The sequence below is a fragment of the Mesorhizobium waitakense genome, from assembly GCF_056431085.1.
This window is the reverse complement of record NZ_JBWKME010000215.1, coordinates 1-91806: the sequence shown is the minus strand read 5'-3', so window position 1 is coordinate 91806 and position 91806 is coordinate 1. Positions and strand designations below refer to the sequence as shown.

93 protein-coding genes, 1 pseudogene and 1 riboswitch are annotated in these 91806 nt (G+C 63.4%); of the genes and pseudogenes, 45 read left to right on the top strand and 49 right to left on the bottom strand.

The features are described from left to right. Positions 1–205: 205 nt before the first annotated feature. The 3 genes from AC07FD_RS38515 to serA all read left to right on the top strand — a co-directional run bounded on the left by AC07FD_RS38515 (position 206) and on the right by serA (position 4107). Positions 206–976 carry an outer membrane protein gene (locus AC07FD_RS38515; protein ID WP_477284906.1) on the top strand — a complete coding sequence of 257 codons (771 nt, stop codon included), beginning with the start codon at positions 206–208 and terminating at the stop codon, positions 974–976. 203 nt (positions 977–1179) lie between these two features. Then, positions 1180–2355, top strand: a complete 1176-nt coding sequence (locus AC07FD_RS38510) for a phosphoserine transaminase (protein ID WP_478354051.1) — start codon at positions 1180–1182, stop codon at positions 2353–2355. Between the two features lie 153 nt (positions 2356–2508). After that, complete coding sequence (gene serA / locus AC07FD_RS38505; RefSeq protein WP_457152502.1) at positions 2509–4107, top strand: phosphoglycerate dehydrogenase; 1599 nt, start codon at positions 2509–2511, stop codon at positions 4105–4107. 59 nt (positions 4108–4166) lie between these two features. Here serA and AC07FD_RS38500 read toward each other — a convergent pair whose 3' ends face one another. Next, the gene (locus AC07FD_RS38500; RefSeq protein WP_478354050.1) at positions 4167–5075 is read right to left on the bottom strand and encodes a DMT family transporter; all 909 of its coding nucleotides are present in this window, start codon (positions 5073–5075) and stop codon (positions 4167–4169) included. A 211-nt stretch (positions 5076–5286) separates the two neighbouring features. On the opposite strand from AC07FD_RS38500, the gene AC07FD_RS38495 reads away from it, so the two are divergent. Continuing rightward, entirely contained in the window at positions 5287–6585 is a 1299-nt protein-coding gene (locus tag AC07FD_RS38495) for an adenylosuccinate synthase (RefSeq protein ID WP_095089490.1), read from the top strand. 74 nt (positions 6586–6659) lie between these two features. Beyond that, a complete protein-coding gene (locus AC07FD_RS38490) occupies positions 6660–8339 on the top strand; it encodes a hypothetical protein (RefSeq protein WP_478354049.1) in 1680 nt (559 codons plus the stop codon). Positions 8340–8368: 29 nt separating this feature from the next. On the opposite strand, the gene AC07FD_RS38485 is transcribed toward AC07FD_RS38490, so the two are convergent. The 4 genes from AC07FD_RS38485 to AC07FD_RS38470 form a co-directional block, all read right to left on the bottom strand. Then, the gene (locus AC07FD_RS38485) at positions 8369–8668 is read right to left on the bottom strand and encodes a CcdB family protein (RefSeq protein ID WP_477284916.1); all 300 of its coding nucleotides are present in this window, start codon (positions 8666–8668) and stop codon (positions 8369–8371) included. Then, on the bottom strand, positions 8668–8910 hold the full coding sequence (locus tag AC07FD_RS38480; RefSeq protein WP_258590357.1) for a type II toxin-antitoxin system CcdA family antitoxin: 243 nt from the start codon (positions 8908–8910) through the stop codon (positions 8668–8670). The genes AC07FD_RS38485 and AC07FD_RS38480 overlap by 1 nt, the downstream gene beginning before the upstream one ends. A 136-nt stretch (positions 8911–9046) precedes the next feature. Beyond that, on the bottom strand, positions 9047–10867 hold the full coding sequence (locus AC07FD_RS38475) for an ABC-F family ATP-binding cassette domain-containing protein (protein ID WP_478354048.1): 1821 nt from the start codon (positions 10865–10867) through the stop codon (positions 9047–9049). 1 nt (position 10868) lies between these two features. Further along, complete coding sequence (locus AC07FD_RS38470; protein ID WP_478354047.1) at positions 10869–11513, bottom strand: thiamine diphosphokinase; 645 nt, start codon at positions 11511–11513, stop codon at positions 10869–10871. A gap of 88 nt (positions 11514–11601) precedes the next feature. Then, positions 11602–11716, top strand: a riboswitch (TPP riboswitch). A gap of 43 nt (positions 11717–11759) precedes the next feature. On the opposite strand from AC07FD_RS38470, the gene thiB reads away from it, so the two are divergent. The 4 genes from thiB to AC07FD_RS38450 all read left to right on the top strand — a co-directional run bounded on the left by thiB (position 11760) and on the right by AC07FD_RS38450 (position 17098). Then, positions 11760–12758: a thiamine ABC transporter substrate binding subunit gene (gene thiB, locus AC07FD_RS38465; RefSeq protein ID WP_478354046.1), complete on the top strand. Its 999-nt coding sequence runs from the start codon at positions 11760–11762 to the stop codon at positions 12756–12758. A 257-nt stretch (positions 12759–13015) separates the two neighbouring features. After that, on the top strand, positions 13016–14641 hold the full coding sequence (gene thiP, locus AC07FD_RS38460) for a thiamine/thiamine pyrophosphate ABC transporter permease (protein WP_478354045.1): 1626 nt from the start codon (positions 13016–13018) through the stop codon (positions 14639–14641). Next, entirely contained in the window at positions 14634–15416 is a 783-nt protein-coding gene (gene thiQ, locus AC07FD_RS38455; protein ID WP_478354044.1) for a thiamine ABC transporter ATP-binding protein, read from the top strand. Before thiP ends, thiQ begins: the two co-directional genes overlap by 8 nt. A gap of 212 nt (positions 15417–15628) precedes the next feature. Next, positions 15629–17098: a M48 family metalloprotease gene (locus tag AC07FD_RS38450; RefSeq protein ID WP_477417176.1), complete on the top strand. Its 1470-nt coding sequence runs from the start codon at positions 15629–15631 to the stop codon at positions 17096–17098. 15 nt (positions 17099–17113) lie between these two features. Here the strand turns inward: AC07FD_RS38450 and AC07FD_RS38445 are convergent, their stop codons facing one another. Beyond that, positions 17114–17977 carry an RNA polymerase factor sigma-32 gene (locus AC07FD_RS38445; RefSeq protein ID WP_095089471.1) on the bottom strand — a complete coding sequence of 288 codons (864 nt, stop codon included), beginning with the start codon at positions 17975–17977 and terminating at the stop codon, positions 17114–17116. Positions 17978–18305: 328 nt separating this feature from the next. On the opposite strand from AC07FD_RS38445, the gene AC07FD_RS38440 reads away from it, so the two are divergent. From AC07FD_RS38440 to AC07FD_RS38430, 3 genes are all read left to right on the top strand, one after another. Then, on the top strand, positions 18306–19079 hold the full coding sequence (locus AC07FD_RS38440; RefSeq protein ID WP_095089469.1) for an amino acid ABC transporter substrate-binding protein: 774 nt from the start codon (positions 18306–18308) through the stop codon (positions 19077–19079). A gap of 135 nt (positions 19080–19214) precedes the next feature. Then, entirely contained in the window at positions 19215–19895 is a 681-nt protein-coding gene (locus tag AC07FD_RS38435; RefSeq protein ID WP_095089467.1) for an amino acid ABC transporter permease, read from the top strand. Next, the gene (locus AC07FD_RS38430; RefSeq protein ID WP_478354043.1) at positions 19892–20665 is read left to right on the top strand and encodes an amino acid ABC transporter ATP-binding protein; all 774 of its coding nucleotides are present in this window, start codon (positions 19892–19894) and stop codon (positions 20663–20665) included. Before AC07FD_RS38435 ends, AC07FD_RS38430 begins: the two co-directional genes overlap by 4 nt. A gap of 86 nt (positions 20666–20751) precedes the next feature. Here the strand turns inward: AC07FD_RS38430 and AC07FD_RS38425 are convergent, their stop codons facing one another. The 6 genes from AC07FD_RS38425 to AC07FD_RS38400 all read right to left on the bottom strand — a co-directional run bounded on the left by AC07FD_RS38425 (position 20752) and on the right by AC07FD_RS38400 (position 28859). Beyond that, a complete protein-coding gene (locus AC07FD_RS38425) occupies positions 20752–21333 on the bottom strand; it encodes a CarD family transcriptional regulator (protein WP_006327799.1) in 582 nt (193 codons plus the stop codon). A gap of 370 nt (positions 21334–21703) precedes the next feature. Next, positions 21704–22042, bottom strand: a complete 339-nt coding sequence (gene fdxA, locus AC07FD_RS38420) for a ferredoxin FdxA (protein ID WP_095089463.1) — start codon at positions 22040–22042, stop codon at positions 21704–21706. A 235-nt stretch (positions 22043–22277) separates the two neighbouring features. Next, positions 22278–22676: an RNA-binding S4 domain-containing protein gene (locus AC07FD_RS38415; RefSeq protein ID WP_478354042.1), complete on the bottom strand. Its 399-nt coding sequence runs from the start codon at positions 22674–22676 to the stop codon at positions 22278–22280. A 17-nt stretch (positions 22677–22693) separates the two neighbouring features. Beyond that, positions 22694–26089 carry a helicase-related protein gene (locus tag AC07FD_RS38410; RefSeq protein WP_478354041.1) on the bottom strand — a complete coding sequence of 1132 codons (3396 nt, stop codon included), beginning with the start codon at positions 26087–26089 and terminating at the stop codon, positions 22694–22696. Between the two features lie 772 nt (positions 26090–26861). Beyond that, positions 26862–27587, bottom strand: coding sequence for an acetoacetyl-CoA reductase (gene phbB / locus AC07FD_RS38405; RefSeq protein WP_478354040.1), 726 nt, complete (start codon positions 27585–27587; stop codon positions 26862–26864). Positions 27588–27680: 93 nt separating this feature from the next. After that, entirely contained in the window at positions 27681–28859 is a 1179-nt protein-coding gene (locus tag AC07FD_RS38400) for an acetyl-CoA C-acetyltransferase (RefSeq protein ID WP_478354039.1), read from the bottom strand. 297 nt (positions 28860–29156) lie between these two features. Between AC07FD_RS38400 and phaR the strand changes: the two genes are divergently transcribed. Next, the gene (gene phaR / locus AC07FD_RS38395) at positions 29157–29765 is read left to right on the top strand and encodes a polyhydroxyalkanoate synthesis repressor PhaR (protein WP_477284943.1); all 609 of its coding nucleotides are present in this window, start codon (positions 29157–29159) and stop codon (positions 29763–29765) included. A 39-nt stretch (positions 29766–29804) separates the two neighbouring features. Here the strand turns inward: phaR and AC07FD_RS38390 are convergent, their stop codons facing one another. Beyond that, positions 29805–30947, bottom strand: a complete 1143-nt coding sequence (locus AC07FD_RS38390) for a citrate/2-methylcitrate synthase (protein ID WP_478354052.1) — start codon at positions 30945–30947, stop codon at positions 29805–29807. Between the two features lie 97 nt (positions 30948–31044). On the opposite strand from AC07FD_RS38390, the gene AC07FD_RS38385 reads away from it, so the two are divergent. Continuing rightward, positions 31045–32133, top strand: coding sequence for a citrate synthase/methylcitrate synthase (locus AC07FD_RS38385; RefSeq protein WP_478354038.1), 1089 nt, complete (start codon positions 31045–31047; stop codon positions 32131–32133). A gap of 215 nt (positions 32134–32348) precedes the next feature. Further along, positions 32349–33479: a patatin-like phospholipase family protein gene (locus AC07FD_RS38380; RefSeq protein WP_478354037.1), complete on the top strand. Its 1131-nt coding sequence runs from the start codon at positions 32349–32351 to the stop codon at positions 33477–33479. Positions 33480–33511: 32 nt separating this feature from the next. Here the strand turns inward: AC07FD_RS38380 and AC07FD_RS38375 are convergent, their stop codons facing one another. Beyond that, on the bottom strand, positions 33512–34111 hold the full coding sequence (locus AC07FD_RS38375) for a TetR/AcrR family transcriptional regulator (RefSeq protein ID WP_478354036.1): 600 nt from the start codon (positions 34109–34111) through the stop codon (positions 33512–33514). Positions 34112–34237: 126 nt separating this feature from the next. Between AC07FD_RS38375 and AC07FD_RS38370 the strand changes: the two genes are divergently transcribed. The 6 genes and pseudogenes from AC07FD_RS38370 (at position 34238) to AC07FD_RS38345 (ending at position 42418) form a co-directional block, all read left to right on the top strand. Then, positions 34238–34699, top strand: a complete 462-nt coding sequence (locus tag AC07FD_RS38370; RefSeq protein ID WP_478354035.1) for a (2Fe-2S)-binding protein — start codon at positions 34238–34240, stop codon at positions 34697–34699. Positions 34700–34702: 3 nt separating this feature from the next. Further along, a pseudogene (locus tag AC07FD_RS38365) lies at positions 34703–36977 on the top strand (xanthine dehydrogenase family protein molybdopterin-binding subunit). Then, the gene (locus tag AC07FD_RS38360) at positions 36974–37579 is read left to right on the top strand and encodes a hypothetical protein (RefSeq protein ID WP_478354034.1); all 606 of its coding nucleotides are present in this window, start codon (positions 36974–36976) and stop codon (positions 37577–37579) included. Before AC07FD_RS38365 ends, AC07FD_RS38360 begins: the two are co-directional and overlap by 4 nt. 157 nt (positions 37580–37736) lie before the next feature. Then, positions 37737–38909 carry an efflux RND transporter periplasmic adaptor subunit gene (locus tag AC07FD_RS38355; RefSeq protein ID WP_478354033.1) on the top strand — a complete coding sequence of 391 codons (1173 nt, stop codon included), beginning with the start codon at positions 37737–37739 and terminating at the stop codon, positions 38907–38909. An 80-nt stretch (positions 38910–38989) separates the two neighbouring features. Beyond that, positions 38990–42163, top strand: a complete 3174-nt coding sequence (locus AC07FD_RS38350; protein WP_478354032.1) for an efflux RND transporter permease subunit — start codon at positions 38990–38992, stop codon at positions 42161–42163. 96 nt (positions 42164–42259) lie between these two features. Further along, the gene (locus tag AC07FD_RS38345; RefSeq protein WP_095089435.1) at positions 42260–42418 is read left to right on the top strand and encodes a DUF3309 family protein; all 159 of its coding nucleotides are present in this window, start codon (positions 42260–42262) and stop codon (positions 42416–42418) included. 70 nt (positions 42419–42488) lie between these two features. On the opposite strand, the gene AC07FD_RS38340 is transcribed toward AC07FD_RS38345, so the two are convergent. Continuing rightward, entirely contained in the window at positions 42489–43448 is a 960-nt protein-coding gene (locus AC07FD_RS38340; RefSeq protein ID WP_478354031.1) for an SDR family oxidoreductase, read from the bottom strand. 190 nt (positions 43449–43638) lie between these two features. Continuing rightward, a complete protein-coding gene (locus AC07FD_RS38335) occupies positions 43639–44595 on the bottom strand; it encodes an NmrA family NAD(P)-binding protein (protein WP_478354030.1) in 957 nt (318 codons plus the stop codon). Between the two features lie 105 nt (positions 44596–44700). On the opposite strand from AC07FD_RS38335, the gene AC07FD_RS38330 reads away from it, so the two are divergent. After that, entirely contained in the window at positions 44701–45615 is a 915-nt protein-coding gene (locus AC07FD_RS38330; protein ID WP_478354029.1) for a LysR family transcriptional regulator, read from the top strand. On the opposite strand, the gene AC07FD_RS38325 is transcribed toward AC07FD_RS38330, so the two are convergent. The 3 genes from AC07FD_RS38325 to AC07FD_RS38315 form a co-directional block, all read right to left on the bottom strand. Next, a complete protein-coding gene (locus tag AC07FD_RS38325; protein WP_478354028.1) occupies positions 45573–46754 on the bottom strand; it encodes an MFS transporter in 1182 nt (393 codons plus the stop codon). The two genes, AC07FD_RS38330 and AC07FD_RS38325, sit on opposite strands and share 43 nt — an antisense overlap. A 131-nt stretch (positions 46755–46885) precedes the next feature. After that, positions 46886–47194: a DUF1244 domain-containing protein gene (locus AC07FD_RS38320; RefSeq protein WP_478354027.1), complete on the bottom strand. Its 309-nt coding sequence runs from the start codon at positions 47192–47194 to the stop codon at positions 46886–46888. An 18-nt stretch (positions 47195–47212) separates the two neighbouring features. Continuing rightward, the gene (locus AC07FD_RS38315; RefSeq protein ID WP_478354026.1) at positions 47213–48010 is read right to left on the bottom strand and encodes an N-formylglutamate amidohydrolase; all 798 of its coding nucleotides are present in this window, start codon (positions 48008–48010) and stop codon (positions 47213–47215) included. A gap of 287 nt (positions 48011–48297) precedes the next feature. On the opposite strand from AC07FD_RS38315, the gene AC07FD_RS38310 reads away from it, so the two are divergent. Together AC07FD_RS38310 and pyk are read left to right on the top strand one after the other, a co-directional pair. Further along, positions 48298–48744, top strand: a complete 447-nt coding sequence (locus tag AC07FD_RS38310; protein ID WP_477300185.1) for a DUF1036 domain-containing protein — start codon at positions 48298–48300, stop codon at positions 48742–48744. After that, positions 48741–50177: a pyruvate kinase gene (gene pyk / locus AC07FD_RS38305; protein ID WP_478354025.1), complete on the top strand. Its 1437-nt coding sequence runs from the start codon at positions 48741–48743 to the stop codon at positions 50175–50177. Before AC07FD_RS38310 ends, pyk begins: the two co-directional genes overlap by 4 nt. Positions 50178–50205: 28 nt before the next feature. On the opposite strand, the gene AC07FD_RS38300 is transcribed toward pyk, so the two are convergent. From AC07FD_RS38300 to ykgO, 3 genes are all read right to left on the bottom strand, one after another. Continuing rightward, positions 50206–51273 carry an alpha/beta fold hydrolase gene (locus tag AC07FD_RS38300; RefSeq protein ID WP_478354024.1) on the bottom strand — a complete coding sequence of 356 codons (1068 nt, stop codon included), beginning with the start codon at positions 51271–51273 and terminating at the stop codon, positions 50206–50208. A 105-nt stretch (positions 51274–51378) separates the two neighbouring features. Then, complete coding sequence (locus AC07FD_RS38295) at positions 51379–51984, bottom strand: tetratricopeptide repeat protein (RefSeq protein ID WP_478354023.1); 606 nt, start codon at positions 51982–51984, stop codon at positions 51379–51381. Positions 51985–52096: 112 nt separating this feature from the next. Beyond that, complete coding sequence (gene ykgO, locus AC07FD_RS38290) at positions 52097–52222, bottom strand: type B 50S ribosomal protein L36 (protein WP_006327841.1); 126 nt, start codon at positions 52220–52222, stop codon at positions 52097–52099. A gap of 240 nt (positions 52223–52462) precedes the next feature. Between ykgO and AC07FD_RS38285 the strand changes: the two genes are divergently transcribed. Next, the gene (locus AC07FD_RS38285) at positions 52463–52885 is read left to right on the top strand and encodes a lysozyme inhibitor LprI family protein (RefSeq protein WP_478354022.1); all 423 of its coding nucleotides are present in this window, start codon (positions 52463–52465) and stop codon (positions 52883–52885) included. Between the two features lie 15 nt (positions 52886–52900). Here AC07FD_RS38285 and AC07FD_RS38280 read toward each other — a convergent pair whose 3' ends face one another. From AC07FD_RS38280 to AC07FD_RS38215, 14 genes are all read right to left on the bottom strand, one after another. Next, a complete protein-coding gene (locus tag AC07FD_RS38280; RefSeq protein WP_478354021.1) occupies positions 52901–53977 on the bottom strand; it encodes a 5-(carboxyamino)imidazole ribonucleotide synthase in 1077 nt (358 codons plus the stop codon). Further along, complete coding sequence (gene purE / locus AC07FD_RS38275; RefSeq protein WP_478354020.1) at positions 53974–54471, bottom strand: 5-(carboxyamino)imidazole ribonucleotide mutase; 498 nt, start codon at positions 54469–54471, stop codon at positions 53974–53976. The genes AC07FD_RS38280 and purE overlap by 4 nt, the downstream gene beginning before the upstream one ends. A 116-nt stretch (positions 54472–54587) precedes the next feature. Next, positions 54588–55481 carry a ribokinase gene (locus AC07FD_RS38270; protein WP_478354019.1) on the bottom strand — a complete coding sequence of 298 codons (894 nt, stop codon included), beginning with the start codon at positions 55479–55481 and terminating at the stop codon, positions 54588–54590. Next, positions 55478–56353 carry a MurR/RpiR family transcriptional regulator gene (locus AC07FD_RS38265; RefSeq protein ID WP_478354018.1) on the bottom strand — a complete coding sequence of 292 codons (876 nt, stop codon included), beginning with the start codon at positions 56351–56353 and terminating at the stop codon, positions 55478–55480. The genes AC07FD_RS38270 and AC07FD_RS38265 overlap by 4 nt, the downstream gene beginning before the upstream one ends. 13 nt (positions 56354–56366) lie before the next feature. Continuing rightward, positions 56367–57356, bottom strand: coding sequence for a sugar phosphate isomerase/epimerase family protein (locus tag AC07FD_RS38260; RefSeq protein ID WP_478354017.1), 990 nt, complete (start codon positions 57354–57356; stop codon positions 56367–56369). A gap of 197 nt (positions 57357–57553) precedes the next feature. Next, complete coding sequence (locus AC07FD_RS38255; protein ID WP_478354016.1) at positions 57554–58465, bottom strand: anti-sigma factor family protein; 912 nt, start codon at positions 58463–58465, stop codon at positions 57554–57556. Then, positions 58462–59001: a sigma-70 family RNA polymerase sigma factor gene (locus AC07FD_RS38250; protein ID WP_478354015.1), complete on the bottom strand. Its 540-nt coding sequence runs from the start codon at positions 58999–59001 to the stop codon at positions 58462–58464. Before AC07FD_RS38250 ends, AC07FD_RS38255 begins: the two co-directional genes overlap by 4 nt. 46 nt (positions 59002–59047) lie before the next feature. Further along, complete coding sequence (locus AC07FD_RS38245; protein ID WP_095089408.1) at positions 59048–59248, bottom strand: plastocyanin/azurin family copper-binding protein; 201 nt, start codon at positions 59246–59248, stop codon at positions 59048–59050. Positions 59249–59397: 149 nt separating this feature from the next. After that, the gene (locus AC07FD_RS38240) at positions 59398–60603 is read right to left on the bottom strand and encodes an aminotransferase class V-fold PLP-dependent enzyme (RefSeq protein WP_478354014.1); all 1206 of its coding nucleotides are present in this window, start codon (positions 60601–60603) and stop codon (positions 59398–59400) included. Between the two features lie 23 nt (positions 60604–60626). Continuing rightward, positions 60627–61088, bottom strand: a complete 462-nt coding sequence (locus tag AC07FD_RS38235; protein WP_478354013.1) for a RidA family protein — start codon at positions 61086–61088, stop codon at positions 60627–60629. 35 nt (positions 61089–61123) lie between these two features. Then, complete coding sequence (locus tag AC07FD_RS38230; protein ID WP_478354012.1) at positions 61124–61918, bottom strand: amino acid ABC transporter ATP-binding protein; 795 nt, start codon at positions 61916–61918, stop codon at positions 61124–61126. 2 nt (positions 61919–61920) lie between these two features. After that, positions 61921–62571: an amino acid ABC transporter permease gene (locus AC07FD_RS38225; protein WP_478354011.1), complete on the bottom strand. Its 651-nt coding sequence runs from the start codon at positions 62569–62571 to the stop codon at positions 61921–61923. A 1-nt stretch (position 62572) separates the two neighbouring features. Continuing rightward, entirely contained in the window at positions 62573–63238 is a 666-nt protein-coding gene (locus AC07FD_RS38220; protein ID WP_184875710.1) for an amino acid ABC transporter permease, read from the bottom strand. Positions 63239–63315: 77 nt separating this feature from the next. Then, positions 63316–64188: a transporter substrate-binding domain-containing protein gene (locus AC07FD_RS38215; RefSeq protein ID WP_095089400.1), complete on the bottom strand. Its 873-nt coding sequence runs from the start codon at positions 64186–64188 to the stop codon at positions 63316–63318. A 130-nt stretch (positions 64189–64318) separates the two neighbouring features. Between AC07FD_RS38215 and AC07FD_RS38210 the strand changes: the two genes are divergently transcribed. After that, positions 64319–65107 (top strand): IclR family transcriptional regulator, encoded by a 789-nt coding sequence (locus AC07FD_RS38210; protein WP_478354010.1) that lies wholly within the window; start codon positions 64319–64321, stop codon positions 65105–65107. Positions 65108–65142: 35 nt separating this feature from the next. Here the strand turns inward: AC07FD_RS38210 and AC07FD_RS38205 are convergent, their stop codons facing one another. Then, the gene (locus AC07FD_RS38205) at positions 65143–65346 is read right to left on the bottom strand and encodes a YdcH family protein (RefSeq protein WP_095089397.1); all 204 of its coding nucleotides are present in this window, start codon (positions 65344–65346) and stop codon (positions 65143–65145) included. A 241-nt stretch (positions 65347–65587) separates the two neighbouring features. Between AC07FD_RS38205 and AC07FD_RS38200 the strand changes: the two genes are divergently transcribed. The 5 genes from AC07FD_RS38200 (at position 65588) to AC07FD_RS38180 (ending at position 69610) form a co-directional block, all read left to right on the top strand. Beyond that, positions 65588–65767 carry a YdcH family protein gene (locus AC07FD_RS38200; RefSeq protein WP_027023510.1) on the top strand — a complete coding sequence of 60 codons (180 nt, stop codon included), beginning with the start codon at positions 65588–65590 and terminating at the stop codon, positions 65765–65767. Between the two features lie 320 nt (positions 65768–66087). Beyond that, on the top strand, positions 66088–67338 hold the full coding sequence (gene ispG / locus AC07FD_RS38195; protein WP_478354009.1) for a flavodoxin-dependent (E)-4-hydroxy-3-methylbut-2-enyl-diphosphate synthase: 1251 nt from the start codon (positions 66088–66090) through the stop codon (positions 67336–67338). A gap of 5 nt (positions 67339–67343) precedes the next feature. Continuing rightward, positions 67344–68198, top strand: a complete 855-nt coding sequence (locus AC07FD_RS38190) for a transglycosylase SLT domain-containing protein (RefSeq protein ID WP_478354008.1) — start codon at positions 67344–67346, stop codon at positions 68196–68198. A 48-nt stretch (positions 68199–68246) separates the two neighbouring features. Next, positions 68247–68798, top strand: coding sequence for a phosphotransferase-like protein (locus AC07FD_RS38185; RefSeq protein WP_478354007.1), 552 nt, complete (start codon positions 68247–68249; stop codon positions 68796–68798). 59 nt (positions 68799–68857) lie between these two features. Continuing rightward, positions 68858–69610 (top strand): Stf0 family sulfotransferase, encoded by a 753-nt coding sequence (locus AC07FD_RS38180; RefSeq protein ID WP_478354006.1) that lies wholly within the window; start codon positions 68858–68860, stop codon positions 69608–69610. A gap of 18 nt (positions 69611–69628) precedes the next feature. Here AC07FD_RS38180 and AC07FD_RS38175 read toward each other — a convergent pair whose 3' ends face one another. After that, entirely contained in the window at positions 69629–71968 is a 2340-nt protein-coding gene (locus AC07FD_RS38175; protein WP_478354005.1) for a response regulator, read from the bottom strand. Between the two features lie 567 nt (positions 71969–72535). Between AC07FD_RS38175 and AC07FD_RS38170 the strand changes: the two genes are divergently transcribed. Further along, positions 72536–75964: an acyl-[ACP]--phospholipid O-acyltransferase gene (locus tag AC07FD_RS38170; protein ID WP_478354004.1), complete on the top strand. Its 3429-nt coding sequence runs from the start codon at positions 72536–72538 to the stop codon at positions 75962–75964. Between the two features lie 35 nt (positions 75965–75999). Here the strand turns inward: AC07FD_RS38170 and AC07FD_RS38165 are convergent, their stop codons facing one another. Continuing rightward, positions 76000–76917: a polyprenyl synthetase family protein gene (locus tag AC07FD_RS38165; RefSeq protein WP_478354003.1), complete on the bottom strand. Its 918-nt coding sequence runs from the start codon at positions 76915–76917 to the stop codon at positions 76000–76002. Positions 76918–76995: 78 nt separating this feature from the next. On the opposite strand from AC07FD_RS38165, the gene AC07FD_RS38160 reads away from it, so the two are divergent. The 3 genes from AC07FD_RS38160 to AC07FD_RS38150 all read left to right on the top strand — a co-directional run bounded on the left by AC07FD_RS38160 (position 76996) and on the right by AC07FD_RS38150 (position 78760). Further along, positions 76996–77757 (top strand): biosynthetic peptidoglycan transglycosylase, encoded by a 762-nt coding sequence (locus AC07FD_RS38160; protein WP_095089384.1) that lies wholly within the window; start codon positions 76996–76998, stop codon positions 77755–77757. A gap of 141 nt (positions 77758–77898) precedes the next feature. Next, on the top strand, positions 77899–78081 hold the full coding sequence (gene rpmF, locus AC07FD_RS38155) for a 50S ribosomal protein L32 (RefSeq protein WP_008834724.1): 183 nt from the start codon (positions 77899–77901) through the stop codon (positions 78079–78081). 277 nt (positions 78082–78358) lie between these two features. Then, complete coding sequence (locus AC07FD_RS38150; RefSeq protein WP_478354002.1) at positions 78359–78760, top strand: hypothetical protein; 402 nt, start codon at positions 78359–78361, stop codon at positions 78758–78760. Positions 78761–78926: 166 nt separating this feature from the next. Here the strand turns inward: AC07FD_RS38150 and AC07FD_RS38145 are convergent, their stop codons facing one another. The 3 genes from AC07FD_RS38145 to AC07FD_RS38135 all read right to left on the bottom strand — a co-directional run bounded on the left by AC07FD_RS38145 (position 78927) and on the right by AC07FD_RS38135 (position 80359). Further along, the gene (locus tag AC07FD_RS38145) at positions 78927–79358 is read right to left on the bottom strand and encodes a GlcG/HbpS family heme-binding protein (RefSeq protein WP_258590296.1); all 432 of its coding nucleotides are present in this window, start codon (positions 79356–79358) and stop codon (positions 78927–78929) included. Positions 79359–79527: 169 nt separating this feature from the next. Then, positions 79528–79761 carry a hypothetical protein gene (locus AC07FD_RS38140; RefSeq protein ID WP_478354001.1) on the bottom strand — a complete coding sequence of 78 codons (234 nt, stop codon included), beginning with the start codon at positions 79759–79761 and terminating at the stop codon, positions 79528–79530. A gap of 76 nt (positions 79762–79837) precedes the next feature. After that, positions 79838–80359: a winged helix-turn-helix transcriptional regulator gene (locus AC07FD_RS38135; RefSeq protein ID WP_478354000.1), complete on the bottom strand. Its 522-nt coding sequence runs from the start codon at positions 80357–80359 to the stop codon at positions 79838–79840. 100 nt (positions 80360–80459) lie between these two features. On the opposite strand from AC07FD_RS38135, the gene AC07FD_RS38130 reads away from it, so the two are divergent. The 5 genes from AC07FD_RS38130 (at position 80460) to AC07FD_RS38110 (ending at position 83433) form a co-directional block, all read left to right on the top strand. After that, a complete protein-coding gene (locus AC07FD_RS38130; protein WP_478353999.1) occupies positions 80460–81308 on the top strand; it encodes an alpha/beta fold hydrolase in 849 nt (282 codons plus the stop codon). A 123-nt stretch (positions 81309–81431) separates the two neighbouring features. Continuing rightward, positions 81432–82088, top strand: a complete 657-nt coding sequence (locus AC07FD_RS38125; RefSeq protein ID WP_478353998.1) for a glutathione S-transferase family protein — start codon at positions 81432–81434, stop codon at positions 82086–82088. 5 nt (positions 82089–82093) lie between these two features. Beyond that, positions 82094–82429 (top strand): ArsR/SmtB family transcription factor, encoded by a 336-nt coding sequence (locus AC07FD_RS38120; protein ID WP_095089377.1) that lies wholly within the window; start codon positions 82094–82096, stop codon positions 82427–82429. An 11-nt stretch (positions 82430–82440) separates the two neighbouring features. Beyond that, positions 82441–82941: an SRPBCC family protein gene (locus AC07FD_RS38115; protein ID WP_478353997.1), complete on the top strand. Its 501-nt coding sequence runs from the start codon at positions 82441–82443 to the stop codon at positions 82939–82941. Between the two features lie 27 nt (positions 82942–82968). Next, positions 82969–83433 carry an SRPBCC family protein gene (locus AC07FD_RS38110; protein ID WP_478353996.1) on the top strand — a complete coding sequence of 155 codons (465 nt, stop codon included), beginning with the start codon at positions 82969–82971 and terminating at the stop codon, positions 83431–83433. A gap of 26 nt (positions 83434–83459) precedes the next feature. On the opposite strand, the gene AC07FD_RS38105 is transcribed toward AC07FD_RS38110, so the two are convergent. From AC07FD_RS38105 to AC07FD_RS38095, 3 genes are all read right to left on the bottom strand, one after another. Then, on the bottom strand, positions 83460–83723 hold the full coding sequence (locus tag AC07FD_RS38105) for an ArsR/SmtB family transcription factor (protein WP_095089373.1): 264 nt from the start codon (positions 83721–83723) through the stop codon (positions 83460–83462). 32 nt (positions 83724–83755) lie between these two features. Then, positions 83756–85003, bottom strand: coding sequence for an MFS transporter (locus AC07FD_RS38100; protein WP_478353995.1), 1248 nt, complete (start codon positions 85001–85003; stop codon positions 83756–83758). 86 nt (positions 85004–85089) lie between these two features. Then, complete coding sequence (locus AC07FD_RS38095; RefSeq protein WP_478353994.1) at positions 85090–85284, bottom strand: DUF1192 domain-containing protein; 195 nt, start codon at positions 85282–85284, stop codon at positions 85090–85092. 112 nt (positions 85285–85396) lie between these two features. Here AC07FD_RS38095 and AC07FD_RS38090 point away from each other — a divergent pair, with 112 nt between their 5' ends. The 3 genes from AC07FD_RS38090 (at position 85397) to AC07FD_RS38080 (ending at position 87790) form a co-directional block, all read left to right on the top strand. Beyond that, positions 85397–86407, top strand: coding sequence for an NAD(P)H-quinone oxidoreductase (locus AC07FD_RS38090; RefSeq protein ID WP_478353993.1), 1011 nt, complete (start codon positions 85397–85399; stop codon positions 86405–86407). A gap of 203 nt (positions 86408–86610) precedes the next feature. After that, positions 86611–86751 carry a DUF1127 domain-containing protein gene (locus AC07FD_RS38085; RefSeq protein ID WP_095089369.1) on the top strand — a complete coding sequence of 47 codons (141 nt, stop codon included), beginning with the start codon at positions 86611–86613 and terminating at the stop codon, positions 86749–86751. Positions 86752–87097: 346 nt separating this feature from the next. Continuing rightward, positions 87098–87790: a DUF1013 domain-containing protein gene (locus tag AC07FD_RS38080; RefSeq protein WP_095089368.1), complete on the top strand. Its 693-nt coding sequence runs from the start codon at positions 87098–87100 to the stop codon at positions 87788–87790. A 169-nt stretch (positions 87791–87959) separates the two neighbouring features. On the opposite strand, the gene AC07FD_RS38075 is transcribed toward AC07FD_RS38080, so the two are convergent. The 4 genes from AC07FD_RS38075 to AC07FD_RS38060 form a co-directional block, all read right to left on the bottom strand. Next, entirely contained in the window at positions 87960–88679 is a 720-nt protein-coding gene (locus AC07FD_RS38075; RefSeq protein WP_095089366.1) for a helix-turn-helix transcriptional regulator, read from the bottom strand. 70 nt (positions 88680–88749) lie between these two features. After that, entirely contained in the window at positions 88750–89082 is a 333-nt protein-coding gene (locus tag AC07FD_RS38070; RefSeq protein ID WP_478353992.1) for a hypothetical protein, read from the bottom strand. 233 nt (positions 89083–89315) lie between these two features. Continuing rightward, complete coding sequence (locus AC07FD_RS38065) at positions 89316–89906, bottom strand: DJ-1/PfpI family protein (protein ID WP_478353991.1); 591 nt, start codon at positions 89904–89906, stop codon at positions 89316–89318. An 83-nt stretch (positions 89907–89989) separates the two neighbouring features. Beyond that, positions 89990–90157 (bottom strand): hypothetical protein, encoded by a 168-nt coding sequence (locus AC07FD_RS38060; RefSeq protein WP_478353990.1) that lies wholly within the window; start codon positions 90155–90157, stop codon positions 89990–89992. A gap of 310 nt (positions 90158–90467) precedes the next feature. On the opposite strand from AC07FD_RS38060, the gene AC07FD_RS38055 reads away from it, so the two are divergent. After that, positions 90468–91415 carry a ring-cleaving dioxygenase gene (locus tag AC07FD_RS38055; protein WP_478353989.1) on the top strand — a complete coding sequence of 316 codons (948 nt, stop codon included), beginning with the start codon at positions 90468–90470 and terminating at the stop codon, positions 91413–91415. Positions 91416–91529: 114 nt separating this feature from the next. Then, complete coding sequence (locus AC07FD_RS38050) at positions 91530–91691, top strand: hypothetical protein (RefSeq protein WP_082525434.1); 162 nt, start codon at positions 91530–91532, stop codon at positions 91689–91691. Positions 91692–91806 lie beyond the last annotated feature (115 nt).

Below are 91806 nucleotides of genomic sequence, written 5' to 3'. Positions count from 1 at the left end.
CAGGGACGGTCGAATTTGGACCCAATCCCTTCCTTGACCAACACGGATACTCGTGGGTCGCCTGCAATGAAAGTTTCCGCCGGAAATGAATTTGCTAACGCTCTGTTAGCCTTAACCGGCACTTAACCACTATGGTTAACAATGCTTCCTGAAACGATGGCTGCCGTTGCAATTGCTGGCGGCGCCAAATTCGGGAGTCGGGTCCATGACAGTTATTTCGCGTATAGCGCTGGCGCTCGGCGCACTTGCCCTCATGCCGCTGACGCCCACGCTCGCCGCCGACTATGATCCGCCGATCTACGTCGACCAGGCGCCGGACTATGTGCCCGTCGAGGTCGGCTCGGGCTGGTATCTGCGCGGCGATGTCTCCTATCTGGTGCAGAAGAGCTTCGAAAATGAGGATTTCACCTTCACGCCGGCGAGCTACGACGACAAGGAAGATCCCATATTTGCCAGCATCGGCTTCGGCTACCATTTCAACGATTATCTGCGTGCAGATCTCAATCTCGGCTACCTGCCCGGCAACAAGATCAGCGTCGGTTATGACAATTCAGCGATCGTGACGCCGCCGGTAGAGTCGACCGTGGCATCGGCATCGCTGAAGAACTACGCCTTCTCGGGCATGCTCAACGGCTATGTCGACCTTGGTACCTATGTCGGGATCACGCCCTACCTCGGCGCCGGCATCGGTGTCGTCCGCAGCACGCGCAAGCTTTCGGCTAACTTCATCGACAACAATGACCCGACCAGCCAGTTGATCCAGCAGGACGACAAGACGAAGTACTCGCTGGCTTACACGTTGAATGCGGGCCTTGCCTATCAGGTGTCCAAGAACGTTTCCGTCGATCTGGGCTATCAGTATTTTTCCGCCCCCGACGCCGAATATGTGACTGCCGAAAGCCTGACCTCCTTCCCGGTCCACAAGGGGATCAGCAACCATCAGCTCAAGCTCGGGCTGCGCTACGATCTCTGGTAGCAGGCTCGCGATGCATGAAAACTCTGACGGCGGATCTTCGGATCCGCCGTTTTCGTTTGAGGTCGCGACATCCTGATCACGGATCGCCGGTATCCTGACGGCGACAAAAACTTTCCTCTTGACGCCCGAAGCCTGAACGCATATCGCCGTCCGTGGGCCACCCCTCCCCAACGAGGGGCCACTATCTGGAAGGATAGACCACGATGACGACACATACGAAGCCCGGACTCCGTCCGGCAAATCCCAATTTCTCCTCAGGTCCCTGCGCAAAACGCCCCGGCTGGTCGGTCGAGGCGCTGAAAGCGGCCGCGCTCGGCCGTTCTCACCGCGCCAAGATCGGCAAGGCCAAGCTCGAACAGGCGATCGAGCTGACGCGGGAAATTCTTCAGGTTCCGGCGGACTACCGCATCGGCATCGTGCCGGCGTCGGACACCGGCGCGGTCGAGATGGCGCTCTGGTCGCTGCTCGGCGAGCGCGGCGTCGACATGGTCGCCTGGGAGAGCTTCGGCTCCGGTTGGGTCACCGATGTGGTCAAGCAGCTCAGGCTTGCCGACGTGCGCAAGATCGAGGCCGGCTACGGCCAATTGCCCGACCTGGCGAAGATCGACTTCGATCGCGATGTGGTCTTCACATGGAACGGCACCACGTCGGGCGTGCGGGTGCCTAACGGCGATTTCATTCCCGCGGATCGCAAGGGCCTGACCATCTGCGACGCGACTTCGGCCGCCTTTGCGCAAAGGCTCGACTTCCACAAGCTGGATGTCGTCACCTTCTCCTGGCAGAAAGTGCTGGGCGGCGAGGGCGCGCATGGCATGCTGATCCTGTCGCCTCGCGCCGTCGAGCGGCTGGAGACCTACAAGCCGGCCTGGCCGCTGCCGAAGATCTTCCGCCTGACCTCGGGCGGCAAGCTTATCGAAGGCATCTTCAAGGGCGAGACCATCAACACGCCGTCGATGCTGTGCGTCGAGGATTATCTCGACGCGCTGCACTGGGCGAAGTCGATCGGCGGCCTCGAGGCACTGATCGCCAGAGCCGATGCCAATGCCGCCGTTGTCGATCGCTTTGTCGGCAAGTCCTCATGGCTCGGTCATCTCGCCGTCGAATCTGCGACGCGGTCGAACACCTCGGTCTGCCTGTCCTTCACCGACCCGGACGTGTCCGCGCTCGACGCCGACGGGCAGGCGGCTTTCGCCAAGGGGCTGGTCTCGGTGCTCGACAAGGAAGGTGTCGCCTATGACATCGGCGCCTATCGCGACGCACCGCCCGGCCTGCGCATCTGGTGCGGTGCGACGGTGGAGACCGCCGATCTCGAAGCGCTGCTGTCCTGGCTCGACTGGGCCTTTGCCGCGCAAAAGGCTTCGCTAAAGGCCGCTGCCTGACTCCGAAGGGCTGGGTGGGGGCGCCTCCACCCGGCTCAACGATCCAACATCCAGAAGATCAGGCCATATTCGGCCACAAGGACCCAATCCCGGCGCTTTCGCGCCGACCCTCCCCTCAAGGTGGAGGGACGCCAATCGCAAAGGATCAAATCCATGCCTCGCGTTCTCGTCTCAGACAAACTTTCTCCCACCGCCGTGCAGATCTTCAAGGATCGCGGCGTCGAGGTCGACTATCTGCCCGACCTCGGCAAGGACAAGGAAAAGCTCGCCGAAGTGATCGGCCAGTATGATGGCCTCGCCATCCGCTCGGCGACCAAGGTCACCGAAAAGCTGATCAATGCCGCTACCAATCTCAAGGTCATCGGCCGCGCCGGCATCGGCGTCGACAATGTCGATATCCCTGCGGCGAGCCGCAAGGGCATCATTGTGATGAACACGCCCTTCGGCAATTCGATCACCACCGCCGAACATGCGGTGGCGATGATCTTCGCGCTGGCGCGTCAGATCCCGGAAGCCAACGCCTCGACCCATGCCGGCAAATGGGAAAAGAACCGCTTCATGGGCGTCGAGATCACCGGCAAGACGCTGGGCATCATCGGCTGCGGCAACATCGGCTCGATCGTCGCCACGCGCGGCGTCGGTCTCAAGATGCATGTCATCGCCTTCGACCCGTTCCTGTCGGACAAGCGGGCCGAAGAGCTTGGCGTCGACAAGGTCGAGCTGGATGAGCTTTTCGCCCGCGCCGACTTCATCACGCTGCACACGCCGCTGACCGACAAGACGCGCAACATCATCGACGCCGCTGCGATCGCCAAGATGAAAAACGGCGTGCGCATCATCAACTGCGCGCGTGGCGGGCTGGTCGTCGAAGCCGACCTGATCGCGGCGCTGAAGAGCGGCAAGGTGGCTGGTGTCGGTATCGATGTTTTCGAGGTCGAGCCGGCTGAGCAGAACGCGTTGTTCGGCATGGAGAATGTGGTGGCAACGCCGCATCTCGGCGCCTCGACGGCGGAAGCGCAGGAGAATGTCGCGCTGCAGGTCGCCGAGCAGATGGCCGATTACCTGATCAAGGGCGCCGTCTCCAACGCCATCAACATGCCGTCGATCACCGCCGAGGAAGCGCCGCGGCTGAAGCCCTTCGTCAAGCTCGCCGAAGTGCTCGGCGCCTTTGTCGGCCAGGTCACCGAGGACCCGATCACGGAAGTCGAAATCCTGTTCGACGGCTCGACCGCGACGATGAACACACGCGCGCTGATCAGCGCCACCCTTGCCGGGCTGATCCGGCCGCAGGTCTCCGACGTCAACATGGTGTCGGCGCCGATCATGGTGAAGGAGCGTGGCATCATCGTTGCCGAAGTCAAGCGCGACAAGTCCGGCGTGTTCGACGGCTACATCAAGCTGACGGTCAAGACCGAGCACAAGACACGCTCGATCGCCGGCACCTGCTTCTCCGACGGCAAGCCGCGCTTCATCCAGATCAAGGGCATCAATCTCGACGCCGAGGTCGGCCAGCACATGCTCTATACGACCAATGCCGACGCGCCCGGCATCATCGGCCTGCTTGGCACGGTGTGCGGCGAGAACGGCGTCAACATCGCCAACTTCCAGCTTGGCCGCAACCGGCCGGGCGGCGATGCCATCGCGCTGCTCTATCTCGATGCGCCGTTCCCGGAAAACGTGCTGGAGCAGGTCAAGGCGCACAAGTCGATCGACTCGGCCAAGCGGTTGCAGTTCGACGTCAACGCGATGTGACGCCCGCGACCTGCCGCGAAAGATCGAAAGGCGCGGCCTGGTCCGCGCCTTTTGCCTGTTCAGTGTGTTCTGGCTGACCGCAGCGCTGCCTTGCGCCCGCTGTATTCGGCAAGCCCGATGCCGCCAAGCACAAGCACCAGAGCCAGTGCCTGGTAGAGCTGGAACGTCTCGCCGACGATCAGCACCGAAAGCAGCGTGCCGAAGATCGGTACCAGGTTGATGAACAGGCCGGCGCGGTTGGCGCCAATCAGTTCGTTGCCCCTGATGTAGAAGATCTGCGAGATGGCCGAGGCGCCGACCGCGGTATAGACGATGACCGCCCAGCCGCGCGCGTCGGGCACGATAACCTTGCCGGCGGCGACCTCCCACAGGAAGAAGGGCAGCGAGGTGACAAGTGCGGCAACCGACAGGGCCAGCATCAGGCTCTGCCAGTGCATCACCGGCTTCAGCCGCAGCCCGACCGAATAGCCGCTATAGAGAAACACCGCGACCAGCATGATGGCGTCGCCGAAGTTGAGCTCCAGCGTCAACAGCCGGCGCGGGTCGCCATGGCAGGCAGTCAGGACCACGCCGGCGATGGTCAGCACGACGCCGACAATCTGCGCCCAGTTCACGCGCAAGCGGAAGAAGACGAAATTGGCGACGATGATCAGGATCGGCATCGCCGCCTGTTCGATCGAGACGTTGATCGCCGTCGTGTAGTTGAGCGCCGTGTAGAAGATCGTGTTGAACAAGGTGAAGCCGCTTGCGCCAAGGGCCGCCAGCACGAGCCAGTGCTTACGCACCACGGGCCAGTCCTTGCGTATCGTCTGAAGGCCGATCGGCAGCAAGATCGCCACGGCCAGCATCCAGCGCAGGAAGACGAGTGTCATCGGCGAGACGTGATCGACCGCCAGCTTGCCGGCCACCGAGTTGCCGCCCCACAGCAAGGTGGTAAGCAGCAGGAATATGTAGGCGCTTCGATGCATGGCGGGATTCCGGCCGCCAGAGGTGCTGCGGTGTTTGCCGGCCTATTGCCCCCGTCTGCCCAAGTAAATGATGTCAAAGCCGAAAATTGTTGTGCCTCAGCGCAATTTTGGCGGCAAAGAAAGGTCGCGCTCACGAGGTCTTGACGTTATAGAGGCCTGTCGTTTCGAACCATATTCAAGCCGCTCGGCGGCGTCTCAAGGGAATAGAAACATGGCCAATGTGGTGGTCGTCGGCTCGCAGTGGGGCGACGAGGGCAAGGGCAAGATCGTCGACTGGTTGTCGGAGCGCGCCGATGTCGTGGTGCGCTTTCAAGGTGGCCACAATGCCGGCCACACGCTGGTCGTCGACGGCAAGGTCTACAAATTGTCGTTGCTTCCGTCCGGTGTTGTCCGCCAGGGCAAGCTGTCCATCATCGGCAATGGCGTCGTTTTCGACCCGCATGCTTTCGTCGCCGAAGTGGCGAAGCTCAAGGCGCAAGGCGTCGAAGTGGCGCCGGATCGCCTGAAAATAGCCGAAAACACAGCGCTTATCCTGTCGCTGCATCGGGAGCTGGACGGATTCCGCGAGGACGCCGCCTCCAATTCCGGAACGAAGATTGGCACGACCCGCCGTGGCATCGGCCCGGCCTATGAAGACAAGGTGGGCCGGCGCGCGGTCAGGGTGATGGATTTGGCGGATTTGGAAACGCTGCCCTTGAAGGTCGACAGGCTGCTGACGCACCACAATGCGCTGCGTCGCGGGCTTGGCCATGCCGAAGTCACGCATGATGCGATCATGCATGAGCTGACCTCGGTCGCGGCCGAGATCCTGCCCTATATGGACCGGGTCTGGAAAATCCTGGACGACAAGCGCCGCGCTGGCGAACGCATCCTGTTCGAGGGCGCGCAAGGCACGTTGCTCGATATCGACCACGGCACCTATCCGTTCGTCACTTCGTCGAACACGGTCGCCGGCCAGGCGGCTGCCGGCTCGGGCGTCGGCCCGGGCGCCATCGGCTATGTGCTCGGCATCACCAAGGCCTATACGACGCGCGTCGGCGAAGGCCCGTTCCCGACCGAGCAGAAGAACGAGATCGGCGAGTTCCTCGGCACGCGCGGCCATGAATTCGGCGTCGTCACCGGCCGCAAGCGCCGCTGCGGCTGGTTCGACGCAGTGCTGGTGCGCCAGGCTGTCGCCGTCAACGGTATCAAGGGCATCGCGCTGACCAAGCTCGACGTGCTCGACGGGCTGGACGAGATCAAGGTCTGCACCGGCTACCGTCTCGACGGCGAGATGATCGACTATCTGCCGGCCAGCCAGGGCGCACAGGCACGCGTCGAACCGGTCTACGAGACGCTGGAGGGCTGGAAAGGCACCACCGCCGGCGCGCGCAGCTGGAACGATCTGCCAGCCCAGGCCGTCAAATATGTCCGCTACATCGAGGAGCTGATCGGCGCCCCGGTCGCGCTCCTGTCCACCAGCCCGGAACGGGATGACACGATACTTGTGACCGATCCGTTTCAAGACTAGTTTCTCAGCCTTTCCGGGCATCGCGGCCGATTTGCGGGGGCCGGCCCGGGAGCAAAATACAGGTCGACCGAAGCATGGCAGATTTCGTTTCTGTTCTGAAAAGGCAGCTCGACAAGCACGGCGAGCCGGGACTCGATACGCGCAAGCGGATCTATGACGGTGCGCGTACCGCACTCGAAAAGAGGCTTGCGGAATTTTCGCCGCCGCTGTCTGCCGAGGTCATAGCCAAGCAGAAGCGCTCTCTGGAAGACGCTGTGGCGAGTGTCGAGCGGGACTACGCCAAGAGCGCGCCGGACACTGATCCGCTTGCGGAGCTGGAACACATCTTTTCCTCGATCGACCGCAACAAGAACCAGCCGAGCCATGCACGGCAACCGGCGAAGGAAGAACCAACCTGGCCGGCACCGCCCGCGGCCAAGCCGGAACCTTATCGACCGGCGCCACCACCTGCCGCCAAGGTCGAGCCAAGCTGGCAAAAGCCGACGCCAGCGCCTTCTGCTCGCACAGAAACGCCCCTTCCGGGGATGGACAGCGAGGAGGCCGAGGACGACGGGGTCGATGTCTTTTCAACCAACGAAGAGCCGGTGTCGGACACTTTCCAGCGCCTGAGGCCCGCCGAACGCAGGCGCAGCTATGGCGGCTTGATCGCTGTCGTCGTCGCCTTGCTGGTCGTTGCCGGTGGTGGCTATGGCATCTGGCTGAACAAGGACGCCTTCGGCAAGATGCTGGGGCTCGGCGGCAGCACCAAGGTCGTGAAGACGGAACCGGTGAAGCCGGCGCCGGCCAAGCCGGCAACAGATGCCGCGGCAACGCCGCCAGCGCCCGCGGCCGGCGGCTCCGAAACCGAAGCCACGAAATTCACCCAGCGGCTGACGCCGCAGGGCAGCGAAGTCGACCCCGGCCCGGCCGGCGGACAGAGCGGCATCGGCGAAGGTGAATCGGTCGCCGCACTGACCACGCCGCCATCGGCGACGAACGCGCCAGCGGTTTCTGCACCGGCTGCCGGCACTCCGCCCGCGGCCGCACCCGCCACAACGCCACCACCCGGTACGGCACCGGCACCGGCGACGCCTCCTGCAGCGGAGGCCGCACCTGCGGCGCCGGCTGCAGCCGCCACGCCGCCAGCACCGGCAGCAGCACCGGCAGGCGCCGCGCCGGCACCTGCAGCCGCGGCGGCCGCGCCTGCCGAAACCGCGTTGCCGGTGGGCCAGAAGGCAATCTTCTATGAGGAGCGCACCAGCACCGCCCAAGGTTCGGCGGAGCCCGGCAGCATCGTCTGGTCGCTGGTGCAGGAATCGCCCGGTGGCGACCTGCCGCCGGAACCGGCGATCCGTGCTGAGGCAACCATTCCCGGCAAGGACATCCAGTTGCGCATGACCATCCGTCGCAACACCGACCAGACACTGCCGGCCAGCCATATCATCGAGATGATCTTCCTGACGCCCGACGGCTTCGAAGGCGGCGGTGTCGACAACATCCTGCGCGTCGCGATGAAGAGTTCGGAACAGGATGCCGGCAGCCCGCTGATCGGCATTCCGGCCAAGATCGCCGACGGTTTCTTCCTCGTTGCGCTCAACGACACCAAGGCCGATGAGGACGCCAACATGACCTTGCTTCGCGGGCAGGACTGGATCGACGTGCCGGTCGTCTACAAGACCGGACGGCGGGCGCTGCTGACCATGGAAAAGGGCATTCCCGGCGAGAAGGTGTTCGACGAGGCGATCAAGGCCTGGCAGGCGAAGACGGCGGGCTGAGCAGGGCGTCGGGCGTGGCGCCTGCTGTCTCAAAAGCCCTGGAACAGCATGTCGAGCGCGGCGACGATGACGTCGTGCTGCTTCGCCAGGTTCAGTCGACTATCACCCAATTCGCTGGCAGCCACGGTTGCGATCAGATGGGTGGCCATGACCAGTTTTCGCCCGTTGATTTCGAAGGTGGGATGGAGCTTTCGCATCGGCGGCGGCGCCGTTGCGACCGGTAGAAGCGGAACCACCACCCGTGTTTTGAAATTGTCGAGCAAGTCGGATTGAACGTCGAGCAAATAGCTGCCTTCGATGCGCCCCGCGAAGACATCGAAACGTGCCATCAGAACTGCCGCGAGTCTTCCAGCGGGATGCCGTGTTTTTCGACATAGTCGTTCCACGCATCCATGGTGGCGCGATTCTCAAGTTTCCACAGCCGTGTTTTTTCGGCCGCCACCGCTTCCGCGATGCCAGCCTCCGCGGCGCGCGAGACATTCACGTCAAGGCCCTTGGCTTCCCTCATGAGGTTCGAATCGATCGACAGATTTGCTGGCTGACGGATCGCATTCAAGGCAATCTTGCGCATAGTAGCCTCCACAGTATGCGCATAATGTATGCGCATTTCCGCCTTGGGGCAATCCGGCCCTTCGCTCTGGCTCCGGGCGTTCGTCACTTCAATCGACAAATCGTTGTCGATTGATCGGCCTGCGGCCGAACGCTCCTCACCCTTCCATCTCCTCGCGCAGCATCTCCAGTTCCAGCCACTCTTCCTCCAATGCGGCCAGCGTCGCGCGCTCCTTGTCGAGGGCGGCGATGGTCTTCTGGAACGAGGCCGGATCGCGCTCGTAATAGGCCGGATCGGCAATGTTGTTCTCAAGCCTCGAGATCGACGCCATCACAGCCTCGATTTTCTTGGGAAGGGATTCCAGCGCGAATTTCTGCTTGAACGACAGTTTCTTCGCCGGCCCCTTTGGCGCGGCGGCTTCATTCTTGGTCGCGACCGGGGCTTCGCCGGCTTCGGTTTTCGTCCGCGCCTTGCGGTCGTCTAGCCTGGTGCCGCCGCGCTGCGCCAGCATGTCCGAATAGCCGCCGGCATATTCGATCCAGCGCCCGCCGCCGTCCGGCGCAATGATGCTGGTCACGGTGCGGTCGAGGAAATCGCGGTCGTGGCTGACCAGGATGACGGTGCCGGCAAAGCCGGCAACCAGTTCCTGCAGCAGTTCCAGCGTTTCCATGTCGAGATCGTTGGTCGGCTCATCAAGCACCAGAAGGTTTGCCGGCCGCGCCAGCACGCGCGCCAGCAAGAGCCGCGCCCGTTCGCCGCCGGAGAGCTCGCGGACAGGCGTGCGTGCCTGCTCGGCCTTGAACAGGAAATCCTTCATGTAGGAGACGACATGGCGCTGCTCGCCATTGATGACGAGGTTCTCGCCGCGTCCGTCGGTGAGATATTGCGCCAGCGTCTCTTGCGGATCGACCGCTTCGCGCTTCTGGTCGAGCGTGGCGATCTCCAGATTGGTGCCGAGCCGCACCGACCCGGCGTCGGGCTTCAACTCACCGGTCAGCATCTTCAGCAGCGTCGTCTTGCCGGCGCCGTTCGGCCCGACGAGGCCGACGCGATCGCCGCGCTGGATGCGGGTCGAGAATGCCTTAACCACGGTGAGGTCGCCGAAGCTCTTCTCGATGTTTTTCGCCTCGATCACCAGCTTGCCGGATTCGGCGGCGTCGCTCGCCACCATGGTTGCCGAGCCTTCGGCGCCGCGATGGCCACGAAAACGCTGGCGCATGGTCTGCAATTCGCCAAGGCGGCGCATGTTGCGCTTGCGCCGTGCCGTCACGCCGTAGCGCAGCCAGTGCTCCTCGCGCACGATCTGGCGGCCGAGCTTGTGCTGTTCGCGCTCTTCCTCCTCCAGCACGAGGTCGCGCCATTCCTCGAAATGGCCAAAGCCCTTGTCCAGCCTGCGGGTCTGGCCGCGGTCGAGCCAGACGGTGGCGCGCGATACGCGCTCGAGGAAACGGCGGTCGTGGGAGATGACGACGAGCGCCGAGGAGGTGCGGACGAGCTCTTCTTCCAGCCATTCGATCACCGAGAGATCGAGATGGTTGGTCGGCTCATCAAGCAGCAGAATATCGGGCTCCGGCGCCATGACGCGGGCGAGTGCCGCGCGCCTGGCCTCACCGCCGGAAAGATCGTTCGGCCGCTCCTCGCCCGACAGGCCGAGATGCTCCATGAGATAGCTGGCGCGGTATGGATCGTCGGCAGGTCCGAGCCCGGCCTCGACATAGGCGCGCACCGTCGCAAAACCCTCCATGTCGGGCATCTGCGGCAAATAGCGGATTGTCGCCGAAGGCTGCCGGAATACCTCGCCGTCCTGTGGCTCGATCAGGCCGGCGGCGATCTTCAGCAGCGTCGACTTGCCAGACCCGTTGCGGCCGACCAGCGCGATCTTGTCGCCGGCCGAGGCGGTCAAGGCGGCGCCATCGAGCAGCGGCGTGCCACCGAAGGTCAGTTTTATCCCGTCGAGATTGAGAAGGGGCGGGGCCATATCAGCTTTCAGGTAGTGGATAAGGGTGGGCGAGCAACAGCGCGCGGCCCTGGCCGAGTGTGATTTCGAGGCGGCCCTTGACCTCGTTGGAGATGGTCAATGAGGAGCCGAACGCGACCCTGACGCGGTCGAGCGGCCATTTGGCGCCGGTGACGGTCAGGCCGGAAAGATCGGAAAAGCCAAGCACCGAAAACAACGTGCCGTCGGCATAGTCGAAGCCGGCTTTCCCGTGCAGCAGTGGAACGCCTTCCTGCGCGCCACTGGTCAAAACTATCTCTGTTCCGGCTTCGGCCAGCCGCAGGGCAAGCGCCAGATGCAGGAAGGCGTGGTCGGCGCGCTTGCCGCCGAAAGCGCCGGCGAGCATCAGGCTGGTCGCGCCGCGCTCCAGTGCGGCGGCGACCGCCAGTTCGCCATCCGTCTGGTCCTTCTCCGCCGGAAAGGTCCGACGGGGCACGGCGGCGAGGTCGTCCGGCAGGTTGGCCGGCACGGAATCGAAATCACCCACCCACAGTTCCGGGACAAGGCCCAGCAGCGGCGCATGGCCGATGCCGGCGTCGGCGGCGATGACGCGGGAGCCTTCGACCTGGTGGTCGAGCCGTGGCGTGCGGATGAGATCGCCGCCAAGCAGGATGGTGAATGTGCTCATATCGTGTGGCCCTTACCAGCCCGGCACGGGAAACGGAAGGCCGGCAAACTGCCACTTGCGTGAGGGATCGGCCCGGCCTATGTCTCGAAACGCTCTAACGGGGTGCCGGACGCGATCTTCGCGGACCGGCTGAGAGGCAATCTCGCCAACCCGCTGAACCTGATCCGGTTTGTACCGGCGGAGGGATTAGACGTTTCGGACAGTCCGGCGCCTCAATTCCTTTCAATTCGAACGAAGGAGGCGCCGATGCGCACGCTTTTCTACTCCCTTGCCACAGCGATGGTCATGGTCCTGTCCGGACCTGCCTTGGCCAAGGACAAGCTCACCGTCTACACCTATGAGAGTTTCACCGCCGACTGGGGTCCAGGTCCCGTGGTGAAGAAGGAATTCGAAGCCGAGTGCGGCTGCGATGTCGAGTTCGTCTCTGTCGCCGATGGCGTCGCGCTGCTCAACCGCGTCAGGCTGGAAGGGCCATCGACCAAGGCCGACATCGTGCTTGGCCTCGACACCAATCTCACCGCCGATGCCAAGGCCACGGGGCTGTTTGCGCCGCATGGCGCGGTGTCCGGCGTCAATGTGCCGGGCGGCTGGAGCGACGATACTTTCGTTCCTTTCGACTATGGCTATTTCGCCGTCGTCTACGACACTGAAAAGCTGAAGAGCCCGCCGAAGAGCCTGAAGGACCTGGTCGAAGGCAGCGCCGACGACAAGATCGTCATCCAGGATCCGCGCACCTCGACCCCGGGTCTCGGCCTGCTGTTGTGGGTCAAGTCGGTCTATGGCGACAAGGCGCCGGAAGCCTGGGCCAAGCTCAAGTCGAAAGTGCTGACCGTGACGCCGGGCTGGAGCGAGGCCTATGGCCTGTTCACCAAGGGCGAGGCGCCGATGGTGCTGTCCTACACGACGTCGCCGGCCTATCACATGGTCGCCGAGAACACCGAGCGCTACCAGGCAGCGTCGTTCGAAGAGGGCGAATATCTGCAGATCGAGGTTGCCGGCATCACCACGACAGGGGCGAAAAACCCGCTGGCGGAAAAGTTCCTGGCCTTCATGACCGGGCCGAAATTCCAGGATGCCATCCCCGAGACCAACTGGATGTTCCCGGCCGGTAAGACCGACAAGCCGCTCAACCCGGCCTTCGACAAATTGGTCAAGCCGACCAAGACCTTGCTGTTCAGCCCCGAGGAGGTCGCCGCCAACCGCAAGGCCTGGGTCGATGAATGGCTGGCGGCGATGAGCAAGTAGGATTCAAGCTTCGCCATATGTTTGTGCCAAGTCACCCCCCTCTGGCCTGCCGGCCATCTCCCCCGCAAGGAGGGAGATCGGCAGCTCTGTCGCCTCGCTCATTCCTGCCATTTTGGAATTTGGCCTGGGTGGCGAAACGAGCAATCTCCCCCCTTGCGGGGGAGATGTCCGGTAGGACAGAGGGGGGTGGGCGGGAACTAGACCTTAGCCAAGCATTTCAATCAATTGACACCCATGACAGCGTTGGGTAGCGCGACATGCCCACGCGCCATCCAGCTGACCCCCGCATCACCGCCGGCATCATCGCGCTCGCCGCCCTCGCGCTGCTGATCGGCGGCGCGTTTGCCGGGCTGCTTTTCGAAGGCGCTCACGACTTCTCTGGCGCTTGGGCAGCCTTCGATCCTTATCTGCTGCGCGTCGTTCGCTTCACGCTCTTGCAAGCGGCGCTCTCGACGCTGCTTTCGGTCGGGCCGGCGCTGTTGGTGGCGCGCGCGCTGTCGCGGCATCCGCGCTTCCCTGGCCGCGCCTTCATCCTGCAGCTGTTCGCCGTACCATTGGCGCTGCCGGCCATCGTCGCGGCACTCGGCATTCTCGCTCTCTATGGCCGCGCCGGCTATTTCGCCGGCGTGTTCGCGGTAATCGGCGGTGGGAGTTGGCCGGGCATCTATGGCCTGTCGGGCATCCTCGTCGCGCATGTCTTCTTCAACCTGCCGCTCAGCGTGCGGCTGTTCCTCGAGGCATTGCAGACCATTCCCGCCGATCAGTGGCGGTTGGCCAGCCAGCTCGGCATGGGCGCGCGGCCGGCGTTCCGGTTGATCGAATGGCCAACGCTGCGTGCGGCGTTGCCGGGTGTCGCCGGGCTTGTGTTCATGCTCTGCATCACATCCTTCACGATCGTGCTGACGCTCGGCGGCGGGCCGGCCGCGACGACGCTGGAGGTCGGCATCTACCAGGCGCTGCGCTTCGATTTCGATCCCGCGCGGGCCGTCACGCTGACCTTGCTGCAGATCGCCTTGACGTTTGTCGTCGTGCTGGCGCTGACGCGGCTTGGCGCCAATGTGGTCGGCGACACCAACCTGCCGGTGGCGCCGCGCCGCTACCTCTCCGTCAATGGGACCGAAACCTTGCTGAACGTCGTGCTCATCGTGTTGGCGCTGCTGTTTGTCGTCGGACCGATGGCGGCCACGGTGATGGCCGGGCTTGGCGCCGATCTCGGCCGCCTGGCCGGCGAGGCCGTCGTGCGGCAGGCGACGCTGACCAGTGCGGTGCTCGCCTTCCTGTCGGCCCTGCTTTCCGTGACGCTGTCGCTGGCGCTGACCATGGCGCGCCGGGCGCTGGCGCTGAACCGCCGCTCCGGCGCAAAGACGATGCTCGAACATGCCGCCGATACCGGCGCCGGTTTTGTCCTCGTCGTGCCGCCGATCGTCGTCGGCGCCGGCTGGTTCCTGTTGCTGCGCCATGTCGGCGATGTCTTTGCCATCGCCCCGGTCATGGTCGTCACCGTCAACGCGGTGATGGCAATGCCGTTCGCGCTGCGCGCTGTCCGTCCCGCCTATGATGCGGCGAGCGAGCGTCACGAAAGGCTCTGTGCTCAGCTCGGAATCACCGGCTGGAACCGGTTGATGCTGGTCGACTGGCCGTCGCTGCGGCGGCCGCTCGCCACCGCCTTTGCTTTCGCCATGGCGCTGTCGCTCGGCGATCTCGGCGTCATCGCGCTGTTCGGCAGTGATTCCGTGCAAACCTTGCCTTACCTTCTGTTGGCGCGCATGGGCAGCTACCGCACGCAGGACGCTGCCGGCCTGGCGCTGCTGCTCGGCCTCGTCTGCCTCGCGTTGATCATGGCGGCGCACTGGCTGGGAACGGAGAAGGACCGGGATGCCTGACGGGGTGGCCAGCAGGACTGAAAAGGGCGCCCCGGTGCGGCTGGACCAGGTGTCGTTCAGCTATGGAGAGGCGCCGCTCGTTTTCGATGTCGATTTCGCCGCGGCGAAAATCACCGCCATCATGGGGCCGAGCGGTTCTGGCAAGTCGACGCTGCTCAACCTTGTGGCGGGCTTCGAGACGCCGCAGTCGGGCCGCGTGCTGATCGGCGGGGCCGATGTCAGCGCTGAGCCACCGTCAGCGCGGCCTGTTTCGATGGTGTTCCAGGAAAACAATCTCTTTGCGCATCTCTCAGTGGAGCAGAATGTCGGGCTCGGCCGCTCGCCATCCTTGCTGCTGACCGACAGGGACCGCGCCACGATCGCCGAGGCGCTCGAACGCACCGGCCTTGCCGGCAAGGAAAAGCGCCTGCCGCGCGAACTCTCCGGCGGTGAGCGCCAGCGCGTCGCCCTGGCCCGCGTCCTGGTGCGCGACCGGCCAGTACTCCTGCTCGACGAACCCTTCGCCTCGCTCGGACCGGCGCTGCGCGACGACATGCTGGATCTGGTCGCCGCGGTGCATGTCGAACGAGGCATGACGGTGCTGTTCGTCACCCACCAGCCGGAGGATGTCCGCCGAATCGGCGAGCACGTGGTGTTTCTGGACAATGGCGTTGTCGCGGCAACCGGCATGGCGGACGAATTCTTCACCGGGGCTGGCCCGGAAGTGTTCCGGCGCTATATCGGCGCGGGTGCCGGGGATGCCGTATCACGAGATGTTGCCCGGAAGCGGACATAATTTACGGTCAAACCGGCCCCAGGCGATGCGGCGCTTGCTTGCCACGGCTGGAGGAGTGTGGCTAGGTCCGCCCTACTGGTCCGGCACAGGCCGTGATTTGCAGCAGTTTGAGATAGCGCATGACATTTTCCGAAGATCGCCCCCGATTTTCGTGGTCATGCGCCGGGACCCGAAAGGAAGCCGTTCTGGCGATCGGCGTTGACAAACTACGAATGAATCCGCTGGCGCGCTTTCTCACGCTGGCCGGCTTTGCCGTGGCGCTGGCGAGCTGTCAGATGTTCACGCCTCCCGAGGTTCAGGAATCCGGCTTCCAGCCTTCCGACAGGCCGATCACTGTCGACAATGTCGCTGCCAACAGCAAGCTCGCCGAACTGGCCAAGGCGCAGCATCCGCGCATCCTGGCGACCTATGGCGGCGAATATTCCGATCCCAAGCTCGAGCGCATGGTCGCCAAGGTGGTCGGCAATCTGACTGTCGTGTCGGCCAATCCGACGCAGACCTATCGCATCACCATTTTGAATTCGCCCAACGTCAATGCCTTCGCGTTGCCGGGCGGTTATCTCTACATCACGCGCGGTCTGCTGGCGCTGGCAAATGATTCGGCCGAGCTCGCCGCGGTCATCGCGCATGAGATGGGCCACGTCACCGCCAACCATGGCTTGCAGCGCCAGCAGCTGGAAGCCGAGGAAGGCCTGGCGACCAAGGTGGTTTCGGATGTCCTCGGCGACAGCCCGACCGCCAAGGCGGCGCTGATCCGCGGCAAGCTCAGACTGGCGCAATTCTCGCGCAATCAGGAACTGGAGGCTGACGCCATCGGCATCAAGTCGATCGGCGAAGCCGGCTACGATCCTTTCGCCGCCGGCCGCTTCCTGCAGTCGATGTCGGCCTATACCGATTTCCGCTCGATCAGCGGCGCCACCGACGCCAGCCTCGACTTCCTGGCCACCCACCCCAACACGCCGCAGCGCATCGATCTGGCGCAGCGCCATGCCCGCCAGTTCGGCGCGCCCGGCTTCGGCACGCGCGACCGCGATTCGTTCCTCGCCGGCATAGACGGCCTGCTCTATGGCGACACGCCCGAGGAAGGCTATGTGCGCGGCGAAACCTTCCTGCATCCGGGCCTCGGCGTGTCCTTCTCGGTGCCGCAAGGCTTCATCATCGATAATTCGGCGGCGGCGGTGACGGCAACCGGGCCTGGTGACATGGCGATCCGCTTCGACGGTGTTTCGATCGACAAGAACCGGGCGCTCACCGACTATATCCGCAGCGGCTGGGTGGCTGGGCTGGACGACAGCACCGTCAAGCAGGAAACGATCAACGGCAACGAGGCGGCGACCGCGCATGCCGGTGCCGAAGGCTGGCAGTTCGATATCGCCGTGATCCGCGCCGGCGGCCAGGTCTACCGGCTGCTGACCGCAGCGCCGTCGGCCAGCACGTCGCTGGATGCGGTGGCGCGTTCGGTGAGCGGATCGTTCCGTATCCTCAGTGCCGCGGAAAAGGCGGCGCTGAAGCCGCTGCATATCCGCGTCGTCACCGTTCAGCCCGGCCAGACGATGGGTTCGCTTTCCGCCCAGATGGTTGGTGTCGATCGCAAGCTCGACCTGTTCCGCGTGCTGAATGCGCTGTCGCCAGGTGCCGCGGTCTCGGCCGGCGACAAGGTTAAGATCGTCACCGACAAGTAAGACACATGCCGCGCGTCAGGCGGCAGTCGCCAGAAATTCCGGATTCTGCTTCACCAGCGCCACCTTGAGCTTTTCCATGGCGCGCGCCTCGATCTGGCGGACGCGTTCCTTGGAGATGCCAAGCGTCTCGCCAAGCGCTTCCAGCGTTGCGCCTTCATCGCTCAACCGGCGTTCCTCGATGATCCGGAGCTCGCGGGCATTGAGGGCCGCGAGCGCCGCTTTCAACCACACGGAGCGGCGCTCGACATCGATCGTGTCGCCGACGACCTCGTCGGGGAGAGGATCGTCCGAGACGAGGAAATCCATGCGCTCGTTCGAACCCGCGTCATCGGCAACCGGCATGTTGAGCGAGGAGTCGGGCGCCGACAGCCGCGAATCCATCATCGCGACGTCGGCCTCGGAGACGCCGAGCGCCTCCGAAACCTCGCGATAGAGCGTTGCGTTGGACAGCGGTTCAGTGCCGTTGGCCAGCCGCGCGCGCAAGCGGCGCAGGTTGAAGAAAAGTGCCTTCTGCGCCGAGCTGGTGCCGCCGCGCACGATCGACCAGTTGCGCAGGATGTAGTCCTGCATCGAGGCGCGGATCCACCACGTCGCGTAAGTTGAAAACCGTACCTCGCGTTCAGGCTCGAAGCGGGCGGCCGCTTCGAGCAGGCCGACATGCCCTTCTTGGATCAGATCGCCGAGCGGCAGACCGTAGTGGCGGAATTTGGAAGCCATGGAAATGACCAGCCGCATATGCGCAACCGTGATGCTGTGCAGCGCGTTCTGGTCGTTGTCTTGTTTCCAGAGCAATGCGAGCCGGTGCTCTTCTTCACGTTCGAGGTAGGGAGCCCTCATTGCCGCGCGGACCATGATCCGTCCTGCAGTGTCTTCCATCATGAGGCGCTCCCTGGCTCAGGCGATGCGGATGACTTTGCAAACTTGGCAGGGCGCCCGGGTTGAAATCGCAGCGTCGTGCCCTAGAAATCCAGAACGTGCCACGCAGGAAAATGGTTCCGTAGCCGTTGGCGGCTCGATTTGTTGCCTGAGGGATCTCGGCGATGATCGGCGACCCTGTCGATTGCGTCCAAAAAGCACTATTTCGAGAATCTGATTTCAGAAGTTGGCTGTTTTTGAAATCCTGTTCCTTATTTTTTCGACTTGTATCTGTCAGTTTCCAACCCTCACAACATGCCGGACAGCCGGCCAAGGACGGGATCACAGAAAAATGAAATGGCTCAAGTCGCTTATCGTCGCCGGAACGCTGCAGGCTCTGGCTGTCACGTCGGGCCATGCCGGCGCCAATCTCGACCAGATCAAGCAGGCGGGCGTCATCAAGGTCGGTACGGAAGGCACCTATGCGCCGTTCACTTATCATGACACTTCGGGCGCGCTGGTCGGTTTCGACGTCGAAATTGCCAAGGCCATCGCCGACAAGCTCGGCGTCAAGGCCGAGTTCCTCGAAGGCAAGTGGGACGGGCTGATCGCCGGTCTCGACGCCAATCGCTATGATACCGTCATAAACGAAGTCGGCATCACCGACGCGCGCAAGGCCAAATATGACTTCTCCGATCCCTACATCGCCTCCAAGGCGGTGCTGATCGTGCGCGGCGACAACACCGACATCAAGACCTTCGCCGATCTCAAGGGCAAGAAGTCGGCGCAGTCGCTGACCTCGAATTTTGGCAAGCTCGCAGAGACCAACGGCGCCGAACTCGTCGGCACCGACGGCTTCGACCAGTCGATTCAGCTGCTTCTGACCGGCCGTGCCGACGCAACCATCAATGACAGCCTGTCGTTCCTCGACTTCAAGAAGCACAAGCCCGACGCCAATGTGAAGATCGCCGCGCAAGAGGAAAACGCCGACTATTCCGGCGTCATCGTGCGCAAGGGCGATCCGGAACTGGTTGCGGCGATCAACAAGGCACTGGCCGACATCAAAGCCGACGGCACCTATAAGAAGATCGCCGACACCTATTTCGGCCAGGACGTTTCGAAGTAATCTACGCGGCGAGGCCAGTCACGGCCCATGAGATATCAAGCGGCGAGCCGTCTTTGACGGTCCGCCGCTTTTGTCGTGATATGTCGAGCGCATTCGCGCCTGATCAAGCCGCCTCGACCATCTGGAGGGTCTTACGTGCCGCACTGGCTGCAACTGATGCTGGAGTCGCTGCCTTCGCTCTTGTGGGCGGCCCTGATCTTCACCGTGCCGTTGACACTGCTGTCCTTCGTTCTCGGCTTGACGGTCGGCCTCGGTGCAGCGCTTGCCCGGCTGTTCGGCCCGAAGCCGCTGGTCGCGCTTGTGCGCTTCTATGTCTGGATCTTCCGCGGCACGCCGCTGTTGGTGCAGCTGTTCCTGATCTTCTACGGCCTGCCGTCGGTCGGCATCCTGCTTGACGCCTTCACCGCCGCGTTGATCGGCTTCACGCTCAACATCGGCGCCTACACGTCGGAAATCATCCGCGCCGCTATAGGCTCGGTGCCGAAAGGCCAGTGGGAAGCCGCCTATTCGATAGGTATGACCTGGAGCCAAGCGATGCGGCGCACCATACTGCCGCAGGCCGGACGGGTCGCGGTGCCGCCGCTCTCCAACACCTTCATCTCGCTGGTCAAGGATACGTCGCTGGCCGCCGCCATCACCGTTCCGGAGATGTTCCAGGCCGCGCAGCGCATCGTCGCCACCACCTATGAGCCGCTGATCCTCTATGTCGAGGCGGCGATCCTCTATCTGGCGATGAGCTCGGTGCTGTCGGCCTTGCAGACGCGGCTGGAAGAACGACTCAACCGCTATGGCGGCTTCCTGGAGGCGCGCTCATGATCGGCCTCACCAACATCGAAAAGCGCTTCGGCGACAATCTCGTGCTGAAGGGCGTGACGGTCACCATCGCCGAAGGCAGCGTCACGGCGCTGGTCGGCCCTTCGGGTGGCGGCAAGAGCACGCTGCTGCGCTGCATCAACCTGCTGGAGATCCCGACATCCGGCACGGTGCGGATCGGCGACGAGACGCTCGAGTTCCACCCCGGCGGCAAGGTTCCGTCCAGGGATATCCAGCGCCTGCGCCTGCAAACCGGCATGGTGTTCCAGAACTTCCAGCTGTTTCCGCATCGCACCGCGATCGAGAATGTCATGGAGGGCCTAGTGACGGTGCTGAAATGGCCAACGGAGCGGGCGCGCGAGCGGGCGCTCGCTTTGCTGGAAAAGGTCGGCATGGCACACAAGGCCGATGCTTGGCCGGCAACCCTGTCGGGTGGCCAGCAGCAGCGCGTGGCGATCGCTCGCGCGCTCGCCCCGTCGCCGAAAGTGTTGCTGTGCGACGAGCCGACCTCGGCGCTCGACCCGGAACTGGCGCAAGAGGTGGTCGACGTGCTCGGCAAGCTTGCCAGCGAAGGGACGACCATGGTGATGGCGACGCATGATCTGCGCCTCGCCTCCAAGATCGCCCAGGAGGTGGTCTTCCTCGATGCCGGCGTCATCGTCGAGAAAGGCCCGGCGGCCCTGCTGTTCGGCAATCCGGAACACCAGCGGACCAGGCGTTTCATTGCGACGCTGAAGCAAGAGGCGGAGAGGGAAGGCGGCGGCGAGGGGTAGGCGGCTACACGCTTCAGCCTATCGTCCCAGAAACAAAAAACCCGGCGCAAGGCCGGGTTTTTCATGGATTCAAAGGTGAAAAAAGTTCAGGCAGCTTCTTCCTGCTCGGCTTCCTCATTGTCGGCCTTGGCGCCCCGCTTAGGGCCCTTGTTGAGGTTGACCTCGATCAGGCGCACGGCTTCGGTTTCCGACATCCGGTTGACGGCCGCGATCTCGCGGGCCATGCGGTCGAGTGCCGCCTCGTAGAGCTGGCGTTCGGAATAAGACTGCTCGGGCTGGTTGTCGGCGCGGTAGAGGTCGCGCACAACTTCCGAGATCGAGATCAGGTCGCCGGAATTGATCTTCGCATCATACTCCTGGGCGCGGCGCGACCACATGGTGCGCTTGACGCGGGCGCGGCCCTGCACGACTTTCAGCGCGCGCTCGACATAATCCTCTTCCGACAGCTTGCGCATGCCGATGGAGGTCGCCTTGGCGACCGGCACCTTCAGACGCATCTTGTCCTTCTGGAAGTCGATGACGAACAGTTCCAGCTTGTGCCCAGCGACTTCCTGCTCGTCGATCGAGACGATCTGGCCGACGCCATGCGCCGGATAGACAATGTACTCGCCGGTCTTGAAACCGTGACGCGCAGCGGTGGACTTCTTCTGCGGGGTTATCGTTGCCATTGCGCCCTGAACTCCTTGTTGTGGTACCGGCGTCCTGCCGGCCCGAACTCGCGCGATCGGGGAAACCGATCGTTAGCCGCACAACAGATGAACCCATCCGGAAAAGCCGGGACCGGCAAACCGCAATAGTGCGACCGCCTAGCCCAGATCGCTCTGGTCCGGAATGAGATTTTCACCTTTCAGTGATTTGGGGCGTCTGCGCCATAAATCGACGTTGTGTCACCGGCATGTTTGGCTGATGTAACACAAAAAGTCGGAAGAATCAAGGTTTTGCTGCATAAGCGAAGGCCACAGTTAAGCGCCGCCTGTCAAGGCGCTTTATGTGACCTGTCTCTTACCCAACGTAATACCAGCCTTTGCGGACCTGTTGTCAATCGCCTTCGCCGGGCTCGGCCGAGAAGTATTTCTCGAACTTACCGGCCTCGCCGTCGAAGGATTTGGCGTCGGCCGGAGGTTCCTTCTTGGCGGTGATATTGGGCCATTTCTCGGCGTATTCGGTGTTGATCTGCAACCATTTGTCGAGCCCTGACTCAGTGTCGGGCTTGATCGCGTCGGCCGGGCATTCCGGCTCGCAGACGCCGCAGTCGATGCACTCGTCGGGATGGATGACGAGCATGTTCTCGCCTTCGTAGAAACAATCGACCGGACAGACCTCGATGCAGTCCATATATTTGCATTTGATGCAATTGTCGGTCACGACATAGGTCATCGGTCGGCTCCGGGACGTCCCATTTTGTTGGGCTTTTTCCGTGAGGTAACGCCTTTGCCCGCCGCTTGCAAGGGCAGCCATGCCTTGTGGCATCAGCGTTTCCGAAATGGAATTCCAGACAGCAGGCCCAGCAGGGATCGGTCAAGTCCTGCGAAGTGTCTCGTTCGCCGGGTTCAGGCTTCGTTTTGTGCGTCTCGTTGCCCCAAAATCGTCGCGCACTTTTTTGGCCGACACATCAGTCATCGCCAAGCAACCGGTCGGTCTGGCGGCGTTCCTTCTTCGTCGGGCGGCCGCTGCCGGCCTCGCGCAGCGCCGGAATTGCATCGGGAGGGGCTTCGCCCGTCGGCGCGGGCGGCGGCGAGATATCCTCGTACAGCGTGCGTGCCTCCTCGGCCGGACCACGCCGCACGCCGGCGGTCAGCACCCTCCAGACGAAGATCCGACGATCAAGTGTGATGGTCAGGACGTCTCCGGGCTTGACCAGATCGGAGGCCTGCGCTGCTTTGTCGCGATTGATGCGAACCCGGCCGGCGACCACAAGTTTCGCCGCCAGCGAGCGCGATTTCACGGCGCGCGAGAAGAACAGCCATTTGTCGATGCGCTGGCGGTCTCGGGCAGCCGTTGGGGCAACCATCGACGCGAGCCCTGAGTCTACTTCTTCAGCTGGTCGCGCAAAGCGGCGAGCTTGGCGAAAGGCGAGTCCGGATCGAAGCGCACCGGGCGCTCCTCGCGCGGTTTCGACTGGAAGGCCGGCTTTCCGCCGCCCTTGGCCCGATCAGGGCCGCCACCCTTGCCATCCGGCCTGCCGCCCTTCCAGTCGGGCCGACCTTCGCGGCGGTCGGGGCGCTCGCCTTGTGGACGGCCTTCACGACGCTGCTCGCCCTCGCCCTGCGGCTTGGGCTTGAACTTCGAGCGGTCGAAGCGCGGCTTGCCGGTGCCGTCGCGTCGCCCCTCGTGAGCAGGACGTTCTCCAGGCGTGGCTGGGGCCGGTGCTCCGGCAGCATCGGCCGGTGCATCGCTTCGGCCGCGCGCCTGTCCGTTGCGCGAGCGATTGTTGCGGCCGGGATGGCGGGGGCGCTGTTCGAAACGGCCCTGACGCCACAACAGGATCGGCTTTGGCGCCTCGGCTTCCGGAGCGGGCTCGCTGGCGGCTGCATCGGCCACCACGACAGGCTCGTCCGACGTCACTTCCGCCGCGGGCGCAGCTTCGGAAACTGACTCGGCCGATGCGGTCGCGACAGGTTCGGCTTCCGTCTTTGGCTCGGCAGCCAGCACGGGTTCGGCGACCACTTCGGCGACGGCCTCCGTTGCTGCTTCTTCCGTGGCTTCGGCCGGCGCTTCGGGTTGTTCTTCCGCGACCGGCTCGGCCGCCGCTTCCGCTATGGGTTCGACAGGAATTTCGGCCGTGGCCTCGACAGCGGCAGCCGGCTCCGAACCTTCGACCGGCGCCTCCGCAGTCGCGTCGACCGCCGCGGCTTCCGCTGCCTTGGCCTGCTCGGCCCGTGCGGCCTCTTCAGCCGCGGCCTTCGCCGCCGCCGCTTCGCGCGCGGCATTGTCCTGCGCCTCGAGCCGCGCCTTGACCTCGACGGCCGGCTTCGGCTCGGCACGGTAGCCGAGACCTTTCAGGATCTCTTCCATGTCGTCGGCGGTGGCGCCGAGGATCGACATCATCGGCGGCGTCACCATGAAGGACTGGCCGTCATAGGCGCCGTCCGGCCGTTGGCCGAGACCAGGCTTCCAGTTGGTCGCCGGGCGGATCAAATCCGCCAGCCGCTCCAGAATGTCGATGCGCACCGCGCGGCGGCCGAGATTGCGGTAGCCGGCAAGCTTGTAGAAGGTCTTGTCGAAAGTGGGATCGATGACCACCGAGGTGCGGCCGGAGGCGAGTGCATGGACCACGTCGCCAAAGCCCGGCTTGTCCTTGCCGTCGTTCTTCAGCGCCCACAGCAGCGTCACCAGTCCGGCTGGCGCCGGCTTGATCAGCGCCGGCACGAAGACATGGTAGGCGCCGAAGCGCACGCCGAGCCGTCGAAGGGCTGCACGGCCCTCCTGGTCGAGCGACTTCATCTCCTCGGCAATGTCGCGGCGGTTGATGGGGCCGAAATTCTCAACCAGCTGGAAGGCGATACCGCGGCCGATGCCGGCAATCTGATCGGCGTTCTTCAGGTCGACCAGCGGCTTCAGCAGCAACTCGATCTGGAAATTGACGAAACGTTCGGCACGCGCCGCGACCTTGTCGCGCGCCGGGCCGGTCAACTGTTCGTCGGCCAGCAGCACGAGGCGCGGCTTGAGCGTGTCTTCGCCGGCAACCAGTGTGCCGATCGGCGCGCCGATCCAGCGCAGCGTGCCATCCGAGCCAAGTGCGATGTCGCCATTGGCGCTAGCACCGAAGCGTTCGGCGCGCGCCTCGAATTCGGCGGCCAGCGCCTTCTGGGCGGCGGTGCGCACAGCCTTGGCGTCTTCGCCGCCGGCGGTCTGGTCGGCGGTGAAGCGGAACCCTTGCAACTCGCCGACATGATGGCCTTCGACAAGGACGGTTCCGGTAGGACTAATTTCGGCTTCAGGCATGGTATTTTCTCTAAGGCGCCGCATGAGGACGGAAGTCCTGCGGTCTACGAAGCGTTTCGTCAACCGCTCATGCAGCGCATCCGACAATCTGTCTTCGATTTCGCGCGTCTTTTCCTGCCAGTGTGCCTGATCGGCCAGCCAGCCGGGCCGGTTCGACACGAATGTCCAGGTGCGGATCTGGGCAATGCGATGCGACAGCGTGTCTATGTCGCCTTCGGTGGTGTCGGCGCGGCGCACCTGCTCGGCCATGTAATTTTCATCGACATGGCCATGCCGGGCGAGGTCCGTATAGATCGAAGCAATGAGGTCGGCATGCTGGGCCGGCGCGATCTTGCGGTAGTCGGGCAGCGCGCAGGCTTCCCACAGCAGCGCCACGCGTTTGGCATTGGTGGCGAGTGCGCGGATATCCTCGTCGCGCGACAGGTGCTCGAGCGCCTGCGCATCGACGGCAGGCAGTGCCCGCGTCAGCCCCTCGACCGGGGCGTTGGTCTCGATCGAGCGTTTCAGCGCGTCGAGGCTGGCGAAGTCGAAATGCGCGGTGCGCCACTGCAGCACCTTCACCGGGTCGAAGTCGTGGCCTTCGATCTTCTTGACCAGATCCTCGTCCAGCGGATCGACCTGGCCGGTGACGCCAAACGTGCCGTCGCGCAGATGCCGGCCGGCGCGGCCGGCGATCTGGCCGAGCTCGGCCGCCGTCAGGTTGCGATACTGATAGCCGTCGAACTTACGGTTCTGGGCGAAGGCGACATGATCGAGATCAAGGTTGAGACCCATGCCGATGGCGTCGGTGGCGATCAGATAGTCGACGTCGCCCGACTGGAACAGCGCCACCTGGGCGTTGCGGGTGCGAGGCGATAGCGCGCCGAGCACGACGGCGGCGCCGCCCTGCTGGCGACGGATCAGCTCGGCGATGGCATAGACCTCGTCGGCGGAGAAGGCGACGATCGCCGTGCGCCGCGGCAGCCGCGTCAGTTTCTTCGAACCGGCATAGGCAAGATGCGACAGCCTCGGCCGCGTTACCACGGAGACGCCCTTCAAGAGGCGCTGGAGGATGCCGTGCATCGTTGCCGCACCCAGCAGCAGCGTTTCCTGGCGGCCGCGCAGGTGCAGGATGCGGTCGGTGAAGATGTGGCCGCGCTCGAGATCGCCGGCCAACTGTACCTCATCGATGGCGACGAAGGCGGCGTCGGTCTCGCGCGGCATGGCCTCGACGGTGCAGACCGAATATTTGGCGCCGGGCGGCTGGATCTTCTCCTCGCCGGTGATCAGCGCGACCTTGTGGGCGCCGACCTTTTCGCACACGCGGCCATAGACCTCACGCGCAAGCAGCCTGAGCGGCAGGCCGATGATGCCGCTCTCGTGCGCCACCATGCGCTCGATGGCGAGATGGGTCTTGCCGGTGTTGGTCGGCCCAAGCACGGCGGTCACGTCACGGCCCGACAGGATCAGCGGCTCGGTATGTTTCGACTGGATGTTCATCGACCTGGAAATAAGGCTTTCTGGTCTCTCGTTGTCGGGAGCGTGCCTCAAGTGGCGCGTATGACAGGCGACACATAAGGATTTCGAGCGCGAAGCGAAAGCGGAATGTTCCACCGGTGGCTCGAAGTCGTCTCCTGTCAAGCTCCAGATTGGCTGCGGGTTAACAGTTGGAACGAGTCTGGAACGAATCGGACACGAATCAGTGACTCGACCAGATTCAGCTTTTGTTCACGGCTACATATGGATTTTGTGACCATGAGTCTCACCACATGCTGAATCAACGAACTGGCCCGTTTCATGCAAGGCGATCTCTGCCGTTAACCTTTGCCGGCGAACGACCGAATGCCTTGGCCGGCCTCTTCCAAGATTATGAAATTGTTGATCTTTCCTAAGCTCCGTTAAGGATTTGACGGGCGATTCCAGCTGTCGTCGTTAACACTCCGCTCAAAGCCGGAACGAATCGGCTACGAATCGGCGGTGCCAGAATCTTCCCGTTTTGTTCACCCCAATATCTTGTGTTGCGAACAGCTTATCCACCAAGAATCCACAGGTTGCAAAGCCGCTTTTGCACAAGGCGGCCGGTGGTTGTTAACCTCTGCGTGCCGGATTAGGTCAGCAGCCGGCGTGGGGATGTCGAAGGTATAAAGCCGCCGGCGAAAGACGGACCGGTTTGCCGGCCCGTCGATCTCGCCACTCACACCGGCGCTTCTGCCGTCTGGACAGAAAACCGCTTTACACTTTTCCTGGGATGCTTCAGGCGAAGTGAATTGCTTCAGGCGAAGTATTGGCCGCCATTGGCTGTGATGGTCGAGCCGGTGATGAAGCCGGCATCTTCGGATGCGAGGAAGACGACGCAGCGCGCGATCTCTTCCGGCTCGCCGAGGCGACCGATCGGGATCTGCGGGATGATGCGCTCGTTGAGCACCTTCTCGTCGATCGCCTTGACCATTTCGGTGGCGATATAGCCGGGGCAGATGACATTGACGGTGATGCCGGCGCGGGCTCCTTCCTGGGCGAGCGCCTTCGAAAAACCGATGTCGCCGGCCTTGGCGGCGGAATAATTCACCTGTCCTGCTTGGCCCTTCTGGCCGTTGATCGAGGAGATGGTGATGACACGGCCGAACTTGCGGTCGCGCATGCCGCTCCACAGCGGATGCGTCATGTTGAAGACGCCGGACAAATTGGTGTCGATGACTTCTTTCCACTGTTCGCGCGTGATCTTGTGGAACATGGCGTCGCGGGTGATGCCGGCATTGTTGACCAGCACCGAGACCGGACCGAGATCAGCTTCGACCTGCTTGATGCCGGCGGCGCAGGAATCGTAGTCGGCGACCGACCATTTGTAGACCGGGATGCCGGACTCGGCCTTGAATTTCGCCGCCGCGTCGTCGTTGCCGGCGTAGTTGGCGGCAACCGAATAGCCGGCGTTCTTCAATGCGATCGAGATCGCCGCGCCGATGCCGCGCGATCCGCCTGTGACGATTGCTACCTTGGTCATGCGTTTCCCCTATTTTGATATCGCCCTGTTGTCGGGCTTGGCAGGCACTGCATACCGACCGGGCGGCTCGCGCCGCCCGTTCAGGTGATATCCTTAGAGCGCTTCCACGCACATGGCGACGCCCATGCCGCCGCCGATGCATAGGGTGGCGAGGCCTTTCTTGGCGCCGCGCCGGCGCATCTCGAAGACCAGCGTGTTGAAGATGCGGGCACCCGAAGCACCGATCGGATGGCCGATGGCAATGGCGCCGCCATTGACGTTGACGATCGAGGGATCCCAGCCCATGTCCTTGTTGACGGCGCAAGCCTGGGCGGCAAAGGCCTCGTTGGCCTCGATCAGGTCGAGATCGCCGACCGACCAGCCGGCCTTCTCCAATGCCTTGCGCGAGGCCGGTATCGGACCGGTGCCCATGATCTGCGGATCGACGCCGGCGGTTGCCCAGGACACGATGCGCGCCAGCGGGGTGATGCCGCGCCTCGCCGCTTCCGCTTCGCTCATCAGCACCGCACCGGCGGCGCCGTCATTGATGCCGGAGGCGTTGGCGGCGGTCACCGTGCCGTCCTTGTCGAAAGCCGGCTTTAGCTTGGTCATGGCGTCGAGCGTGGCGCCGTGGCGGATGTACTCGTCCTGGTCGACAATGGTGTCGCCCTTCCTGCCCTTGATGGTGACGGCGACGATCTCGTCCTTGAACTTGCCGGCCTTCTGCGCCGCCTCGGCCTTGTTCTGCGAGGCGAGCGCGAACTGGTCCTGATCGTCGCGGGTGATCTGGAACTGACGAGCGACGTTTTCGGCGGTGTTGCCCATGTGATAGCCGTTGAAGGCATCCCACAGTCCGTCCTTGATCATGGTGTCGATCAGCTTGAAGTCGCCCATCTTGACGCCGGCGCGCAGGTGCTGGGCATGCACCGAAAGCGACATCGATTCCTGTCCGCCGGCGATGACCACCTTGGCATCGCCGGTGGCGATCTGCTGCATGCCGAGCGCAATGGCGCGAAGGCCCGAGCCGCAAACCTGGTTGAGGCCCCAGGCCGTGGTTTCCTTGGGCAGGCCCGCATTGATCGAAGCCTGGCGGGCCGGGTTCTGACCCTGAGCGGCGGTCAGCACCTGGCCGAGGATGACCTCGTCGACCTCGCCTGGTTCGACACCGGCACGCGACAGCAGTTCCTTGATGACGATAGCACCGAGCTCATGCGCCGGGGTGGTGGCGAAAGCGCCGTTGAAGGAGCCGACCGGCGTGCGCGCCGCACTGGCAATGACGATGGAAGCGGACATTTTCTTCTCCAGACTTCAAGGGTGTTGTTCTGTCGTTGCGGACTTTTCTTGCCCTTTCCAGAACCCAAGTCAAACCGGAAATGGGCATGGCGCCCATGCGCTGCAAGCACATCGCACCTTGCGATGGCGCTACTCTGTCCGTTGCTGCGCAGCATATTTTGCCTGCTATGCAGCATTTAATGATGCCGCAGTGCACAAACTGCTTGGAATTGTGAGGCTTTTGCGCATATCCTCAAAAAAGGCACAATCGTTACCGGCGGCTTACTCGGGGGCGCCGGTGTCCCGGGGAGGATGCAGATGGCCGCGAAAGACGATCCGATCATCATCAAGAAATACGCCAATCGCCGCCTATACAACACAGGCACCAGCACCTATGTGACGCTCGAGGACCTCGCCGAGATGGTCAAGAAGGGCGAGGAGTTCACCGTCCAGGACGCCAAGACTGGTGACGACATCACCCATCCGGTGCTGACCCAGATCATCTTCGAGCTGGAGAACAAGGATGGGCAGAACATGCTGCCGATCCCGTTCCTGCGCCAGCTGATCGCCTATTATGGCGACCAGATGCAGATGATCGTTCCGAGCTTCCTCGAACAGTCCATGCTCGCCTTCTCCAAGGAGCAGGAACGCTTTCGCGAGCAGATGAAGGGTGCGCTCGGCAAGTCGCCGCTGGACATGATGAAGATCACGACGCCGATCAAGGCGCTGGAGGAGCAGACGCGCCGCAACATGGAAATGTTCCAGAATGCGATGCGGCTGTTCACGCCCTTCCCGCCGGCGGGTTCCGCGCCAGCCGCGGCCCCGGCCGAGCCGGCCAGGAAGGAAACACCGGAAAAGCCCGACGACCTTCAGGATCTGAAGGATCAGATCGCCGCCATGCAGCGCAAGCTCGACACGATGTCGTGAGCGGTTCGGATCGAAAGATCCGCTAGCCGGCGCATAGTGCTATCGCGGCAGCAATCCCTCAAAGCGGCCGCGTGGCCTGATGACACTTCCACTTGTCACCTGTTCGATCGTGTGCGCGGCCCAGCCGACGCTGCGTGCGAGTGCGAACAGGCGGAACGGTGCATCGCGCGGCAAGCCAAGGCCGCGTGTCAGCACGGCCAAAGCGAAGTCGATGTTCGGATGCGCGCCGGTCGCGGCAAGGGCCGCATCACGCAGCGATTGAGAGAGATCATCGATGTCGATCACGCTCAGCAATGCCGCCGCGCGGGGATCGCCGTCGGGATAGAGCGGATGGCCGAAGCTCGGCAGAGGCCGGTCATGGCTGAGCCAGCGCCGGATCGCCGCCTCGGCACCGTGCCGCCCCGCATCCTCGGCCAGTTGCATCACCGCTTCGCCGGCGCCGCCATGGCGAGGGCCTGACAATGCCGCCAACCCAGCGAGCAGGCAAGCGGCCATCGGCGCTCCGGTCGAGGCCGCGACACGGGCGGCGAAGGTCGATGCGTTGAGTTCGTGGTCGGCGAGCAGGACGAGCGCGCGGCGGATCGCATCGGCTCCCGCTGCGTCCACCGACCAGTCCCGCGCCAATCGCCGATGAACTGGGTCCGGTCCCGCTGATGCGCCCAAGGCGCTGGCCAACACGCCGACCGCGTGCGTGGCATCGGCATGCAGCGAGGTGGCGCTGCGCCCGAGTGAAGGCCGCCCCTGGCCGGCAAGCACGGCAAGTTGCGCAAAGGCCGAGGCCCGGCCGGGTTGGTGGGCCGCATCCGGCGCCGGCGCTCGGAAGGCCACCGGTTCAGGCAGCGCCCAGAGCACTGCCGCTGTTTCTTCCAGCGTGGCACTCGCTGAAAGCGCAACGGCGTCCTGGCCACGATAGACAAGATGACCGTGCAAGACGGTCGAGATCGACGTGACGATCGACGGTTCGCCCCAGGCAATGGCGCTTTCGGCGATGGCCGACGGGCTGCGTCCTCGCGCCCTTCGCGTTGCCAGCGCCGCTATGTCGTCGGCGCGATACTGGCTGCGGCGCGGGTCGGCCCGGTCGGGCCGCATGCCTATCCGGCCGCGGCTGACATAGGCGTAAAGCGTCTGTGGCCGCACCTTGAGGCACTCGAGCGCTTCTTCCCGAGACAACCAATCCGACAGAACCCTATCCTCCGACATATTGATTCTATTGATCAAGATTGATGAATATATTGACTAGCCTTATCTGCGATCGGGAAATGGTTCAAGGAGACAGGCTATGGCGAATGGGCTTGATGACGTTGTGGCGGCTGAAACCGTCCTTTCCGACGTGGACGGTCTTGGCGGCCATCTGACGATCCGCGGTCATTCGCTGTCGGAACTGGCCGGACGCTGGAGCTATGCCCAGGTGGTTCGCCTGCTGCTCGATGGCTTCTTCGATGACCTTCCCGGTGGTGCCAAACTGGCGCGGGCGCTGGGCCAGGCGCGTGCGGAAGTGTTCGAGCGGCTTTTGCCCTCGCTGCCCTTGCTGATATCGCTCGATGTCTACAGCGCCATGCGCGCCGGCATGGCGCTTCTGCCGGACGGCGAGACTTTGCCGGACGCGCTGCGGCTGGTTGCGGCGCCTGCGGTGCTGACACCGGCCTTGTTGCGCCTGCAGCGCGGCGAGAAGCCCATCGCGCCAGACAGCCGGGCCGATCATGCCGCAGACATGTTGAGGATGCTCAACGGTCGGGTCGCCTCGCCGGCGCTGGCGAAGGCGCTCGACACCTATCTGGTGACCGTCTGCGATCATGGCCTCAATGCCTCGACCTTCGCCACCCGCGTGGTCGCGTCGACGCAGGCCGGCCTGACATCGTCCGTGCTGGCCGGGCTCGGCGCGCTCAAGGGCCCGCTGCATGGCGGCGCGCCCGGTCCGGTGATCGAGATGCTGGATGCGATTGAGGCGCATGGCGATGCCGCCGGCTGGCTGCGCGACGAGGTCGCGCATGGCGAGCGCATAATGGGCTTCGGCCATCGCATCTACCGCGTGCGCGATCCGCGTGCCGACGTGCTGAAAGCGGTCGTGCGGCAACTCGGCGGCGAGAGCGAAACCGGTCGCCGGCTGGCCTTCGCGGAGACAGTGGAGCAAGCCGCGCTCGACGTGCTGCGGATCGCCAAGCCGTCGCGCTCGCTGCAGACCAACGTCGAGTTCTACACCGCGCTGCTGCTGGAGGCGGCGGGTTTCTCCAAGGAGGCATTCAGCAACGTCTTCGCCGCCGGGCGTGTCGCCGGCTGGATTGCGCACGCCCGTGAACAGCAGACGACCGGACGGTTGATCCGGCCGCAGTCGCGCTATGTCGGGCCGGTGCCGGACCTCGTTGCCTGAGGCTGTCTGCCTGTTTCGATGGATGCCGCCTCCTCCGCTCCGAAGCGGCGAGGCGGTTCTTCATGACCGAAATTTCATGTGATCACGCGACCGTGTTCGTGTTCTTGCCTTGGTCAGGACTTATATGCTGCACTGCAACATAGGTCCGCTGTAACCGAACCGTCCCGATCCTCGGGCGTGATGAGGCCTGCAGCATCCAAAACGACAGGAACGCCATGACGAAAAACGGCAAGGCGGAGGAAACCAAGAAGATCAACATCGCGCTTCAGGGCGGCGGCTCGCACGGGGCCTTTTCCTGGGGTGTGCTCGACCGGCTGCTGGAGGATGGCAGGCTGGAGATCGCAGCGGTGTCCGGGACCAGCGCCGGCGCCATGAACGCGGTGGCGCTAGCCGACGGCTTCGTGCGTGGCGGCGTCGAGGGAGCACGGCAAAAGCTCGATGATTTCTGGCGCGCGGTGGCGGCAAAGGGGCGGTTCAGCCCGGTGCAGCGCATGCCGTGGGATGTCGCCTGGGGCAATTGGTCGATCGAGAACACGCCGGGCTATGTCTTCTTCGACACCATGTCGCGGGTATTTTCGCCCTATGTCGCCAACCCGCTCGGCCTCAACCCGCTGCGTGACGTCGTGCAGAAGGAGATTAATTTCGCCAATGTTCGCGCTTGCAAGTCGATGGAACTGTTCATTTCGGCGACCAATGTCGAAACCGGGCAGTTGCGCGTCTTTTCTGACGGCGAGATCGATCTCGACACGGTGATGGCCTCGGCTTGCCTGCCGCAACTGTTCCGCGCCGTCGAGATCAAGGGCGTGCCCTATTGGGATGGCGGCTATGGCGGCAATCCGGCGCTTTATCCGTTCTTCAAGACGGCGGCGACCGAGGACGTGCTTCTGGTGCAGATCAATCCGGTGGTGCGGGAAGGAACGCCAAGGAGCGCCAACGAGATCCAGAACCGCATCGACGAGATCACCTTCAACGCAGGGCTGTTGCGCGAATTCCGCTCGATCGCCTTTGTCAAGGAGCTGATCGCCGCCGGCCGCCTGCCGCATGGCGAATACCGCGACATCCGCATGCACCGCATCGATGCCGACGAGGCGTTCAAGGACCTGTCGGCGTCGTCGAAGGTCAATGCCGAATGGGCGTTCCTGGGCTATATGCGCGATCTCGGCCGCACCGCCGCCAGCGACTGGCTGGAGGAGAATTACGATGCGGTCGGCAAGCGCCCGACGCTCGATCTGTCAGGCGAGCTCGATGACGGCTTCAAGCCGGTGCGTGGTCCCGCACCTGGCCGGCGGGTCAAGGAGTTCCTCGCGGTACGCAAGAACCCGGAGGCAGAGCGCCGTCGCGCCTGACCCGAAACCCGGCACAGCCTGGCTTCTTGGCTTCATCCAGCTTTTAGGGTCACGTCAATCACCCTGATCAGGGCGGCGGCGGCCTGCCGCTGCCCGCCGGGATCGCTGATCCGCGCCTTCATGCCTTCCAGCCCGTCGAGCAGCATGTCGGCAAGCAGTTGCGCCGACAGGCCCTTGGCGGTGAGATCGGCGCCGTTCCTGGCAGCCTCGCCCTCGATCGCGGCGGCGATATGTTCGACAAGACCGCCGCGCCAGCAGCCGACCAGATCGCCAAGGTTCGATTTCATGTCCAGCAATTCGGCGCCGTGCGGCGAGGCAACGACCGCGCTCATCATCGAGATGAACGCCTCGTCGATGGCTCGCGTCATGCGCTCAGTGAAAGCGCCATCGCCGGCCAGAGCCATTGTCGCCGACTCGACCGAGCGCGACAGCACCATCATGGCGATGGCGCGGAAAATGTCGTTCTTGTTCTTGAACAGGAGATAGAGCGCCGGCCGCGACATGTCGGCGGCGCGGGCGATGTCGTCCATGGTGGTGCGGGAGAAGCCATAAGCCAAAAACACCTTCATTGCGCCATCCAGGATACGGACGCGTTTGGGGTCAGCGGTGGCGATGTCTTCGATCTGATTCATGGGACAACATTATCCTGTAAAAATCTCATTTGACAAAATGACGTAATTTGTCAATCTGTATCGAGAGAAGTTACCTAAGGGGACGCTTCGCCTTTGGGCTGTGGACGACAACAAAAGGGTATCCCCATGCGCCTCACCGTCGATGGGCAGTCATTCGACATCAACGCCGATCCCGACATGCCGCTGCTGTGGGCGTTGCGCGATCTCATTGGCAAGACCGGACCGAAGTACGGCTGCGGCATCGCCGCCTGCGGCGCCTGCACCGTGCATGTCGACGGTCAGCCGGTGCGCTCCTGCTCGCTCCCGGTCGGCGAGGTCAGCGGCGCTGTCACCACCATCGAAGGCATCGGCACGGCGGACAAGCTCCATCCAGTGCAACAGGCATGGCTGGAGGAACAGGTCGCGCAATGCGGCTACTGCCAGGCCGGCCAGATCATGAGCGCGGTGGCACTGCTCGGCGAGGTCGCCGATCCCAGCGACGCCGACATCGACAACGCCATGGGCGGCAATCTTTGCCGCTGCGGCACCTATCCGAGGATCCGCTCGGCCATCAAGAAGGCCGCCGCGCTCAAGACGGCGGGGCTCTGACCAATGGCCAGAGTCGGAAAGATTGCTCGTCGCACGTTCCTCATCGGCGCGGCTGCCGTGGCGGGCGGCGTGGCCGTCGGCTACTACTATTATCGCAAACCGTTTCCGAACCCGCTCGAGACCGACCTCGGCAAGGGTGAGGCGACGTTCAACCCCTATGTGAAGATCGGCGCCGACAACACCATCACCATCGTGGCGCCGCGCGCCGAGATGGGGCAAGGCATTTCGACGACGCTGGCCGTCATGGTCGCCGAAGAGCTCGATGTCGGACTCGATCAGGTCAAGGTCGAGCCCGGCCCGGCCTCCTATGCCTATTACAACGCCGCGATCCTCGAAGAGGGCGGCCCGTTCGCCTTCTTCGACGAGAGCATGACCGCGCAGGCGGTGCGCTCAGGTCTCGGCGTGGTCGGCAAGCTCCTTGCTATCCAGGCCACCGGCGGCTCGGCTTCGGTGCGCGACGGTTTCGACAAGATGCGCCAGGCCGGCGCCGCAGCCCGGCAATTGCTGATCGCCGCGGCGGCGCAGAAACTCGGCGTTGCCGCCGCCGACCTGGAAACGGCCAATGGGTCGATCCTGCATAAGGCGTCGGGTAAGTCGCTGACCTATGGCGCGGTTGCCGCGGCCGCCGCCGCCACGGCGCCGCCGGCCGAAGTCAGGCTCAAGGACCGAGCTGACTGGAAACTGCTGGGAAAGCCACAGAAGCGCATCGACATGCTGGCCAAGGTCACCGGGGCACCGATCTTCGGCATCGATGTCAGGCTGCCAGACATGCTCTACGGCACGGTCAAGATGAGCCCGCGCTTCGGGGCCAAGCCGGTCAAGGCGGATCTCGCCAAAGCCGAGAAAATGCCCGGCGTGATCAAGATCGTAGCGCTCGAGACGAATTACGGTCATGGCTTCGGCATCATCGCGGAAAATACCTGGGCGGCCTTCAAGGCGGCCGATGCCATCGACGCCCAGTGGGCGGATCCCGAATATCCGCTCAGCAGCGCCGCCATTTCCGACGTGCTCAAACAGGCGCTCGGCACCAAGGGTTCGGCGATGCGTGACAATGGCGATGTCGATACCGCCTTTGCCGACGCGCCACGCGAAAGGATGGTCGAGGCAGACTATGCGGTGCCCTATCTGGCGCATGCAACCATGGAGCCGATGAACGCCACGGCGCGGTTCAAGGATGGTGCCCTCGACATCTGGTGCGGCAACCAGGCGCCGACCCTGGTGCGGCAGCTTTGCGCCAATGTGGCCGGCATCGGTCAAGACAAGGTCACCGTCCACACCACCTTCATGGGCGGCGGTTTCGGCCGCCGCGTCGAGATGGACTACGCGCTGTGCGCCGCACTGATGGCGAAAGGCGACAGACGGGCGTCCGGTCAAGGTGACGTGGACGCGTGAAGAAGACATGCGCCACGACGCCTACCGGCCGGCCGCGGTCGGCAAGTTCCAGGCGCGGCTCGGCGACGACGGCATGCCGATCGCCATCGACATGAAGATCGCCTCGCCATCCATGATAGCCAGCACCTTGCGCCGGCTGTTTCCCTCGATCTCGCCGCTTGGACCCGACAAAAGCATCGTCGACGGCGCCTATGACCAGCCCTACACCATCCCGAACTATCGGGTGAGTGGTGTCGCCGCCCCCGTCTCCATTCCCGTTGGCTCCTGGCGATCGGTCGGTAGTTCGATCAACGGCTTCTTCCATGAGGGCTTCATTGACGAGATTGCCACTGCCGGCAAAATCGATCCGGTCGAGATGCGCAAGAAGCTGATGGCCGCCTATCCCTCGGCGGTGAAGGTGGTGGAGAAAGTCGCAGCGATGGCGAAATGGAGCGAGGCGCTGCCCGCCGGCAAGGCCAAGGGCATGGCCTTCACGCTGTCCTTCGGCAGTTGGGTCGGCGAGATCATTCAGGTGGCGGACACACCGGCTGGCATCCGCATCGAGAAGGTGTGGATCGCCGCCGATGTCGGCACCGCGCTCGATCCCGGCATCATCGAGGCGCAGCTGATTTCCGCCGCGATCTACAGTCTTTCGGCGGCAATGGGACAGGAAATCACCTTCGCCGACGGCATGGTCGAACAGTCGAACTTCCACGATTTCGATGCCATGCGGATATTCCAGTGCCCAGTCTTCGAAGTCGCCATCCTGGAAAATTTCCACAAGATGGGCGGCGTCGGCGAGGTTGGCACTCCGCCGGCCGCACCGGCGCTGGCCAATGCCATCTTCGCGCTCACCGGCAAGCGCATCCGCACGCTGCCTTTGTCGAAAACGGTGGCCTTCGCATGAAGCGGCTCCTCATCATGCTGACGCCTGCTGCCATGCTCGTCCTCGCGGCGCCGTTCGCAACCGCACAGGAGAGCCAAACACCACCGAGCCAGACAGTCGACACGACCAAGGGCCTGTCCGAATGGGACAAGATTTATGCGGTGTTCTCACATCCGCGCTGCGCCGATTGTCATGTCGCGGACGACCGGCCGCGCTGGTCGGGTGCGCACTATGGCGGCACGCGCGTGCACGCCTTCAATGTCCAGCGCGGTGAGGACGGATCGGGCTTCGGCAATCCTGGTCTGCGCTGCACGACCTGCCATTTCTCAAGCAATTCCAATGCATTGCACGGACCCTCCGGAGCCGAGAACTGGCGCCTGGCGCCGGCCGAGATGGCCTGGTTCGGGAAATCCTCCGCCGAAATCTGCGCCCAGATCAAGGATCCGGCGCGCAATGGCGGTCGCAGTTTGGACGATATCGCGCTGCATGTTCGGGGTGACAGGTTGGTCGGCTGGGGCTGGGCGCCGGGGTCGAACCGTGAGCCGGCTCCGGGTTCGGCCGAAACAACCTTTCAAGCGATCGAAAACTGGATGGCGGTGGGTTCACCTTGCCCTGTGCCGTAATGGTCTTGCAACTTTAAGGCTATATCGCGGTGCAACTTTGATGTAGAAGCGCGCTTCGCCGATCACGGCAAATTGAAGATGGCCTGGCGCGCACCCATATCGGCGACGCGCCCGCGTTATGAGGACGCTGGCCGAATCCGCAGTGGAAAAAACGACGATGAGAATCAGGTTTCACAAGCTTGCAGCCGTTGTTGTGCTCATTGGTTTCGCGGCCTGGATGGCAACAGGCGAGTTTTCGTCGGTCGGCAGCGTAGCCGCCAACAAGGCCAAGGCTGCCGAAGTCGAGCAGGGCAAGGCGCAGGACGCGAACAAGCCCAAGGCGGCTGAAGCCGAGCCGAAGGCCCCGTTGCGCACCGTCGCGGTGGTGACGCCGCCGCGCAAGACCTATGCGCGCGCCATCCGCATTTCTGGATTGACCGAAGCCGACAAGCGGGCCGTGCTGGGGACGCGCGTTGCCGGTGTCATCGACAAGTTGCCGGTCAAGCAGGGCCAGCACGTCAAGACCGGCGATCTGGTGCTGATGCTTGCGGCCGAAGAGAAGATCTCGATGGTCGACAACGCCAAGCAATTGGTTGTGCAGCGCCAGGCCGAGTTGGACGCAGCTCTGCGACTGATGAAGTCAGGCAATTTGCCGAAGCTGCAGCTCGATACGGCGCGCTCGAACCTGACCTCGGCGCAGTCGCTGCTGGAAACGGCACAGGCCTTACTCGAGCGCAATGAGGTGAGGGCACCTTTCGACGGCGTCATCGACCGGGTGCCGGTGGAACTTGGCAGTTCCATCATGGAGGGCGGCGAGGTGGCAACCATCCTCAAGCTCGATCCGGTGATTGCCCGCGGCGAGATCAGCGAGCGCGACCTCGGCTACCTCAAGCTCGGCGACAAGGCCAATGTCCGGCTGGTCAGCGGCCAGACGGTCGAAGGCATCGTGCGCTACATCAGCCGCGACGCGTCGTCGGCGACCCGCACCTTCCGCGTCGAGGTGGCGATCCCCAACGGCGACGGCTCCGTGCCGGCCGGCATGACGGCGGAAATCGCGCTCAACGCCCAACCGACCGACGCGGTCGTGCTGCCGCGCTCGGTGGTGACGCTCGGCGACAAGGGCGACCTCGGCATCCGCGCCGTCGGCAAGGACAACAAGGTGGCGTTCTTCCCGATCGACCTCGTCGACGACACGCCGACCGGCCTCGTGCTCGGCGGCATCCCTGCCGACGCGCGCATCATCGTCGCCGGCCAGGAACTGGTGAAGGAGGGCGATGTGGTCAATCCGGTCGTGGCCGACCAGGCGACCCTCCGGAAGCTGCTGGGCGAGGCGACCGCCGGGACGCAGTAGCAACGGGTCGCGACGGACCGGCCCTGGGCGGGACAATCGGCTGCGACGCAGCTCCTGAAATTCGAAAACAGGCGTTAGCCATGGATATCGTCAGACTCGCAATCAACAATGCCCGCCTGACCATCTCGGTTCTGGTCTTCCTTCTGCTCGCAGGCTGGGTTGCTTATCAGTCAACGCCAAAGGAAGCGGAACCAGACGTTCCGATTCCGATGATGTATGTCAGCCTGATCTATCAGGGCATTTCGCCCGAAGATTCAGAGCGCCTTCTGCTGCGGCCGATGGAAAGCAAGCTGAAGAGCCTGAAGGGCCTCAAGGAAATGCGCTCGGCCGCCTTCCAGGGCGGCGGCTACGTGCTCGTCGAGTTCCAGCCGCAGACCAACCTGGCGACGGCACTGCAGGACACGCGCAGCAAGGTGCAGGATGGCAAGGCCGACCTGCCGCAGGCGGCTGAAGAGCCTGTTGTTACCGAGGTCAATATCTCCGAATTCCCCGTCCTCGTCGTCACCCTGTCAGGCGAATTGCCCGAGCGTGTGCTGACCGCTGCCGCGCGCGAACTGCGCGACCGCATCGAAGAAGTGCCCGGCGTTCTCGAAGGCTCGCTGCAGGGCGCGCGCGACGACCTCGTCGAGGTCGTCATCGACCCGATGAAGCTGTCTTCCTACGGGCTGCAGCTCGATCAGCTGATCGGTGCGGTCGGCAACTCCAACAGCCTGGTCGCCGCCGGCAACATCGAGGGCTCGGAGGGCAAATACGCCGTCAAGGTGCCGTCGCTGATCGAGACGCCTGAGGATGTGGCGGCGCTGCCGGTGGTCGCCGGCCCCAATGCCGTGGTTCAGGCCAAGGACATCGCGACGATCCGCTCCACCTTCAAGGATGCCGAGACGGTGACCCGCCTCAACGGCAAGCCGGCCATCGCCATCGAAGTGAAAAAGCGCATCGGCGCCAATTTGATCGACACGCTCGCCAAGGTCAGGGAGGTCTCCGACGCCTTCGTCAAGACCATGCCGCAAGGCATGAATGTCACCTACACGCAGGACAAGTCGGTCTTCGTCAACCAGCTGCTCGGCGATCTGCAGAACCATGTGATGATCGCCGTCATCCTGGTGTTCATCGTCATCCTCTACGCGCTGTCCGGCCGTGCCTCACTGTTGATCGGCCTGGCCATTCCATCATCGTTCCTGATCGGCATCCTGTTGCTTGCGATGATGGGTTACACGATCAACATGATCGTGCTGTTCAGCCTGATCCTGGCAGTTGGCATGCTTGTCGACGATGCCATCATCGTCACCGAATTCGCCGAGCGGCGGATGGGAGAGGGCATGCCGAAGGCGGAAGCTTTCGCGCTTGCCGCCAAGCGCATGGCCGGTCCTGTCATCGCCGCGACGATGACGCGCATCGCCGCCTTCTCGCCGCTGCTGTTCTGGCCGGGCATCATCGGCGACTTTATGAAATACATGCCGATCACGCTGATCGTCACGCTGTCGGCGTCGATGCTCTACGCGCTGGTGTTCGCGCCGACGCTGGGGGCGATCTTCGCCAAGGCACCCGAGCACCATGCGGATGACAATCGCGACGGCTGGTACATGGCCATCGTCAAGCAGGCGGTGCGGTTCCCCATCACCGTGCTGGTGCTGACCGTGGCGCTGCTGTTCGGCGTCGGCTTTGCCTATTCGAAATATGGCGCCGGTGTCGAGTTTTTCCCCAGTGTCGAGCCAGACTACGGCCTGCTCTACGTGCACGCCCGCGGCAACCTTTCGCTGGCCGAAATGGATACCGCGACCAAGACCGCCGAAAACAGGCTGCTCGGCTGGCCCGGCATCAAATCGGTCTACACCCGCGTCGGCAAGACGCAAGGCGGCGGGCAGGATGTTCCGGAAGACGTGGTCGGCGTCATCCAGTATGAATTCATCGACTGGCGCGAGCGCAAGTCGGCGAACCAGATCCTGGACGAGTTGCGCGGCGTCATGGCCGGCATTCCCGGCGTCGATGTCGAGGTTCGCGTGCCTGAAGCCGGTCCGCCAACCGGCAAGCCGATCCAGATCAGGCTTTCGGCGATCGATCCCAAGGGGCTCGACGACAAGGCGCGCGCCGTCGCGGCGCGCATTGCCAAGGTGCCCGGCGTCATCGACATTTCTGACGGTCTGCCGCCGCCCGGCGTCGATTGGGCGCTCGAGGTCGACCGCGCCAAGGCGGCGCAGTACGGCATCAGCCCGACTTCAGTGGGAACCGTGGTGCAGCTGGTGACCAACGGCCTGAAGCTCAGTGAATACCGGCCGGCCGGCGCCGACGATGCCGTCGACATCCGGCTGCGCCTGCCCGAAGACCGGCGCACACTGTCGACGCTCGACGAGTTGAGGGTGCAGACCTCGCAAGGCTCGGTGCCGATCTCGAATTTCGTCGTGCGTAAGCCCGAGCCGACTGTCGGCATCCTCAACCGCATCGATGGCGCCCGCACGGTGGTCGTCCAGGCCAACGTCGCCGCCGGCACCCAGGTCGCGGCGGTGCAGCAGGAGGTCACCAAGGCTGTCGCCGATATGGATCTCGGCAGTGGCATACGCTGGAAGCTGGCCGGTTCCAACGAGGACAGTGCGGAGGCCAGCGCCTTCCTCGGCAAGGCCTTTGGCGCGGCGATCTTCCTGATCTTCCTCGTGCTGCTGATGCAGTTCAACAAATTCACCAGCGTGCTGATGGTGCTGTCCTGCGTGGTCATGGCGACGATCGGCGTGTTCCTGGGGCTGCTGTTGACGGGAGAGGCCTTCGGCATCGTCATGTCGGGCATCGGTGTCATTGCGCTGGCCGGCGTGGTGGTGAACAACAACATCGTGCTGATCGACACCTATGACCGGTTGCGTGAAGAAGGCTGGGACAAGATGGAAGCGGTGCTGCAGACCTGCCGCGAACGGGCCCGTCCCGTGGTGCTGACGGCGGTGTCGGCGATCCTCGGCGTGCTGCCGATCGCCTTTGGCCTCGGTCTCGAAATCTTCCATCATGAGACGACGATCAACGCCCCGTCGACGCAATGGTGGATCTCGCTGTCGTCGGCGATCGTCTTCGGCCTGTCCTTTGCCACCCTGCTGACGCTGGTGGTGACGCCGTCGATGCTGATGATCTTCACCCGCAGCAAGAACAGCCGCTTCTACGCGTTTTTCCGTCGGCTATTCCGGCGCGACAAGGGAAAGGTCTCGTCGACCGCCACGCCGGATACGGATGTGGGCGGCGAGCCGGCTATCGCCTTTCCGAAGGCAGCCGAATAGACCTGCCTGCGAACCTCCGACGCAAAGGCCGCCCGGAACAACCGGGCGGCCTTTTGCATTGTCCCTTGAACAAAATGTCCGCGCGGGGAGTTCTTTATGCCGATCACCACCATCCTCATCATCGTCCTGATCCTTGTCCTCATTGGCGCGATACCGGCCTGGCCGCATTCGCGCTCCTGGGGTTATGGGCCGTCGGGCATTGTCGGTGTCGTGCTGGTGGTGCTTCTGGTGCTGCTGTTGATGGGGCGGCTCTGAGCCGCCCTCATTCGGTAGCGAGATGGTGTGGACAGACGGGCGGGCATAGCTGCGCCCGCCGACGTGCCTATCAGGCAGCTTTCGCAACGCCATTCACCGTGGCGATGCCGATGTCCTCGAGAGCCTCGGCGACCGCCTGATCCAACGGCGTGTGCGGAGTCTCGCCGATGATGTGTTCCAGCCGCGTCGAGACCAGCCGATGCGGCTCGAAGCGCAGATAGGACATCGAGACGATCTCGCGCCACATCGCCACGAACGGGCTGCCGGCACGCAGCACCCACCAAGGCATCGAGGTCATCTTGAGTGCTCTGCCAAGCGCCTTCTCTGACGCAGCCTTGAGTTCCAGATCGGTGATTGCATGGCCTGGAAAATTCAACGCCTCATAGAAGCCGAGCTTGTCGAGATTGCGCGCCAACGCGACGAAGGCCCTGGCGAAATCCGGCAGGTAGGCCCATTCATGCACCAGATCGACTGGGCCGGGCGCGGTATAGATGCCCTTGCTCATCTTGGCGGCGACGACCAGGTCGAACCATGACCCGCTGCCGGTGCCGCCGAAAAAGTCGCCGGCACGCAAGAGAAGGGTGCGCACGCGGCCCGCGTCGGCCTCGCGGCGAAACAGGTCCTCCATGGCGCAGCGGATGTGGCCCTTTTCCGTCGTCGGGTGGAAGGGCGTGTCTTCCGTGATCACCGCCGGCATCGGCGAGCCATAATTGTAGACGGTGCCGGGGAAGAGATGCAGCGCGCCGTTCGAATGGCAGGCGGCCATGACGTTTTCGGCCATCGGCAGGCACTTGCCCCAGTCGGTGTAGATCGGGCTGAGGCCGTTGAAGATGATGTCGACGCCGTCTGTTGCGCGGATGAGCGCTTCGCGGTCGAGCGCGTCGCCGGCAACGGCCGTGGCCCCCTTGAGTTCAGCCGGTACCTTGCCGCTGCGGGTGATTGCGCGGACATCATAGCCGGCATCGATGAAGGCCCGGGCGACCACGCGACCGAGCCGGCCATTGGCGCCGAGAATTGCGATCCTGGTCATTTTGTCGTCTCCTTGTTTGCGTCAGGCCGCTAATTGCCTGCGAAAATGAATTGAAATTGTTGGAAGTTGGCGTTCTGATAGCCGCAATTGAATAACTGCACGGCTGGTTCCGCGACTGTTCCGGCCGTGAGGAGCGGCCCCTCCATTGTTCATCATGCGAGATTTGAGAGCAGGGAATCCGCCGTCGGTCTCACGCGGCAATCAGGTGGCTATCATCCAGTTTCAGATCGGCGATCGCCTGCCGGAGCGCGTCGACGGGATCGGTGGCCGGCAGCTTGCCCACGGTCCGCTCCAGCTTCTCGCCACTGAGCGAGTGCGGCGTGCGCCAGAGATAGGACATCTTGACGACTTCCCGCATCAGCGGGCTGAACAGGGCAGCAGCACGCAGGGCGATCCAGGGCACGCGCTTCGATGCAAGCGTGCGGCCACTGGCGGCTTCCGCCGCCACCTTCATCTGGTTGCCGGTCAGCGTGTGGCCAGCGAAGTGGAAGCGCTCGAAGGCGCCCAGGCTCTTGCGCTTTTCGGCCAGCGCGACAAACGCCTTTCCGAGGTCCGGCAGGTAGGCGAAGGCGTGCGGGATATCCATCGGCCCGCCCCACATGAAGATGTTCTTGCGCAGCTTCGACAGGATGATCAGGTCGAGCCAGCTCTCCGGCCGCGCCCCGCCGTAAAAGTCGCCGGCTCTGAGCACGATGGTCTGGACGCCGTTTTCTTCCGCCTTCCTGCGGAACAGCTCCTCCATCGCGATGCGGATTTCGGCCTTTTCCGTCGACGGCACTTCGGGCGCGGTTTCGGTCGTTCCAACGCCAATGCCGTAGCCGAAATTGTAGACGTTTCCAGGCAGCATGTGGGTCGCGCCCGTTGCCTGCGCCGCGGCAATGACATTTTCGGCCATCGGCAAGACCTTCTCGGCCCATTCGGTGTAAAGCGGGTTCAATGCGTTGAGGATGACATCGGCGCCCTTGCATGCTTCGATCAAGGCCGCGCGGTCGGTGGCGTCCGCCTGAACGACCTCCACACCGGGCGCCAGCGACGCCGCCTTGGCGTTGCGCGCCAAACCCTTCACCCGCCATCCGGCAGCGACGAATGCGCGTGCTGCGGCCTCGCCGACCCTGCCTGCCGCACCCAGAACAACGACCGTCTGCATCTGTCTTCTCCTGTTTTCGTGTCTTCGATGGGAAGATGCGGTATTTGCAGTTGAAATTAAATTCGCTAGGATTGGCGAATAGATATTCAATTATGAATGGATGGCATGTCCGACCTCGACTGGAACCTGATCAAAAGTTTCGTCACAGTGGCCGAGACCGGCAGTCTGTCTGCCGCCGCGCGCAAGCTGACGTCCAGCCAGCCGACGCTTGGCCGCCATATCGCCGAACTGGAGCAGGTGCTTGGCGTCACGCTGTTCCGGCGCGGCCGGCGCGGCTACGAATTGACGGAGGCCGGCAGCACGCTGTTCGAGCGCGGCAAGACGGTCAGCGAACAGGCGAGCGCCTTCTCGCGGCTGGCATTGGGTTCGGTCGAAGCGATCGAGGGCACGGTGCGCGTCGCCGCCAGTGAGGTCGTGGCAGCCTATGTGCTGCCGGAAATGACGGCACGGCTGGGCATCGAGGAGTCCGGCATCGAGGTTGAAATCGTTGCCTCGAACCAGGTCGAGAACCTGCTGCGCCGCGATGCCGACATCGCCATCCGCATGGTCGAGCCGGCGCAGAACGAACTGGTGGCGCGCAAGGTCAGCGACATTCAACTCTGCGCCTGTGCGGCAAAAACCTATCTCGACCGGCGCGGCCGTCCGCTCGCGCCGACCGATCTTGTTGGACATGATCTTATCGGCTTCGACCGCGATGACAGCGTCATCCGTGGTTTTGCGGCCGCCGGCATCAAACTCGATCGCCACGCCTTCCGCTTCAGGACCGACAACCAGATCGTGCTGTGGGAGGCGGTTCGGATGGGAAACGGCATCGGCTTCGGCCAGGAGCCGCTGGCCGACCGGGATCCGCTGGTGGAGAAGGTGCTGCCGGACTTTGCCCTGCCGACGCTGCCGGTTTGGCTGGCCATGCATCGCGACGTGCGCACCAGCGTGCGCATCCGCCGCGTGGCGGATTTCCTCTACGAGGAACTCAAATGCTACTCGACCGGTGTGGCGTCGGGCGCGAATTCGGCGCGGTGAGCAAGCCCGGCCATCAGCAGCACGACGATCAGCAGTCCCGACATGGCGATGAAGATCGGGCCGAAGCTGAAATGCTCGGCAACGAAACCGATCGCCGACGGTGCCACCAAAATGCCGGAATAGCCCATGGTGGTGACCACGCTCATGCCGGTGCCCGACGACATGCCTTCCTGGTTGCCGCCGGCCGAAAAGATGATCGGCACCATGTTGGCGATGCCGAAGCCGCACAAGGCAAAGGCCGCGATAGCAAGCCAGGGCGAGGGTGACAGCCCGGCGATCAGCATGCCGGCGGCAGCGACGAGCGCCGATGCGCGCAACGTCATCACCGCGCCGAGGCGGTTGCGAACGCCGTCGCCGAAGAAGCGCATGATCGCCATGACACCTGAGAAGGCGGCATAGGCGAGACCGGCAACGGCAAGGTCTGCACCGAGTTCCTGCCTCAGATACAGTGCCGCCCAGTCGAGCACCGCGCCTTCGGAAATCATCGTCAGCAGCGCCATCAGGCCGACGAGGTAGACCAGCGGATTTCCCGGCAGCGCGAATTTGTGATGTTCGGTCGCCTGCGGCCTGTCCTCGGCGACCAGATAGCGAACCGCCACCGCGATCACCGCGAAGGCGAGCGCCGTCACCACCGCAGCGTGAGCGAGGTGGCCGTAGTGCTGGATGGCAAAGCCGCCAAGGCCGCCGCCGGCGAAACCTCCAAGGCTCCAGAAGCCGTGCGAGGACGACATGATGGCGCGCGAGAGCCGCCGTTCGACCACCACCGCATTGGCATTCATGGCGACGTCCATGCCGCCGATCGAGCCGCCGAAGATGAACATGGCGATGGCCGCCAGCGGCACGTTGGGGGCCAGCGCCACCACCAGCAGGCCGAGGCTGCCGCAAAGACCGAACCAGCGCAGCACGGTGCGCGAACCATGTCTCAAGATCAGGTGGCCGCACCAGGTCATCGCGGTGACAGCGCCGGCGCCGAACAGCAGGATCAGTAGGCCGAGCGTGAACTTCGTGATCTCCAGCCGTGTCAGAAACACAGGGATCTGCGGCGCCCAGCTGCCGGTCAGGAAGCCGTTGGCGAGGAAAATGGCCGCTACGGCCCATCGTCCGCGAATGGCAGTCTGGATGGCGTTTTGCGCGTCCATGGCTCGAATCCGGTCAAGAAATAGCGTTGTGCGGCAAATTAGATCGATTCAATTTTCAGTCAAGCGGTCTTTCGGAAAAGCATTTGGGCCAAACACCGCCTTGGAAATGGCCGGGTAATTTCGAGGGCTAACTAATGGTCCTTGGGCCGCCGCGCCTCGAATTCAGCCTTCTTGGCATCGGAGGCCTCGGTCTGGTTGAGCGCCTGCCATTGGGCATAAGGCATGCCGTAAACGATCTCGCGCGACTGGTCCTTGGACAGGCCGACGCCTTCGGCCACGGCAGCTTCGCGATACCAGTTCGACAGGCAGTTGCGGCAGAAGCCGGCGAGGTTCATCAAGTCGATGTTCTGCACGTCGTTGCGCTCGCGCAGATGCTCGACCAGACGGCGAAAGGCGGCAGCCTCGAAATCGCGCTTCTGCTCGTCGCTGAGTTCGGTCATCGAAACCTCCTTGCGGCTTTAAAGCGGCCCGGTGCGGGAGCCGAATTGCTTGACCACATGTATATCGGGACGGCGGTCGATCGCGTCAACGATCGGCGCCAGGCGCTGCGCCCAGGCGATCGCGCCCTCCTGGTCCGATATCAGATCCTGGCGGATCTCGATCAGCGCATGGGCGAAGCCGTTGATGATGGCGTGCTTGTACATGGTGTCGCCGCGCAACGCGCCGTCATAGGGTTCGTTGTCGCCAACCACGAGGCTCTTGTCGGCGGCCAGCATGTCGATCAGCGGCCGCGCCACCCGGTCATCCCGATCCCACAGGATGCCGACATGCCAGGGACGTTGGATCCCTTGCATAACCGGGGTGAAGGAATGCACCGAGAAGATGAAGGGCGTCTGGGCAGAGGCCTGCGCGACCGAGGCAATCATGGCGCCGACGGCGTCGTGATAGGGCCGGTAGAAGGCGTCGAGCCGCCTTTCGCGCTCCTCGGCAGCAATCGGGTAATTCCCGGGCACGACGGTGCCGTCATAAAGCTGGCGAATGAGCGTCGGATCATCCTCGCCCCGATTGGGGTCGATCAGCAGCCGCGAGAAATTGGCCATTACCGCAGGCACACCGAGCAGAGCAGCCAGTTCGCGCGTCACCGCCTCGACGCCGATATCATAGGCGATGTGACGGTCGAACTCCTCCGTCAGCAGGCCGAGACTGCCATAGTCCTCCGGCAGATCGCGGCGGGCATGGTCGCCCAGGAGCACAATGCCTCGCTTGCGGTCGCCTTCGACGATGTCGAAAGGCGCGAAAACTGTGGATCGGGTCATTGGTGGGAAATGGTCTGTTCGCTGGCTTCCGGGGAGGGTGCTATCGTCATTCCACGAAGACGACGCTTGCGCAATGCCGTTGTTTGGCCAAGGTTTCCCGGGAAATCTGGCAGAAGTCGGCGAATTGTGCGCCGGAGCCTTTCTAAATCGATTGGAATTGGACAAAACGGCGCGTTGACATGCGCCCGGACTTTTCCGAAAAGGGGCGCAGAGAGATGCAGATGTGGTTCTTGAGGGGTTTTCGGATGGGTTCCGTCGGCAGGCAGCGCTTGCGCTCTGCCTTTGCCATGCCGCTCCTGATCCTTGCCGTGGGCCTGTCGGCGATGGTCATGGCCTCGCCGGCGCGTGCCGATTTTCGTGTCTGCAACGCCACGCAGAACCTAGTCGGCGTCGGCATCGGCTATCGCGCCAAGGCCGGCTGGATCACCGAGGGCTGGTGGCACATCGAAGGATCGAGCTGCAAGACGCTGATCGAAGGGCCGCTGTCATCAAGGTTTTACTATCTTTATGCAGAAGACGCCGAACGCGGTGGACGCTGGGATGGCCCGATCAACATGTGCGTGGCTGAAAAAGAGTTCAAGATCGCCGGCGTAACCGACTGCGTCGCCCGGGGCTTCCAGCGCGCCGGATTCCAGGAATATGACACGGGCGAACAGGCAAGCTGGATGGTCCAGCTGACCGATGAGCCCGCAACGGGAGGCGCCCCAGCCACCCCGGGAACAAACAGTCAATGAGACGTAGCCGCAAGGTCAAGATCCTAGCCACCATCGGTCCGGCCTCCTCGTCCGAGGAGATGCTGAAGAAATTGTTCGAAGCGGGCGCCGATGTGTTCCGCATCAATATGAGCCATACCGATCACGAGCTGATGCGCACGCTGGTCGGACGCATCCGTACCGTCGAAGAAGCGGTCGGCCGGCCGATCGGTATTCTGGCCGACCTGCAAGGCCCGAAGCTGCGCGTCGGCAAGTTCGCCAATGGCAAGGAAGTGCTGACCGTCGGCCAGACCTTCACGCTCGACGACAATCCCGAGCCGGGCACATCAACCAGGGTCTACCTGCCGCATCCCGAAATCCTGAGCTCGGTCGAAGCCGGTCATCGCTTGCTGATCGATGACGGCAAGCTCGAATTGAAGGCGGTGAGAAGCGACGGCAAGTCGATCGTCTGCACGGTCATTGCCGGTACCACGATTTCCGACAAGAAAGGCGTCAGCCTGCCAGATACCGATCTGCCGGTCGGCGCGCTGACCGAGAAGGACCGCAAGGATCTCGATGCCGTTCTGTCGACAGGCGTAGACTGGGTCGCGCTGTCGTTCGTGCAGCGGCCGGAGGATCTGGCCGAAGCGCGCAAGATCGCGCGCGGCCGGGCACTGATCATGGCCAAGATCGAAAAGCCGCAGGCCGTTGCGCGGCTGGCCGAGATCATAGAACTGTCCGATGCGCTGATGGTCGCCCGCGGCGATCTCGGTGTCGAAATGCCGCTCGAGGCGGTGCCCGGCATCCAGAAGCAGATCACGCGCGCTGCACGCCGCGCCGGTAAGCCGGTGGTGGTTGCAACGCAGATGCTGGAATCGATGATCACCGCTCCCGTGCCGACCCGCGCCGAGGTGTCCGATGTTTCGATCGCCGTCTTCGAAGGCGCCGATGCCATCATGCTGTCGGCGGAGTCCGCCGCAGGCGCCTATCCGGTCGAAGCGGTGGCGATGATGGACCGCATCGCCACCAAGGTCGAAACCGATCCGACCTATGCCGGCATCATCAACGCGCAGCGCTCCGAGCCGGAAGCAACCGGCGCCGATGCCATTTCGCTGGCCGCCCGCGAGATCGCCGAGACGCTGAAACTGTCGGCGATCATCACCTATACGGCGTCCGGCACCACCGGCCTGCGCGCCGCCCGCGAGCGTCCGCAGGTGCCGATCATCGCACTGTCGCCGATCCTCAACACGGCGCGGCGGCTGTCGCTGCTGTGGGGCACGCACTGCGTCGTCTCGCCCGATGCCAGCGACCTCGACGACATGGTCAACCGCGCCTGCCGCATCGCCTTCGACGAAGGTTTCGGCAAGCCGGGCGATCGTGTCATCATCACCGCCGGCGTACCGCTGAGGACCCCCGGTTCGACCAACATGCTGCGCATCGCCTATGTCGGGTCCGACGTGCAAAGCAGCCGATAGATAGGTTCGCCTGAACCAGCAAGCGTGATCAGGTCGGCGCGAGTTCGGCCTGCGGCACCTTGAGGTCGGCGCATTTGCCGGCGCCGTAAGCGTCGCCGGCGATACGCGCTTCCACGGTCCTGGCCATCGCCTGCAGGTCGATATCCTTGCCGGCGGCCTTCTCGATGGCGCCGACAACCAGGTCGGGGGCAATCCAGTCCGGCTTGTGGCCGAGATTGTGCACCCAAACCAGCTCGGCGCCGGCAATGTCGCGGACGAGGCCGACCGAGTGAATCTGCGCATAGACGACCTTGTCGCGGTCGCCCGAAATGACCACGGTCGGCGCCTTGATCTCGGCGTAGCGGGGGGCGGCACCAAGGGCATAGCGATAGAGCCCGGCAACGTCGGTGGCGTTGGCACGAAAGGCCGGTGGCCGCAGCACCAGCGGGATCGAGGCCGTGGCGAGATAATTGTCCGGCACCTTGTTGGGCGAGAAGACGCAGGTCGTGGCATCAGCCATCTGCAGCGTTCCCGCGGGATAGCTCAGCGTCTCGGTGAACAGCCAGCCGATCACCGGAACGGTCGTCAGATCATAGTACCAGGAGGTTGCGCCGCCGGGCCAGGGATGGGTCGCCGGCGCAAGAAACACCAGCCCAAGCGTCTTGTCGGCATGCTCGCGGCCAAACGCGGTGGTCGCGGCGGCGCCGAAGGAATGGCCGACGACGACAGCTTTCTTCATGCCGAGACGGTCCATCAGCGCGGCGATGGTGTTGGCCTGGGCCGACGGGCTTTCGTTGTTGCCCGGGCCACGCCCCGACCAGCCGAACCCCGGCCGGTCGAGGAACAGCATTTCGGCGCGGCCTTCGAGCAACGGCCGCAGCGGCAGCATCTGATCCCTGAGATTGGCGCTGGCGCCATGGATGAAGACGATAGGCGGCAGCGAGGCATTCGCAGGCGCTGGAACATGCATAAAGTGGATGCGGGCGCCATTGATGTCGGCGAAGTCACCAATCGGCGGATTGCGCCGCTCGATCAGCCACGAGCCGACGCGGGTGGCGCCGACAAGGCCGAAGACAAGCGCCATCAGGAAGGCGAGGGCAGCGTAGATCAGGTTCATGCGGGGAAAATACGGGCTGGAGCGGAATTAGTTCTGGGCAGGGGAGCAGGGGCATGTGCAATCTGCACTCACTTACTGCCTTACTCCCCTATTCCCTTAAAGGCATCAAATGCCTTCGCCGGCAAGCTCTTCCGACAGTGTGGCGACCTGGTCCTGGGCGCTGCGCATCATCGGATAGATGGCCAGCACCTTTTGCCAGGCCTCGAGCGCCGATTGCTTGTGGCCGGTCAGGGCCATGATCTGCGCCAGACCGGACAGCGATCCGAAATGGCGCGGCTCGAGCTGCAGCGTATGGTCGATGTCGGACATCGACTTACCATAGTTCTTCATCATGAAATGCACGGTGGCGCGCCGGTTCCAGCCTTCGGCATAGGTCGGCTGCAGGGTCACCACCTGATCGAGGAAATCGAGAGCGACATCGAATTTCTGGCCTTCGATGGCCTTTTGCGACCACATCATCATCAGGTCGATCGAGGCGCTGCCGGATTGGAACCACTCGCTCCAGATGTTGCCGGCAATGCGCTCGGCAGCCTTTTCGTTGCGCTCCCGCTTCAGGTCGCTGAACAGCTGGTCGAGACGGGCCTGTTTCGTCATCACCAGCGGCGGGGCATCTGGGGCCGCCGGCGCAGCCGCCTGTTCATCCGCCCGAGCCGGTAAGGCGACGGCACCGGAAACGAGAAAGATTGCCATAAATGCAAAAATAATCCGCATCGCCCGACTCTAATCCCGGGCGGCGGAACATCAAAGTGATTTTAGCGTGAGAAGGTCGGAGGACCGACGACAAGCATCAACCGGCGGAGGCACGAAGCCTCCGGCCGAAAGCTCAGCCCTGGCGTGCCTTGTAGCGCGGGGCGGTCTTGTTGATGATGTAGACGCGGCCCTTGCGGCGAACCAGCTGGTTGTCGCGATGACGCGCCTTCAGCGCCTTGAGCGAATTCTTGATCTTCATGGTCTTGCCTGTCGGTGTGGACCCGGTCCGGGTCGAAATTTTAAGGCGCGCCAGAAGACGCGCCTTTGAACTGTGGGTGGCTCATAAACGAGGAGCCTTGTCCGTGTCAACCGCAAGCGTGCTCTATAACAGGGCGAACCTGCCATATCATCAAATATCCGCCATGTCGGCCTGGCGGCATTGCGCGGCCTCCAGCCGGCTGGGATGATGCGGCCGCCATGAAGTGATTTGGGGATGAATATGCGCCGGATTTTCCTGTCCGCCTGCCTTGTCTTGCTGGCGGGAGCTTCGGCTGCCCGGGCGCAGGAATGCGACCGCAGCGACGACAGCCAGCAGATGATGAACATCTGTGCCGGGGTGGACTACCAGGCAGCCGACGCCAGGCTGAACAAGGCCTACCAGGACCTCATCAGCTCGGACGATGCCGACAGCAAGAAGTTGCTGCAGGCGGCGCAACGCGCCTGGATCGCCTTCCGCGACGCCGAATGCGCGCACTCCACCGCGGCCAGCGCGGGCGGCTCGATCCACCCGATGGAAGTTTCGCAATGTCTGACCAGGCTGACCAATGACCGCACCAAGCAGCTCGCTGCCGCGGCCAATTGCGAGGAGGGTGACGCGAGTTGCGCCAGTCCTGACGAGGACGAGAGCGGTGACGTACAATAACGCGGGTTTGTGAAGTCAGGCGCGAAGGCTGACCCGGGTGAAATGGCCTATCTTGCGGCCGGGCCGGGCCTCGGCCTTGCCATAGAGATGCAGCATCAGATCGGGCTCGGCGAGCAATTCGGCGACGCGCAGCACATCGTCACCGATCAGGTTTTCCATCACGCAGCCAAAATGGCGTTTCGGGTCTCCCAGCGGCAAGCCGGCGACGGCGCGGATGTGCTGCTCAAACTGCGAGACGATGCAGGCAGCTTCCGTCCAATGGCCGGAATTGTGCACCCGCGGAGCGATCTCGTTGGCCAGCAGCGAACCGTCGGGCAGCACGAAGAACTCGACGCCGATGACGCCGACATAGTCGAGCGCCGACAATATCTTCGATGCTGCCGCCTGTGCCGCGGCGGCTGTCTCGGGCCTAATGGCGGCCGGCAAGGTCGATGTGTGGAGTATGCCTTTGCGGTGGACATTTTCGGCCGGATCGTAGGCGGCGACGGCGCCGTCCAGCCCTCGCGCCGCGATCACCGAAATCTCGCGCTCGAACGGCACGAAGCTCTCCAGGATCAGCGGTACATTGCCCATCGCCTCGCAAGTACCGGCGAAACCGCCAGCCTCCATGTTGCGGAAGACGCGCTGGCCCTTGCCGTCGTAGCCCATGCGGCGTGTCTTCAATATGCCACTGCCGCCGAATGCTTTCAGCGCCGCCGTCAGCTCGTCGTCATTGTCGACGGGGCGGAAATCCGCCGTGGCAATGCCGATGCCATTGAGGAACGTCTTCTCGCTTATCCGGTCTTGCGCCACATCAAGCGCGCGCGCCGGCGGATAGACCGGAACCTTGGTGGCCAGTGCGCTCGCAGCCGCAACCGGCACGTTCTCGAACTCGTAGGTGATGACGGAGCTTGCCGCAGCCAGCTCGGCAAGAGCGGCCGGGTCGTCATAGGCAGCCGTTATCTGCCGGTTGGCGACCTGTGCTGCCGGGCAATCCGCTTGCGGCTCCAGCACCACCGTGCGGTAGCCAAGGCGAGCGGCCGCCATCGCCAGCATGCGGCCGAGTTGGCCGCCGCCAATGATGCCGATGGTCGATCCGGCGGGCAGTCTCACGCTGCATCCGTCGGTTCGACCGCGACCTTGGCGGTCTGCGAGGCGCGCCAGGCATCCAGCCGCGTCGCAAGCTTGTCGTCGTAAAGCGCGAGCACGGCGGCAGCCAGAAGTGCAGCGTTGGTCGCACCGGCCTTGCCGATGGCCAGCGTTCCGACGGGAATGCCGGCCGGCATCTGGACGATGGAGAGCAGCGAATCCTGCCCCGAGAGCGCCTTCGATTCCACCGGCACGCCGAACACCGGCAGCGGCGTCATCGCAGCGGTCATGCCGGGCAGGTGCGCCGCACCGCCGGCGCCGGCGATGATCACCTTGTAACCGGCAGCCTTGGCGCCCTTGGCGAAATCATAGAGACGGTCGGGTGTGCGATGCGCGGAGACGATCAACCGCTTGTGCGGGATGCCGAGCGCCTCCAGCGTTTCAGCCGCATGGCGCATGGTTGCCCAGTCGGACTGGCTGCCCATGATGATGGCGACATCGGCGCGTTGATGATCCAAGTCCGTGCTCCCCGGCGACAAAGGCGCGCCTTAGCGGAATTCGGGCGAAGCCGCAAGGATAGGCGGCCGCCGCTGACGTTTGGCAAGACGGAAAGTGGTCCTCCGGAGTCCAGACGTCAGATGCTGCCGCGCTCGGCCTCGGTTGTCGAAACCAGCAAGGCCGAAGCGGCGGTGGCCGCGGTGACGGCGGCCCGCATGGCCTCTCCACGGGCAAGTGCGGCGGCCAGCGCACCAACGAATTCATCGCCCGCGCCATGCGTGTTGATGACCTTGACCGGGATGGCCGGCAACGCGAAGGCGGCACCGGTCCGGTCGCAACAAGCGACGCCCTCGCCGCCCGCCGTCACAATTGCGGTTGGGCAGAGTTCGACCAGAAGTCGCGCCGCTTGCGCGGCACCTTCCAGTGTTTCGACCACCGCCAGGCCGGTCAGGAATTCCGCCTCGATGGCGTTGACCACCAGGATGTCGACGAGCGCGATCAGTTCGCTGGAGAGTTTGCGCGCGGGGGCGGCATTGAGCAGGACGCGGCAGCCATGTCTCTTCACCGCGCGTGCGGCGGCAATGTTGGCGGCTTCCGGTATCTCGTTCTGCAAAAGCAGCACGGACGTTTGTGCCACTACCTCGGAGGCAGCCGCGATGTCCCTGTCGCCGAGCGTGAGATTGCTGCCCGAAACGATCACCGCGCCATAGTCACCGCTTCCGTCGAAGATCGCCACGCTTATGCCGGAGCCGGCGCCCGGCGCCACCCGAACGAAGCGACGGTCGACGCCGGCACGATCGAGATTGGACAGCAGCGCGGTGCCGAAATCATCGTCGCCGACGGCGCCGATCATCGCCACGCGCATACCGGCCCTTGCCACCGAAACCGCTTGGTTGCCGCCCTTGCCGCCGCATTTCGGGTGCCAGGCATGGCCGGTCACCGTTTCGCCCTTGCGAGGGCGGTCGGGGGCGCCGACCATGATGTCATAGTGCAGGCTGCCGAACACGGTCACCAGCGGCGTTGTCCTCATGAGCCCCGGTCTTTTCTTTTCGATGCCACCGCCGACATGGTGCGGCCGAGATTGCGTTCCGCCGCCTGGTAGTCGCGCTGCGCCACCGCCACGAACAACGCGTCGAGGATGTTGAGCTGGGCAATGCGGGCCGCCGCGTTCTCCCCCATCAGCGGCGAGCCCTGCGCGGTGGAGCACAGCACGACGTCGGCGACCTCGGCCAACCGCGAATTGTTGTAGTTGGTGATGGCGAGCGTGCTTGCGCCGTTCCTGCGGGCAAGCTGGATGGCGTCGATGACAGCCGAAGTATTGCCAGAGTGCGAGAAGCCGACGGCGATGTCGTCTGAGCCGAGCAGCGAGGCCGACATCAGCATCATGTGCGAGTCATCAAAGACATTCGTGCGGATGCCGATGCGCAGGAATTTGTGCGAGACGTCGCGCGCGATCTGCGCCGAACCGCCGACGCCGTAGAAGTCACGATTTCCGGCGCGGTAGAGCAGATCGGCAGCGCGGTCGAAATCCTCGATGTCGAGGATGGCCAGCGTCTCCTCCAGCGCTTGGATGGAGGTGCGGAACACCTTCTGCACGATCTCGGCCGAACTGTCGTCCGAAGACAGTTCCTGGTGCATCTCTGCGGTCGGCAGCCGGCTGTATTCATAGACGGCGGTGCGGAAGTCGCGATAGCCGGAGAAGCCGAGCTTCTTGGTGATCTTGACGACCATAGCTTCCGACACGCCGGATTCCTCGGCGATGCGCTTCAGCGGAATGCTCTCGTCGAAGCCGCGTCGGCCAAAGACCGTTTCCACCACCTTCGCCTCCAGCGGTGTGAGATGTGGCATCATCATGCGGATGCGCGGTCCCACCGCTTTCAGGTCCAGCCCGCTCAAGGTCATCCACGCCCCCTCGTCATACGTCAGGCCCGAGCACGATTTCCTGGATGATGGCCTGCGACGCCACCGCGTCCTGGCGCTCGATGGCGGCGGACAGCCGGTTGTCCTGGTCGATCCGGTCGACGACCCGCAGCATGCGTTTGACGGTGGCAATATTGACCTCGCACTCATGCACCGGATCGAGACCCGTCATGTCGGGGAAGGTGTCGAAATAGATAGCGCCGGCGTAGCCGCCCCTGCGGATCTGCCGGAGCAGTTCGATGGTCTGCAGCGTATGCACGGCGCCGACCATCAGGCCGTCGTCGCGTTTGGCGTAGCCGTCATTGAGATGCACGCCAAGCAGCTTGCTGTGGCGCGCCACCATGGCGGCGGCGAAGGCCGGCTGCTCGTCGGCGTAGAGCACATGGGCGAAATCGAGCGTAACGCCGAGATTGGGCAGTCCGACATCGCGGATTGCCAGCAAGGTCGTCGCCGCATCCGGCATCAGGCTGTAGGAGCGCGGCTCGTTTGGCTTGTACTCCAGGCTGATCTGGCAGCCGGGGTCATGCGCTGCTACTTCACGAATTCCGTCAATTTCGTGTTGCCAGAGTGTCGCATAGTCGGCCTGGAAGGCGTAATCGAAGCCATCCTGTCCGAGCCACAGCGTCATCAGGCTGGCGCCGGCCTCGCGCGCGGCGTCGATGCCGGCCTTGGTCAGGTCGATGGCGTCGCGGCGCACTGCCGGATCCGGATTGGTGAAGGCGCCGAGCTTGAAGGCCGAGTTGGAGTAGTAGCGCATGGCAAAGCCATTAATGGAAAGGCCAAGGTTGCCCAAGTTTCGCGCGATTTCAGCCGGCCTTTCGCTGACATGGTCGGGGAAATTCAAATCGAGGTCGGTCAACCCGGCAACCTTCGCGGCGCGCGCGGCCATCTGCATCAGCGACGGTTTGCCGGTGAGGTGAGTCCATTCGGCCTGTGGCCGTGAGGCAAAGGAATTCAGGCGCGTGGCGAAACGATTGGCTGTCATGATCGACCCTTCAACACTCGTAACTTCACATAGGTAAAGATATTTGTAAAGTTATTGGTGCGAAAACGGTCAGGCCGCAATCCCGGCCCGGCCGAGGCGCACAAGCGCGCGCCGGTAAGCGGCGATTTCTTGACTGGCGCCGTGGGTTGGAGAACCTGTCAGGGCGGCGGCGGGATCAGTGACGAGGCTGGACCTCCTCACACCGCCGCCTTGCGGAAGCGGGCGACGAAGTCGTCGAGTTCGGGGCGCTCCATGTCGGAGATCGCCCAGTAGGAGAACGCGCCGTCGCTCCAGTGCACCAGCGAGAAGCCGCCTGACGAGAGATCGTCAGGTGCTGTGGTGCCGCCGCCCTGCTGCGGTTCGGCGACCAGCGTGATCAGATGCTCGCGGTGGCGGTAGACCAGCGCCGGTACCGGCCGGTCGGCGATCACCTCGACTCGGCCGCCGATCAATGCGTAGCCATCCTGGGCGAGGTCCGGCGCCGGCGGCGACACGCCGATCCGAGCATCTAGCCACGGCTTCACCGTGTGGCGGTCGGACGAGACGATGTCGATCGGACTCGCCGCAAGCAGGCTGCGGCGATGGCCGCTGGCGACCGCCGCGGCAAAGCTGTCGGACGCGCTGTTGACCATCACCCATTGTGTCGCGCCGCTTGCCAGCACGGCGCTGATCATGATCGACGCTGCCATGGCACGCCAGTCGAACGAGCCGAAGCGGCGTGCCCTAGGCAGGACCCGCGGCTGCGACGGGCGTGTCTCGGCGTTTCGCCTCTGGCCTCCGCCGGTCGGGATAATCAACCCCGGTTGCGCCGGCGGCGCGCCCTGCTGCGGCTCCGCCGGCTCGTCTTGCGTCTGTTGTGCCATGGCTGCAACGCCGATCGCCGCGATGCGGGCCTGAAAGGCATCGCTGACATCGGGGCGCGGCAAGCGGTTCACCGCCGCATGCAAGGCGACGATGCGAGCGTGTTCGGCGGCAAGCTGCGGGTCGGCGGCGATGCGCCGCTCCACCGCCAGCGCCGCGGCCGCGTCGAGCTCGCCATCAATGAGGGCATGGATCATCAGCCTGATACCTTCGGGATCGTTGGGCAGTCCGTCGTCATGGTTGGTCATGGCGCTCTCCCCAGTTCAGACACAAGCAGGCCGCGGGCACGGGCCAGCCGCGACATGACGGTGCCCATCGGCACGCTGAGCATCGCCGCTATCTCGCGGTAGCTGAGGCCGTTGATATCGCGCAGCACCAGCGTCTCGCGAAACGGCTGCGGCAGGGCCGCGATCGCCGCCTCTAGCGCCGCCGTATCGGCCCTGGCGATCAGGCTCGCTTCCGGACCGTCTTCGTCCGGCAGGCTGGTGCCGTGCGCCGCTGCCATCTCGTCGAGATCGCCGAGGTCACCGACGGCCAGCATGCCGCGCGGCCGGTTACGCGACATCCAGGTGTAGGCGGCGTTGCGCACGATGGTCAGCAGCCACGCGCGTGCATTGCCGCCGGCATAACCGGCAATGCCGGCATGTGCCTTCACGCAGGCCTCCTGCACAACATCCTCGGCATCGGCGGCATTGCCGGTCAACCAGCGGGCGAGCGCAAGCGCATCGCCGAGATGGGGCAGCACCACCTCACCGAAGCGCTCGGCCAGGGCCTTCTCGCTCAACACCGCAGCATGATCCGGCACTCCGGGCAGGTTCTGCCATGCGCCCTCAAGGCGCGACGGTGATCTTGCCCTGCATGTGCGGGTGGAGCCCGCAGAAATAGGCAAAGTCGCCTGCTTTGGTGAAGGTGAATTCATATGTGTCACCGGTGTCAAGCGCCTTGGGGGAGGGACTGACGACGATCATGCACTCCGGCGCGAGACGACAGCTGGTGCCATGGTCGCTGTCATCCTCGCAATGATGGGGCATGTCAGACTCCTCAACGCCTGCAATGGCGTATGTCGAGGAGACTTGTTCCAGTGACGGTTTATTCCCGCCGGGTGCAAATGCGGCCGTTCACAGTCGCGTGATCAGCCGGTCGTAGCCGCTGCATTTTTGGATGTATGTCGGTTTGGCGCTCAATCCGGCCAGCGCAATGAGCCGGAGGAATCCTTGCGGGCTGGCTTCATGGCGTCGACGGGCCGGTCGGCCGCGGTCAATACGGCTCGCAGCCTTTCGGCTACGATCTCCGCTTCGCCGGGGTGCAGATTGCACGGGTCGAGGAAGAAATGGCCGCGCTCCACCTCGTGGTTGCGCACGATGATTGGCGGCGTGCCCGCGGCCAGGGCAGAGGCGAGGCCGGCGGCGGTGAACCGGCTCTCGGGCGACACGAAGATCTGCAGCCGGTCGAGCGGATTGGCGGTCGGATCAGGGATGATCTGTGCGACGATGCCGGGCTGTCCCTGCAACGTGTCCTTCCATAGGTTGAGGGCTGCTTCCTCGCGCCGACGGATGCCGGCATGGTCACGCTTTTCCCAGGCTTCCAGTGCCGCCATGGTACCGGCGATGCTCTCCTTGCCGACCTTCATGGCGCGTGCGACGCCGCGGTTCTGCAGATAGGCGGCGCGCACAAGATCCTTGCGCCCGGTGACGATACCGCTGGTCGGTCCGCTGAGGAATTTGTGTCCGCTGTAGATGACGATGTCGGCGCCGCGCTCCAGGAAGCCGCGCAGGTCATACTCGGAAGCGGCGTCGACAATCACCGGGACGCCCTTGGCGTGGCAGATTTCGCAGAATTCTTCCAGCGATAGCATGCCGTACTGCACGGTGTGGTGCGCAACGACATAGAGGCCCGCCGCCGTGCGGTCGCGGATCGCATCGCGCACATGATAGTCCTGGGTCACAGAGACCGTGCCGGCGGGAATGGTCCTTGCTCCGGCCAGCCGGATCGACTGGTCGATCGGCGCGCCGTAATTGACGATGTGACCGAGCTGGACGATGACTTCAGACTTGAGTCCCTCTGTGTCGTCCGGCAGGCGCTCGACGGCGAGCAGGTTGGTTCCGGTCATTGCGCCGGCGATCGCCATGGTGATGCCGCTGGCGCAGCAAGCGGTGATGAAACCGGCCTCGCCGCCGGTGAGGCGTGCAACGACCGTGCTTGCGGCGCGCTGCAGATCGTCCATCTCCACCCATTGCGAAGCCATTTCAGCCATGGCGCTGATCGCTTCGGGGACGATGATCGATGCGCCGAGCGCGGTCATCGTGCCGGAGACATTGATGATCGGGCGAAGGCCGAGCCGTTCGCGGATTGTGGTGTTGGAGCCGTCGGCGGAATAGGTGTTCATCTCTCGGATTCCATTTCTAAAAGTCAGGCTGCGATCTCGACGACCGCTTCGATTTCGACGGTGATATTTCCGGGCAAGGAGCCGACCCCGATCGCCGAGCGGGCATGACCGCCAATATTGTCAAAGACATCGGCGAACAGGTCGGAACAGCCGTTGACCACCTTTGGGTGATCGCTGAAGGTCGGTATCGCGTTGACGAAGCCGAGCAGCTTGACGATGCGCACGATGCGACCGAGGTCGCCGGAGGCTGCGTGCATGACGGCGAGCAGATTGAGGCCAGTGAGGCGGGCATGCTGATAGGCCTCCTCGACAGTGACATCGTCTCCCACCTTGCCGGTGAACAGCGTGCCGTCAGCCCGCAGTGGTCCCTGACCGGACAGGAAAATCAACCGCCCACTTTCGGCGTGGGTGACGAAGTTGGCGATCGGGGTCGGCGGCTCGGGCAGCGTCAAGCCGAGTTCGGCGAGCCGGATGTAGGGCGTCATCAAATGCTCCTTGCGACAGCTTGCGCTGTCCGGTGTCAGAAATGCGAGGCGCGGAAGCGCGCCAGGAAAGTGCGGAGGCGCTCGTTGGTGGTCTCCGCCGCGAGAATCTCCTTCGGTGGGCCGACGGCGCTGACGCCGCCATCGGCCATGAAGACGATGCGGCTCGAAGCATCGCGCGCGAAGGCCATCTCATGTGTCACCATCAGCATTGTCATGCCGTCCTCGGCGAGGCTGCGCACGACGGCCAACACTTCGCCGACGAGTTCGGGATCGAGCGCCGAGGTGATCTCGTCAAGCAGCAGGATCTTCGGCTCCATAGCCACGGCGCGCGCAATGCCGACGCGCTGCTGTTGGCCGCCCGACAATTCGGCGGGGAGGCTGTCCGCCTTGTGGGCAAGGCCGACGCGGCCGAGCCAATGTGCGGCAATCGAGCGCGCCTCGGCTTCGCTTTTTCCACGCACCTTGCGCAGCCCGAGCATGATGTTGCCGGCCGCCGTCAGGTGCGGAAACAGGTTGAAGCTCTGGAACACCATCCCGGTTTCGGCGCGCATCGCGGCGAGATCGCGTTCGCTGCGGCGCTGACGGGTTCCCGGGTCGCGAAAGCCGACCTCCTTGCCGTCGATGCGGATCGAGCCGCTGTCGTAGCTTTCCAGGAAGTTGACGCAACGCAGCAGCGTGGTCTTGCCGCTGCCCGAGGGGCCTATGACCGTCACCACCTCGCCGCGCGTCACCTCCAAGCTGACCGAACGCAGGACCTGGACGGCGCCAAAGGATTTGGAGACGTCGCGGACGTCGAGAAGGGCCGGGGTGTCGTTCGAACTTGTGGACATTGCTATTCCCGGATGAAGGAGAAACGCCGCTCGAGCCGCCGGCTGGCGAGCGAAAGGGCATAGTTGACCGCGAAGTAGATGAGCGCACCGAGAATGTAGAGCGGCATGGCCTCGTAGGTGCGGCCGATGACCTGGTTGATGGCCTGCATCAGGTCGGTGATGCCGAGCAGCGACACCAGTGCGCTACCCTTGACCGCATCGGTGACGCCGTTGATCCAGGGTGGCAGGAAGCGCCTGAACGCCTGCGGGAAGATGACGTAGGCCAAGCGCTGGCGAAAGGTCAGCCCGATCGCCATCGCCGCTTCCGACTGCCCTTTCGGGATCGAGCCGACCGCACCCCTAAGATACTCGATGACCTGCGCCGTCTTGAACAAAGTGAGAGCAAGCACGGCGGCCCAGAACGACGGCAGATGAAGCCCGATCGCGGGCACGCCGTAGTAGACGAAGAACATCAGCACCAGGATCGGAATGCCGCGGATCGTGTCGCTGAAGATGCGCACCGCCCAGCGCAGCGGCGCGGGACCATAAACCAGGCCGACGCCAAGCAGGACGCCGGCGATGAGCGACAGGACCACGACCAGCAGCGACACCCACAAGGTCAAGGCAAAGCCTTGGGCGAGGAACGGCAAGGCATAGGCGATCTGGGTGAGCATGTCAGCGCGCCGCCCTGAATCTGCGCTCGACGAGCCGCAACCCGAAAAGCAGCGCATAGCCGGTCAAGAGATACATCGCCGTCGTGACCAGGTAGACCTCGACGATGCGGAAGGTGTTGAAATTGATCCACTGGGCGCCGTAGGTGAGCTCCGGTACCGAAATGACCGAGGCGATCGAGGTGTCCTTGAACAGCGAGATGAAGGTGTTGGACAGCGCCGGCAAGGTGATGCGCAGCATTGTCGGCAGGCGCACATGGATCAGTCGCTGCCACGGCGTCAGGCCAATCGCCTTGCCGGCATCGAGTTGGCCGCGCGGGACGGCTTCGAGCCCGGAGCGGAACACCTCGACCAGATAGGCCCCGCTATAGACCGACAGCGTCAGGATGAACGAGGTCGGGGCGCTGTAGGCGAGATCGACCACCGTCGGTAGGCCGTAGAACACCAGATAGACGAGCAGGATCAGCGGCACGTTGCGGATGAATTCGACGTAGGCGGCGATAATGGTGCGCACCACGCGCCCGGCCGACACGTACCAGACCGCCAGAACCAGGCCGATGACGATGCCGATTGCGATCGAGATCACGGCCAGTTCGAGGCTGAGCAGCAGGCCGCCCCACAGTTTGTCGAAATGCCGCCAGATCAGGTTGAAATTCAGGGCATAGCCCATGCGTCAGCCTCAGTGCGAAGGGCCGTCGAGGAGAAGCTGGCGGAAGGGCGCTGAATGCTGCCCTTCCGCCAACTGGATCAGATGACCGGAAAACCAGGATGGCGGGCCGGCGGCTCCTGTCCGAAGTAATCCTTGAATGCAGCGTCGTAGAGCGCTGTTTCGTGACCGAACATGGCGATGGTGAAGGTCTGATTGACGAAGGTCAGCCAGTCGAGATCACCTTGCCGGAGCGCCGCACCGTACAGCATCGAGAACCAGCTCTTGCCTGCGTCGAAGTATTTGTCCGGATTGCGCGAGGCAAGCCAACGCACGGTCGAAAGATCGACCGCGGCAGCGTCGACACGCTTGGCTTCCAGTGCTTGCAACACGTTGGCCTGGGTGTCGATCTGCATCACCTGCGACTGCGGCAGAGCTATGTGCACCGATGCTTCGGCATCGACGTTCTGCAAGATCGAGACGCGTGTCGCCGAACCAGCGGCAAGCAATTTGTCGAAGGTCTTGTTCTCGGCGGTCGGAAGGGTCAGCAGCGCGACGCCTTCGACGTAGTAAGGCCGGGAAAAGTTGATGAGCTGCGAGCGCTGGGCGCTCATCGTCATGAACTGGATGGTGATGTCGACCTTGTTGGTGGTGACGTTCGGAATGCGCTGCGCCGGATCCTGCATGACGAACTCGACCTTGGTCGGATCGTCGAAAAGGCCCTTGGCAAGGATACGTCCCATGGTGATGTCCATGCCGACCAGTTCGCCGGCATCGTTCTCGAAGTGCCAGGGCGCATTGGTGCTGCCAGTGCCGACAATCAGCTTGCCGCGGTCGAGCACGGTGCGCAGCAGGCTGTCGGATGCTGCCTGAGCGGCAGCCTTCTGGGCATCGACGGTTGCAAGCACGCCAGCCGTGGCCAGTCCCGCCATTCCAAATTTCAGAAAATCACGTCTTCCGGATGTGTCGTTCACGGCGACCTCCTTTCGTGTTGTGTTCCCCTATGCACAGGAAATTCACGCATCGTCGATTTTCAGAGCGATTGTCTCTTACAAGAGACGTATGTATCCTGTACAAGACAGATACTAGCATCAGGAATCGACAATGCAAGACGGCAATGCCCCAGCAGTTTCAGCCGACGAGAAGATTTCGGGCTCCCGCGAAAAAGGCCTCAACCGGGTCCTCGAGATCCTGGAATTTCTGCACACGACGCAGCGCGCGATCGGCATTGGCGATCTTGCCAAGGGGGTGAACGCACCCCGCTCGACGACCTACACGCTTGTGCGGTCGCTGGTGGATGCCGGCCTGCTGGAAATGGCCGGCGACGGCAATCGCGTCTATTTCGGCAAGAAGCTCTATCTCTACGGAATGGATTATGTGCGCGGCAACGACCTCTTGAGGCGCGGGCGTCAGGAGGTCGACAATCTATCGCGCGAAACGGGCGAGACCTCGGAACTGTGTATGCTGCAGAGCGGCCGCTATACGATCGTCCATTCAAGCCCGGGCACCAGGCCATTCCGCATCAGCTCCGCCACAGGCCTGCAGATACCGCTGCCTTGGACCGCTTCGGGACGGCTGCTGCTGGCGGGCTTCCAACAGGCCCAGATCGAAGACATGGTGTCCGAAGACGATCTCGTCCTGCCGGACGGTCGCAGATTGCTTCTCAGCGACTTCATCGCCGATATAGCGAAGGCCGAAGCCACGGGCTATTGCGTCACCTCGGGCCTTGTCGATGCCTATACGAAATGCCTCGCCGCGCCCGTCTTTTCAGGACCTGGCAAGGTCGAGGCGACGATGTGCCTGGTGGTTCCCATCGACACGTCCGAGGAACGGACCGGCAGTCTCATCGGTCTGCTGCGCGACCGCGCCGCCAGGCATTCGATCGCCGGATAGGCGCAAGCGATCAGGATCGACCCCGGCTCGCCGTCTCACGCAATGATGTCGGGGATGATCTTGTCTTCTAGCGCCATCAGCCGGTCCTTGAGGAACAGCTTCTTCTTTTTCATGCGCTGGATCTGCAGCGGGTCGCAGTTCGTGGCGATCATTGCGTTGATCGCCGCATCGAAATCGGCGTGTTCCTGCTTCAGCCGGGAAAATTCGAGGCGAATATCGGCCTGTTCCTGATCGGACATTCTCTACCGTCTGCACGTCTGCGGTGCCCAAAAACTGGGCCTCATTGGGCGGGACCGGCAACTTCTGCCGCTGGCGCGCAGCCCATATCACATTTCACATTGTCGTGGAATGCTACCACGGATCATTCGACATCGCGGCCGGATGGTGGCACAGTGTCATTGTGCCGTCACTGAAGCGAACCTGCGGTGGACGCGCCGTGACGGTTGCAATCGAGGAAAACCATGAAAGGGAGAACCAATCATGTCTCTTGCTTCCCATCTTGATGAGTTGCAGCGGAAACACGGCGACATCGAGCGCGAGATCGATGACGCGATGAACCATCCGTCGGTGGACGACCTCGAAATCGTGAATCTGAAGCGACGCAAGCTGGCACTCAAGGACGAGATTGAAAAACTGAGAGCACAACCGACCACGCATTGATGCCCTCCTGATATAGACGATCACGATCCACGGCCTTTTTGCCGGCGGCAGGTGTCGCCGGTGTGGTGGATTTTGACTTCCAGCGCGGCGATCGCTCAGGCTGGACTTCCGTTCAGGTCAATTGTCGCTTCGGCCGTCGCCGGATGGATCGATTGTTTTTGATCCCGGCGGCGGGCCAATTGCGACCAGTGGCGACCTGTCGCCATTGACAAGCCATCTTTGCTCCTCCACCTCATGCCCGGACTTTAGCGCATCGGCCCGGGGCGTTTGTATGCGTCCGAGTGGACGCATGACGCTCCAGAGACAAAAGGCTGCCGGGCATGACCGGATATTTTTCCTCTCCCTTCCCCCGCCGCACCTCGGTCGGCGTCGATGTCGGCGGCGTGGTCGTCGGCGGCGGCGCCCCGGTTGTCGTGCAGTCGATGACCAACACCGATACGGCCGATGTCGACCAGACGGTTGCGCAAGTTGCGGCGCTGCACCGCGCCGGCTCCGAGATCGTGCGCATCACCGTCGATCGCGACGAGAGCGCTGCGGCCGTGCCGCGCATCCACGAAAGGCTGGCGCGGCTCGGCGTCGACGTTCCGCTGGTCGGCGATTTCCACTATATCGGCCACAAGCTTTTGGCCGACCATCCGGCCTGCGCAGAGGCGCTGGCCAAATACCGCATCAATCCGGGCAATGTCGGCTTCAAGGACAAGAAGGATCGGCAGTTCGCGGCGATCGTCGAGATGGCGATCAAATATGACAAGCCGGTGCGCATCGGCGTCAACTGGGGTTCGCTCGACCAGGAGCTCTTGACCCGGCTGATGGACGACAACCAGGCCAAGGGCTTTCCGCTGACGGCGCAGGAAGTGACGCGCGAGGCGATCGTGCAGTCGGCGATCCTGTCGGCCGAAATGGCGGAAGAGATCGGCCTTGGCCGTGAAAAAATCATCCTGTCGGCCAAGGTCAGCGGCGTGCAGGACCTGATCGCCGTCTATACCGAACTCGCGACCCGCTCCAACCACGCGCTGCATCTTGGCCTGACCGAGGCCGGCATGGGTTCGAAAGGCATCGTGGCCTCGTCCGCCGCGATGGGCATCCTGCTCCAGCAAGGCATCGGCGATACCATTCGCATCTCGCTGACGCCGGAGCCGAACGGCGACCGCACGCGTGAGGTGCAGGTGTCGCAGGAACTGCTGCAGACCATGGGGTTCAGGCAGTTCGTGCCGATCGTCGCTGCTTGCCCCGGCTGCGGCCGCACCACCTCCACGGTGTTCCAGGAACTGGCCCAGAACATCCAGGCTGATCTGCGGAAAAACATGCCGGTGTGGCGCGAAAAATATCCCGGCGTCGAGAACCTCAAGGTCGCGGTGATGGGCTGCATCGTCAACGGCCCCGGCGAGTCCAAGCATGCCGACATCGGTATTTCTTTGCCCGGCACCGGCGAGACGCCAACGGCGCCGGTCTTCGTCGATGGCAAGAAGGCAGCGACGCTGCGCGGGCCATCGATCGCGGCGGATTTCGAGAAGATGGTCACCGACTATATCGAGCAACGGTTTGGTCGCGGCAAAGCCGCGGCCGAGTAAACCAGATGCAGCGTTTCCCTTGGGCAGCGCTGATCTTGCTGTACGGACTTTGCTGCTCGACATCCGTTCAGGCCGATCCGCCGCAATCCGCCAGGCAGAGGCTGATCGACAAGGTCTGCAACCTGATCCAGGCCCATGCCGACCAGAATGGCCTGCCCAGGGACTTCTTCGCCCGGCTGATCTGGAAGGAAAGCCGTTTCGATCCCAACGCCGTCAGTCCGGTCGGCGCCGAAGGCATCGCCCAGTTCATGCCTGGCACCGCTAAGATGCGCGGCCTTGCCAACTCTTTCGACATCAACCAAGCGATCCCTGCCTCGGCGAGATATCTCGCCGAGATGAAAACCGGCTACGGCAATCTCGGCCTGGCGGCGGCCGCCTACAATGCCGGCGAAAGCCGGGTGTCGCGCTGGCTCGGTTCCGGCGGCTTCCTGCCGATGGAGACCGAGAGCTACGTATTCGACATCATGGGCGAGCCGGTCGATAAGTTCACCGATCCGGCCTATGCCGGAAAGGTCGAGCCGCTCGATCAGAAGGCGGATTTTGCAGTCGCTTGCCGCAGGCTGCCGGTGATCATGTCGCAGACCGTGGCGATGGCCTCGATCAACATAAAACCATGGGGCATCCAGGTGGCCGGCAACTTCCGCCGCAGCGCCGCGATCAGTCAGTGGCTGCGGGTGAGGGGCCGCTTCCCGGCCTTGCTCAGCGGCCATGATCCGGTGGTCAGCCGGGTGCGCACGCCAATCGGCCGGCGCGGCATCTACGCGGTCAGGATCGGTGTCGACGACCGCGCCGCTGCCAATGTCATCTGCCAGAAATTGCAAAGCGTCGGCGGAGCGTGCGTGGTGGTGCGCAACCGGTAGTCTGACCCGTGGCGGGCAAGATGTTCTGGCCAAAAAGGGGGCGATGACGTGAAAGCCAGCATCATCCTGCTCAATGGCGTCGGCAGTGCCGGCAAGAGCTCCATCGCAAGGGCGTTGCAACAGATCACTAACGCGCCCTTCCTGCATGTCCAGATGGACACTTTCATCGAGATGCTGCCCGACACCTTGCAGGACCATGCGGATGGCTTTTCCTATGAGACCATCCGGCAGGACGGCAAGCCTGCGGTCGTGATCAGAACCGGACCGGTGGGGGCGCGGACCCTGCGCGGCATGCGCCACGCCATCGCCGCCATGGCTGGGCAAGGCAACAACCTCATCGTCGACGAGGTGCTTTGCAACGGCGAAATGTCCGAATATCTCGAACTGCTGTCGGCCTTCGACCTCCATGTGGTTGCTGTCCTGGCGCCGCTGGAGGTGCTGGAGGCGCGCGAAGCCCAGCGTGCCGATCAGCTGCCGGGCCTGGCGCGCTGGCAATATGGGCGCGTGCACGAGAACATTCGCTACGACCTCGAAGTCGACACCAGCGTGCTGACCTCGCAGGAGTGTGCCCGTCGCATCCAGCAAAGATTTCAGCTATAGCGCGACCATTCTTGCCAGGGGCGACAGCCTTCCCACCGACGAACCGCGAGAGCCGTGACATGTTTGACGGGTACATCATCTGCGGCACGCCGAGGACCGGAAGCACTTTGCTGTGCAAGCTTCTGGCGTCCACGAAGACGGCTGGCAATCCTCACTCATTCTATCGGCGGCAGGATGTGTCGGAGTGGGCCGAAGAGTGGGGCCTGCCCGATCGCGACACGATGAGCGAGCTCGACTTCAATGCCGCCTATCTCAAGGCGGCGATCGCCAATGGCAGGGGTGGGACAGGCATTTTCGGTCTTCGTCTGATGCGGGAAAACCTGGATGAGCTTTCAGCGATCCTCGACCAGGTCTTCCCAAAACTTCCATCGGACAGAACGCGGTTCGAGAAAGCTTTCGGCCGTGTTCTCTACATGCATCTCTCGCGTGAGAACAAGCTTGCGCAGGCTGTCTCCCTGGTCAAGGCAGAGCAAACCGGTCTTTGGCATATCGCTCCCGACGGAACCGAGATCGAAAGGGTCGCACCCGCGAAAGAACCGCAATATGATTTCGAGCGGCTCAAACGTGAGGTCACGGAGCTCGAGGCCTATGATGCCGCCTGGAACGTCTGGTTCGTAGAGCAAGGCATAATTCCGCTGCGGCTTGGCCACGAGCGTCTTGCCGCCAACCCGGTCGCGACATTGCTAGACATCTGCGGAGCCTTGGGCGTTCAAGCGCCGATCGCCGATGACATAAAGCCAGGTGTTGCAAAGCTCGCTGACGAGACGAGCCTTGACTGGATGCGCCGCTATAGTCTGGACGCCGCCGCCTGATGTGCCGTTGGCTGCGGGCTAAGCCGTCTTCGCCACCACCGTCTCGCTGAGCCAGGTGCCGATCTTGGTGCCGAGGCGGTCGGGTGAAACCGGCTTGGGCAGATAGTCGTCCATGCCGGCCTCGATGCACTTGTCGCGATCGCCCTTCAGCGCGTGCGCGGTAACGCCGATGATCGGGATGTGCGTGCCCGACGAGGTCTCCATCGCACGGATGGCGCGGGTCGCCTCGTAGCCGTTCATCTCCGGCATCGAGACGTCCATCAGGATCAGCCTGGGGCGCAGCGCCCGGTACATCTCGACCGCCGTGCGGCCGTTGCCGGCGATGCGATAGCTGAGGCCAAGGCCGTTGAGGATCTGGCCGAAAACCAACTGGTTCACGTCGTTGTCCTCGGCAATGAGGATGTCGATCGGACCGTTCAGCGTAGCCGTCGATTCCGGTGCCGCGGCAACCGGTATCGCCGGGCCGCGGATAACGGTGAAAGCGGGTGGCGCAGCCGGGGGAATCGGCACGATCGGTTCGCGGACGAACTGGGCCTTGCCGACCTGCGAGCGGGCCCTCTGGATGACCGAGATGACGGTGCCGAGCAGGACAGCGGAACGCGCCGGCTTGGTCAGGTGCGCGGCGATGCCGAAGTCGATGATCATCTTGCCGAAATCGACCTGGTCGACCGAGGTCAGCAGCACCACCGGAATGGAAGCCAGCCGGCTGTCGGACGCAATGGCCCTGGCAACATCGGCGCCGTTCATGCCCGGCATCTGGTAGTCGAGGATGATGCAGTCGACGGCGGCGCCCAGCTGGAAGGCGCGATCGAGGAAGGCTAGGCCCACGGCGCCGCTTTCGGCGGCGGCACAGTCGAAGCTCCAGCTTCTCAGCTGCTCGAGCAGGATCTCGCGGTTGACCGGATTGTCGTCGATGACAAGTACGCGCGCGCCGGTGACGTCGACCGGCACGATTTCGTCGCGCGCCACGGCATGGTGCGCCGGCAGCGGCACCGCAAACCAGAACACCGAGCCGCGCCCGATCTCGCTCTCGACGCCCATCTTGCCCGCCATCAGATCGACGAGGCGCGCGGCGATGGCGAGGCCGAGGCCGGTGCCCTCGTGGCGGCGGGTCGACGACCCGTCGACCTGGGCGAATTTTTCGAACACGTTCTGCAGTTTTTCGGCCGGTATGCCGATGCCGGTGTCCTCGACGCGAAGCTTGAGCTGGACCACGTCGTTGACGATTTCGCCGCCGACATCGATCAGCACGTGACCCTTTTCGGTGAACTTCACCGCATTGCCGAGCAGGTTGGTGACGATCTGCCGGAACCGTCCAGCGTCGCCGACGACATAGGCCGGCAGCCGCGGGTCGACACGCACGATCAGTTCGAGGTTCTTCTCGGCGACGCGCGCCGACACCAGCGTCGCCACGTCCTCGACCGCCTCGGAGAGACGGAAGGGAGCCGGATCGAGGGTCAGCTGGCCGGCATTGATCTTGGAGAAATCGAGGATGTCGTTGATGATGGTGAGCAACGCGTTGCCGGATTTGACGATGACGTCGGTGAAGGTTTTTTGGCGCGCGGTCAGGTCGGTCTTGGCCAGCAGCTCGGCCATGCCGAGCACGCCGTTCATCGGCGTGCGGATTTCGTGGCTCATATTGGCCAGGAATTCAGACTTGGCGCGGTCGGCGGCCTCGGCCTTGAACAGGGATTCGGCGGATTCGGCAAAGGCGCGGCGGATGGCCACTTCCATCGGGCGGAAGATCCAGAAGGCGACGATGGCAAGGGCGGCGAACAGGATGCCGCTCGCCCACAGCAGCAGCCTGTCGCTGGAGACATCGGCCAGATGGCGCTCGTCGTCCATCGCGGTGCGGACGCGGACCAGCATGGGTTGGGCGAACAGGTCATTCTGGTTGCGGATTTCGCGATAGCTCCATTCATCGACCTTCTGCGCCATCGACATCAGGTTGAAGTTGCGCACCATATCGCGCGGCGACCAGAACAGGTCGCCGTTGACGGAAGCGGTTTCGAGCTCGTTGATTGTCTTCACCGACAGGCGCGGCTTGATCGCGGCAAGCTGCGCGGTCAGCGTTTCGATCTCGCCGGTCAGGCGCTCCGAATGACCGCGCGCCGATGAGGTGAGGGCATCGCGCGTCTCCGCCCGCCAGGCGGTACCGGTCGTCTCGGCAAAGCTCGTCGCGTTGCGCAGGTCGCGGGTGAAAACGACGAGGTTGCTGCTTAGCGCATCGATGTCATGACGAAAGGAATTGACCCGATCGAGCGCGATCACGATGGCGGCGGAAGCCAGCGCAAAGATCAGCAACCCTGAAATATAGCGGGCCCGGACCGAACGGATGAAGGACGAATATTCCGGCATGCGCAACCCCAACACATACGCATCATTTTAATGACCGGGATTACGCTTCATTTACATTAAAATTTCGTTCGTCGGGCGAACCATGCGCCGGCGCGAAGCTCGAACGGCTGACGGAAACGCTGTCGGCAAGTCGGCTCGATTGTATCCGGCCTGAAACAGACCACCAGCGACCCGGCTTAAGGCTGAAACGAAAGGATCATATCGATGGCCACCAACAACTAGGCGCCCAAGAACTCAAGCACCCGGGAAGCGTTCACCACGGCCAGTTTCGCCATCGCGGCCTCGAAGACGGTGGGCGGCATCCACCTTGTTGAGAGCATGATTTGCCGCCAAGGTTCCATGCGATGGCGGCGATCGTGCTCGTGCAGAGCTCGATCGTCAGAAGCGGAAGACCCAAGCCGTTTCTTCAACCGGCTGGAGGACGGCAAGACCGAGACACAGCTGATGGACGCCAACCGCAGTAACGAAGTGTAACCGGGTTTCCGCTACCACTACGCTCAAACCGCGTAAGACCGTTGATCGATCGGACCAGGACTTCGACGGCCTTGCCCAATGGAAGTCGCCGCCATGGACATCGCTCCGAACAATCATACGAACAGTCATCTGATGATGACACGGCGCTTTGCGCCTCTCTTCTGGACGCAGTTCCTGTCTGCCTTCAACGACAATTTCCTGAAGAACACGCTGGTGTTCCTTATTCTGTTCACGCTGGCGGCGGACAAGGCGGCATCACTGGTCACCCTGGCCGGCGCCGTCTTCATGGCTCCCTTCCTGCTCTTGTCAGCCCTTGGCGGCGAGATCGCCGACCGCTTCGACAAGGCCCTCATCGCCCGTCGGCTGAAGTTCACCGAGATCGCCGCTGCTGGCGTCGCGGTCGTCGGCATCGCGCTGTCGTCGATACCGGTGCTGATGGCGGCGTTGTTGATGTTCGGCGTCATCTCGGCGCTGTTCGGACCGATCAAGTACGGCATCCTGCCGGATCACCTCGAGCGCAAGGAATTGCCCGGCGCCAACGCATGGATCGAATCGGCGACCTTCGCGGCCATCCTCGGTGGCACCATCGCCGGCGGCATCGTCTCGGCCGATGGCATAGGCGTCTCGGTCTTCGGGCCGATCATGATGATCCTCGCCGTGAGTTGCTGGATTGTCAGCCGCTACATCCCGTCCACCGGTTCTGCCGCCCCCGACCTCGTCATCGACAAAAACGTCTTTCGCTCGACCTGGCGGCAGGTCAACGGATTGCGTGGCGACAAGCGGATCTGGCGCGCCGGACTAATGACATCCTGGTTCTGGCTGATCGGCGCCGTCGTTCTTTCGATCCTGCCGACCTTGATCAAGGATTCGCTCGGCGGCAACGAGATCGCCGTGACTGCCTATCTCGCGGTGTTCGCCGTTTCGATCGCCATTGGCTCGGCCATTGCCGCGTGGATGTCGCAGGGACGCATCGTGCTGTTGCCTGCACCGGTCGGTACGGCGCTGCTGGCGCTGTTTGGACTGGACCTGGCCTGGACCATCTGGAGCATGCAGCCTTCGCCCAGGACCGAGACCCTTGCCCTGTTTTTCGCCGGGCCAAACACGATCCATGTTGCGATCGACCTCGCCGGCATGGCGATTGCCAGCGCCTTCCTCGTGGTGCCGACCTTTGCTGCCGTACAGGCATGGTCGCCCGAAGCGAGTCGTGCCCGCGTCGTCGCAGCCGTCAGCATCGTCAACGCAGGCTTCATGACATTAGGCGGCATACTCGTCGCCGCGATCCAGGCAGCCGGCGTCTCCACCGGAGCCATCCTGTTCGGCCTTGCTGCGGCCAACGCCATCGCCGCCTGGCTGATGCTGAAATACCTGCCGACCAACGCTTTCCGCGATTTCGTCTCCATCCTGTTCCGTGCCTTCCATCGGCTGGAAGTCGAGGGCATGGAAAACCTCAAGGCCGCCGGCCCGGCACCTATCCTGGCGCTCAACCATGTCAGCTTCCTCGACGGTCCCCTGGCCTTGACCCTGACCGATGAGGAGCCGGTCTTCGCCATCGACCACACCATCGCCCAGGCCTGGTGGATGAAGCCGTTCATGAAACTCGCCCGCGCGCTGCCGCTCAACCCATCCAAGCCGATGTCGACCCGCACGCTGATCAAGATCGTTCAGGGCGGCGATCCGCTTGTCATCTTCCCGGAAGGCCGCATCACCGTCACCGGCGGCCTGATGAAGGTTTATGACGGCGCCGCCATGGTCGCCGACAAGACCGGTTCGATGGTCGTACCGGTGCGCATCGACGGGCTGGAGAAAAGCTATTTTTCACGGCTGACCTCGCAGCATGTGCGCCGCCGGCTGTTCCCAAAGGTCAAGGTGACCATCCTTGAGCCGGTAAAGCTGGAAGTGCTGCAAGACCTAAAGGGCCGCAAGCGCCGCGCCGCGGCGGGCGCCGCCCTCTATCAGGTGATGTCGGACCTCGTCTTTCGTACCCAGGACATCGACAAGACGGTGCTGGAAAAGATCATCCAGACGGCGAACGAACGCGGCATGAGAGAGCTCGCCGTGCAGGATCCGGTCACCGGTTCGCTGAGCTACGGAAAGCTGCTTACGGCCGCTGCGGTGCTCGGCGAGAAATTCCAGAACCTCTATGCCGACCAGCAGACGCTCGGCATCATGCTGCCGAACGCCAACGGCTCCTGCGCGACGCTGCTCGGCGTCATGTCGGCCGGCAAGGTTCCGGCGATGATGAACTTCACCGCCGGTGCGGCCAACATCCTGTCCGCCTGCAAGGCAGCCGAAGTGCGCACCGTGCTCACCTCTCGCGCCTTTGTCGAACAGGCAAAGCTCGGTGCGGTGGTCGAGGAACTCGGCCGCTCGGTCGACATCGTCTGGCTCGACGATTTGCGCGGGACCGTCGGCCTCAGGGACAAACTGCTCGGCTTGCTGCGCAAGAGCACGCCACGCGCGCCGCGCAAGCCCGACGATGCCGCGGTGATCCTGTTCACCTCGGGTTCGGAAGGCACGCCGAAGGGCGTCGTGCTCACCCACCGCAACATCCTGGCCAATGCCGCCCAGGCCGCCTCGCGCATCGACTTCCATTCTGGCGACAAGGTGTTCAACGTGTTGCCGATCTTCCATTCGTTCGGCATGACGGCGGGCACGGTGCTGCCGCTGATCTCCGGCGTGCCGGTCTATTTCTACCCCTCGCCGCTGCACTACCGCATCGTGCCGGAACTGATCTACGCCTCGAACGCGACGATCATCTTCGGCACCGACACGTTCCTCGCCGGCTATGCGCGCACCGCGCACCCCTATGACTTCCGCTCGATACGCTATTGCTTTGCCGGCGCGGAGCCGGTCAAGGCAGCGACGCGCATGACCTATATGGAGAAGTTCGGTGTGCGCATCCTCGAGGGTTACGGCGTCACCGAAACAGCACCCGTGATCTCGATCAACACGCCGATGTACAACCGCTCCGGAACCGTCGGCAAAATCATGCCCGGCATGGAATATCGCCTCGATCCGGTGCCCGGTGTCGACGATGGCGGACGGCTTTTCGTGCGTGGGCCCAATGTCATGGCCGGCTATCTCAGGGCCGAGAAGCCCGGTGTGCTCGAACCACTCGAAGACGGCTGGCATGACACCGGCGACGTCGTCGCCGTCGACGACGTCGGCTTCATCACCATTCGCGGCCGGGCCAAGCGCTTTGCCAAGATCGGCGGCGAGATGATATCGCTGGCTGCTGTCGAGGCGCTGGCCGGTGAATTGTGGAAAGGCTCGCTCTCAGCGGTTGCCACTGTGCCGGATGCACGCAAGGGCGAAAAGCTGATCCTGATCACCGAGGCCGCCGACGCCACGCGCGCTGAATTCCTGGCCTTCGCCAAGGCGAACGGCGCCATGGACCTGATGGTGCCGGCTGAAGTCCGCGCGGTTGCGAAGGTGCCGGTCCTCGGTTCCGGCAAGCTCGACTTCGCCGCCGTGACCAAAATGGTGCGCGGCGAAGAAGAGATGAAGATCAAGCTGGCTTGAAGCGCGATCGGGCCGACATCCTGGTTGACGAAGCGTCAGTTGTTACGGGTCGCCACGAATGTCGCCGCTTCTTTCAGCAGCGCCGCCTGCTCCCCGTATGGCGCGAGCAATTCATGCGCCTGGTCGACGAGGCCGTGAAGCTGGCTGCGCGCCCAGTTCGCGCCGTGCAGCGCCACTAGCGTCGCCTTGCCGGCGGCTGCATCCTTGCCGGTTGCCTTGCCCATCTGGCTGGCATCGGCGGTCAGGTCGAGCAGGTCGTCGGCAAGCTGGAAGGCAAGGCCGATCGCCGAGCCGAATTCGGCCAGCCGCTCGCGGTCCTCGGCCGGGGCGCCGGCGACCAGCGCCCCCGCCTCGCAAGCGAAGCGGATCAGCGCGCCGGTCTTCATCGCCTGCAGCCGGATGATGCCGGCCTCGTCCGGCGGCGCCTGTTCGGCCTCGAGGTCGAGCTTCTGGCCGCCGACCATGCCGCCGGCCCCGGCCGCGCGGGCCAGCGCCAGCACCAGGGCTGCGCGCCGCTCCGCCGGCAGCATGGTCGCCTCGTCGGCAATGATGTCGAAGGCCAGCGTCAGCAAGGCATCGCCGGCCAGGATGGCGGTTGCCTCGTCGAAGGCCTTGTGCACCGTCGGCTGGCCGCGCCGCAGATCATCGTCGTCCATGGCGGGCAGATCATCGTGGATCAGCGAATAGCAATGCACGCATTCAAGCGCCGCCGCGACGCGCAGTGCCGCCTCGCCATCGGCGGAAAAAAGGGCGGCACTTTCCATGACCAGGAAAGGGCGCAGGCGCTTGCCGCCGTTGAGCACGCCGTGGCGCATCGCCGCCATCAGGCGGTCGGGCCGTGCGATCTCGCCCGAAAGCGCGCGGTCGTCGAGCAACCGCCGCAACAGCACCTCGACGGCGGCTGCCCGTCTGATGAGGGCCATTTCGAACGCCATTTCGTCCTCATTCGTCATGGTCGGGACCGGTAGCCGACACTCAGACGTTGCGCAAGAAGCCAAGCGCCATTATGCCGGAGCAGGGAGAAGCACGGGTTGGGCGGCTTGGCGGAACCGATCGTCGATCATGAAACCGAAAAGCTGGACATGGCGACCAGATCGCGGAGCGTGAACCGCCGCGGTCTCAAGCGCTGGGTCCGGCGCGGCATCGTCGTGGCCGCGGTGCTGGCGCTCATACCAACGGTGCTGACGTTCCTCTATCTGCCGTCCTTCGTGCATCCGGTCTCGACGCTGATGCTGAAGGACCTGGCGACATTCTCGGGTTATGACCGCCGCTGGGTGTCGATCGACGACGTCGCACCTGTGCTGGCCAATTCGGTCATCATGTCGGAGGACGGGCAGTTCTGCTTTCATCGCGGCGTCGATCTCGGCGAACTGAGGGGCGTCGTCGACGATGCGCTGGCCGGCGAAGCAACGCGCGGCGCCTCGACCATCACCATGCAGACGGTCAAGAACCTCTTTCTCTGGTCACGGCCGCTGGGCTCGGTGCGCAAGGTGGTCGAATTGCCGCTGGCCGTCTATTTCGACGCGGTGATGTCGAAACGGCGCATCATGGAGATCTATCTCAACATCGCCGAGTGGGGGCCGGGCATCTATGGCATCGAAGCCGCCGCACAGCACCATTTCGGCGTTTCGGCAAAACAATTGTCGCGACGGCAGGCCGCCCTGCTCGCCGTCTCCCTGCCAAATCCGATCGCCCGCAATCCGGCAAAGCCCGGGCCTGGCCTGAGACGGCTTGCCAACCTGATCGAGCGGCGGGCCGGCCGCTCCGGCGCGTATGTCGGCTGTCTGCAGTAGCCAGTTCAAAAAAATTCGCGGCAGTGCTGGCCAAAACGGCGTAGGGCGTGTATAGGCACCCGACTTTCTCAGATTCCGGCCCCGACACGGCCCTTTCACGAGGGCGGGCGGGGCTTTTTGACCATGTAATGGAGCATATCCATGGCCGTTCCGAAACGAAAAACCTCTCCGTCCAAGCGCGGCATGCGCCGCTCGGCCGACGCCCTCAAGGCCCCGACCTATGTCGAGGACAAGAATTCCGGCGAAATGCGCCGTCCGCACCACATCGACCTGAAGACCGGCATGTATCGCGGCCGCCAGGTGTTGACGCCCAAGGAAAGCTGAGACCAGCTTTTCGACGTATTGAGCATTCGAAAGACCGGCCAGCGGCCGGTCTTTTGCGTTGGGTGGGCCGATAACCGGGCGGCCTGTGTTGGCGCTTGGCCGCTCTCACCCAAACGCCAAATGCCTGGCGTGGGCGATATTCATCAGGATCGTCGCGCCGGGGGCTGACATGGTTGTTGCATCCGGTCTTCGACCGTGTTCGTGGCATTTTACGAAAATTCTTGACGGCGTGCCTGTGGCGCATTCTACAGAGATTGCCCCCATATGGAGACGCCAGATGTTCGGTGCCGTCCCGCTTTTGATCGTGCCTTTCGTGCTCTACAATCTCGGCCTGCTCGGAATATTCGGCGGCGGCGACGATCCGTGGGCGAACGAAATCTTCTCCTTCCGCATGATGTCGGGCGGGGTGTTCTCGATGACGCTCGGCGACCTGATAGTGCTGATCGGGCTGATTTCCCTTTTCGCCGAAATGGTGAAGTCGGCGCGCACGACCGGCGCCTCGATCATGGACCATCTGTTGTCGACGCTGGTCTTTGTCGCGTTCCTGGTCGAGTTCCTGCTGGTGAAGGGCGCGGCACATTCCATCTTCTTCACGCTGATGGTCATCGCGCTGTTCGACGTGCTGGCGGGGTTTGCGGTGTCGATGCGGTCGGCGAGCAGAGACATCAATCTGAATTGAGGCTGCATCGATACTCAGGTGATTCCGGCCTACAAATGGCGGCCTCCTGGGCTTCCGATGTTCACGTGCCCAAAAGTACGCCCCGCTCCGGTTCTCTGATGCCGACATTCTCGACTCGGCCTGACCTGAATCTCAACGCAGCCTTGGCCGTAATATTTGTTAAAGCTCAGCCCGGATCGGCAGTGAAGCCGGCCGCTTCGATGCCGGCGATGGCGGCCGCTTCGTCATTGTCCGACGTATCGCCGGAAATGCCGACAGCGCCGATGATGGCGCCGGCCTTGTCGCGGATCAGCACACCGCCGACGACCGGCAGCACGCGGCCGCCGGACACGTCCGAGATGCCAGCGACGAGATGCGGGCGCTCCTTGGCGAAGGCCTCGACGCGGCGCGAGCCCATGCCGATGGCGAGCGCGCCATAGGCCTTGCCGGCCGACATTTGCGGGCGCAGGAACGACGCGCCGTCCTGGCGCTGGAAGGCGACCAGATGTCCGCCGGCGTCAAGCACCGAGACGCCCAGCGGCTTGAGCTTGAGATCGGCGCCCTTGGCAAAGGCGGCATCGATGATTTGCCTGGCTTTTTCGAGCGGCAGCGCGGTCATGGCAGTCTCCTGTTTGAAAACGCGCCGATCGTCGACCGTCGACGGGCACGGCAAAATCCCGGTTTCGGTTGAAATTGCTTCGCGTTAAGAGGTGGAATGGAACGATCCGGATATGGCGTTGCCATTTTGCAGCTTCCAGATCGGCAGTCGATCGTGCCGGCCGGCAGCGCTATTTTTTCTTGGGGCGGGCAGGCTTCTTGGCGGGTGCCACCGGTGCGTTGGCAAGGTCTTCCGCTTCCTTGGCGAGACGCAGCGCCCGCAGCTTGTTGGTCTTGGCCTGGCGGGCGTCGCTCTCGGCGACGTATTCGGCCATCGCCTTCTGGCGGACGGTTGCCGCCTCTTCCTGCTTCTTGAAACGCAGGTCAGCACGCGCGCGGGCAGCATCCCGAGAGTTCTCAACCAAGACCTTATCCAATCCCGTGAATTGTGATTTCCGCCCCTTCTAGCAGAGCCAGGCAATAAACGGGAAAATATGTTGGTCAAGCGGCCGTGCTGGCGCCGGGGGCCTTGCTGGCGACCACGGCCTCATAGGCGGCCTGCAGGGTCGCACGGACAGAAGGGCCAGCCGATGTATCGAGCGGCATGCCAAGATGCTCGTGGCGCAACTCGTCCATGAACTTGTCCCACATCTGCGGCCCGCCCTTCTCCAGAAGCTCGGCGCGGATCGAGAGTTCCGCGCTGACCGGCAACCAGACCCGGCCCCAGGCGCCGAGGTGGGCCAGGATCGGCACCAGGGTGATCGCCATCTCGGTCAGGCTGTAGATCGCCTTCTGCTTGTGGCTGGGATCGTCGGCCTTGGTCAGCATGCCCAGTCCCATCAGTCGCTTCAGCCGGTCAGCGAGGATGTTCGAGGCAATGCCTTCCATCGATCCGTTGAGCAGCTCGCGAAAGTGGCGCCTGCCGCCAAAAATCATGTCGCGAAGGATGATCAGGCTCCAGCGGTCGCCGAACACTTCGAGCGACAGGTTGATCGGGCATCCGGACCGGCGATCCATGCTCATGAGATTTTCTCCGCAAAACCGGTTGCATTATCGTATCAGTTTTATTATCGTGCAACCGATTGCAAAAAGCAATCAGTATTGCCGAGGAGGAGTCCGAGCCATGACAACCATCGAGCGCCCCAAGATCGTATCCGAGGCCTTTGGCGATCCGGCAAACCCGCCGCTGTTGCTGATCATGGGTTCGATGGCCTCGATGCTCTGGTGGCCGGAGGCGCTGTGCCGGAAACTGGCCGATGGCGACCTGTTCGTCATCCGCTATGACAATCGCGATACCGGCCGTTCGACCAAATATCCGCCGGGCGAGCCGCCTTACACATTCGACAACATGGCCGACGACGCGATGCGTGTTCTCGACGACCACGGCGTCGGCAAGGCGCATGTCGTAGGCATGTCGATGGGCGGCATGATCGCCCAGCTTGTTGCGCTCAAGCACCCTTCCCGTGTCGCTTCGCTGACCGTGATCAGCAGCTCGCCCCTGGGGATCGACACATCGCATCTGCCACAAACGAGCGATGCCTATATCAAGCATTCGGCCGACGGCGCGAAAGTCGATTGGTCGGACCGTGGCCAGGTGGTCGATTTCATGGTCAAGGATACGCGGGCGATCGCAAGCACCGTACATCCATTCGATGAGACCGGGATGCGGGCGTTCATCGAACAGGATTACGATCGATCCGGCGGTTTGCTGAGCGCGACGAACCACTTCATGGTCAAGGGCGGCGAGGCATGGAAGGGTCGCCTGCGCGAGATGACGGCGCCGCTGCTGGTCATCCATGGCACCACCGATCCGATCTTTCCGGTCGAGCACGGCGAGGCACTGACCGAGACCGTCGCCGGTGCGAAAATCCTTCGGATCGAAGGTGGTGGCCACGAGTTGCACCCAGACGACTGGACGGTGATGGTCGCCGCCATCGTCGACCACGCCCAAGCCCAAGCCCAAGCCAATTGAGCCATCCTGCGCGGGCCTTGACGAGCAAGGTCCGCCGCAATAGTTAAGTAAATGCTTCAGTGTTAATCCAGGCAAGCAGCATGGCACCGACCACTGGCGCATCTCGTAACAGACGAGCAAAAAATGTCCCTGACGCTTCATTTCCATCCGCTGGCCTCCTTCTGCTGGAAACCGCTGATCGCGCTGTATGAGAACGGCATACCGTTCGCGCCGGTTGTCGTCGATCTCGGCGACACCGAGGCGCGCGCGGCCTTCCTGAAGATTTCGCCGACCGGCAAGATGCCGGCCCTGCGCGACGATGCGCGCGACCGCACGGTGCTGGAATCGACCATCGTCGTCGAATACCTGGCCGCCCACTATCCGGGGCCGGTCGACCTCGTCCCGGCCGACATCGACTTGGCGCTGGCGGTCCGGCAGTCCGATCGTTTCTATGATTTCTACGTGCAGGAACCGATGCAGAAGATCGTCGGCGACCGGTTGCGGCCGCAGGACCAGACCGATCCGTTCGGCGTCGAGCAGGCCCGCGCCCAGCTGCACAATTCCTACGCCATCGTCGAAGAGGAGATGCAGACGAAGACCTGGGCGGTGGGCGACGCCTTCAGCATGGCCGATTGCTCGGCGTCTCCCGCACTCTTCTACGCCAACAAGGTCGAGCCGTTTGGCGACAAATACCCGGCCGTCAAGCGATACCATGACCGCCTGGTGCAGCGCGCGGCTTTCGCCCGCGTGATCGAGGAGGCGCAGCCCTACTTCAAGTACTTTCCCTACGACAACGGCTGATCGCAATGCTGCACGATCCTGCCCAGCTCGATCTGATGTTCCAGGCGCTCGCCGATCCGGCGCGGCGGCAGATGGTCGACCGGCTGTCGCGCGGCCCGGCTTCGGTAAGCCAACTGGCCGAGCCGCTGGCGATGTCGCTGTCGGCCGTCGTCCAGCATCTGAACCTTTTGGAGGCAAGCGGCCTCGTGCGCACGCAGAAGGTCGGTCGGGTGCGCACCTGCCAGATCGAACCCAAGGCACTGAGAGCAGCCGAACACTGGATCAATGAACGGCGTCTCGTCTGGGAGCGCCGGCTGGACCGGCTCGGCGATTTTCTGGCTGAGACCAAGGACAAAAGCTGAAGGAGGCAATTATGACGGAACGTTCCGTGATTCATTCGACCATCGTGCTGGAGCGCACCTACGACGCTGTGCGGGCGCGCGTGTTCCAGGCCTTTGCCGACCCGGAGGCCCGCATGCGCTGGGGCGCGCCTTCAAAGACTGCCGAACTGGTCTACGACAAGGCCGATTTCCGCGTCGGCGGGCTGGATGTCAGCCGCTGCGGTCCGCGTGGCAGTCTGATCTACCGGGTCGAAAACCGCTACGTCGATATCGTGTCTGAGCAGCGCATCGTCTCGACCGAGCTCGTCTGCGAAGGGTGGGACCGGCTGTCCGCCTCGCTGATCACGATCGAGTTTCAGCAGGTCGGTGCGTCCACGCGGCTGGCGCTGACCGACCAGATCGCTGCCTTCGGCGGAAAGGACATGATCGCCGGCAGCGAGGCCGGATTCAGCGCGGCGCTGGACAATCTGGCTGCCGAATTCGTGCCCGAGCCGCCGGTGCCTGACGATCCCTCGATGAGGATCATGCTCTGAATTCAATCAATCATCGAGGAGAATCCCATGACCGAACGTTTCGTCGTCCATTCCACCTTCGTCATCGAGCGCAGCTACCCAGCGTCGCCCGCAAAAGTTTACTTTGCGCTGAGCAATCCGGCGGCCAAACGGCGCTGGTTCGCCGATCCGCACGATCCGATGCCCAGCAGGCATGAAATGGATTTCCGTATCGGCGGCAAGGAGGTCAATGCCGGCTGTCCGAGCGATGGCCAGATGCATTTTTTCAATGCTGTCTATCAAGACATCGTGCCGGACCAGCGCATCGTCTACAGCTATGAGTTGTTGTTCGGCGAAACCCGTGTCTCGGTGTCACTGGCCACGATCGAGCTGCTTGCCGAGGGCGACGGGACGCGGCTTTTGATGACGGAACAGGGCGCCTTCCTCGACGGCCACGATACGTCAGCCACACGCGAGCATGGCACAGGTGAGCTGCTCGATGCGCTCGGCGCTTTCTTGCGCAAGGAAGCTTGAACTGCGATGCCGATACGGCGGGGCCGTCAGGCTTCCCAGAACTGATCGAGCCAGATGTTGAGTTTGAGGAAGCCGGGATTGCTCACCGTATAGACGCGCCTGGTGCCTTCGGCCTTGGCGTTGACCAGTCCGGCATCGAGCAGCACTTTCAAATGTTGCGAAACGGCCGGGCGCGATACAGGCAAACCCGCGGCCAACTCGTTGACGGTTTTCGGGCCGCGGCGAAGTTCTTCCAGAAGATGGCGCCGGTTGGGATCGGCAATCGCCATGAAGGCGTCGGAAAACATCATGCCTTTATTAGTGAGGCAAAGCCTTTCGAATCTCAACTGTCTGCTTCTGCTTTTCTTCTGGGATCAAGCCGCAATGCTTCCGGCGTCACCGACCGGTCGGCCGGTTGCGTCTTGAAGGCGTCACGATCTTCGATCGGCACCGGAGCACGGCGGCTGATGCGCAGCAGCGTATAGCCCGCCAGGCAGACATGCGCGAAAGCGGTCGCCAGGAACAGGCCTTCCGGGCGCATCCAGCCCATCAAGGCGGCCGCCAGCAGAGGTCCGATCATCGTGCCGAAGCCGTAGAGCAGAAGCAGGCCGCCCGACACCTTGACGAAATCCTCGGCGCGGGCGTGATCGTTGGCATGCGCCACCGCGATCGAATAGAGCGTATAGGCGAAGCCGCCATAGGCGGCGGTGAAGACGATGACGAAGACGCTGGAGCGTGGCTCGAACAGGAAGATGGCAAGCGCAACCAAGGCCGCGCCGAAGGCAGCGCCGGACAGCACGAAACGCCTGTCGGTCTTGTCCGAGAGGCGCCCGGCCGGAAGCTGCATGGCGGCACCGGCAACGACCACCAGGCTCATCATCAGGGCGATCTCGGCCGTGGGAATGCGAATGCGGGCGCCATAGACGGCGCCAAGCGTGCCCCAGGCGCCGTTGGCGATGCCGATCAGGACGCAAGCGACAGCCGACACCGGCGAATTGGCATAAAGGCCTTTGACGTCGAGCGAGACATCCTGCAGTGGCTTCGGGTGGGAAGCGGTCGAAACCGCGGTCGGGAGCAGTGACAGGCAAAACAGGATGCCGGTGATCATGAACAGGGAGGCCGATTTCACGTCGCCGCCAGCGACGATCATCTGTCCGCCCATGATAGAGGCATAGGTGACCATCATATAGAGGCCGAAGATGGTGCCGCGGTTCTCGTTGGTGGCCTTTTCGTTCAGCCAGCTTTCGATGACCATGAAGGCGCCGGCCATGGTGAAGCCGGTGAACGCGCGCAGCAGGATCCAGACATACTCGTCGATGATCAGTCCGGTGAGCAGCGCCACGATGGCGCCCGATGCGGCAAAGGCGCCGAAGGCGCGCACATGCCCGGCACGGCGCACGATGCGCGGTGCAAAGAAACAGCCGGTGACGAAGCCGCCGGCCCAGGCCGTGCCCATGAGGCCGAGCGATGCGGTCGAGAAGCCTTCCAACTGACCGCGGAGCGGCAACAGCAGCCCGTGCAATCCAGACGCCGCGAGCAGGAAGGCGGTGCCGCGAAGCAGCGAGAGGATCGGTCGGTAGGTTGCGAACATTGTTTGATCCGGCTCAGGTTGGCGGGGACGCTGGGTCTGAAGACAGTCGCATTCGGGCTTTTCGGCGGCAGGCCCTGCGCCAGCCTCTATCCGCGACGGAACAGTGCTTCGGCAGCCGATTTGGTGCTGCCCTTGGCCTTGAGTTCGTTTTCCAGGCGGGTGATCTCATCGCGCAGGATACCGATCCGCTCGGTCAATTCACCGACCGAAAGCAGCGACAGGTCCTGCCCGATCTCGTGCGGGCGCGCCTTCTTCTTGGGTTCGTCGTCGAAGATCGCCATCGTCGCTCCTCCCACATTGGCCATTTGCCTGATTTGGCAATCAGCATACATAGGGCAGGGGCGTCGATGCAAACAGCCGGTCGGATAACGGCGAGGAAAGACGGGAAATCTCATGGCAAGCGGACAGAAAATTCCGACAAGAATGACGGCCATCGCGATCTCGGTGCCGGGCGGCCCCCGGGTGCTGAAACCCGAAACGCGCGACGTGCCGCAGCCGGGCCCCGGCGAGATCCTGATCAAGGTGCACGCCGCCGGCGTGAACCGGCCGGACATCCAGCAGCGCAAGGGCGCCTACCCGCCCCCGGCCGGCGCGTCCGACCTGCCCGGCCTCGAGGTGTCGGGCGAAGTGGCCGCCCTTGGCGATGACATATCGCGCTGGCGCATCGGCGACCGCGTCTGCGCGCTCACACCCGGCGGAGGCTATGCCGAATATGTCAAGGTTCACGCCGGCAGTGTGCTGCCGCTGCCGGCCGGCTTTACCCACACCGAAGCCGCAGCGGTGCCGGAGAACTACTTCACCGTCTGGCACAACGTGTTCGAGCGCGGCGGCCTGAAGAGTGGCGAGACACTGCTCGTCCATGGCGGCTCGTCCGGCATCGGCACCACGGCGATCCAGCTTGGCTCGGCTTTCGGCGCTAATGTCATCACCACCGCCGGCAGCAAGGAGAAGTGCGACGCCTGCCTGAAGCTCGGCGCCGACCGGGCGATCAACTATCGCGAGGAGGATTTCGTCGCCGCGGTCAAGGAGGCGACCGCTGGCAAAGGCGCCAATGTCATCCTCGACATGGTCGGCGGTGACTATGTGGCGCGCAACTACGAGGCCGCGGCGATTGAGGGTCGCATTGTGCAGATTGCCGTCCAGGGCGGCGCCGTGGCAAGCGCCGACTTCTCGAAGATCATGGTCAAGCGGCTGACCCATACGGGGTCGACGCTGAGGCCGCGCACCGTCGAATTCAAGGCGGCGATCGCGGCAGCGCTGGAGGCGCAGGTGTGGCCGTTGCTCGGCACGCGCAAGGTCGCTCCCGTGATGGACATGATCTTCCCGCTCAGCGAGGCCTGGCGGGCGCATGAGCGGATGGAGGAGGGCGAGCATATCGGCAAGATCGTGCTCGACGTCGGCTAGGGCGGATCGAGATTCAGATGATGCCGGCCTGACCTGAATCTCGCACGTCCTGGTCGTGCGCCTCCCTGCCTAGAAGATGAACAGACGCCTAATGGTGCAATGCAGCATTTGCATCATTGCTATGCAAAAACGGCCGTTCAAGTCCTGATCGATGATGACTATTTGAGCATCACCGAAACGAACAACCCATTTGGAGGACTACCATGAACCCGATCCGCGCTTTCCGTAACTGGCGTAGGTACACCGAGACTGTGCGCGAACTGAACAGTCTCAACGCACGTCAGCTCAACGATCTCGGCATCAACCGCGCCGACATCGAAAAGATCGCCCGCAAGGCCATCTAAAGCCGAGCACGGTCCGCGCAGGCGGACGGTGCCGTAGAAGCCAGAGCCGCATCAGACGGATCCCGTCGCGGTTCCAAGCCCGCTGGACCCAGTCCGGCGGGTTTTGTCGTTCTGGGGGTCGGACGACGAGGGCCGGTCGACCGCGGCCTCCGTCGGCAAAGCCAGTTTGTCGCTGCTCAAGAGCGCGAAACCGTTTCAGTGGTCGCGTGCCACGGTTTCTGGCCGATGATATCCAAAAACATTGCGAAGCGGCGACGGAGCGGCTATACAGGCCGCGAATTTCCCATTTGGTGGCTCTAAACCACCGCCCGCGCGGGAACGCGGGCGAACGAGAAGGATTTTTAAAATGGCCAATACGCTGCTGATGCCCAAGGCGACTGCCGTCTGGCTGGTCGACAACACCGCGCTTTCTTTCGAGCAGATCGCGCAGTTCTGCGGGCTGCATCCGCTCGAGGTCAAGGCAATCGCCGACGGCGAATCGGCGCAAGGCATCAAGGGCATGGATCCGATCATGACCGGCCAGCTGACCCGCGACGAGATCGCGCGCGCCGAGAAGGACCCGAACCAGCGCCTGAAGCTTTCGGACCCCAAGGTGCGGGTGCCGGAATCCAAGCGCAAGGGTCCACGCTACACGCCGCTGTCGAAGCGCCAGGACCGGCCGAATGCCATTCTGTGGCTGGTGCGCAACCATCCCGAACTGAAGGATGCGCAGATCTCGCGCCTCGTCGGCACCACCAAGTCGACGATCGAGCAGATCCGCGAGCGCAAGCACTGGAACTCGGCCAATCTGCAGCCGATGGACCCGGTGACTCTGGGCCTCGCCTCGCAGATCGACCTCGACATGGAAGTCAACCGCGCTTCACGTGGGCGCGAACAGGCGCAGCCGGTCGGCGACACGCTTTTGCCGGCGGCCTTGACCGAGCGGCTGGTGCCGGCTCCGGAGAAGCCGAAGGACGAGGACGCCGAGCTCGACGCCAACGCCGTTTTCGCCAAGCTCTCGGCCCTGAAGTCGAAGAACACGGACAACGACGACGAGTGATATTTCCGACACCCAACAAAAAGCCCGCTTCGAGCGGGCTTTTTTTGTGCGGTCCGGCAGTCCCTTTTTACTTTGACACAGTTCCCAAGGGAAACCGCTACGCGCCTTCCCGGGAAAACCGCTACGCGCTTTCCCGGGAAAACCGCTTCACACTTTTCCTGGAATTGCTCTAGGTCCGCGCCGCGCGATCCGGCGCCATGCCGTAATCCTCGCTGCGCTCCACCGCGCGGTAGAAGTCGGCAAGCTGCTTGCCGCGTTCCGGCTTGAAGATGCGGCCGGCGATGACCACCGAAGCGATGCGATCGATGCGGAAGGCGCGAAAATCGTCGCGCATCTCGCACCATGCAACCAGCGTCCACACCTTGCCCCAGAACCACAGGCCGAGCGGACGGATATCGCGGGCGGTGCCGCGGCCGGCCTCGTCGCAATAGTCGATGGTGAGCACCTGCCGTTTTTCCACCGCACGTTCGATCAGGTCGATCGCTTCGCGGGCGGCGTCGCTGACCACCCACATCGGCGTGTGGATCTCGGTGCGGGCGATGCGGTCCTTCTCGGCATCCGGCAGCACCGCACCGATCTTGACCAGCGCCTCGTCGGCGGCGCGCGCCATGGCGGCGCCGCCAAAGGCGCGCACCATGCGGGCGCCGGCAACCAGCGCGACGATCTCGTCACGCGTGAACATCAGCGGCGGAAGGTCGAAACCCTCCCTCATCATGTAGCCAACCCCTGCCTCGCCGTCGATCGGCACTCCGGTCGACTGCAGGTCGGCGATATCGCGGTAGATGGTTCGCTCGGAAACCTCGAGCCATGTGCCGAGCTTCTGGGCGGTGACCAGACGGCCACCGCGCAGATGCTGCACGATCTGGAAGAGCCTGTCGGCGCGGCGCATCGTTTGGTCCCTCGGCGTTGCTTCTATGCATGTGGCCCAAAACCGCAGAACAGTTTTGGGGCGGCATGCATCATGGTTTCAGCCCTTCGCGCTTGCGCTGCGCGGCGACGAATGCCGCGCCGAAGGACAGTTTTCTCGTGGTCGGCGTGTTCGAGTCGAGCACGCGCCAGAACGGCGCAATATCGCTCAGCGTCATGCCGCGTTCGAGATCCTCGTTGGCGGCCTCGGCAACAGTGCGCAGATGATAGCCGATGGTGACCGGGCATGTCACTTCGGCGCCGTGCTCGATGGCAAGCGCCGTGCGCCGCGCGCGGACATCCATCTCGACGCCTTCCGGGATCGAGCGGATGAAAATCGACCTGACGAGCAGTCGGCACCAGTATCGGCTGGCCCTCGATGACATCGGCCATCGTGCGCGGCGTCGGCTTCACGCCGTTGATACCGGGCGTATTCAGCCTGTCGTTCCAGCTCTTCACCATTCCGCGTGGCCCCTCCCGTAGAAGACTCTCGCCCTGTCCATGTCGGTGACGGGAATCTCGAACCAGGCCGAGGCTTTTGCAGCAATGGAAGCCATGCGTATCTCCCGAAGTGAGTTTGCTCCGACACCTATTGCACGTCTATCCTGACAGCATTCTATCAGGAGGCTTCAGCATACTCCTTGGCGAACAGCGTCCGCATCTGTGCGAGATCGCTGCTTCTTTCCGGATAGAGCGTCTTCAGAAAGGCGAGCGCGAAGGTGCCCGGCGCCGAGCCCGGCGCGGAAACCACAGCGCCGTCGGCAACGGCACGCGGCACGTCCTGGTAGTTGCCGTCGCCGGCATAGCCGGCTTCATGACTGTTGATCCAATCGCGGCCATTGCTGGTGTGCTTGGCCTTCTCGAACAAGCCGGCTCGGGCCAGCGCCAACGTGCCGGCGCAGATGCCGCCAACGACGCCGCCGCGCAACGCAACAGCGGTGAGCAATTCTGCCGCATCCGGTGGCGCCTTGCCTGCCCACTGGTCGGAGCCGATAACGACGATGGCGTGGAGATCGGCATTCTCCCCAGCTTCAGCAGAGCGATCGGGCGTCAACCGAAAACCGCTGATCCCGGTCACTGGCTTGCCACCGGGCGTCAGCGATATGGCGTGCGCACCGAACCATTCGACCGCGGAGGCCGCCAGCAGCCCATATTCCCAGTCGGCAAAGCCGTCGATGAAAAGAAAGCCGATCTGCTTCTGTTCGGGCATGAGCTCGCTCCTCCCTTGCGCGCCGGACTTATTATCTGGGCCTTGGGGCGCCCACATCCAACCGCTGTGTCGAAAAATTAGTCTCAATTGCCGCGGTAGCGACGTTCGGCATACATGTCCGGCCAGCCGATATCCTTGCGAATGTCCGCCGGCAGCGAGTTCATGAACCGCAGGGTGCGGATCTCGTTGCGCATCGTCCGTATCTTGCCGACATAGTGCTGCACGCCGCGCAGAATGGTGGAACCGTTCATGGCTAGTCTCCTCTCTTTAACTGGAGGCAGTATCGCATACCCCTCCTGACAGCAGTCTGTCAGGAGGATGGCAGGGCGCGGACGATAGTTGTGATCGCAGTGTACCCCGAGAGAAGACATCGTTTTCGCTGCATCAAGTCGAGGCCATGCAGCACGCTTGCCGGTCGGGATTGTTCACCGAGCGAATATCGATCGAGGGTCCATTGTTCAATCCTGAGCGACGGACTGTCAGGATACGCGGTCTTCAGCGACGTGGCCAAAGTTCTGATATGGAGGGAGAAAATTATTCCCCAAAAACAGGGAGACGACCATGAGCCTGCAACTGACAGGAATCCACCATCTGACGGCAATCACCGCCAATGCGCCTGGAAATCTTCATTTCTACACAAAGGTGCTGGGCTTGCGGCTGGTCAAGAAGACGGTGAACCAGGACGACACCTCGGCTTACCACCTCTTCTATGCCGACGGCGAAGCGACACCGGGCACCGATCTTACATTCTTCGACTGGCCGGTTGGCCAGGAGCGGCGCGGCACCCATAGCATCGTACGGACCAGCCTCAGGGTCGGCAGCCAGGAAAGCCTTGCCTGGTGGAAGCAGCACCTGACCAGCGAAAACATCGCGACGAGCGAGATCGTCGACATCGGCGGCTACCCCAGCCTGGATTTTGAGGATCCCGAGGGCCAGCGTCTGCGCCTCATCAGCGATGACGGCAAGGGCGACAGCCACCCCTGGGCGCAAAGCCCGGTGCCGGCCGAGCACCAGATCCGGGGGCTCGGGCCGATCGTCATCAGCGTTCCCGACATCACGAACACCGAGGCGGTGGTGACGCAAGTGATGAACATGCGCAAGGCTCGCGACTATGCCTCGCCGGAAGGCCAGGTTCACGTCTTCGAAATGGGCGAGGGCGGACCGGCGGCGGAGCTTCATGTCCTGGTGCAGCCTGGACTGGCGCCGGCAAGGCAAGGCGCCGGTGCGGTCCATCACGTCGCCTTCAGGGCGCCGGACCAGGAGACGCTGCATCAATGGACGGCGCGGCTGGCCGAATTCCGGCTGCCATCGAGCGGCGAGGTCGAGCGCTATTACTTCCGTTCGCTCTATTTCCGCGAGCCGAACGGCATCCTGTTTGAGATCGCCACCGATGGGCCGGGGTTCACCGCCGACGAGCCGCTGGAGACGCTGGGTGAAAAGCTGGCCTTGCCGCCATTCCTCGAACCGAAGCGCGCTTCGATCGAGGCCGGCCTCAAGCCGCTGAAGTAGATCGGTCCTCAGTCAAGGCGGGCGCCGCGTTCCGGCTCGGGATCGCGGCGCCCATTCTTTTCAGGCAACGACGACGTGCTTTGACAGCCGGCCGCGTTGCTGGTCAAAGACGGCATGTCGAAACTCCTCGCGCTCGTCATTGTTGGCATCATGGTCATCCAGCTGATCAAGCCGCTCGGCTGGCCGGGGCTGAAGCGGCGCAGCGACTTCTGGAAGCTGGCGCTGCTGGCGATGGCGGCGATTTCCATAACAGCCGTGCTCGGACACTGGACATAGAGCGGTTCATCGTTTCACGGAAACGCGGAACCGCTCTATCTCTTTGTTCTGACGCAATTCCGGACTTGTCTTATGACATTGGCGCCGAACGGGTCAGAAAGGAACCGCTGGGAGA

Bases quoted from the DNA above. Each gene is read 5' to 3' on its own strand.
- AC07FD_RS38515 (WP_477284906.1), top strand. From the start codon at position 206: ATGACAGTTATTTCGCGTATAGCGCTGGCGCTCGGCGCACTTGCCCTC.
- AC07FD_RS38510 (WP_478354051.1), top strand. From the start codon at position 1,180: ATGACGACACATACGAAGCCCGGACTCCGTCCGGCAAATCCCAATTTC.
- serA (WP_457152502.1), top strand. From the start codon at position 2,509: ATGCCTCGCGTTCTCGTCTCAGACAAACTTTCTCCCACCGCCGTGCAG.
- AC07FD_RS38500 (WP_478354050.1), bottom strand. From the start codon at position 5,075: ATGCATCGAAGCGCCTACATATTCCTGCTGCTTACCACCTTGCTGTGG.
- AC07FD_RS38495 (WP_095089490.1), top strand. From the start codon at position 5,287: ATGGCCAATGTGGTGGTCGTCGGCTCGCAGTGGGGCGACGAGGGCAAG.
- AC07FD_RS38490 (WP_478354049.1), top strand. From the start codon at position 6,660: ATGGCAGATTTCGTTTCTGTTCTGAAAAGGCAGCTCGACAAGCACGGC.
- AC07FD_RS38485 (WP_477284916.1), bottom strand. From the start codon at position 8,668: ATGGCACGTTTCGATGTCTTCGCGGGGCGCATCGAAGGCAGCTATTTG.
- AC07FD_RS38480 (WP_258590357.1), bottom strand. From the start codon at position 8,910: ATGCGCAAGATTGCCTTGAATGCGATCCGTCAGCCAGCAAATCTGTCG.
- AC07FD_RS38475 (WP_478354048.1), bottom strand. From the start codon at position 10,867: ATGGCCCCGCCCCTTCTCAATCTCGACGGGATAAAACTGACCTTCGGT.
- AC07FD_RS38470 (WP_478354047.1), bottom strand. From the start codon at position 11,513: ATGAGCACATTCACCATCCTGCTTGGCGGCGATCTCATCCGCACGCCA.
- thiB (WP_478354046.1), top strand. From the start codon at position 11,760: ATGCGCACGCTTTTCTACTCCCTTGCCACAGCGATGGTCATGGTCCTG.
- thiP (WP_478354045.1), top strand. From the start codon at position 13,016: ATGCCCACGCGCCATCCAGCTGACCCCCGCATCACCGCCGGCATCATC.
- thiQ (WP_478354044.1), top strand. From the start codon at position 14,634: ATGCCTGACGGGGTGGCCAGCAGGACTGAAAAGGGCGCCCCGGTGCGG.
- AC07FD_RS38450 (WP_477417176.1), top strand. From the start codon at position 15,629: ATGAATCCGCTGGCGCGCTTTCTCACGCTGGCCGGCTTTGCCGTGGCG.
- AC07FD_RS38445 (WP_095089471.1), bottom strand. From the start codon at position 17,977: ATGATGGAAGACACTGCAGGACGGATCATGGTCCGCGCGGCAATGAGG.
- AC07FD_RS38440 (WP_095089469.1), top strand. From the start codon at position 18,306: ATGAAATGGCTCAAGTCGCTTATCGTCGCCGGAACGCTGCAGGCTCTG.
- AC07FD_RS38430 (WP_478354043.1), top strand. From the start codon at position 19,892: ATGATCGGCCTCACCAACATCGAAAAGCGCTTCGGCGACAATCTCGTG.
- AC07FD_RS38425 (WP_006327799.1), bottom strand. From the start codon at position 21,333: ATGGCAACGATAACCCCGCAGAAGAAGTCCACCGCTGCGCGTCACGGT.
- fdxA (WP_095089463.1), bottom strand. From the start codon at position 22,042: ATGACCTATGTCGTGACCGACAATTGCATCAAATGCAAATATATGGAC.
- AC07FD_RS38415 (WP_478354042.1), bottom strand. From the start codon at position 22,676: ATGGTTGCCCCAACGGCTGCCCGAGACCGCCAGCGCATCGACAAATGG.
- AC07FD_RS38410 (WP_478354041.1), bottom strand. From the start codon at position 26,089: ATGAACATCCAGTCGAAACATACCGAGCCGCTGATCCTGTCGGGCCGT.
- phbB (WP_478354040.1), bottom strand. From the start codon at position 27,587: ATGACCAAGGTAGCAATCGTCACAGGCGGATCGCGCGGCATCGGCGCG.
- AC07FD_RS38400 (WP_478354039.1), bottom strand. From the start codon at position 28,859: ATGTCCGCTTCCATCGTCATTGCCAGTGCGGCGCGCACGCCGGTCGGC.
- phaR (WP_477284943.1), top strand. From the start codon at position 29,157: ATGGCCGCGAAAGACGATCCGATCATCATCAAGAAATACGCCAATCGC.
- AC07FD_RS38385 (WP_478354038.1), top strand. From the start codon at position 31,045: ATGGCGAATGGGCTTGATGACGTTGTGGCGGCTGAAACCGTCCTTTCC.
- AC07FD_RS38380 (WP_478354037.1), top strand. From the start codon at position 32,349: ATGACGAAAAACGGCAAGGCGGAGGAAACCAAGAAGATCAACATCGCG.
- AC07FD_RS38375 (WP_478354036.1), bottom strand. From the start codon at position 34,111: ATGAATCAGATCGAAGACATCGCCACCGCTGACCCCAAACGCGTCCGT.
- AC07FD_RS38370 (WP_478354035.1), top strand. From the start codon at position 34,238: ATGCGCCTCACCGTCGATGGGCAGTCATTCGACATCAACGCCGATCCC.
- AC07FD_RS38360 (WP_478354034.1), top strand. From the start codon at position 36,974: ATGAAGCGGCTCCTCATCATGCTGACGCCTGCTGCCATGCTCGTCCTC.
- AC07FD_RS38355 (WP_478354033.1), top strand. From the start codon at position 37,737: ATGAGAATCAGGTTTCACAAGCTTGCAGCCGTTGTTGTGCTCATTGGT.
- AC07FD_RS38350 (WP_478354032.1), top strand. From the start codon at position 38,990: ATGGATATCGTCAGACTCGCAATCAACAATGCCCGCCTGACCATCTCG.
- AC07FD_RS38345 (WP_095089435.1), top strand. From the start codon at position 42,260: ATGCCGATCACCACCATCCTCATCATCGTCCTGATCCTTGTCCTCATT.
- AC07FD_RS38340 (WP_478354031.1), bottom strand. From the start codon at position 43,448: ATGACCAGGATCGCAATTCTCGGCGCCAATGGCCGGCTCGGTCGCGTG.
- AC07FD_RS38335 (WP_478354030.1), bottom strand. From the start codon at position 44,595: ATGCAGACGGTCGTTGTTCTGGGTGCGGCAGGCAGGGTCGGCGAGGCC.
- AC07FD_RS38330 (WP_478354029.1), top strand. From the start codon at position 44,701: ATGTCCGACCTCGACTGGAACCTGATCAAAAGTTTCGTCACAGTGGCC.
- AC07FD_RS38325 (WP_478354028.1), bottom strand. From the start codon at position 46,754: ATGGACGCGCAAAACGCCATCCAGACTGCCATTCGCGGACGATGGGCC.
- AC07FD_RS38320 (WP_478354027.1), bottom strand. From the start codon at position 47,194: ATGACCGAACTCAGCGACGAGCAGAAGCGCGATTTCGAGGCTGCCGCC.
- AC07FD_RS38315 (WP_478354026.1), bottom strand. From the start codon at position 48,010: ATGACCCGATCCACAGTTTTCGCGCCTTTCGACATCGTCGAAGGCGAC.
- AC07FD_RS38310 (WP_477300185.1), top strand. From the start codon at position 48,298: ATGCCGCTCCTGATCCTTGCCGTGGGCCTGTCGGCGATGGTCATGGCC.
- pyk (WP_478354025.1), top strand. From the start codon at position 48,741: ATGAGACGTAGCCGCAAGGTCAAGATCCTAGCCACCATCGGTCCGGCC.
- AC07FD_RS38300 (WP_478354024.1), bottom strand. From the start codon at position 51,273: ATGAACCTGATCTACGCTGCCCTCGCCTTCCTGATGGCGCTTGTCTTC.
- AC07FD_RS38295 (WP_478354023.1), bottom strand. From the start codon at position 51,984: ATGCGGATTATTTTTGCATTTATGGCAATCTTTCTCGTTTCCGGTGCC.
- ykgO (WP_006327841.1), bottom strand. From the start codon at position 52,222: ATGAAGATCAAGAATTCGCTCAAGGCGCTGAAGGCGCGTCATCGCGAC.
- AC07FD_RS38285 (WP_478354022.1), top strand. From the start codon at position 52,463: ATGCGCCGGATTTTCCTGTCCGCCTGCCTTGTCTTGCTGGCGGGAGCT.
- AC07FD_RS38270 (WP_478354019.1), bottom strand. From the start codon at position 55,481: ATGAGGACAACGCCGCTGGTGACCGTGTTCGGCAGCCTGCACTATGAC.
- AC07FD_RS38265 (WP_478354018.1), bottom strand. From the start codon at position 56,353: ATGACCTTGAGCGGGCTGGACCTGAAAGCGGTGGGACCGCGCATCCGC.
- AC07FD_RS38260 (WP_478354017.1), bottom strand. From the start codon at position 57,356: ATGACAGCCAATCGTTTCGCCACGCGCCTGAATTCCTTTGCCTCACGG.
- AC07FD_RS38255 (WP_478354016.1), bottom strand. From the start codon at position 58,465: ATGACCAACCATGACGACGGACTGCCCAACGATCCCGAAGGTATCAGG.
- AC07FD_RS38245 (WP_095089408.1), bottom strand. From the start codon at position 59,248: ATGCCCCATCATTGCGAGGATGACAGCGACCATGGCACCAGCTGTCGT.
- AC07FD_RS38240 (WP_478354014.1), bottom strand. From the start codon at position 60,603: ATGAACACCTATTCCGCCGACGGCTCCAACACCACAATCCGCGAACGG.
- AC07FD_RS38235 (WP_478354013.1), bottom strand. From the start codon at position 61,088: ATGACGCCCTACATCCGGCTCGCCGAACTCGGCTTGACGCTGCCCGAG.
- AC07FD_RS38230 (WP_478354012.1), bottom strand. From the start codon at position 61,918: ATGTCCACAAGTTCGAACGACACCCCGGCCCTTCTCGACGTCCGCGAC.
- AC07FD_RS38225 (WP_478354011.1), bottom strand. From the start codon at position 62,571: ATGCTCACCCAGATCGCCTATGCCTTGCCGTTCCTCGCCCAAGGCTTT.
- AC07FD_RS38220 (WP_184875710.1), bottom strand. From the start codon at position 63,238: ATGGGCTATGCCCTGAATTTCAACCTGATCTGGCGGCATTTCGACAAA.
- AC07FD_RS38210 (WP_478354010.1), top strand. From the start codon at position 64,319: ATGCAAGACGGCAATGCCCCAGCAGTTTCAGCCGACGAGAAGATTTCG.
- AC07FD_RS38205 (WP_095089397.1), bottom strand. From the start codon at position 65,346: ATGTCCGATCAGGAACAGGCCGATATTCGCCTCGAATTTTCCCGGCTG.
- AC07FD_RS38200 (WP_027023510.1), top strand. From the start codon at position 65,588: ATGTCTCTTGCTTCCCATCTTGATGAGTTGCAGCGGAAACACGGCGAC.
- ispG (WP_478354009.1), top strand. From the start codon at position 66,088: ATGACCGGATATTTTTCCTCTCCCTTCCCCCGCCGCACCTCGGTCGGC.
- AC07FD_RS38190 (WP_478354008.1), top strand. From the start codon at position 67,344: ATGCAGCGTTTCCCTTGGGCAGCGCTGATCTTGCTGTACGGACTTTGC.
- AC07FD_RS38180 (WP_478354006.1), top strand. From the start codon at position 68,858: ATGTTTGACGGGTACATCATCTGCGGCACGCCGAGGACCGGAAGCACT.
- AC07FD_RS38175 (WP_478354005.1), bottom strand. From the start codon at position 71,968: ATGCCGGAATATTCGTCCTTCATCCGTTCGGTCCGGGCCCGCTATATT.
- AC07FD_RS38170 (WP_478354004.1), top strand. From the start codon at position 72,536: ATGGACATCGCTCCGAACAATCATACGAACAGTCATCTGATGATGACA.
- AC07FD_RS38165 (WP_478354003.1), bottom strand. From the start codon at position 76,917: ATGACGAATGAGGACGAAATGGCGTTCGAAATGGCCCTCATCAGACGG.
- rpmF (WP_008834724.1), top strand. From the start codon at position 77,899: ATGGCCGTTCCGAAACGAAAAACCTCTCCGTCCAAGCGCGGCATGCGC.
- AC07FD_RS38150 (WP_478354002.1), top strand. From the start codon at position 78,359: ATGTTCGGTGCCGTCCCGCTTTTGATCGTGCCTTTCGTGCTCTACAAT.
- AC07FD_RS38145 (WP_258590296.1), bottom strand. From the start codon at position 79,358: ATGACCGCGCTGCCGCTCGAAAAAGCCAGGCAAATCATCGATGCCGCC.
- AC07FD_RS38135 (WP_478354000.1), bottom strand. From the start codon at position 80,359: ATGAGCATGGATCGCCGGTCCGGATGCCCGATCAACCTGTCGCTCGAA.
- AC07FD_RS38130 (WP_478353999.1), top strand. From the start codon at position 80,460: ATGACAACCATCGAGCGCCCCAAGATCGTATCCGAGGCCTTTGGCGAT.
- AC07FD_RS38125 (WP_478353998.1), top strand. From the start codon at position 81,432: ATGTCCCTGACGCTTCATTTCCATCCGCTGGCCTCCTTCTGCTGGAAA.
- AC07FD_RS38120 (WP_095089377.1), top strand. From the start codon at position 82,094: ATGCTGCACGATCCTGCCCAGCTCGATCTGATGTTCCAGGCGCTCGCC.
- AC07FD_RS38115 (WP_478353997.1), top strand. From the start codon at position 82,441: ATGACGGAACGTTCCGTGATTCATTCGACCATCGTGCTGGAGCGCACC.
- AC07FD_RS38110 (WP_478353996.1), top strand. From the start codon at position 82,969: ATGACCGAACGTTTCGTCGTCCATTCCACCTTCGTCATCGAGCGCAGC.
- AC07FD_RS38105 (WP_095089373.1), bottom strand. From the start codon at position 83,723: ATGATGTTTTCCGACGCCTTCATGGCGATTGCCGATCCCAACCGGCGC.
- AC07FD_RS38100 (WP_478353995.1), bottom strand. From the start codon at position 85,003: ATGTTCGCAACCTACCGACCGATCCTCTCGCTGCTTCGCGGCACCGCC.
- AC07FD_RS38095 (WP_478353994.1), bottom strand. From the start codon at position 85,284: ATGGCGATCTTCGACGACGAACCCAAGAAGAAGGCGCGCCCGCACGAG.
- AC07FD_RS38090 (WP_478353993.1), top strand. From the start codon at position 85,397: ATGGCAAGCGGACAGAAAATTCCGACAAGAATGACGGCCATCGCGATC.
- AC07FD_RS38085 (WP_095089369.1), top strand. From the start codon at position 86,611: ATGAACCCGATCCGCGCTTTCCGTAACTGGCGTAGGTACACCGAGACT.
- AC07FD_RS38080 (WP_095089368.1), top strand. From the start codon at position 87,098: ATGGCCAATACGCTGCTGATGCCCAAGGCGACTGCCGTCTGGCTGGTC.
- AC07FD_RS38075 (WP_095089366.1), bottom strand. From the start codon at position 88,679: ATGCGCCGCGCCGACAGGCTCTTCCAGATCGTGCAGCATCTGCGCGGT.
- AC07FD_RS38070 (WP_478353992.1), bottom strand. From the start codon at position 89,082: ATGTCATCGAGGGCCAGCCGATACTGGTGCCGACTGCTCGTCAGGTCG.
- AC07FD_RS38065 (WP_478353991.1), bottom strand. From the start codon at position 89,906: ATGCCCGAACAGAAGCAGATCGGCTTTCTTTTCATCGACGGCTTTGCC.
- AC07FD_RS38060 (WP_478353990.1), bottom strand. From the start codon at position 90,157: ATGAACGGTTCCACCATTCTGCGCGGCGTGCAGCACTATGTCGGCAAG.
- AC07FD_RS38055 (WP_478353989.1), top strand. From the start codon at position 90,468: ATGAGCCTGCAACTGACAGGAATCCACCATCTGACGGCAATCACCGCC.
- AC07FD_RS38050 (WP_082525434.1), top strand. From the start codon at position 91,530: ATGTCGAAACTCCTCGCGCTCGTCATTGTTGGCATCATGGTCATCCAG.